General features: G+C 48.4%; 77 protein-coding genes and 2 pseudogenes (1 of these 79 running past the window's edge). 50 read left to right on the top strand and 29 right to left on the bottom strand.

Going from position 1 to position 115,343, the window contains the following annotated elements; genetic code table 11:
- The 6 genes from JI741_RS25975 to JI741_RS25950 all read left to right on the top strand — a co-directional run.
- Window positions 1–3,487: the 3' portion of a SusC/RagA family TonB-linked outer membrane protein gene (locus tag JI741_RS25975; protein WP_236676279.1), read on the top strand. 68 nt of this gene lie to the left of the window's left edge; only the last 3,487 of its 3,555 coding nucleotides appear in the window; the start codon falls outside the window, past its left edge; its stop codon occupies window positions 3,485–3,487.
- Window positions 3,488–3,519: 32 nt separating this feature from the next.
- Window positions 3,520–4,968 carry a RagB/SusD family nutrient uptake outer membrane protein gene (locus JI741_RS25970; RefSeq protein ID WP_202014530.1) on the top strand — a complete coding sequence of 483 codons (1,449 nt, stop codon included), beginning with the start codon at window positions 3,520–3,522 and terminating at the stop codon, window positions 4,966–4,968.
- A 146-nt stretch (window positions 4,969–5,114) separates the two neighbouring features.
- Complete coding sequence (locus JI741_RS25965) at window positions 5,115–8,000, top strand: MGH1-like glycoside hydrolase domain-containing protein (protein WP_202014528.1); 2,886 nt, start codon at window positions 5,115–5,117, stop codon at window positions 7,998–8,000.
- On the top strand, window positions 8,000–10,087 hold the full coding sequence (locus JI741_RS25960; protein ID WP_236676278.1) for an alpha-galactosidase: 2,088 nt from the start codon (window positions 8,000–8,002) through the stop codon (window positions 10,085–10,087). Before JI741_RS25965 ends, JI741_RS25960 begins: the two co-directional genes overlap by 1 nt.
- 147 nt (window positions 10,088–10,234) lie before the next feature.
- Window positions 10,235–11,320, top strand: coding sequence for a hypothetical protein (locus JI741_RS25955; protein ID WP_202014526.1), 1,086 nt, complete (start codon window positions 10,235–10,237; stop codon window positions 11,318–11,320).
- Window positions 11,321–11,613: 293 nt separating this feature from the next.
- Window positions 11,614–13,851 (top strand): monovalent cation:proton antiporter family protein, encoded by a 2,238-nt coding sequence (locus tag JI741_RS25950; RefSeq protein ID WP_202014524.1) that lies wholly within the window; start codon window positions 11,614–11,616, stop codon window positions 13,849–13,851.
- Window positions 13,852–13,863: 12 nt separating this feature from the next.
- Here the strand turns inward: JI741_RS25950 and JI741_RS25945 are convergent, their stop codons facing one another.
- Window positions 13,864–15,786 (bottom strand): tetratricopeptide repeat-containing sensor histidine kinase, encoded by a 1,923-nt coding sequence (locus JI741_RS25945; protein WP_202014522.1) that lies wholly within the window; start codon window positions 15,784–15,786, stop codon window positions 13,864–13,866.
- 198 nt (window positions 15,787–15,984) lie between these two features.
- On the opposite strand from JI741_RS25945, the gene katG reads away from it, so the two are divergent.
- The 7 genes from katG (at window position 15,985) to JI741_RS25910 (ending at window position 22,090) form a co-directional block, all read left to right on the top strand.
- Window positions 15,985–18,225 carry a catalase/peroxidase HPI gene (gene katG / locus JI741_RS25940; protein WP_202014520.1) on the top strand — a complete coding sequence of 747 codons (2,241 nt, stop codon included), beginning with the start codon at window positions 15,985–15,987 and terminating at the stop codon, window positions 18,223–18,225.
- A gap of 242 nt (window positions 18,226–18,467) precedes the next feature.
- Entirely contained in the window at window positions 18,468–19,298 is an 831-nt protein-coding gene (locus JI741_RS25935) for a 5'-3' exonuclease (protein WP_202014518.1), read from the top strand.
- A gap of 289 nt (window positions 19,299–19,587) precedes the next feature.
- Entirely contained in the window at window positions 19,588–19,917 is a 330-nt protein-coding gene (locus JI741_RS25930; protein ID WP_202014516.1) for an ArsR/SmtB family transcription factor, read from the top strand.
- Window position 19,918: 1 nt separating this feature from the next.
- Complete coding sequence (locus tag JI741_RS25925; RefSeq protein WP_202014514.1) at window positions 19,919–20,386, top strand: SRPBCC family protein; 468 nt, start codon at window positions 19,919–19,921, stop codon at window positions 20,384–20,386.
- Between the two features lie 7 nt (window positions 20,387–20,393).
- On the top strand, window positions 20,394–20,789 hold the full coding sequence (locus JI741_RS25920; RefSeq protein ID WP_202014512.1) for a DoxX family protein: 396 nt from the start codon (window positions 20,394–20,396) through the stop codon (window positions 20,787–20,789).
- Window positions 20,790–20,867: 78 nt separating this feature from the next.
- Window positions 20,868–21,434 (top strand): DUF4256 domain-containing protein, encoded by a 567-nt coding sequence (locus JI741_RS25915; protein ID WP_202014510.1) that lies wholly within the window; start codon window positions 20,868–20,870, stop codon window positions 21,432–21,434.
- A gap of 77 nt (window positions 21,435–21,511) precedes the next feature.
- Window positions 21,512–22,090, top strand: a complete 579-nt coding sequence (locus JI741_RS25910) for a YdeI/OmpD-associated family protein (RefSeq protein ID WP_202014755.1) — start codon at window positions 21,512–21,514, stop codon at window positions 22,088–22,090.
- A gap of 5 nt (window positions 22,091–22,095) precedes the next feature.
- Here JI741_RS25910 and JI741_RS25905 read toward each other — a convergent pair whose 3' ends face one another.
- Together JI741_RS25905 and JI741_RS25900 are read right to left on the bottom strand one after the other, a co-directional pair.
- Window positions 22,096–27,183 carry a M4 family metallopeptidase gene (locus JI741_RS25905; RefSeq protein ID WP_202014508.1) on the bottom strand — a complete coding sequence of 1,696 codons (5,088 nt, stop codon included), beginning with the start codon at window positions 27,181–27,183 and terminating at the stop codon, window positions 22,096–22,098.
- Window positions 27,184–27,189: 6 nt separating this feature from the next.
- Window positions 27,190–30,993 (bottom strand): DUF7948 domain-containing protein, encoded by a 3,804-nt coding sequence (locus tag JI741_RS25900; RefSeq protein WP_202014506.1) that lies wholly within the window; start codon window positions 30,991–30,993, stop codon window positions 27,190–27,192.
- Between the two features lie 450 nt (window positions 30,994–31,443).
- Between JI741_RS25900 and JI741_RS25895 the strand changes: the two genes are divergently transcribed.
- The 4 genes from JI741_RS25895 to JI741_RS25880 all read left to right on the top strand — a co-directional run bounded on the left by JI741_RS25895 (window position 31,444) and on the right by JI741_RS25880 (window position 34,074).
- Window positions 31,444–31,878: a DUF1801 domain-containing protein gene (locus JI741_RS25895; protein ID WP_202014504.1), complete on the top strand. Its 435-nt coding sequence runs from the start codon at window positions 31,444–31,446 to the stop codon at window positions 31,876–31,878.
- Between the two features lie 92 nt (window positions 31,879–31,970).
- Window positions 31,971–32,573 (top strand): Crp/Fnr family transcriptional regulator, encoded by a 603-nt coding sequence (locus tag JI741_RS25890; RefSeq protein ID WP_202014502.1) that lies wholly within the window; start codon window positions 31,971–31,973, stop codon window positions 32,571–32,573.
- A gap of 105 nt (window positions 32,574–32,678) precedes the next feature.
- The gene (locus tag JI741_RS25885) at window positions 32,679–33,329 is read left to right on the top strand and encodes an NADPH-dependent F420 reductase (RefSeq protein ID WP_202014500.1); all 651 of its coding nucleotides are present in this window, start codon (window positions 32,679–32,681) and stop codon (window positions 33,327–33,329) included.
- A 43-nt stretch (window positions 33,330–33,372) separates the two neighbouring features.
- Window positions 33,373–34,074 (top strand): LamG domain-containing protein, encoded by a 702-nt coding sequence (locus JI741_RS25880; protein WP_202014498.1) that lies wholly within the window; start codon window positions 33,373–33,375, stop codon window positions 34,072–34,074.
- Between the two features lie 61 nt (window positions 34,075–34,135).
- Here JI741_RS25880 and JI741_RS25875 read toward each other — a convergent pair whose 3' ends face one another.
- Window positions 34,136–36,520, bottom strand: a complete 2,385-nt coding sequence (locus JI741_RS25875; RefSeq protein ID WP_202014496.1) for an ABC transporter permease — start codon at window positions 36,518–36,520, stop codon at window positions 34,136–34,138.
- A gap of 162 nt (window positions 36,521–36,682) precedes the next feature.
- Here JI741_RS25875 and JI741_RS25870 point away from each other — a divergent pair, with 162 nt between their 5' ends.
- A complete protein-coding gene (locus JI741_RS25870; protein WP_202014494.1) occupies window positions 36,683–37,162 on the top strand; it encodes a GNAT family N-acetyltransferase in 480 nt (159 codons plus the stop codon).
- A complete protein-coding gene (locus JI741_RS25865) occupies window positions 37,152–37,520 on the top strand; it encodes a hypothetical protein (protein ID WP_202014492.1) in 369 nt (122 codons plus the stop codon). Before JI741_RS25870 ends, JI741_RS25865 begins: the two co-directional genes overlap by 11 nt.
- Window positions 37,521–37,544: 24 nt before the next feature.
- On the opposite strand, the gene JI741_RS25860 is transcribed toward JI741_RS25865, so the two are convergent.
- Window positions 37,545–38,222 (bottom strand): helix-turn-helix domain-containing protein, encoded by a 678-nt coding sequence (locus JI741_RS25860; protein ID WP_202014490.1) that lies wholly within the window; start codon window positions 38,220–38,222, stop codon window positions 37,545–37,547.
- Between the two features lie 101 nt (window positions 38,223–38,323).
- Between JI741_RS25860 and JI741_RS25855 the strand changes: the two genes are divergently transcribed.
- From JI741_RS25855 to JI741_RS25825, 7 genes are all read left to right on the top strand, one after another.
- Window positions 38,324–38,716: a YbjN domain-containing protein gene (locus JI741_RS25855; protein ID WP_202014488.1), complete on the top strand. Its 393-nt coding sequence runs from the start codon at window positions 38,324–38,326 to the stop codon at window positions 38,714–38,716.
- Window positions 38,717–38,758: 42 nt separating this feature from the next.
- Complete coding sequence (locus JI741_RS25850) at window positions 38,759–39,460, top strand: PspA/IM30 family protein (protein ID WP_202014486.1); 702 nt, start codon at window positions 38,759–38,761, stop codon at window positions 39,458–39,460.
- A gap of 28 nt (window positions 39,461–39,488) precedes the next feature.
- Window positions 39,489–40,169, top strand: coding sequence for an OB-fold-containig protein (locus JI741_RS25845; RefSeq protein WP_202014484.1), 681 nt, complete (start codon window positions 39,489–39,491; stop codon window positions 40,167–40,169).
- A gap of 63 nt (window positions 40,170–40,232) precedes the next feature.
- Window positions 40,233–42,260 (top strand): flotillin family protein, encoded by a 2,028-nt coding sequence (locus tag JI741_RS25840; protein ID WP_202014482.1) that lies wholly within the window; start codon window positions 40,233–40,235, stop codon window positions 42,258–42,260.
- Between the two features lie 159 nt (window positions 42,261–42,419).
- A complete protein-coding gene (locus JI741_RS25835; protein WP_202014480.1) occupies window positions 42,420–47,228 on the top strand; it encodes a DNA repair ATPase in 4,809 nt (1,602 codons plus the stop codon).
- A gap of 84 nt (window positions 47,229–47,312) precedes the next feature.
- Window positions 47,313–48,479: an acetyltransferase domain-containing protein gene (locus JI741_RS25830; protein ID WP_202014478.1), complete on the top strand. Its 1,167-nt coding sequence runs from the start codon at window positions 47,313–47,315 to the stop codon at window positions 48,477–48,479.
- A gap of 122 nt (window positions 48,480–48,601) precedes the next feature.
- The gene (locus JI741_RS25825) at window positions 48,602–49,363 is read left to right on the top strand and encodes a hypothetical protein (protein WP_202014477.1); all 762 of its coding nucleotides are present in this window, start codon (window positions 48,602–48,604) and stop codon (window positions 49,361–49,363) included.
- A 227-nt stretch (window positions 49,364–49,590) separates the two neighbouring features.
- Here JI741_RS25825 and JI741_RS25820 read toward each other — a convergent pair whose 3' ends face one another.
- The 7 genes from JI741_RS25820 to JI741_RS25790 all read right to left on the bottom strand — a co-directional run bounded on the left by JI741_RS25820 (window position 49,591) and on the right by JI741_RS25790 (window position 54,997).
- A complete protein-coding gene (locus tag JI741_RS25820; protein ID WP_202014475.1) occupies window positions 49,591–50,034 on the bottom strand; it encodes a KTSC domain-containing protein in 444 nt (147 codons plus the stop codon).
- 208 nt (window positions 50,035–50,242) lie between these two features.
- Window positions 50,243–50,956 (bottom strand): DoxX family protein, encoded by a 714-nt coding sequence (locus tag JI741_RS25815; protein ID WP_202014473.1) that lies wholly within the window; start codon window positions 50,954–50,956, stop codon window positions 50,243–50,245.
- 158 nt (window positions 50,957–51,114) lie between these two features.
- Window positions 51,115–51,906, bottom strand: coding sequence for an HAD family hydrolase (locus tag JI741_RS25810; RefSeq protein ID WP_202014471.1), 792 nt, complete (start codon window positions 51,904–51,906; stop codon window positions 51,115–51,117).
- Window positions 51,907–52,071: 165 nt separating this feature from the next.
- On the bottom strand, window positions 52,072–52,509 hold the full coding sequence (locus JI741_RS25805) for an SRPBCC family protein (RefSeq protein ID WP_369411860.1): 438 nt from the start codon (window positions 52,507–52,509) through the stop codon (window positions 52,072–52,074).
- A 59-nt stretch (window positions 52,510–52,568) separates the two neighbouring features.
- Window positions 52,569–52,889 (bottom strand): ArsR/SmtB family transcription factor, encoded by a 321-nt coding sequence (locus JI741_RS25800; RefSeq protein ID WP_202014467.1) that lies wholly within the window; start codon window positions 52,887–52,889, stop codon window positions 52,569–52,571.
- 258 nt (window positions 52,890–53,147) lie between these two features.
- Window positions 53,148–54,611, bottom strand: a complete 1,464-nt coding sequence (locus JI741_RS25795) for a M56 family metallopeptidase (RefSeq protein WP_202014465.1) — start codon at window positions 54,609–54,611, stop codon at window positions 53,148–53,150.
- Window positions 54,608–54,997: a BlaI/MecI/CopY family transcriptional regulator gene (locus JI741_RS25790; protein ID WP_202014463.1), complete on the bottom strand. Its 390-nt coding sequence runs from the start codon at window positions 54,995–54,997 to the stop codon at window positions 54,608–54,610. The genes JI741_RS25795 and JI741_RS25790 overlap by 4 nt, the downstream gene beginning before the upstream one ends.
- A 207-nt stretch (window positions 54,998–55,204) precedes the next feature.
- Here JI741_RS25790 and greB point away from each other — a divergent pair, with 207 nt between their 5' ends.
- A complete protein-coding gene (greB, locus tag JI741_RS25785; protein WP_202014462.1) occupies window positions 55,205–55,678 on the top strand; it encodes a transcription elongation factor GreB in 474 nt (157 codons plus the stop codon).
- 81 nt (window positions 55,679–55,759) lie between these two features.
- Here greB and JI741_RS25780 read toward each other — a convergent pair whose 3' ends face one another.
- Both JI741_RS25780 and JI741_RS25775 read right to left on the bottom strand, forming a co-directional pair.
- Window positions 55,760–56,674: a TolB-like translocation protein gene (locus JI741_RS25780; RefSeq protein ID WP_202014460.1), complete on the bottom strand. Its 915-nt coding sequence runs from the start codon at window positions 56,672–56,674 to the stop codon at window positions 55,760–55,762.
- Between the two features lie 2 nt (window positions 56,675–56,676).
- Window positions 56,677–57,873, bottom strand: a complete 1,197-nt coding sequence (locus JI741_RS25775) for a hypothetical protein (RefSeq protein ID WP_202014458.1) — start codon at window positions 57,871–57,873, stop codon at window positions 56,677–56,679.
- A gap of 119 nt (window positions 57,874–57,992) precedes the next feature.
- Here JI741_RS25775 and pdxR point away from each other — a divergent pair, with 119 nt between their 5' ends.
- Window positions 57,993–59,471, top strand: a complete 1,479-nt coding sequence (pdxR, locus tag JI741_RS25770; protein WP_202014455.1) for a MocR-like pyridoxine biosynthesis transcription factor PdxR — start codon at window positions 57,993–57,995, stop codon at window positions 59,469–59,471.
- Between the two features lie 58 nt (window positions 59,472–59,529).
- A complete protein-coding gene (locus JI741_RS25765; RefSeq protein ID WP_202014453.1) occupies window positions 59,530–60,744 on the top strand; it encodes an FG-GAP repeat domain-containing protein in 1,215 nt (404 codons plus the stop codon).
- A gap of 7 nt (window positions 60,745–60,751) precedes the next feature.
- Here the strand turns inward: JI741_RS25765 and JI741_RS25755 are convergent.
- Window positions 60,752–63,208, bottom strand: a pseudogene (locus tag JI741_RS25755) (TonB-dependent receptor domain-containing protein).
- Window positions 63,209–63,521: 313 nt separating this feature from the next.
- On the opposite strand from JI741_RS25755, the gene JI741_RS25750 reads away from it, so the two are divergent.
- From JI741_RS25750 to JI741_RS33155, 3 genes and pseudogenes are all read left to right on the top strand, one after another.
- A complete protein-coding gene (locus JI741_RS25750) occupies window positions 63,522–65,450 on the top strand; it encodes a helix-turn-helix domain-containing protein (RefSeq protein WP_202014445.1) in 1,929 nt (642 codons plus the stop codon).
- A 189-nt stretch (window positions 65,451–65,639) separates the two neighbouring features.
- Window positions 65,640–68,018 (top strand): ABC transporter permease, encoded by a 2,379-nt coding sequence (locus JI741_RS25745; protein ID WP_202014443.1) that lies wholly within the window; start codon window positions 65,640–65,642, stop codon window positions 68,016–68,018.
- Window positions 68,019–68,338: 320 nt separating this feature from the next.
- A pseudogene (locus JI741_RS33155) lies at window positions 68,339–68,626 on the top strand (helix-turn-helix domain-containing protein); the annotation flags it as partial.
- Here JI741_RS33155 and JI741_RS25735 read toward each other — a convergent pair.
- Together JI741_RS25735 and JI741_RS25730 are read right to left on the bottom strand one after the other, a co-directional pair.
- On the bottom strand, window positions 68,605–69,177 hold the full coding sequence (locus JI741_RS25735; RefSeq protein ID WP_202014441.1) for a dihydrofolate reductase family protein: 573 nt from the start codon (window positions 69,175–69,177) through the stop codon (window positions 68,605–68,607). The pseudogene JI741_RS33155 and the gene JI741_RS25735 overlap by 22 nt on opposite strands.
- A gap of 126 nt (window positions 69,178–69,303) precedes the next feature.
- Window positions 69,304–69,915 carry a hypothetical protein gene (locus JI741_RS25730; RefSeq protein ID WP_202014439.1) on the bottom strand — a complete coding sequence of 204 codons (612 nt, stop codon included), beginning with the start codon at window positions 69,913–69,915 and terminating at the stop codon, window positions 69,304–69,306.
- Window positions 69,916–70,060: 145 nt separating this feature from the next.
- Here JI741_RS25730 and JI741_RS25725 point away from each other — a divergent pair, with 145 nt between their 5' ends.
- Window positions 70,061–71,083 (top strand): LLM class flavin-dependent oxidoreductase, encoded by a 1,023-nt coding sequence (locus JI741_RS25725; protein ID WP_202014437.1) that lies wholly within the window; start codon window positions 70,061–70,063, stop codon window positions 71,081–71,083.
- A gap of 104 nt (window positions 71,084–71,187) precedes the next feature.
- On the opposite strand, the gene JI741_RS25720 is transcribed toward JI741_RS25725, so the two are convergent.
- The 7 genes from JI741_RS25720 to JI741_RS25690 form a co-directional block, all read right to left on the bottom strand.
- On the bottom strand, window positions 71,188–72,075 hold the full coding sequence (locus JI741_RS25720) for a phosphatase PAP2 family protein (RefSeq protein WP_202014435.1): 888 nt from the start codon (window positions 72,073–72,075) through the stop codon (window positions 71,188–71,190).
- A gap of 243 nt (window positions 72,076–72,318) precedes the next feature.
- Window positions 72,319–72,858 carry a sigma-70 family RNA polymerase sigma factor gene (locus JI741_RS25715; RefSeq protein ID WP_202014433.1) on the bottom strand — a complete coding sequence of 180 codons (540 nt, stop codon included), beginning with the start codon at window positions 72,856–72,858 and terminating at the stop codon, window positions 72,319–72,321.
- A gap of 20 nt (window positions 72,859–72,878) precedes the next feature.
- Window positions 72,879–73,946: an ArsO family NAD(P)H-dependent flavin-containing monooxygenase gene (locus JI741_RS25710; protein ID WP_202014431.1), complete on the bottom strand. Its 1,068-nt coding sequence runs from the start codon at window positions 73,944–73,946 to the stop codon at window positions 72,879–72,881.
- 5 nt (window positions 73,947–73,951) lie between these two features.
- Window positions 73,952–75,004, bottom strand: a complete 1,053-nt coding sequence (gene arsB, locus JI741_RS25705; RefSeq protein WP_202014429.1) for an ACR3 family arsenite efflux transporter — start codon at window positions 75,002–75,004, stop codon at window positions 73,952–73,954.
- A gap of 3 nt (window positions 75,005–75,007) precedes the next feature.
- Window positions 75,008–75,631, bottom strand: a complete 624-nt coding sequence (locus tag JI741_RS25700; RefSeq protein WP_236676276.1) for an arsenate reductase/protein-tyrosine-phosphatase family protein — start codon at window positions 75,629–75,631, stop codon at window positions 75,008–75,010.
- Window positions 75,632–75,714: 83 nt separating this feature from the next.
- On the bottom strand, window positions 75,715–76,041 hold the full coding sequence (locus JI741_RS25695; RefSeq protein ID WP_202014427.1) for an ArsR/SmtB family transcription factor: 327 nt from the start codon (window positions 76,039–76,041) through the stop codon (window positions 75,715–75,717).
- Window positions 76,042–76,269: 228 nt separating this feature from the next.
- Window positions 76,270–76,485, bottom strand: coding sequence for an RNA-binding S4 domain-containing protein (locus JI741_RS25690; RefSeq protein WP_202014425.1), 216 nt, complete (start codon window positions 76,483–76,485; stop codon window positions 76,270–76,272).
- Between the two features lie 261 nt (window positions 76,486–76,746).
- On the opposite strand from JI741_RS25690, the gene JI741_RS25685 reads away from it, so the two are divergent.
- Window positions 76,747–76,890 (top strand): hypothetical protein, encoded by a 144-nt coding sequence (locus JI741_RS25685; RefSeq protein ID WP_202014423.1) that lies wholly within the window; start codon window positions 76,747–76,749, stop codon window positions 76,888–76,890.
- 228 nt (window positions 76,891–77,118) lie between these two features.
- On the opposite strand, the gene JI741_RS25680 is transcribed toward JI741_RS25685, so the two are convergent.
- Window positions 77,119–78,645 (bottom strand): Ig-like domain-containing protein, encoded by a 1,527-nt coding sequence (locus JI741_RS25680; protein WP_202014421.1) that lies wholly within the window; start codon window positions 78,643–78,645, stop codon window positions 77,119–77,121.
- Window positions 78,646–78,954: 309 nt separating this feature from the next.
- Here JI741_RS25680 and JI741_RS25675 point away from each other — a divergent pair, with 309 nt between their 5' ends.
- On the top strand, window positions 78,955–79,401 hold the full coding sequence (locus tag JI741_RS25675) for a protein-disulfide reductase DsbD domain-containing protein (protein ID WP_202014419.1): 447 nt from the start codon (window positions 78,955–78,957) through the stop codon (window positions 79,399–79,401).
- A gap of 10 nt (window positions 79,402–79,411) precedes the next feature.
- Window positions 79,412–81,073: a protein-disulfide reductase DsbD family protein gene (locus tag JI741_RS25670; RefSeq protein WP_202014417.1), complete on the top strand. Its 1,662-nt coding sequence runs from the start codon at window positions 79,412–79,414 to the stop codon at window positions 81,071–81,073.
- 11 nt (window positions 81,074–81,084) lie between these two features.
- Here the strand turns inward: JI741_RS25670 and JI741_RS25665 are convergent, their stop codons facing one another.
- Window positions 81,085–83,397, bottom strand: coding sequence for a DUF5703 domain-containing protein (locus tag JI741_RS25665; protein ID WP_202014415.1), 2,313 nt, complete (start codon window positions 83,395–83,397; stop codon window positions 81,085–81,087).
- Window positions 83,398–83,777: 380 nt separating this feature from the next.
- Here JI741_RS25665 and JI741_RS25660 point away from each other — a divergent pair, with 380 nt between their 5' ends.
- The gene (locus JI741_RS25660; protein ID WP_202014413.1) at window positions 83,778–84,800 is read left to right on the top strand and encodes a WD40/YVTN/BNR-like repeat-containing protein; all 1,023 of its coding nucleotides are present in this window, start codon (window positions 83,778–83,780) and stop codon (window positions 84,798–84,800) included.
- Between the two features lie 84 nt (window positions 84,801–84,884).
- On the opposite strand, the gene JI741_RS25655 is transcribed toward JI741_RS25660, so the two are convergent.
- Window positions 84,885–85,118: a dihydrofolate reductase family protein gene (locus tag JI741_RS25655; protein WP_202014411.1), complete on the bottom strand. Its 234-nt coding sequence runs from the start codon at window positions 85,116–85,118 to the stop codon at window positions 84,885–84,887.
- A gap of 130 nt (window positions 85,119–85,248) precedes the next feature.
- On the opposite strand from JI741_RS25655, the gene JI741_RS25650 reads away from it, so the two are divergent.
- The 9 genes from JI741_RS25650 (at window position 85,249) to JI741_RS25610 (ending at window position 105,409) form a co-directional block, all read left to right on the top strand.
- Entirely contained in the window at window positions 85,249–89,415 is a 4,167-nt protein-coding gene (locus JI741_RS25650) for a hybrid sensor histidine kinase/response regulator transcription factor (RefSeq protein ID WP_202014409.1), read from the top strand.
- 543 nt (window positions 89,416–89,958) lie between these two features.
- A complete protein-coding gene (locus JI741_RS25645; protein WP_202014407.1) occupies window positions 89,959–93,171 on the top strand; it encodes a SusC/RagA family TonB-linked outer membrane protein in 3,213 nt (1,070 codons plus the stop codon).
- A gap of 13 nt (window positions 93,172–93,184) precedes the next feature.
- Window positions 93,185–94,759 carry a RagB/SusD family nutrient uptake outer membrane protein gene (locus tag JI741_RS25640; protein WP_202014405.1) on the top strand — a complete coding sequence of 525 codons (1,575 nt, stop codon included), beginning with the start codon at window positions 93,185–93,187 and terminating at the stop codon, window positions 94,757–94,759.
- Between the two features lie 82 nt (window positions 94,760–94,841).
- Window positions 94,842–98,168 carry a VCBS repeat-containing protein gene (locus JI741_RS25635; protein ID WP_202014403.1) on the top strand — a complete coding sequence of 1,109 codons (3,327 nt, stop codon included), beginning with the start codon at window positions 94,842–94,844 and terminating at the stop codon, window positions 98,166–98,168.
- 121 nt (window positions 98,169–98,289) lie between these two features.
- Window positions 98,290–100,212 (top strand): alpha/beta hydrolase-fold protein, encoded by a 1,923-nt coding sequence (locus tag JI741_RS25630; protein WP_202014751.1) that lies wholly within the window; start codon window positions 98,290–98,292, stop codon window positions 100,210–100,212.
- Between the two features lie 101 nt (window positions 100,213–100,313).
- On the top strand, window positions 100,314–101,267 hold the full coding sequence (locus JI741_RS25625) for an alpha/beta hydrolase (protein WP_202014401.1): 954 nt from the start codon (window positions 100,314–100,316) through the stop codon (window positions 101,265–101,267).
- A gap of 198 nt (window positions 101,268–101,465) precedes the next feature.
- A complete protein-coding gene (locus JI741_RS25620; RefSeq protein WP_202014399.1) occupies window positions 101,466–102,155 on the top strand; it encodes an NUDIX hydrolase in 690 nt (229 codons plus the stop codon).
- 87 nt (window positions 102,156–102,242) lie between these two features.
- A complete protein-coding gene (locus JI741_RS25615; protein ID WP_202014397.1) occupies window positions 102,243–104,792 on the top strand; it encodes a cellulase N-terminal Ig-like domain-containing protein in 2,550 nt (849 codons plus the stop codon).
- Between the two features lie 80 nt (window positions 104,793–104,872).
- Window positions 104,873–105,409: a hypothetical protein gene (locus tag JI741_RS25610; RefSeq protein WP_202014395.1), complete on the top strand. Its 537-nt coding sequence runs from the start codon at window positions 104,873–104,875 to the stop codon at window positions 105,407–105,409.
- Between the two features lie 60 nt (window positions 105,410–105,469).
- On the opposite strand, the gene JI741_RS25605 is transcribed toward JI741_RS25610, so the two are convergent.
- Window positions 105,470–106,399 carry a hypothetical protein gene (locus JI741_RS25605; protein ID WP_202014393.1) on the bottom strand — a complete coding sequence of 310 codons (930 nt, stop codon included), beginning with the start codon at window positions 106,397–106,399 and terminating at the stop codon, window positions 105,470–105,472.
- 109 nt (window positions 106,400–106,508) lie between these two features.
- On the opposite strand from JI741_RS25605, the gene JI741_RS25600 reads away from it, so the two are divergent.
- Both JI741_RS25600 and JI741_RS25595 read left to right on the top strand, forming a co-directional pair.
- A complete protein-coding gene (locus JI741_RS25600) occupies window positions 106,509–106,871 on the top strand; it encodes a VOC family protein (RefSeq protein WP_202014391.1) in 363 nt (120 codons plus the stop codon).
- A 371-nt stretch (window positions 106,872–107,242) separates the two neighbouring features.
- On the top strand, window positions 107,243–110,941 hold the full coding sequence (locus tag JI741_RS25595) for a T9SS type B sorting domain-containing protein (RefSeq protein WP_202014389.1): 3,699 nt from the start codon (window positions 107,243–107,245) through the stop codon (window positions 110,939–110,941).
- Between the two features lie 35 nt (window positions 110,942–110,976).
- Here the strand turns inward: JI741_RS25595 and JI741_RS25590 are convergent, their stop codons facing one another.
- Window positions 110,977–111,981, bottom strand: a complete 1,005-nt coding sequence (locus JI741_RS25590; protein ID WP_202014387.1) for a sialidase family protein — start codon at window positions 111,979–111,981, stop codon at window positions 110,977–110,979.
- A gap of 302 nt (window positions 111,982–112,283) precedes the next feature.
- Between JI741_RS25590 and JI741_RS25585 the strand changes: the two genes are divergently transcribed.
- Together JI741_RS25585 and JI741_RS25580 are read left to right on the top strand one after the other, a co-directional pair.
- Entirely contained in the window at window positions 112,284–113,939 is a 1,656-nt protein-coding gene (locus JI741_RS25585) for a glutamine--tRNA ligase/YqeY domain fusion protein (RefSeq protein WP_202014385.1), read from the top strand.
- A gap of 133 nt (window positions 113,940–114,072) precedes the next feature.
- Window positions 114,073–114,801 carry an alpha/beta hydrolase gene (locus JI741_RS25580; protein WP_236676275.1) on the top strand — a complete coding sequence of 243 codons (729 nt, stop codon included), beginning with the start codon at window positions 114,073–114,075 and terminating at the stop codon, window positions 114,799–114,801.
- The last annotated feature ends 542 nt before the right edge of the window (window positions 114,802–115,343 follow it).

Genomic DNA, 115,343 nt, shown 5'->3' with positions numbered 1-115,343 from the left:
GGCGGCCACGCAGCAATACGCGATGAACACGGCTGCCAAGCAGAAGACACGCGGCGAACAGGTGTTTACCGGAAACGGAAACTACTCGTTGCAGGAAGCGCTGTTTGCCATCGAATCGACCTACCAGGTCACCTTCAACTACGACAACAGCCTTGTGAAAGACCTCGCGCTTCACGAGAAATTCACCCCCGAAAAGAAAGAAAAACTGGAGCACGCATTGGAGCGGGTGTTGAAATCCCTGAATTTGGCGTATAAGAAAGTTGACGACAAAACATACCTCATTCTCCCCAAAGACGAACGCCAGTCGCAAACGCGTGGCGTCGCCAGCCCGCTAGACAATTCTGCCGACATTCACGACACGGTGGCCTCGCTCACGGGCAACTACTATTCGTCTACCCAGGCAGTGGTGGAGAAAATTGTTAGCGGCACCGTTACAGATGAAACCTCGCAGCCGCTCCCCGGTGTGAACGTGTTGGTGAAAGGCTCGTCGCAAGGCACCACCACCGACAGCAACGGCAAGTTCACGCTCAGCGTTCTGGACGACAATGCTACCCTCGTTTTCACATTCATCGGTTATGTGCCGCAGGAAGTGGCCGTGGGTTCGCAGAGCACGTTCGCCATCCAGCTTCAGCCCGATGTTACGTCGTTGAGCGAAGTAGTAGTGGTGGGGTATGGCACGCAGAACCGGAACGATGTGACGTCGTCTATAGCGTCGGTGTCGCCCAGCAAAGATTTGAAAGACATGCCCGTGTCGAACGCGGCCGTGGCTTTGCAGGGAAAAGTTCCGGGTGTGGTAGTGCAGCAAACTTCCGGCTCGCCCGGCAGCACGCCCGCCATTAAGGTGAGAGGCTTTGGCTCGATCAGCGCCGGCACCAGCCCGTTGATTGTGCTTGACGGAAACATTGTGAGCTCCACTATATTCTCGTTGCTGAACGCCAGCGACATCGAAAGCATCGATGTGTTGAAAGATGCATCGGCCACGGCCATCTATGGATCGCGTGGTGCGAACGGCGTGTTGCTGGTTTCGACCAAGCGTGGCAAATCGGGCGCAGTGAATGTGACCTTCGACGCCTATGCAGGTGTGCAGCAGATCACGAAAAAATTGCAGGTGCTGAACGCACAACAGTTTGCCGAGTTCTCGAAAGACGGCTCGAACAACGCTTATCTCGACAACGTGCCGGGCGCAAACATCAACGACCCGAACAGCGTGCGTCCCGCATCTTACCTGCGCTATCGCTATCCGCGTGGCGATTTGTATGACTGGTTCAACTTTGACGATCCGGCAAAGGTAGCGGCTCTTCCCAGCCATAATTTTCAGGACGACATTTTCAGAAGCGCGGCCATGAGCAATTACCAGCTCGGCGTTTCCGGCGGCACAGACAAAGCGCAGTTCTCGGTGAGCGGCGGCTATTTGAAACAGGACGGCATCATCGAAAAATCATCACTCGATCGCTACACCCTGCGCGCCAACCTCGACATCAACGTGACGTCGAAACTGAAGGTGGGCGTGAACATCAACCCGTCTTACAAAGTGCAACAGGAGGTGAACTCCGATGGTCACTGGGCGAACAACGGCATCATTAACGCGGCGTTGTCGGCTGTGCCTATGGCACCGATCTATGCAGCAGACGGCGTAACCTACTCGTCGCAAACAGAGTTGGCGGCGGCCTATAACTGGCCCGGCATCACCAACCCCATTGCCAACATCAAAGAATACAACAGCAAGTATGCCACCACCACGGTGCTGGCCAATGCGTATGCAGAATACAAGTTCCTGAACAATTTCAAGTATCGTGTTTCGGGCAACGTGAATTTTATTGGCAACCGGCGCAATGCTTTCCGCACGTCGAAGATGCCGTTGAATCAGCAGCTTCCGCCCACCGCGGCACAAGGCACGGCCACGTCCGATCAGAGCATCAACTGGCTTGTGAACCAAGTGGTAAGCTACACCAAAACGTTTAACGATGCCCACCTGGTGGACGCGTTGGTCGGTATGGAAGCCTATCGCTATCAATATGACTACAGCAGCTCGACCTCCATCAACTTTGCCAATGACATTGTGCAGACGTTGAATGCAGGAACACCCAGCACGGCCACCTCGAACCAATCGGCCAATGCCGTGGCGTCCTACTTTGCGCGCGTCAACTACAGCTACCGCGGAAAGTATCTGGCCAACGTGTCGGTGCGTCGCGACGGTTCCTCTATTTTCGGACAGAACAATCGGTGGGGAACATTCCCCGCGGGTTCGTTGGGATGGCGTTTGTCGGAAGAGTCGTTTATGAAAAGCATCACCGCGTTGTCGGAAGCAAAACTTCGCGTGAGCTATGGCTTGTCGGGCAACAACGCGTTCACCAGCTCGTATCCGTATGTGGCGTCGCTCGCGTCAGACAACTACAGCTACAACAACACGCTGGCCTCGGGTCTTGCGCCGTCGTCGCTGGGCAATTCCAACCTGGGTTGGGAGAAGAGCCGGCAACTTGACGCCGGTGTTGACATCGGGTTGTTTCAGGATCGCATCTTCTTAACCGTAGACTACTACCATCGTAACACCAACGGTTTATTGTTGTCGGTGAACGTTCCGTCGGTGACCGGCTTCACCACAGCGGTGAAGAACATCGGTGAAATGGAAAACAAGGGTTGGGAGTTTGGCCTCACCACACACAACCTCACGGGTGCATTAACCTGGACCACGAACGGAAACATTTCGTTTAACCGGAACAAAGTGCTGGCACTCGGGCCCACAGGCGATCCGATCTATAGCGACAGCGGCATTGGCGGCACAAACATCACGATGATTGGCCAGCCCATCGGAAACTTCTTTGGCTACAAACAGCTGGGCATCTTTCAGACAAAGGAAGAAATCACAGCTTACCTGCCCAACGATCCCAACACCACGTCGCATCCTGGCGACGTGAAGTATGAAGACATCAACCGCGACGGCAAGATCACTGCCGACGACCGCACCCTGATTGGCAACAACCAGCCGAAGTTCATTTTCGGATTCACCAACACGTTTACATTTAAGGGCTTTGATCTCAACATCGCGCTGCAAGGTGTGTATGGCAACAAGATCCTGAACCTGAGCCGCCGTTTCTTTGACAACGAAGAAGGCAGTGCCAACAACCTGGCCATCGTAGCGAACCGCTGGCGTTCGGTAGATCAGCCCGGCGACGGGGTGACGCCCCGCGCCAACGAGCGCACCACGGGCAACAACAGCGCTGTGTCGTCGCGTTGGGTAGAAGACGGATCGTATCTGCGCATTCAAAACATCAGCCTGGGCTATCAGCTGCCTTCGTCGCTGGTGGAGAAGCTACATGTGCAACGTGCTCGCATCTACGTGTCCACCCAAAACCTGCACACGTGGTCGAAATACCTGGGCTACAATCCAGAGGTGAGCGGCTATGAAAATCCGTTGACCAGCGGTGTTGACTATGGTTCCTACCCGTTGGCGAAGACGTTCACGGTGGGTGTAAACCTTGGATTTTAATCGTGAGACCGTAAACTAAAACTGAAATTCGTATGACAAAAATAAAACTTGCCAGCCTCATTGTCGCCGGAACCTTGTTGGGTTCTTGTGGCGACGGTTTTCTTGACCTGAAGCCCATCTCCAACGCCACTACGTCGCTGTACTACAACACGGCCGACGACTTCCGCACAGCGTTGAACGGGGCGTATGCGTCGTTGCAAAAGAACGGCGTGTTCCTGAACAGCTATGTGTTTGGCGACGTTCCTTCCGACAACACACTACCGGTGTCGTCGGGCTCGGTGACCGACCAGGATGAGTTTGATCGTTTCTACATCAAAACCACCAACCCCTACATTTCGGAACGGTGGAACGACAGCTATGCGGCCATTGCCCGCTGCAACACCATTCTGAATCGCATCGGCGCAATCTCCATGGACGAAGCGCTGAGAAGTCGCTACATTCTGGAGACAAAGTTCTTGCGTGCACTCGTCTACTTCAACCTCGTGCGCACCTATGGTGATGTGCCGCTGGTGCTGAAAGAGATCACAAACTCCGACGAGGGTTATGCCTATGGAAGAAACCCATTGACAGAAGTGTATGCCCAAATCGAAGCCGACCTCACCGATGCTGAGGGCCTGCCGGTTTCCTATACCGGTGCCGACATTGGTCGCGCCACCAAGGGAGCAGCCAAAGCCATCCTGGGCAAAGTGTATATGACGGAAGGAAAAACGCCCGCAGCCGTAGCGAAGTTGAAAGAGGTGATCGATCTGAATGTCTATGCAATTCTTCCTTCGTATGCCGATGTGTTCAAGGTCAGCAACAAAAACAACAAGGAGTCGATCTTTGATGTGCAGTTTAAGTCGGGCTTGCTGGGCGAAGGAAATCCCTGGCCCAATTCGTTTGCACCACAGAACTCGGGCAACGCCGTGATCGCTTTTGGTGGCGATGGCAACAACACGCCCACAACCGACCTGGAGAGCGCCTACGAAGCCAACGACCTTCGCAAGAACATTTCAATGGCCTCATCCTATGTTAACGCTGCCGGTGCCACCATTCCCTACTACTACGTGAAAAAATTCATGGACGTGCCCGCGGCGAAGAACGACAACGGCAACAACATTCCGGTGATTCGTTATGCCGACGTGCTGTTGCTCTATGCAGAAGCACTCAACGAAGTGGGGTATGTGGCCGATGGCGATGCCTTCACACACCTGAACACCATTCGCACACGCGCCGGTCTTGATGCGTTGAGCTCAACCGAGCTGCCCGACCAGGAGTCGTTTCGCCTGGCGGTGGAGCAGGAGCGGAGAGTGGAGCTTGCCTTTGAAGGTCACCGCTGGTTTGATCTGGTGCGCACCAACCGTGCCATCGACGTCATGAACAGCAAGAAGGCATTGTTCAACATCATCCCTACACTCACCACAGACAACCTGGTTTTCCCTATACCGCAAAGCCAGATCCTCATCAATAAAGAAAAGATCCTTCAGAATAAGGGTTATTAAGTTGGTAGAAAAAGAAAGTCGTCCGCCATCCGGCGGACGCTTTCCCTTTTCTGCGATGGCCCTTTTGTAAAATATCAGATCAAGATCTTCTTTCATTCCCGCGTCTTGATTGTTCGTAAACCTTCTTCGCGTTTTATTTCCCACTTATGAAAAAGCAGACTATACGCCAATCGTTCGCCGGTTGCCGGAGCTACGGCATTCGTCATGCGTGTTTCCTTGTGTTTGTGTTTTGTGCGCTCGTGTCAACGGGAGCGTGGGCGCAACCCTCGCGCCAGATCTATGACGCGTGGACGCCCGGATTCACAAAGACACTGGAGGACACACACGATCTTGCACTGCCGGCGTGGGGACTGTATTCGACCAAGTACAATGGCATTTCGCATGTGCCTTCGGTGAAGGAGGGATTTCGGTTCGACCTCAGCGTGCATGCCACCTACAACCTGCGCAGCAAAATGGCGCCGGCCAACGTGAGTTTCGAGTCGGGCTATCATTTGTGGGAAGCATCGCCCGATCTTTCCTTCTATTCCTGCCGCTATGAGCTGGAATGGAAAGACAAGTTGTTTGTGGACGTTTCGTTTCTCGCCATCGATGAGCAGACGCGTTTGGTGAAAGCACAATTTGTGAACAACACCGCCACGTCGCAGTATCCCGCATTGCAGCTCTTTGCGAATTTTAACTTTCCACCGCCAGTGAGAACCACGGTAGGTTCTCCTCTGAAGACGGTGGAGGCACAACTCCCGCCGGGAAGTCAATGGATGGACGCTATTCGTTATTCGGATTTTCAGTATGGTGTGCCGTCACCTCAGGAGAACCTGGTCTACGATGGTCAGTTACGTGGCCAGGTTCGTGAAAATAATACCGTTAACGGTAGCGCCATCCTGGTGGGAAAAAATGAAGGCGACAAGGCCAGCTATACATGGGTTGTTGATAATGTTTTTTCGGATGCAGCGATTATTATCCGCTATCGCAAGCCAACACCGGGAGCGTTGCCTGTCACCCTTTCGGTAGATGGTAAATCGCTGTCGCCGGTAAGTCTCTCGGAAAGTAAAGACTATGTCACGCTTGCCGTGCCTGTGGGCAAGGTGGAGAAAGGAAGCCACGTTCTTCAGGTGATAACCGGCGCGAAATCGCCAGCCTTAATCAACGGCTTTGCCCTGGTTGACGCGAAGCGTGGAGGTGAGGTGACGTTTCATGCTGTGGAGCAGAACCCAAGTCCCACCGTGCTGGCCGCCGATGTTCCCAACGCACTGCTGCTGAAGTATGATGCTCTCGAAGGTTACTACGGCATGGTGTGGGAGCCGGCATTGAGCCCTTCGGTGCGAACCTTCAACATGGAAAGCCTGGACGAAGTGCACTACCGGAATTTTAATAAAACAAAAGAACTGTTCACCAATCAAACCGTGACGGGCAAAGGCGAGGGAACATACACCAACTTGTTCTGCGAACCTGTGGGCGTGAAGAGCGGAACAACAGAAGATCGCTACTTCTATATTTTTTATGGCACCAAAGAAGACGTGCAACAAAAAATAAAGAAGTATGCCGACGCCTGGGCCACGAGCCCGACAATATTCGACGCAGGTCGAAACAAAGCGCTTGCTAAACACTACAACAAAGCCGGCGACACCTACCGGTTCAGTCAGCAGCTGATGGAAGCCGTGACGCTCACCAACGTGGTCTACCCGGTCTACACCATGGATTCCTACATCAAGCACAACGCACCCGGCCGCGAGTGGGATTGTCTCTACACCTGGGATTCAGGATTCATTGGCATTGGCATGGTTCCGCTCAACACGGGGCGTGCCCTGGAGTGTCTTAATGCCTACACCATGAAGGTGACGGATCAGTCAGCGTTTTTGCATCACGGTTCGCCCGTGCCCACACAAGCCTACCTGTTTCTGGAATTGTGGAATGAAACACAGAACAAAGAATATCTGCGCTACGCCTATCCGCGCATGAAGCGCTACTACCAGTTCATGGCTGGCAATGTGGAGCACTCGTCAACACGCACCATGAAGTCGAACGTGTTGAAGACGTGGGATTATTTTTACAATTCCGGTGGATGGGACGATTACCCGCCGCAGGTCTATATTCACAAACAGAAATGGGAAGACCGCGTGTCGCCTATTGTCACCACATCGCATGTGATTCGCTTTGCCAAGATTCTGAAGATGGCGGCCACGGAGCTGGGATTAAAAAACGATCTGAAAGCATACGACAACGACATCAACCTGTTTGCTTCGAGCCTGCAAAAATATTCGTGGGATGAAGCGTCGGGATATTTTGGATACGTGATGCACGACGCGAATGGTAATCCTGAAAAAATTGTGCGCGATGCCAACGGTGTGAACTACAACATGGGTCTTGACGGGTGCAGTCCGCTGGTGGCGGGCGTTTGCACACCGGCGCAGCAACAGCGCATCACCGAAAATCTTTTCACACCGGGCAAGTTGTGGTCAGACGTGGGCATCTCGTCCGTCGATCAGACAGCACCCTACTTCAGCTATAGTGGCTATTGGAATGGTTGTGTGTGGATGCCGCATCAGTGGTTTATCTGGAAAACCATGCTCGACAACAACAAGCCCGACCTTGCTTTGCGCATCGCCAAAACGGCGCTGGATGTGTGGAAGCGCGAAACAGAAGACTCGTATCAATGCTTCGAATTGTTTGGAATAAAATCCGGTCGTGGCCAGGGATGGCATCAGTTCAGCGGACTGTCGGCACCGGTGCTGGCGTGGTATGCCGCGCTCTATAAACCCGGAACCATCACCACCGGATTCGACAGCTGGGTAGTATCGAAAACAATGGCCCCCGATTTTTCAACGGCCGACATCACGCTGCGTCTCCAGGATGGACAGAAAGGAAAGTCTGTCGCCGCGTTGATCTGTCTCAATGAAAACTACAACTATGTTGCCACGGGCAAGAACGGAAAACCCGTGCCGCTGGTGAAGGTGCACGATGGGCTCTGGCAACTTACGGTGCCGAGTGAACAAACATTATCCGAAACGGCAATCACTATTCGAAAAACAACGTAATGCTTTCATATCTCTTAAAAATGCGCACCCGAAGCCTGTTGTTTGTGGGAGCGCTTGTTCTTTCCATGCCGACGCATGCTCAGCTCACAGGAGTGAAAGCGGAGTTGAAGAACGACACGCTCACCCTCGAGAACAACCGGATCAAACGACAATTTCGATGGAATGACGGCAACCTCATTTCGACGGCACTCATCAACAAAGTGACCGGCGACCGCTATGTGATGAATGACCAGCCCGACTTTGCTATCGCCACCGAGACAGCAAAAGCGGAAGGGGGAAGTCTGCAGGTGAACAAGGTGCTGAATAGTGTCATCACCGAAAACCATATCGAAGCCGTGGTCACCACGCGCCTGGGTTCGCTGGAGGTGAAACGTGTGTTCAGGCTCTATGAGGATTGTGCCGTGATTGCCTGCGACTATTATCTGAAGGGCAGCACGGCCATCAAACAAAGTCAGGCGGCCTCGGGTCAGGATCTGAAAAACATTGAAGGCGATGCGGCAGCGAAAGAAGGCGAGTCGCAGGCCGTGCGCATCGAAAAGATCAACGTGCCCGACAATCATTGGCGCGCCACAGCCGTGGAATTTTTTGACGTGACAGATCGTAACAACACGCTCACACAAAAGCAGGAACGTTTGCTCTACCGGCAGGAGAGTAGCCTGCGGGGGAATCTGCTGCTCATGCAGAGCACTACATCGGCCAAGAGTTTTTTTGTATTGAAGGAAGCACCCGTGTCGGGAAGCCAGCTGTATTATCCCGGCTATGACTTCACGGTGAAATTTGGCGAAGTGAAAGTGTTTGGCCTGGGCGTTGGCGGACAAGACCTGCAGGCTTCGGAATGGGTGCGGGGCTATAGCTATGTGACGGGTTTTGGTGATGGCCCCGGCGAGCAGGGCTTGTTGTCGGGATTGCGCACCTACCAGCAAAAAGCGCGCATCCAAAAGCCGGAGCGTGACGAAATGATTCTGGTGAACACCTGGGGCGACCGTGGTCAGGATACCAAAGTGACAGAAGCTTTTGTGCTCAAAGAAATCACCACCGCCGCTGCACTCGGCGCCACCCACCTGCAAGTGGACGATGGCTGGCAAAGTGGCCGCAGCAGCAACTCGGCCTTCGCGGGCGGAAGCCTGAAAAACATCTGGAAGGTGAAAGACTACTGGGAACCACATCCTCAAAAATTTCCAAACGGTCTGGCCCCTGTGTTGAAGCTGGCCAAAGAAAAAAACATCACGCTATCGTTGTGGTTCAACCCCAGCACCGACAGCAGCTTCAAACATTGGGAGAACGACGCCGACGTGCTCATCAATCAATATAAAAAATACGGCATCACGATGTGGAAGATCGACGGCGTGCAAATACCCGACAAGGCCGCCGACATCAACTTCAGAAAGATGCTCGATAAAGTGATGGCAGCAACCAACAACCAGGCCGTGTTCAACCTTGACGTGACGGCCGGTCGCCGCTTTGGTTATCACTACATGTATGAGTATGGAAACCTCTTTCTCGAAAATCGTTACACCGACTGGGGCAACTACTATCCGCACTTCACACTGCGAAACCTCTGGCATCTTTCACACTACATCCCAGCCCAACGACTGCAAATTGAATTTCTGAACAAGTGGCGCAACGCAAACAAATATGCACCCACCGATCCGCTGGCACCCGCAAAGTATTCGTTTGACTATCTCTTCGCGATTACCCTTGTGGCCCAACCGCTGGGATGGTTCGAGTCGCAGAATCTGCCGCTGGATTCGCTGCGCGATTTTGATTTGATCAAGGTCTATAAAAAACACTGGCATGCGCTTCACGCCGGAAAGATCTTTCCTCTCGGCGATGAACCAAGTGGTTATAGCTGGACGGGTTTTCAATCGCTTGCCGCGAAGGAAGGATTTATCATCGTGTTTCGCGAACATAATACCCAAAGCACACATGTGGTGAACACATTGCTACCGCCCGGCACCACGGTGAGGTTTACGAAAATTGCCGGAGATGGAAAAGACTTTACCACGAAGACCGGAACATCGGGTGAGGTTAAATTTACATTGAGCAAGCCGTTGTCGTATGTGATATACAAATACACAATTCAATAGCCTGACTTCATTCGCAAATGTTGCTGTAGAGAATAAACCACATCGCGCGTCCCTGAAAAAAGGATGACGTCAACACGCTCATTACCCGAATAGGTGATAGACACGCGATGGGGTGACCGATACCTTTGGATCAAAAAAAAGATCCCTATGAAATCCGAAGGTATTGTGCTAAATGTTTTCAGCCATCGCCCTGTGGCGAGTGTGCTGTGCTCTGTGGTGATGGCCCTGGCCTTGCTCACGCTCGATGCATGCAAGAGCGACAGTGGCGATCCTGGTCCTGCACAAGCAGGATGTTCCATTGTTTTTCAAACCAACACCGGCAGCGGAAGTGAGACGTCCACGCTGAAGTATACCTACATCGCCAAGTTTGGGTATACCTATGACGAGAAGGGCAATCAAACGGCCAACACAGTGAAGTATGACTACACCTACAACGACGGCACCACGGCAACCTATTCGGGAAGTACCAGCAATCAATATGACGCCGAAGGATTTTTGCTGCGAAGGGTGAGCCAGACCAACCGGACGGAACGCAACATGTCTCCGAGCTTCAGCACCTACACCGCTGAGTTTACCTATGAAAATCAAAGGCTGACCAAGCAGACTTCAGAGAATACATCGGACGGTGGACCCAAACAGGTCTATACATATTTGTATGAATACAACAGCGACGGCAACCTTTCGAAGTTCACCGACGTGAACAGCAACCTGGTGACCACCGTCACCTACAATGGCAGCGCCATTCAGAAGGTAACCAAGATAGATTCCAAAGGAACGTCGAGCTTTCCCTTCTTTGAATACAACAGCAAAGGCCTGCTCACAAAATGGATCGAGACCAACAGTGGCTACACCGAAGAATATCGCTATGAGTATGACGCCAATGGCCAGGTGACGCGCCAGGAGCGATACATTAATGGCAAAGCCAATTCAGCCTACACCACCGAATACGACACGAAGTCGTCGCCGTATGCGAAACAGTATCCCAATCCCAAAGGACATCCAACCATTCCCAGTCACTATGCAGATGTGTTGAACAAAAACAATATGACCCGCGTCATGTATTATGGGCCCGATGCTGGCGGCACAGGGTGGGATCTCAACAGCTCGTCGGTATATACCTACGACTATAACGCCAGCGGATTTCCTGTGGCTGTCACGATCAATGCATTTGACAAAAACGGCACGGCCAAATCTACCAGCACATCGGCCTATCAGTATCAGGATTGTCAGTAGTTGCTTTGAAGGTTCTGCGGGTCGGTTGCTGGTGCAGGAGTATTGAATACTCTGTAACTTGTTATGACGCTAAATATTGCTTAGCCGTACCGTTATTATTGTAAATCACTCCAGAGATAAAAGCCATGAATAGAAAACGCGTCTGAGAGACTGTATTACCAGATTTAGTGTCTCATGTTGAAGATTGCGCGTAGCTGAACAAGCCATGAATGCAAATGTTGTCATGAATGATCTAGGGGAAAAAACGTACAAAATCCCCCCTGAAAAATGGCTATCTTTGCATTTTTGTCACTATGGCGCACATACCACACTTCATAACAGACCTGGCGTTGATCCTGGCCGTGGCCGGTGTAACCACCTTGTTCTTCAAGAAAATTCATCAGCCGGTCGTGCTGGGCTACATCATTGCGGGGCTGTTGGTGGGGCCGCATGTTTCCTTGTTTCCCACGGTGATGGATTCGGAAGGTGTTCGCACATGGTCGGAGATCGGCGTGATCTTCCTGCTCTTTTCGCTGGGACTTGAGTTTAGTTTTAAGAAGTTGGTCAAAGTGGGCGGCACGGCTTCGGTGACGGCGCTGGTTGAAGTGGCCATCATGTTCGGGCTGGGGCTCCTAACCGGCAAATTGCTGGGGTGGACTTCTATCGACAGTTTATTTCTCGGCGCTATTTTGTCTATCTCGTCAACCACCATCATTGTGCGCGCCTTTGATGAGACGGGCGTGCGAACAAAAAAATTCGCGACGCTCGTGTTCGGCATCCTCATCATACAGGATTTGGTAGCCGTGTTGCTGATGGTGTTGCTGTCGACGTTTGCCGCCAGCCAGCAATTCTCGGGCTATGATTTATTAATACAGATTCTGAAACTTGTTTTCTTCCTGACGCTGTGGTTCCTGGCAGGGATTTTCTTTATCCCCACGTTTTTGAAACGTGCCCGCAATCTGCTGAACGACGAAACGATGCTGGTGGTGTCTATTGCCCTGTGTCTGCTCATGGTGTTGCTGGCGGTTGAAGTAGGGTTCTCGGCCGCGCTGGGTGCATTCATTATGGGCTCCATTCTTGCCGAGACTTCACAGGGCGAACGCATCGAGTTGCTGGTGAAGCCTGTCAAGAATTTGTTTGCGGCCGTGTTCTTTGTTTCGGTTGGCATGATGATCGACCCCGGCGTGTTGCAGCTCTATGCACAGCCGATTCTCATCATCACGTTCATCGTCATCATCGGCATGCCGCTGGCCACGATACTCGGCTCGTTGCTGAGCGGGCAGTCGCTCAAACACTCCATTCAGGCGGGTATGAGTCTTTCGCAAATCGGCGAATTCTCGTTCATCATTGCATCGCTGGGTGTGACGTTGAAAGTGACGAGCGAGTTTTTATATCCCATTGCGGTGGCCGTGTCGGCCGTCACCACGTTCACCACGCCGTTTCTTATCAAACGGTCCATGAGTGTGTATACGTTTGCCGAAAAACGGCTGCCCAAAAAATGGATCAACAGTTTGAACCGCTACAGCACCAGCTCGCAACAATTGTCGGCCTACAGCGAGTGGAAGGAATTGCTTCACAGCTATTTTATTAATGCCGTCATTCATGCCGTGCTCATTGGTGCGTTAATCATTCTGTCGCGGAAATATATTCATCCGGTGGTCTCGGAGTTATTTGACAAGCCGCTGGGTGGCAACATCACAGCCATTGTCATCACCCTGGTGTTGATGATACCTTCTATCTGGGCCATTTCCATTCGAAGAATCAACAAGGAAGCCTATTCAAACTTGTGGCTCAACCGGAAGCTGAACCGCGGCCCGCTCATCGCCATCGAAATTGGCCGCATTGCCATGGCCGTGTTGTTGGTGGGGTTGATGATTAATCAGTATTTTTCCCCATCGGTTTCGTTTCTCATTGCCGTGGTGGCCATGGCCATCGCCACCGTGCTTTTCAACCAGAAGTTACAGGCCTTCTATGATCGCATCGAAAAACGATTCCTCAGCAACCTCAACGACAAGGAACACGAGCGCGGCCTGAAACAGGAGATCACCCCATGGGACGCTCACCTTGCCACGTTCGATGTGCAACCGGAATTTCCCCTGGCCGGCAAACAACTGCTGGAGTTAAAACTGCGCGAACAATACGGCGTGAACATCGCCCTCATCGAACGCGGCAAGCTCTCGCTCATTTCTCCCGACAGGCATGAGCGTCTCTATCCCGGCGACAAGTTGTCTATTATCGGAACGGATGATCAGCTTGCGCGCATGAAGGACGTGTTTGAAAATTCACCACACGAAACCAGCGAACAACACGTGAACGAAGATGAAATCGCCTTACAGAATTTCACGGTCACACGCGAGTCGCCACTCTATCAACGCACCATCCGCAATTCGGGCATCCGCGATCATGCGCAGGGGCTGGTAGTGGGCCTGGAACGAAATGGAAACCGGATGCTGAATCCGGAGTCGACCATACCGTTAGAGGAGGGCGACATTGTTTGGATTGTGGGAGTGAGAAACCGTATTGAGGAGTTTTTTAAGGGACAGTCCAAATAGGCTTGTTAACGTCTACACATCCCGAAACACCGGAAACGAAACAAAAAACTCGCTGCCTTCTCCCGGGCGACTCTTCACGGAGATGTCGCCGTTGTTTTCCTTCATGAGTTCTTTGCAAAGCAGCAAGCCGATGCCCGTGCCCTTTTCGTTTTTGGTTCCGGCTTGTGTCACCGAGCTGTTCATGGTGAACAGTTTGTCCTGGAGGTCGGACGGTATGCCAATGCCCTGATCCTGCACCGAGATGAGCACCGTGTTTTCATTGGCCACCGCTTTCACGGTCACGTCGCTGTTGGGATGACTAAACTTTATGCTGTTCGAAAGCAGGTTGCGCACCACGGTGTCGATGGCCTGATAGTCGGCATAGCCAACAACGTTTTCGCCGGGTGCGTGCACCAGCCGCACACCTTTGCTTTCGGCGATGGTGTGATAGAGGGCGATGTTCTTTTGGATAAGCGTCGAAGTGTCGAGCTTGTCGAACGTCCAGGTTTTTTTCTTCGACGTGGTCATAGACCATTCCAGGATGTTGTTGATAAGCTCTGTCAGGTTGTCGAGCGACGTGTCGATTTTCTTTTTCACGTCTTTTGTTTCATCGCCCGAAAGCGCGTCGCTGTGATGCACCAGCAGGTAGGAGAGCCCTTTCAGTGAATTGAGCGGCGAGCGCAGGTCGTGCGACAGGATGGAGAAGAAGCGATCTTTTTCCTTGTTTATTTTGTCAAGGTCATTCTTCTGCTGTTCAATCTCTTTGTTCTTATAGGCCAGACTGTCGCGCGCTGTTTTGGTGGTGCGATAAGCGTAATAGATCAATCCTAAAATCATCAGCAGAAACACGATGCTTCCCGCCAGGGCATAGGCGATCAGTGTGCTGTTTTTGGCCACGGCCTCATGCAGCTCTTTGTCTTTTTTAAGGAGTGTGATTTCGCGCTCCTTTTCTTCGAGGTTAAATTTTCCTTTGAGTTCTTCCAGGGTCGCCTTGTGATTGCGGGTATTCAGACTGTCGGCCAACTGGTTGTATATTTTCTGATAGGCAAGCGACGATTTATAGTCCTTTGCGTTTTCGTCGAGCTCGGCGATGAATTTACTACAGCTTAACATAACCGACAGGCCATCGATCTCCTTCGAAATTTCAAAACCGCGCACCGCGAGTTTTCGCGCTTCGGCCATCCTGCCCTCGTTTTGTTTTACCCGGGCCATGGCCAGGTAATTCGGACCTTGCACCTGCTTGTCGTTGGTGAGCATATAGATGCTGTCGGCTTTTTCATAATAGGCCATCGCCTCTTTCCAGTTCTTATCATTTTCGGCGAGGGAGCCCAGGTTGGTATAACCCCTGGAGATGCCATACAGATCTTTTCTTTTGATCTTGATGTTCAATGATTGAATAAAGTAGTCTTTCGCCGAGGCAAGGTCCTTCATTTCCTGGTAGATGATTCCAATGTTGTTGAGGGCATACGATTCGCCTTTTTCGTCGCCGGTTTGTTGGAAGATTTCCAGTGCCTGTTTAAAATAATTGAGCGAGTTCTTATAGTCTGCCGAGTTTGCGTAGATGATGCTGATGTCGTTGAGCGAATTGGCGATCTGCACTTTGTCGTCGATTTCGCGATAGAGTTTGAGGGCGTCGAACATGTGGTTGAGCGCTTCCACGTCTTTGCTCTGGTCGCGTTTGAGGCGGCCCAGGTGAAGCTTGGCATCGGCACGGCCTTTTGTGTCGTGAATCTTCTCCGACGTTTCGAGCGTGCGCAGGGTGTAGGCCATGGCCGAATCCATCTGGTATCCTTCATAGGTCATGGCCAGCGAAAGCATAACGCGGATGCGGGCGGTGTCGGAGGTGGTGCGGGCCAGTTCAGACTTTAGCCGTTCAATTTTTTCCGCCTTCTGCGCGCGAACGGCAAAGGGCATTGCAAAGAGCCAGGCAAAAATGAAAATCAGATATCGCATCATGGGTAGTGCGGCGGATAAAGTCAACAAACAGAACGTGGCTGTAAATATAGATCAATACCCGGGAAATGTTTGTGGCCAGAATATAGACAGATCCTATATGGCCATAAAGATTATCGATTTGATCGATAGCCGTGGGTTTCGAAACTTTAGGAAAGAATGGATTCATCCTGTCTCTGAAAATAACTAACTCTATAAATCATGGAAAACAACACCGCCACGAATCAAAAATCATTGAATGTCAACGACAGTGAAGCGAAGTGTCCGTTTCACGGTGGGGCCCTGAGGCAAACCGCCGGCGGCGGCACACGAAACCGCGACTGGTGGCCCAACCAGTTGAAGCTGGGCGTGCTTCGCCAGCAATCGTCGCTCTCGAATCCCATGGACAAAGACTTTAACTATGCGAAGGAATTTAAGTCGCTCGACCTGAAGGCCGTGAAGAAAGACATCTTCGACCTGATGACCACCTCGCAAGACTGGTGGCCGGCCGACTATGGGCATTACGGTCCGTTCTTCATCCGCATGGCATGGCACAGCGCCGGTACCTACCGCGTTGGCGACGGCCGGGGTGGCGCAGGGGCAGGACAGCAACGTTTTGCACCGCTCAACAGCTGGCCCGACAATGCCAACCTCGACAAAGCCCGGTTGCTGCTGTGGCCCATCAAACAGAAATATGGCCGTAAACTTTCGTGGGCCGATTTGCTGGTGCTGGCCGGCAACTGCGCCCTTGAGTCGATGGGCTTTCAGACCATTGGCTTCAGCGGTGGCCGCGAAGACGTGTGGGAGCCCCAGGAAGATGTGTATTGGGGATCGGAGACCAAATGGCTGGGCGACGAACGCTACACCAAGTCGCGCGAGCTTGAAGCACCCCTCGGCGCCGTGCAGATGGGACTCATCTATGTGAACCCCGAGGGCCCCAACGGCAAACCGGACCCTGCTGCTGCCGCACGCGACATCCGCGAAACATTTGGTCGCATGGCCATGAACGACGAAGAAACGGTAGCCCTCATTGCCGGCGGACACTCGTTTGGCAAAACACATGGCGCGGCCGACCCCGGCAAGTATGTGGCCGCCGAGCCCGCCGCTGCAAGCATCGAAGAGCAAAGCCTCGGCTGGAAAAATACATTTGGAAGTGGTCACGGTGTGCACACCATCACCAGCGGTCTGGAAGGTGCATGGACCACCACACCCACCAAGTGGAGCAACAACTTCTTCGAAAACCTGTTCGGCTTTGAATGGGAGTTGGTGAAGAGCCCCGCCGGTGCACAACAATGGAAACCGAAAAACGGCGCCGGTGCCAACACCGTGCCCGATGCGCATGACCCGTCGCTCCGCCACGCACCCACCATGCTCACCACCGACCTGGCGCTGCGTGTTGATCCGATCTATGAAAAAATTTCGCGACGTTTCTTCGAAGACCCAAAAGCGTTTGCCGATGCATTTGCCCGCGCATGGTATAAGTTGACACACCGCGACATGGGACCTCGCGTGCTGCACCTCGGAAGCGAAGTGCCGGCCGAAGAATTTATCTGGCAGGACCCCATTCCCGCAGTCACCTACAAGACCATCGACGACAAAGACATCGCGGATTTGAAAAGCAAAATTCTGGCGTCGGGGCTTTCTATAGCCGAGCTGGTTTCGGCTGCGTGGGCTTCGGCCTCAACGTTCCGTGGTTCCGATAAACGCGGTGGCGCAAACGGCGCACGCGTTCGCCTGGCTCCGCAGAAAGACTGGGAGGCAAACAATCCCGCACAACTGGGCAAAGTGCTGAGCACGCTGGAAGGCATACAAAAAGCATTCAACGGCGCGCAGTCGGGAGGCAAGGCAGTTTCCATTGCCGACCTCATTGTGCTTGGCGGCAGTGCCGCGGTGGAAAAAGCAGCCAAGAATGGCGGACGCGATGTGAAAGTGCCGTTCACACCGGGCCGTGCCGATGCGTCGCAGGATCAAACCGACGTAGAGTCGTTCGAGTTGATCGAGCCTGCTGCTGACGGTTTCCGCAACTACCTGAAATCGCACCACTCCGCATCTGCAGAGGCGTTGCTGATAGACAAAGCGCAATTGCTAACGCTCACGGCGCCCGAATTGACCGTGCTCGTAGGCGGCCTGCGTGTGCTGAATACAAACTTTGATAAATCGAAACACGGTGTGTTTACGAAGAACCCCGAAGCCCTCACCAACGACTTCTTCACAAACCTGCTTGATTTTGGAGTGACCTGGAATGCCACATCCGATTCACAAAACGTGTTTGAAGGCCGCGATCGCAAGACTGGCGCTGTGAAGTGGACCGGCACCCGTGTGGATCTCATTTTTGGTTCCAACTCCGAGCTGAGGGCTTTGGCCGAAGTGTATGGCTGTGCCGATTCGCAAGACAAATTCGTGCACGACTTTGTTGCCGCCTGGACCAAGGTGATGAACCTCGATCGCTTCGATCTGGCATGAGTTAAAAGCACGTTTAGAGATTGAAAACGGGTGGCCTGGCAACGGGTCACCTTTTTTTGCGATCCTGCTTTATGAATTTTATGCAGGGTGAGACTTCTGCGGGATGTCGTTGTCTTATGACGTGAAGGAGGGCGTTTATTGAATGAGGCATGATTTGAATATTGTTTACGTGTCGCTTGCTGCATTCGATAAACATTTCTTCCTTGTCAAATTGATTTTAACCACACACACATGTCAATGCTATGATTGTTCACCTCATCGACGGCACCTATGAACTGTTCAGGCATTTCTATGGTCAGCGCAGTTTCAACAAAGGAAAGGACAAGCCGTTTGGTGCGGCGGTGGGCGTGCTCAACACCGTGTTGCAGATGATTGACGAAGGGGCCACGCATGTGGGGGTGGCCACCGATCATGTTATCGAATCGTTTCGAAACGAGCTTTGGGCGGACTATAAAACAGGTGAGGGGATGGAGCGGGTGCTGGCAAAACAATTTCATCCGCTGGAGCATGCCCTGGTTGCCATGGGCGTTGTGGTGTGGCCCATGGTTGAACTGGAAGCCGACGACGCACTGGCCTCCGCAGCACACCTCGCCGCCGCCGATGCCCGCGTGCAGAAAGTCTGCATCTGGACACCCGACAAAGACCTCGCCCAATGCGTGACCGACGATCGCGTGGTGCAGATAGACCGCCGCGCCAAAACCATTCGCGACGCCAACGCAGTGCGCAAAAAGTTTGGCGTGATGCCTGCACTCATTCCCGATTTTCTCGCCCTTGTTGGCGACAGCGCCGATGGTTATCCGGGCATCGCCGGCATTGGCAAGACGGGTGCGGCACAGCTGTTGAATCAGTACGGACCCATCGAAGATTTTCCTGAGAAAATTCTGGCGGGAAAACGCGACCAGGCATTGCTCTTCAAACAACTCGCCACCCTGCGAACCGATGCGCCACTCTTTGATGACGTAGATCAGCTGCGATGGCTGGGACCCACGCCCGGTTTCGCCGCGCTAACGGCTAAGATGGCGGAGCCAAAGCTGCTCGAAAGAGCAAATGCGCTTGCGGCAAAAGTTGCCTGACGGCGTTCTGTCAATAGCCGATAATTTTATTTTCAATTCCTTCCACACGTCAAGCGCTCGTCTTCTTTGAGTTTGCTGTACTACCCGATCCAATCTTTTTTCCGAATACGTAGAAAGTTATCCACATCCAATATGGGTGAACGCCAGGCCTATGGCTTGGCCAATAAGATAAGGTGAACAAACACCAGCCAACGACAAGCCGTTGAACAATTTGATCTTCGAAGAAAAAGCAAAAATATATTGCGCAGTCAAATAACAGCACATATATTTGCAGTCAAATAGCAGCATAATGAAAACGAGACGTGATATTTTCCAGGCCATTGCAGACCCCACCAGAAGGGCCATTTTAACCTTGGTGGCATTGCAGGCCATGACGCCGGGGGCCATTGCCGACAGTTTTGACTCATCGCGCCAAACCATTTCGAAGCATATCCAGATTCTTACCGAGTGCGAGTTGCTGGAGCAAGAACAATCGGGGCGCGAAATCTACTATCACTTTAATCCTAACAAAATGAAAGAGATCGCGGAGTGGCTACTGCCCTTTACAAAACTGTGGGATGACAGGTTTAATAAACTGGAAGCCATCATGAAAAAACATAAACCCAAAAAAACGGAATAGCATGAAACTGAAAACAAATGTTGATGCCGACACAGGCAAGCAGGACCTGGTGATTACACGGGAATTTGAGTTGCCGTTGGAATTGCTTTTTAAAGCCTATGAAGACCCCGAAATTGTTGAGCAATGGATGGGAACAAAAGTGCTGAAACTTGAAAACAAAAATCACGGCAGCTATCAGTTTGAAACTACCGCTCCCAAGGGCGACATGGTGTTGAAGATGAATGGCGTGATCCACGAGTTCAGCCCGAACAAAAGAATTACACGGACATTTGAAATGGAGAATGCGCAGTTTGGCGTGCAGCTTGAGTTTCTGGAATTTGAAAAACTGACAGACGACACCAGCAAACTCACCATGCATGTCATCTATAAATCAGGAGCACAACGCGACCAGGTGCTTCAGCTGCCTTTCACACAAGGCATAAACATGGCGCATAACCGATTGCAGGACATTGTTAGCAAACTAAAGTAATATACTTATGACAAAGCGAAATAAAATCATCTATTGGGTTTCTACGCTCTGGCTCGCCCTGGGTATGATTTCAACCGGAGGCGTGCAACTAGTAAAAGCAAAAGAAGGCGCGGGCGCGCTCGACAGCATGGTTCACCTCGGCTATCCGGACTACATCCTCACCATCCTTGGCGTTTGGAAAATTCTGGGTGTGGTGGCCTTGCTCATCCCCAGGTTTCCGTTGGTGAAGGAGTGGGCTTATGCAGGCTTTTTCTTTGCCATGTCGGGTGCCATCTTTTCGCACCTCGCCGTAGGCGATGCTGTGGTTGAATCATTGCCTCCGTTGTTGCTGCTGGTGCTGACAGTGTTGTCGTGGCATTTCAGACCGGCCGATAGAAAAATCGCCGCCGTTGCCTGGCGGTGATAGCCGAATTCAACAAGTGATGTATCTTTAAAAAGAACAGACTTATTCAAGAGTGGTAACGATAAAACGAATGAAACCATGAAGAGTACTAAAAAGAAATTGTCATCCGAACAAAGCGCCGAACTTCTCGGCGTGTTGCAAGCCCGTTTCGAAAAAAACATGAAGCGCCACAAAGGCATAGCGTGGGCAAGTGTGCAGGCAAAGCTCAAGGCCAATCCCGAAAAGCTATGGTCGCTCGACGATATGGAAAACACGGGAGGTGAACCGGATGTGGTGGGCCATGATAAAAAAACAGGCGAATACATATTCTTCGACTGTTCTCCCGAAACCCCCAAAGGTCGCAGAAGCATTTGCTACGACCACGAAGCGCTCGAGTCGAGAAAAGAACATAAACCTGAAAACAGCGCCATCGGCATGGCCGCCGACATGGGCATCGAGATCTTGACCGAAGAACAATATCGCGAGCTGCAGAAACACGGAAACTTCGATACAAAAACATCGAGCTGGATAAAAACACCGGCCGACATCCGTAAGCTCGGCGGTGCCATCTTTGCCGACTATCGCTATGGCAACATCTTCGTCTATCACAACGGCGCAGAATCCTACTATGCCGCCCGGGCCTTTCGTGGTTCGCTAAGAGTTTGATTATTTCTGTACACGCAATTAAATTTGAATAGGTAAGGCAAACAAACTAAAACAAGATCCCCATGGCAAAGAGCGAAATGAATCCCAAGGTTGATTTCTATTTTATGAAGGCCAAAAAGTGGCAGACCGAAGTGGAGAAACTGAGAACCATTATGCTGGACTGTGGGCTGACCGAAACGTTGAAGTGGGGTGTGCCGTGCTATACCTGGGAGAAACACAACATCGTGCTCATCCACGATTTTAAAGAATACTGCGCCGTGTTGTTTTTTAAAGGAGCGTTGCTGAAAGACAAGAATGGTATACTGGTTCAGCAAACAAAGAATGTGCAGGCAGCGCGGCAGGTCCGGTTCACCAACGCCCGCGAAGTCAGCAAACTGAAAACCACATTAACTGCCTACATCAAGGAAGCCATTGCTGTGGAAAAGGCCGGGTTGAAAGTGAGCCTGAAAAAAACAACAGAGTTCGAGATGCCCGAAGAATTTAAAGCCGTATTGAAGGAAACCCCTACGTTGAAAAAAGCTTTTCACGCATTGACACCCGGGCGTCAGCGGGGATACCTTCTTTATTTCTCTTCCGCCAAACAATCCAAAACCCGCGAGGCGAGGATTGAAAAAAGCGTGCAGCAGATTTTTGACGGAAAGGGACTGGATGATTAGTGCCCCTAACGTTTAACAATCTTCAAAGGCTTTTCATCTTCAATTTTCAACGTATAAACCCCCGGCGTCCAATTGGACATGTCGATGGTATAGTCGAGAAGTTCACCACTGGCTACGATCCTGCCCACGTTGTCATAGATGCTGTAGCGATGGCCGATTAAGTCTTGTGACGGGTGTATCGTTATTTCGCGATCTGTCGGGTTCGGGAAAAACGTTGTTTCGTCATACAATTCGGTTTTGAAACGGAGCAACGCATCGGGTGCCGTTTGACTGGTGCAGGTGATGTGCACCCTCACTTCATACTGGGTTCCGGGTCTCAATTTCGTGAGCGATAGCGTTGTGGATGGAGTCTGCGCGGTCACCCAAACATTGGTGCCGGCAATGGAATAGTCGATAGAATACGGAACGCTGCCGAAAGTATCGATCCATGTCAGTTGCGCGCTGGTGTGGGTTATGTCCTCGGCCGATAACGCAACGGGCACATAGCATATGGTATTAAACGTGGTGGACGTAAAGTCAGCGGCGCCAATACACTTCGGCGCCACGGCTACGGTGTATTGCGTGCCCGGTTGCAAGTCTTCCAGTATGAAGGACGTTGACTGGGTCTCCACAGTGGTCACTTTACCTCCAGATTTATACGTTACGATATAGGACCCTGTGCCGGAGCCATCAGCCCAACGAACGGTCGCGCCGAATGGTGTAATCGCATCGACAGACAGTGCCGAAACGTTGGGGCATGGTGTGCTAAACGACTTGTAGATAAATTCCGAATTGGTGTTAGAGCAAGTCAGCCGGCCCCTCACGTTGTATTGCTTGCCGGGGATGAGCGGATAGAGAGTTTGGGTTACATCAATCAACGTCCACGTGACATTGTCGGGCGTGTATTCCAAAATCACATTGCCGGAATAGTTACTGGTCCAGCGCACCACCGCCCGGTTGTAAACGATGTCGGTGACGGTGAGCGAGGCAAGGGTAGAGCAAAGGGTTGTGAATTGTTTATACTTAAACTCGGTGGGTTTGGCGCATTGCCCTCGGTAGCGCAGGTCGTAGGTGGTGCCAGGCAGCAGGTTAACGATCGTATTCGAAAATTGTGATAACCATTGGTTTTTGGCCGCCACTGAATATTGGACTTCAAACGAGCTCAGGTTGGATGATACAATCGAAACGTTGTCAACACCAATGGTGCCGATTGCAAACGTGCTGGTGTCCACACATTCGGGTGTGAACTTAATATAATAATAGTCCGTAAAACCAAGATAACATTTAGTCCGGACCCGGACCTGATAATCATAGCCGCGATTCACATTGAACATCAGATTTTCCGGAACAGAATACCAGTTGGAATTACCGTCATACGAATATTCAATCGTAAACTGATCGCGCGTGGTGTTGGGAGGAAGCACTACCGTTGCCATGGTGGTTGATACGTTGACCTTAACGAGGGCAGGATCAAGACAATTGTTGGTGGCGGAGTTTTGCCAGATTTCCATCTGATAGCCTTGGTGCGGAAACCGATTATAGGAATAGGTGTTAATAACGTCGGGCCGACCGTCTCCATTCAGGTCGTTGATGGTCATGTCTGATTGTGTATAGATGTCTTCGTTGACCGAGCCATACTCTTCAAATTTCTCAAACGACGATTGCGAGATCGCCTGGTTGCCCCCTTTGTTTTTTAGAAGAACAAATTTTCCGTTGCCCGTGCCTGTCAGCAGGTCTACTGTTCCATCGCCGTTCACATCCGCCGGACAAATGATTGATGCCCTGTTTCCCGTGAACGCGAAGTCTGTCTTTCTTAATGTGACGACGGGTGAAGTCCGTTTGTTTTCAAGGATGGTCATGGTTCCCACCTGGTCCCGATTGTTTGAAACCACATCCTTCCATCCGTCCTGGTTCAGGTCTTGAGAAATGTATCGGGGATAGTTTACGGTGATGGCGTCGGGAACCCTATTCTCGTCAAAGGCCAAAACGCCGGGACGGCTATTGTTTTTTAGTATTGGAACAAAAGTCCGGTTGTAGGCGCCGAACAATAAATCGGGTTTGCCATCATTGTCAAAGTCATCGCCAATCAAATCATAAACGTAGTAGGGCAGTCGTATTGAAAATTGATTTACAAAGTTTTCCGGGAGAATGAATCCTTGTGGATTTTGATTCCGGAATATTTTAATGCGAACGCTATCGCCCAGGGGCAGATTCTCGGTAAGCGCAATGTCCGGATGGCCATCCTCATCGAAGTCGTTGAATGTTAAATCCACAAAATTGCCAACCGGCAAAATCACCGGAGTTCCAAAGAAAATGAAACCGGGCACGGAAAGATTTGGATACACCCGCAGCTGCCCCTGATAACGTGCCACAACATCTTTAAGACCGTTGCCATCTAAGTCGACCAGGGATATAGGTTCAGGGGTATATTCTGAATTATACGTATTTCTAACAAACGACTCGTTGGTTAAATCGCCGCCCTGGTTCACATTCTGAAAAACCGAGAAACCAAGATAGTGCAGAACAACGATGTCGGGTTTACTGTCGCCATCCATGTCGTGCACCAGTGTCTGATACATGTAGTCCGTACTTCCGACTCTGAGTTGAAAGTTGTTTTTGTTGAAATCGCCCGTAAACGTGGGAACAAATTCCTGTACGGATTCATCGGATAACCCCGAGTCGGTATCCATAACAGAGATCGGTCCCAGCGAGGCGCCTGCGGGCACCTTCACCTTTAGTTGTGTTGCGCTTGCCGACAGCACTGTGCCACGGGTGGCACCAAAGTTCACGATGTTTTTTTGTGCTACTGCATTAAAGTTCAGTCCGGCGATTATTACTTCCGTTCCGATTTGCGCGACCGTCGGAGCATACGAAGTGATGACGGGTTTCACGGCGGTGAAAAAATTTAACGATGCACTCATCGTCGTGGCAGATCCGTTTGTGGCCACCAACCGGAAGTAATACATTTTATGCGGCTGAAGACTGCTTATCGATGCCGACACCTTCTGATACTCGGTGGCAGCAGGCAATGGCGACGAGGGTGTCACCGAACCCAAAGCGGGCGTTAACCCATACTCAAAATAAAATGAAGTAGGCAGGCTGTTGGGATTTACCTCGCCATAGAGCGACGCTGTGGTTTCGGTGACATCGGCTGTCTGTTTTATCTTGACCAAGGGTGCCAGCGAGATCGTTGTGAATTCGGTAGTGGCATTGGAGCTTCCGTTTTCGTTTGTGGCGACAAGCTTCACGTAGTACTTTGTTTTGCTTTGAAGCCCTGTTAGAATGCCTTCAACCTTATCTGAATACGTATAGGAGGCCGTTGTGCTTCCGTATGCGAGTGTGGTTCCATATTCAAAACGATAGGTCACCGTATTGCCCCGTGGCAACAATGTTCCTTTAAGTTTTACGGTGGTGGCGGTGATGTCATAAACATTCAGGCTTGTAATGATCGGCTCGTCAATCACGCCAACAGCGTCCCAGGCTTTGTCCACTTCCTGATATGTAGTGGAGTTCTTGCCATATAAATCTGCGGTGGCCAATAAAGAACCGATGCGGCTATCGAGATAGTCGGCTTGGGGGCCGAGGTATTCGGTTAGGTTCCGGTATGCGATCTTGGCTGCGGCTTCGATGCCAATGGAGTTCACTGAATAGCTCACCTGGTGGTCGTTCACGCCGCTGCCGCCTTCGCTCAAAAGATAGAACCAGAAATTTTGTACACCCGAATTGGTGTGCACACCACCATAGTCGGCAGCACCGGTATACCACAGGTCGCCGGAATAGGTGTCGGGCTGATTCTTGAGATTGGGATTGCTGAGATCGCGCAGGCCGTTTGCCCGGAAATACTTGCCCATTTGCCATGTGGCTGTGTCGCCAAAGGTGTCGAACTCGATGGCCTTTGCCATGATGTCGGAAAACGATTCATTCAGCGCTCCGGATTCATAGCTGTATTGAAGCTTAGCTTCATACTGTGTTACGCCGTGCGTCAGCTCATGGCCGATCACATCCAGTTCTACCAGCGGGTTGTTGTTGCTGCCATCACCCAGCGCCAATACCTTCCCTGTCCAGAACGCATTGTCCATCCCTACATCCACGTGCACATAGGTTGTGATGGTGCCTCCATTGTTGTCGAAGCTGTTTCGGTTGTGTTTGTTGAGATAGTATTCATATGTCTGCTCGGCCGACCAGTGTGCCGACACGCCAGGGCGTTGATAATAATCGTTAAAGGTTTTGGTTGAAGAATAGATATCAGAGGGGGTAAATGGAATACCCAATTGCAAAACGATGACGGAGGCATTCCTGAAATCATATGTCCCGATTTTTCCCCCGTGTTCGGTTTGCCCGACCAACCGCCAGTTGTAGCCGGTGCTTTCGATGCGAATGGGCCTGACGCCATAATAGCTCGACGTTCCCGTGCCCGTACTGTAGTAGGGTGGGGGTGGCCCTTCATCTTTTTCTTCTTCGATGTGGCAACTGTTCACGAGGCTCACTTTGTTGATCAACGTTCCATCGCGTGCGTCAACAGAAACTCGCCACCGTTCAACGAGCGACACATCGATGTCGAACTGATAGGCGATCGAAAAACTTTCCGGTGCGAGGGTAAAGTCTTTGGAAACAATCAGCTTCTTGCCAGCGCGCACGGTGGTGTCTTTTGTTTGGAGATATTGTGCAGCGAGACGGAACGCTTGTTCTTCGCCCAGCAAAACGTGTGTGTCCACATTGACCTGTCGCACGGCCCGGCCGTTGGCCGAAGTAACAAAGCCATCTTTTTCGTGCACCCTGTAGCCCATGCCTTCCACGGGCAGGCCATTATAATATTGTGCCAACAGACGATGCCGCATGCCGAGGTTGTCGGTATTTGATTCCGTTTCGCGGAAGGTGAACGCGGCGGGGATGTTGAAGTAGGTGTTGATGTTGGTCAGGAAAGTTGCAACAGACACGGTGCCCTTCTTGAATTCCATGGCACGCGGCGGCTCGTTTCGATTGCCATAATACACAGTGCCCGTGCCGGGGTTCGCCACGCCGACAGACGCCGGGGTCACGCTTTTAGTTTTTTGAGCAAGGCCCTGGCCAATCGACAAAAAGCCAACGAATGTGAAGAGTAAAATTCTATTCATAAACTATCACTTAACGATGTGCAACCAATTCTTACAAGTAGCCCGGTCTCCGACCTTGAGATGAACATAATATACACCGGCGGCCAGGCTATGGCCATTCCAATCATTTTTATAGTCCGATGATTCGAATACGTTTTTGCCCCACCGGTCCACCACGGTCAACTGCACGGGCAGCCCGACATCGGCCGGCGCCAGTCCTTCAGGTCCAAAGCGTATCTCGAAATTGTCGTTGAGCCCGGCTGAGCCTTCGGGTGTGAACACGTTTGGCACCATCAGTGTATATACCGACAGTTGTACGGTTTCTTCGGAAAAACAAAACTCTCGTTGCGCCCTGAAGTTCACGGAATACACACCGTCTTTTTCATAGAAGTGTTCTGCTTCGGCATCGGTCGAAACGGTTCCATCGCCAAAGTCGAAACGAAAGGTTACATCGTCCGCAGCGGGGCTCAGGTTTTGAACCGCGACGGAAGGGCGGTCTACGCAGTTGCCAATGAGGCGATGTTGCCATTGCAATTCAACACGCGACACCACCGATACCTGCACGGTGTCTTTCCCCACACAACCATGCGCATCGGTTGCCGTCAGAAAATAGCGTGTGGTCTGCACAGGCTGCACCGACGCTGTGGCATTAGACGATGTGAAGCTGCGGTCTTCACTCGACCAGGCATACACACTTCCGCCCGTGGCCCTCAATTGAAATGCTGTGCCTTCACATATTTCACCATCGTCAACAGCTTCAATTTGTTCTTTGTAATAGTGAATGGTTTTTATGGCAATATCATCCAGGTTACAGCTGTTGGGATTGGATGCTTTCAGTTTCACATTGTAGACGCCGGGTTGTTTGAATTCGTGCACCACGTCTATGGGATCTTTTATTTGCAGGGGTGTTGTGCCGTCGTTAAAGTCCCAAACAAAATACTCGCCATTCACACTGAGGTTTTTAAACTGCACAATGTCGGGATAACACACATCGTCTTTGCCGGGTATAAAGTTTTGAAGCACGGCGCGGACATTCGGAATGAAGCCAACGTTCAGCGTGTCTTTTTTGGAGCAGCCATTGCCATCCACCACGGTAACAAAATAAGTTGTTGCGCGGGTCGGTTGAACAAAAGGAGAGGGCTGCCCCGAGGTGAATGTTCCGTCTTCGCTGATCCAGGTGTAGCGCACACCGCCGCTCGCCGACAACTGAAAACTACTTCCTTCACACATCATACCGTCGTCTTTCACGCGGATGTTGTCTTTGAAATAATGAATGACCCTGGTTGTTGAATCGGTCTGGCTACACGTGCTGAGGTCACGTATTTTTAACTTCACCTTATAATCACCTTGCTGCTGATATTTATGGGTAACATCGCGGGGGTCGGTGTCCACCTGGTTGAGGATGGTGCCGTCGTCAAAATCCCACGTAATGGTTTTTCCGCCGGTGCTGAAATTTTGAAACACAATGGGATCGGGATAACAAACGTTGTTGAACCCGGGCATCGTCAACGCGACATTGTTTGTGTCGAACACAGCCCTGAGCGAAGACAAATCAAATTTGAAGGCCGCGTTGTTACAGTTCCCGCTGAGGTTGACACGCGACTTGGCATTTGGCGTGGTGGGAAAATCGGACGCAGGCAAATCGTTGGGCGTGCCAAACGAACAACCCGAGCACACCGCATGATACACGATGCCATACTTGTCGAAACGCGACGTTCCACCGTCCACATGCGTCTTCGAAGTGTTGCCGCCCAGGTAGGTTGAATACACCAGCGTGCTGGCGTCGCCATTCAACACCATGAAATAAAAATCAGAACCCGACGTCGTTTTTTGATAGGCATCGGTGGTGATCGGCATGCCCACCGTAGAGCTTTGCCAGAAACCGGTTTGAGAGCTTGAGTTCACAAAGCCTCCCCAGCCTGCCATGTAGATGTTGTTGCAGTCGTTCACCAGGAAGGCCGTGGGCGAAATGTTGGGTATGATCAACCCGTTGGTTGAGCCCGAGCCAAACACGGTTGAGAATTGCAACGTGCTTAGGTCGGGTGAGAATTTTTGAAGAAACTGTCCGCTGTTCAGGTTGTGATACACGCCTGCCGTCACGGGCATGTGGCCGGCCGTTTGTCCATAACAAAATATATTTCCTGCGGCATTGAGGTCCACAAAATAAACCTGGTCAAACGATGTGGTGCCCGTGAAGGTGGCGTTCACCATGGCGCTGCCGTCGGGTTTCAGTCGCGCAATCCAACCATCCACAATGCCGTTGAAAACAGTTTGATAGGCGCCCACCGTTACCGGGAAATCTACGCTGGTGGTTCCACCGGCCAGCACAAGGTTTTTGTCGTTGTCAAACTTTATGGAATAGGCGGCATCAAAACCCGATCCGCCCACATAGCTCGACCAAACAATAGACGACAGATCCGGCGCCAGCTTAACCACCACACCATCGGTGGTGCCACCACCAAAAGAATTGTCGAAGCCATTCACGATGGGAAAGTCGCTTGACGAAGTCACGGAAGTGATGAAGACATGACCCGACTCATCCGTAATCACATCGCCGCGCATCTCGTCGCCATAGTTCACCACCAGGGGGCCGTCCGATTGTTTGGGAAGGTTCAGTCCGTCATTGCCCGCGCCACCCAGATACGTTGAGCCAATCAACTTGTCGCCCGTGGGCGAGAGTCGTGTTACCACGATGTCCCACTGATCGTTGGTGTTGAGCACGCGATTAAAAACGGTTGTGCCGAAATTGAAGGTGTTGTCAAAAGAGCCAGCGCCTGTGGGGTAGTCGGGCGAACTCGAAATGCCCAGCACAATCAGATCGCCCGAAACTTTGTCTACCACAAGGCTTTCGGGAGAATCGTTGTTGGAGCCGCCCAGGTGTGTGGCATACAAAAATTTTGTTCCGGCCGAATCATATTTTATCACGGCCATGTCAAAGCTGCCGTGGTTGGTGGTCTGAAACGCGCCCACCGTGGCGGGGAAAAAACCACCCTGATTCTGACGCGTCACGCCTGCTGAATACAACGTGCCATGCTCGCCGGGCGTTGCCGTGCTGCCCCAGTTGTCGGCAGTAGAGCCGGAGTAGGTCGAAAAAATCAACAGGGGATCAATGACCAACGTTTGGCTTGCATCATAATCCGACGGAAAAGAAAAGGAAACAATGTTGTCGCGCAGTCGGTATTGGCTGGCCACGGTTTGTTTGGTGTTGCCCGCGCCCTGATAAGAATAGGGTTCCAGTTCGGTAAGCGACCCAAGTGCGGTTTTGATTTTTAATTCAGTATCTAATTGCTCAACGCCGTCTACACCGCTGTATTCAATTTTGATTTGCGATGGATCGGCGCCGGGTTTCACAATGAAATCGTATTTCAAATTGTTGCCAACGGACGACACGCGGAAATCTATCCCGGCATAAACTTCCGGATATAGAATGGACGCATAAGCCAACACACGACTGGCCCAACGGCTGGGGTCAGTGCCGAGAAAATAATTGTAGTAGCCACTCAGTGGCGTTTCCACGATAGCTTTTGAATGTGGGTTCGAGCCGAGAAGATTGATCTGGAAGTAGTGCCCGTCGATGGGCTCGTCGGCCGATTGGCCGTCAGATTCATTAATGTCACCATGATTGGCCAAATGTTGGTGTTCAATTTTCTCCATGTCGAGGAGCAAAACCGAAAACCCTTTTGCAGAAACGCCTAACCGGCCGCCGGGAATCTGGGCTTGGAAATCAGTGCCTTCTTTCCATTGACCATTGTTTTTGATAAACCGCAGGCCGGAAGTATTCTGGCCCATCACGTGAAATGACAGGAATAAGAGTAGGGGGGCTAACCGCATATAGATTTAGCAACGTATAGACGTTGCAAAGAACGCTAAAATTTAAGTAACGACATTCTTTCGGATAACATGTTTCAATAAAATTTTGCAAGCTGGATTTTTGGGATTCTCCTACATATTCCTATTTGATTGTCAATAGGTTAACATTTTTTTGTGCTCAAAAGGCCAAACGGTTTCACAAACGACGGTCGCAGCCAACGGCAAGACTAGAGTCTCGTGGTTAGATGTTGTTTGAAGGGACTCTCAGCAGATCGTAAAAAGGAGTAAAAAAAGTATGACGGCTGTTCGTCATGTTTGTCTACTAAAATCGCACCCGCATCATACATTCAAATGGTTAAGGCGATGAATGATTTCGGTGTCAACTTTTTTGCGTTGTGGGCTGTCGCGCACAACAAAATAACAACAGAAATCGAATGATCAAATCGAAATGCTCACTAGATTTGATAGACCATGCCCGCACCTGCAAAGACAGTTGACATCGATCAGATGATCGCCACCCTTCCGCGCCATGAGCAAGTGTTGGTGAAAAGGCTACGCGCCCTCGTCGCCGAATGTATCCCCAACGCCACAGAGAAGGCATACGATAATCAGGTCATGCCCTTCTACACGCGCAACCGGCTGATCTGTTTCATCTGGCCGCCTTCCATGGTTTGGGAACGAAACGCAAATCTGGAAAAGCAGAAAGCAAAAGGAGTGGCGCTCGGTTTCAGCCAGGGCAACCTGATGGCCAACGACGACGGCGTGCTGCTGGCCGAAGGACGCAAGCAGGTGTACATGATGTACTTTAAAAAGCTTGCCGACATCGACGACAACCAGATCCGCGCCCTGCTATTCGAAGCGGCCATGATCGACGAGCAGTTTGCCAAAAAGAAGAAGAGCAGGTGAACTTCGCGGAGAAGCCTTTTGCAGGATGACGGTTTGCCGAGGCAATCGCCCCTTGGTAAAATGTGTTACCTTTACTTTCGAGAGGTATACGAATGCCAGACACAACGACCACAGTTCAACCCCTGCTTGATTATTTTGACCGCCTCATCCCGTTGAGCAAAGACGAAAAGGATTTTGTGAGGGCAAAGTTTCATCCGCATCTTTTCATAAAGAAACAATTTGCGTTGCAGCACGGACAGGTCTGCGAATATTTTGATTTTGTGGTGCGCGGCTGTCTTCGTCTCTACATGGTCGACAACGATGGGGTCTACCACATCCTTCAGTTTGCCACCGAAAACTATTGGATTCTGGACCTCACGTCGTTTCACAAGAAGACCCCGGCCAAGCTGAACATCGATGCCCTGGAAGACACCATGGTGCTGCGCATCAACCACACCGATCTCATTGACCTCTACCTCAAGGCTCCCAAGTTCGACCGTATTTTCCGTGTGCTTCTGGAAAATCATTTCATGATGCAGCAACAGCGCATGGGCCAGCTGTTCAGCTCCACGGCCGAAGAACGTTATCAGCTCTTTTTGGAAACTTACCCACACTTGCTCAACCGTCTTTCGCAAGTTCAGATCGCCGCCTACCTGGGCATAACACCCGAATTTTTGAGCCGGATACGCAGCCGCATGGCAAAGGGCGACAAGTAGTCTTAAACTAGATCAATACTTTTTCTTAAACCAGGTCATTGGTGCGATCGGGTGGTGTGATGTTCCTTTGCATCACAATCATTCATCAACAAAACGAAAAAGTATATGTCAACAAACAAATCAAAAGTAGCCGTCATCGGTTTGGGAAATATCGGAAAAGTGGTGGCTTCCAACCTGGCAAAAGGCAAGCGCGAAGTGATCGTGGCCAGTCACCGCAGAGAGGACGCAGAGGCGATCGCGAAAGAACTGGGAAGCCTGGTCAGGGCAACCGACGTAGCATCGGCCATTCAGGAAGCCGACATCGTTGTGATGGCCGTGTGGTTCAGCACCATTCAGGAACTGTTCGCACAATACGCCACCGAACTGCAAGGCAAGATCGTTGTCGATCCATCCAACCCCATTGCGCCCGATGGCAACGGAGGTTTCAAAAAGATCATCGGCGCGCAGGAGTCTGCCGGTCAAATTCTGGCCGGGCTTCTTCCCAAGGGAACAAAGCTTGTGAAGGCCCTGGGCTCGCTGGGTGCGGCGTCGTTGTCGGCAGCTGCCCACAAGCGTCCAGCCAACGTTTTGTTTTATGCCACCGACCACAGCGACGTGAGCGCGACGATAGAAGAACTCGTGGTAGACAGCGGCTTCGAACCCGTTCGCCTGGGAGGCATTGACCAGTCCATCCGAATGGAAGTGTTTGGCGAGTTGCATGAGTTCGGTGCCCTGGGCAAACCGGTCACAAAAGCCGAACTGAAGCAGGCCGTTTAGGTTACATTTCGCTACATCAATTTTAAACAACACGCCATCGTCTATGAAAACAACAGGTTTCTTTTTTTTAGCGGCATTCATTTTAGGCATCATGAATTCCTTTGCACAGGAGATCGTTTTTCAGAACCTGAAATTTGAAGCGAAAAACGTGACGGCTTCGGTTGTTACGCTCAAGGGCGAACACGTGATGAAAGTTGAACGCGACCTGAAAGCATTGCCCTTCGATGTGAACCGGTTGGAATCTACCGTAGACGAACCCACTTATGTCAGGCTGAAAGACATCGATTTTCAAAACGGCGTCATCGAAGTGAAGATGCTGAGCCAGATTCAAAATCCATCGCCATTTCAATTTGCCCAGGGATTTATCGGCGTGGCATTCCGGATCGATGGAAACGACTCGGCCTATGAATCCATCTATCTCCGGCCCAAGGTGGGAAGGTCAGACAACCAGTCCTTCAGAAACCGCGCGGTTCAATATTATGCCTATCCCGACTTCAAGTTTGATCGCCTGCGCAAGGAAGCCCCCGGCATGTACGAAACCACAGCGCCGGTTGACTTAAACGAATGGATCACGATGCGCATCGAAGTGACGGGAGAAAAAGCTTACCTCTACATCAACGACGAAAAATATTCAACCTTTGTGGTAGAGAAAATGAAAGGGAAAACGACCCACGGCACCGTTGCCTTGTGGGTTGACATTGGGACCATCGGATATTTCAAGGATTTGAAAATCACAAAGCAGTAGAGTGGGAGAGACAGTCAAAAAAAGCACGACACAGTTGCCGTGCTTTTTTGCTTGTCATTTGTTACTCACTTTTTATTGAATCAACCGGATTTGCCCTCGCGGCCCTTATGGATCTGAAACTCACGGCAAGCCCGGCGAGCACTGCCGACAACAACACGGACAGCATGAGAATGTCGATCGGCACAGCAATCCTGTAGGCGAAATCGTTAAGCCACTGATCCAAAAAATAGTAGGAGACAGGCAAGGCGATCGTCGCAGCGATGCACACAAGCAGCATAAATTCTCCCGACAACAGCGCGGTGATGGCCGATACCGAAGCCCCCAAAACTTTTCGGATGCCGATTTCTTTGGTCCGCGCTTCCGCCATCAATGAGATGATTCCGTAGAGTCCCAGACAAGCGAGGAAAACCGACAAGCCGCAGAAGATAAAGATCAATTGGGAAAGCCGTTTGTCCTGCCGATACATCTGGTCAACGTGTTCATCAAGCATCATATAGTCGAATGGAAGATGAGGCGCAATGGCCTTCCAGTCCGATTCAAGCGCAGTGAGCGTTTTGGTCAGATCGCCCGCGGCTACGCTCACATACAGATATTCGATTTTTGATTTCGGCACCAGCATAATCAACGGGGCAATCTCGGCGTGGAGACTGGTGAAGTGAAAATCTTTCACCACCCCAATAACTTCGCCGGTTTGGCTGTAGGAAGAAAGTCTTTTCCCGATCACATCTTTTTTGTCCCAGCCAAACATTCTCACGGCAGCTTCATTCAGAATAAATCCGCTGCTGTCGGTAAGGGGTTCGGTGAATGATCGGCCCATCACCAGCTCCATTCCAGTAGTTTCCACAAAATTCGGATACATTCGAAACAGGTTTATGGGGTGTGGTGCTTCCGAACTTCCCACTTCCGAAACATCGGTGGCGGCCTGCTGACCGTCAAACAAATCTCTGCTCGCCGATACACTCCGGACACCCGGATGTTCGGTGAACTTGTTTCGCAGCACTGGGTAGAGTTTGCGCATCTGTTCGTTGGGAATGTGAAACACAACAATACCCGCTTTGGTGTAGCCAAGATCTTTTGATTGCACAAAGTCGATCTGCCGTTTGATGCAGAGGCTGGCGGCAATGAGCACAGCCGTGGCAAAGAATTGAAAAACAACAACGGCCTTCTTAAACGACAACTTGCCGCTTCCCTGCGGAAGACTGCTTTTTGCCTTCAACGCCAGCTGTGGTTTTAGTCGCGATAGAAAAACTGCGGGATAGAGGCCACCCACAAAGCCCACCGCTACTACAAGGGCGGCATAAAGGGGCAGGCTCTGAAGATGCGTCGCCAGGGTCAACGACCAATCGGCGCCGAGCATACTTGTCAGCCAGGCGATGCCCACTTGCAGAACGATGAGCCCAAGCAAAAGACTGATCGCGGCATTGAGCATAGACTCGAAGATGAATTGAAAAAAGACCTGCCACCGGCTTGATCCCAATGCGCGCTTAACGCCGGTTTCTTTCACACGATAGAGCGAGAGCGCCGTGGAGATGTTGGCGAAATTGAAGCAGGCAATGCACATGATGACGCCCGCGATGGCCGCAAGCCCCACGGTGTAGGTATAGTCTCCCTTCGTGGAAATGCCATCGCGCTCCAGGATGTTGCGTGAATGCAGATACACGTCTTTGATGGGCTGCAGTTGATAGTTGATTTTTTCCGCGTCTTCGGGCGAGCGATACTTTTTGATGAACGTGGGAAATTTTTTCTCAACGCTCGCCACGTCGGCGCCCTCGCGCAGCCTGACATAGGTTGGAAAGGATGTCCACTCCCAACTGTTCAGTGTGATGGGAATGCCTTTGGGCGGGACAAATGTTTCAAATGCGATCAGGACATCAAAATCGAAATGAGACTTTTTTGCGGGAAGCGTCACGCCTCGTATTTCCACAAGGATGTTGTCTACGGTGATTGTTTTTGCAATGGGGTCCTCATCTCCAAAATACTTCCGGGCAAAGGCCGTGGTGATCACGGCCGTGTTGACATCTTTTAATGCTGTGTTTGGATTTCCTTTTGCAAGTGGAAAGGTCAGGACTTTAAAGAAATTTGAATCGGCATAAAACACCTTGGTTTCGTGAAACCGCTTGTCGCCAATTTCAACCAGCACATCGTCGGCATGCCGCATCCGCACGGCCGCTTCAACTTCGGGAACATCAGTCATAAGCGTTGGGGCCAGCAGCGGTGTTCCGGCGGCATGCACTTGCGTGCCGGTGGGCGTCTGCGTTAGGGTGTTGAGGCGATAAACGTTGTCGGGCAAACGGTGGAACGTGTCGTAGGAAAATTCGCCGGCAACAAAATGAAGAATGGCGATGGATGAAGCAAAACCTAACGCCAGCCCGCCTAGGTTGATAAAAGAATAGGTCTTGAACCTGCGGGCACGTCGTAAAACAAGTTGCAGTCTCGTTGAAATCATGTTTTAAGGTAATCAATTCTGCAGATGTTTAAAGCCATTTTGTCGCGGCGTTGTAACCAATGCCGTTAATTTTAAATTGCCGTCATTCATTGCCTCCCGTACAACGGAGTATATCTGAAAAAGCGCGCATCCATTTTTCAGAAGGCTACGTTTCTTTGCAGTATGAAAAATCCAGGCCTCCTGACGATCAAACAGGTCGCTCCAACCGATGCGGGTGTAGTGGCGCTCATCGACAAACTGAATCGCTATCAAATCGCGTTATACGGCATAGAGGCGTGCAACCTGGAACCACCGGAGTCGTTGATAAAAAACAACGCCTTCATGGTGGGAGCATTCTCGCATGAAGAGCTCGCGGGCATTGGTGCCATCAAAGTGCTGGATGGCTACGGAGAAATCAAACGAATGTATGTGGAAGAATCCCACCGCGGCCTGTCCGTGGCCGAAGAAATTTTGAGTGCGTTAGAAACGTATGCCGCCGGTCGCGCAATCCATTCAGTCTATCTTGAGACGGGAAGATTACATCACGCAGCAATAAAATTCTACCGGAAAATGGGCTACGAGGTTGTCGAACAATTTGGCGACTATCGTCCGAACGCCGTGAGTTTGTATTTTGGAAAAACGTTGACAGGAAATGCCCGATAAGAATTCCAAACACGTTGTTGATCCGAGACTTTTCAAGGCATACCCCTTGCTGGCTTTTTTGACGGAGCAACAAACAGACTCCGTTGATCTGAATGTGTTGTGGATGCCCACCCTAGCCGACCAAACACTTATCGACGATTTGAGCGCCGAGCTTAACCAGTACGTTGTGATTTACAACCGCGACTACGAACCCCAAAAGGCACACCTTTGTCGCATGATCAAAGCGGCGATGCTTGACTCGGATCAAGTTAAGGCAGTGCAGGCAATTGAGCAAAGACTTATTGCTAAGAACAAGATTGTGGTTGTATATGAAAGGCCAGTTGTGTTCAATTCGCCGGAAGGAATGCCCCACGCTTGAAGATGGCCTTGTAGAGAGAATCCGTCATTTCTCATGCTGATACACCGCAAACAATTTCCAAAACTGCTGTGTATACTTGAACTCAAATCGCTCGCGCTTGAAATCGCTTAAGACAAGATCAATCTTCTCGTCCTTTATTTCATACTGGCCAATCATGATTTCACGCTCAGCCGTGAAGAGGCCGGTCTTGTGCTGGCAGAGGTGAATGTTCTGTTGGGTCACCTCGTCAAAAATCAACACGTCGTTCATTTGGTACTGCGGAAGCGATTCGTGGTGCGAAATGTTGGGGTTGAAACGCAACGCAAGCATTTTCTGATTGTTTGGTTCGGGCAAGACCAGTTTCGGAAAACTATCCCAGTCCGTAAACGACAATTCATGGCGACTACATTTTGTATAGATCGTGTCGTTGATGAAGGGAACTTGCCGGAGCTGAAGATTGATGATGTGATTTTCATCCTCGATCAGCTTGTCGCCGTTATACTTCAGGATCTCGTGTATGGACAGGCTTTGCGTAATAAACTGGTTCAGGGGTATGCAAAAATGATTGGCAATCTGCATAACAGTTTCAATGCGCGGCTCCGCCCGGTTTTCCTCATACGAAGAAATATTCCCCCGGGTTAGCTCAAACAACTCCGCAAATGCCTGCTGACTAAGCCCTTTGGTCGTTCTGATCTTTTTGATGTTGGCGCCAATCTTTGTCATGTAGCCAAAGTTAATTGTAATTTTGATTATCACAATGCTAAATATTTTTGCAATTGTAAAAAGTAGTCGGTAGATTTGTTTGGTCAGCAGAAACTACGCTCATGAAGCATTTTGAGATTATCGAAGATTTCGCACTCCGCCTGAACTGCAAAATTCTGTATAGAAATGAGCAGAATGGCATTCTCAAGATCGATAACCCATCCGATGGCATTCATAATTTAATTCTCGGCGTTGCACCGCCCATCCTTATTATGGAGCAGTTTCTCTTCTCTTTCCGGGAAGACAACCTGGACATGTTCAAAAAATTGCTGCAAAAAAACAGGGACACCATTCACGGCGGCTTTGTTATTAATGAAGAAGGCGACCGGGTGCTGTTTCGCTACACCATGCAACTTCAGAACATCGACTTCAATGAATTTGAGAGTGCCCTAAACTCCCTCGGACTATTGCTGAGTGAGTTCTCGCAACAGATCATCGATTTTTCGAAGCTATAATTCAGAATACAACGATTGGTTTTAACCTAAAAATTATCAGTCATGAATATTTTCAAGAGACTTTTCAGGATAGGACAAGCCGAAATCCACGCCGCGGTCGATAAAATGGAAGATCCCATTAAAATGACAGAACAGGGTCTTCGCGAACTGCGCAACGATCTGTCGCAAGCCACAGAGGCCTATGCCAAAGTGAAAGCCCTGGCAATCCGCACGGAAAATGATCAACTTCAGCGCCAGCAGGAATCCAGAAGTTATGCGGAAAAGGCTATATTGATCATGCAAAAAGCTCAGTCTGGTCAGGTCGACCTGGTTAAGGCTGAAGACCTGGCGCGTGAAGCGCTGACGCTCCATAAAAAATATTATCTGGAATCGGAAGAGATCGGGCAGCAGGCCGTTGCGTTGCAGCAATCGTCGAGGGAAATGCTGCGCAATACCGAAATTCTGAAAGAGAACATGGAGAAGTGGGAAAAGGAATTGCGGACGTTAACGGCCCGGGCAAAAGTGAGCAAGGCAACCGAGCAGGTAAACAAACAACTAGCCCAGGTCGATAGCAACGGAATAATCGCCATGCTCGAGCGCATGAAAGCAAAAGTAGACGACCAGGAAGCCCTTGCAAAAGCCTACGGCGAAATTTCGCGCGACAGCAATAGCAAGAAAGAAGAATTGAACAGCCTGCTGAAAAACGATTCTTTGTCTATTGAAAAAGATCTTCAGGCCATCAAAGAAAAATTAGGCATATTGTAAACCGGTTAACCATTCACTTTAAATACCGATGTCGAGTATAACACACCTGCTTTTTCATCCGCTGAGCAATGCCATCATGACCATTCTCACTGGCGTGACCACGATCTACTGGATAATCACCTTCGTGGCCGGAGACCTGTTTGGAGATTCGGGAGTGGATAGCGATTTGCCGGGGCACGGAGCGGACATCGACACCGATGTTGATGCCGATGGCGATGATGTTAGTGCAGACAAGTCTGTCTTTCAAAAAGCATTGGAGTTTGTGAACATCGGCAAGGTGCCGTTCATGGTGGTCTATTCCGTTTTTAAGTTTCTCGCCTGGATAATCACCTTAACGTCGTCCGTATTTCTGGGGCTGGCAGACTGGGGTTGGAAATCGGTTGTCATTCTGATACCCGTTTTTTTTGTCACCTACATCATCACCCGGTATGCCACCAAACCGTTGATCAAAGTGTATGACGCCATGGGCTATAATGGAGAAGAACCCCAGGAGCTGTTGGGAAGAACGGCTAAGATGAGAAGCACAATTTCGGGCGACAAGATTGGTGCAGCCGAATTGAAAATACAAAATGATATCATTCGCATCAACGTGAGAAGCAAAACAGGTGTCGTTATTCATTATGATGCAGACGTGATGATTGCCGGCGAATCGGCCGACAAAAAATTCTACCTCGTGGTTCCGGATATCAACCTCTCCAACATTGTTTGATTAAGCGCATTCTATTATAAAACACTTTCATTCAAAAGTTAAACCTTAAATCTTCCTATTGCTATGGGCGTACTTGGCGGCATCAGTTTATTATTCATCGGCGGAATTGCCTTCTTTATTTTTATTATCCTCTTTGCCTTTGCGACTTTCTACAAAAAGATACCGCAGGGAAAAACCATTGTGCGCACGGGGGTTGGCGGTGGCAAAGTCGCCTTCAACAAGGGTATGTATGTGATTCCGATTCTCCACCAAATGGAGGTGATGGACATCTCTGTAAAAAAATTGCAGATCGAGCGTCTTGATCAGGATGGTCTTATCTGCAAAGACAACATCCGCGCCGACATCAAAGTGGCATTCTTTGTTCGCGTAAACAAGAATGTTGACGATGTGTTGAACGTGGCCCAGATCATCGGCACAGAGCGCGCCAGCGATACGGAAACACTTCTCGACCTCTTCGAAGCAAAATTCTCCGAGGCATTAAAAACGGTAGGTAAAAAGTTTGATTTTATCGAACTCTATGAAGCACGCCGCGAGTTCAGAACCGAAATCCTGAACATCATTGGAACCGACCTGAACGGCTACATCCTCGACGACTGCGCCATCGACTTTCTGGAACAGACAAAAATGAAATTCCTCAGCCCGCAAAACATCCTCGACTCGCAGGGCATCAAGAAGATTACCGAACTCACCGCCGCGCAAAACATAAAAGCCAACCTCATCAAGCGTGAGGAAGAAAAGGTGATTAAGAAACAAGACGTTGAAGCCCGCGAAGCCATCCTGGAGTTGGACCGCCAGATGTCTGAAAAAGAAGAAAAGCAACGCCGCGAAATAGACAACATACGCTCGCGCGAACAAGCCGAGATACTCAAGGTAAGAGAAGAAGAAAGACTTAAATCTGAAACCGTTCGCATCAAAACGGAAGAGTCGCTTGCCGTGCAGGAAGAAAACAAGTTGCGTCAGATCATCATCGCCGAAAAGAATAAACAGCGCACCAATGCAGTAGAAACAGAGCGTGTTGAAAAAGACCGCGCCCTGGAAGCTACCGAACGTGAGAAGATTGTGACACTGGCCCAGATTGATAAGGAAAAAACACTCGAAGTGGAACGTAAGAACATCCAGGATGTGATCCGCGACCGGGTGCGTCTCGAAAAGGGTGTTGTGGAAGAGCAACAGGGCATAAAGGACCTGGAGGCTTTCCGCGAAGTGGAGCGCAACAAATCGGTAGGGCTCACCATCGCCAGCCAGCAGGCAGAAGAAAAACTGATCCATACCGTGAAGGCCGCAGAGGCTGAAAAGAAAGCATCAGAAGAAAAAGCAAAACAGTTGATCATCGATGCAGACGCTAAAAAAGAAGCGGCGGTGAAACAGGCCGAAGCGCGCAAAATACTGGCCGAAGCACAAACACGTGAAGGCGCAACACAGGGCCTGTCCGAAGCAGAAGTGATGATGGCGAAAGCCGAAGCCTCAGAAAGACAAGGCATCGTTGATGCGAATGTGATTGAGAAGGTTGCCGAAGCGAAACGGAAAGAAGGATTGACACAAGCCGAAGTAACAAAAGAAAAAGCATTGGCCGAAGCCGCCGGCATCCAGGAAAAAGCCGAAGCCATGAAGAAGCTTGATTCCGTTGGAAAAGACCACGAAGAGTTCAAGTTGTTGCTTGCAAAAGACAGAGACATTGCGCTCGCGCAGATCAACATCCAGAAACACATTGCCGACGCACAAGCCACGATATTGGGAGAAGCGTTGAAATCGGCAAACATCGACATCGTGGGCGGCGAAACGATGTTCTTCCAGAACATTGTTAACCAGGTTTCGAATGCAAAAGGGTTTGACCGATTGATCAACGAAAGCGAAAACGCAACACAGATCAAAACCGCGTTGCTGGGAGAGGGCGGAAATGGTGGCGACCTGTTGAATCGTATCCGCGACTTTGCCGACAAATACAACATAACGTCCAACGATATTAAAAACCTGACCATTTCAAGTCTGATTCTGAAAATGCAACAGAACAGTTCAGACGAGGATCGTTCATCGCTACTCAACCTCGCCAACCTGGCAAGCAGTTTGGGATTGTCTAACAAGAAGCTGTAGGGTTTCAATCACTGATGATTCCATGGTGCCGGTATCAACAGGCATACATTGGAAGTTGATGAGAGTGGCCCGTTCAGTTCGAGCGAACGACAGTAATTTACAAGGATGTAGCGTTTATCTTTTTTTGCAATGGCAGGTACTGAAAACACAAATACTGTATTGGATTCCGGAACCTATGAGATCATCCGGAAGCGCCTGGAAGAGCAGCGGTTGAATTTATCGGAAAGACTGGCCAGGCTGAATAGCGCCCGCAAGGAAATATTCAACTCCACAGGATTTCAGCTGGTTGCCAATCAGCGCATCACCACCATCAACAGCGGTGTGGCGCGTGGCATCAGGGCCTTTGGCAACCTCACCATCTTTGGCTATAACGTTCATTTTGGGTTGCGCGAAAACATCAAGCTCAGCGATGTCTTCAGCATCTATAAGTTCACGGGCGAGCGCTTCGATCCGGAACCGCTCACGTTGATTGAAGACGAGGATTTTATTACCGACTTCAGCAACCTTTATAAATACTACAGGGATTCGATCTTTGCCAAGTTTGTGAAGACGGAGAACCACCTGTTCATGATCTTTCAAACCAGCAAAAGCCCCGACGACCGGAAGGCCTTTAAATGGTTGATCAAAGATGAAACGCTGGTATATGTCGACGACAGAAGTATTCATGAAGTAAAACCACCACTCCAGGGTTTCGATTGGATAAAAACCGATCTCAGCAATCGGCGGCTCGGCCTGCATTCGCACATTTCGATTTTAGACAAAGTGTTCATCGAAGCCATTCACGGCGACATCACGTTTAAAATTGAAAACAACACAGAATCCGGACAGGGAATTTATTCGGACCCCGTCGCAAACAAAGATCAGCAACTGGATGATGCCGAATATCATTATGCAGATCTCGGAAATCTCATACCTGTCAAGATAAAACCCTATGGAGAGAACTTTCGCGCCTACATTTTTAATGTGCGAACAAAACAGGTTCTTCCCATCAACAGCCTGCTCGATGCCGGCGTTTTGCTGCCCGACAACCAGGGTGTAATCTTCCCGAATGGCTATTACCTCCAAAACGGCGAGCACAAAATATTCGAACTGCAACTATCGGAACTGGAATTCAACAACAGCATGGCGTCGCCCAATGGCGAAGACTTTTTGTATGTATTCTACCAGAAGCAGAGCAACACCTATGTGTTGATGTCATACAACATGATTGCCCAACAGGTGGAGACGCCCATCATCTGCAACGGCTTCACGGTGTTTAATGATGGCATGCTGGTGTATTTCAGATCGGAAACCGAAGCCGTGCGTCATCACCAGGTGCAAATCTGGCAAACACCCTACACGTCTACGCTCCAGGAAAACACCGCCATGAGCAACAATGTGTTGTATAAGATCGGCAACAAAGACATTGTGAGTGCCATGAGCGAAAGCCAGGAGGTTATACAGCTCCTGCAAAAAGAAGATAGCTACGAAGATCTTTACGAAGACATCCATAAACGCGCCAACGACATTGTCGATTCTTATTTCTGGTTAAAAGATGAAGGCACATTCGACCTGGCCACACCGCTGATTCAGATCAGAACCATTGCCAACACGGCCATAGACGAATTTGCCAAGGTGCAGGCCCAGCGCAAGCACGCAAAGGACAATCTGGGGGCCATGCAAAAGCGCGTGGACCAACTGGTGATCGATGTGAAAGGGGCGACCATCACGTCCCTGGATCAACTGGTGGACCTGCTCACGGCCACGCGGAGCATGCAGGGTGCAGTTATCGATCTGCTGAACGTTCGGTATATCGATGCGACTGCGGTCAACGCACTGAAAGAAACACTCGCCCAATACAACAGCTCCCTTTCGCAGGAAACGGTTACGTTTTTGTTAAAGGAAGAAGCCCTGGCGCCTTATGAAGCCAAGGTGACCGATCTTAAGAAGGCAGCATCCCGGGTAGCGAAGGTGATCGACGCCCAGCCCGTAGAACAATCGATAAAAGAAATTTCCGGTGGACTGGAAATGCTTATCGATATTCTGAACAGCCTGAAGATTGAAGACACCACGCAAACCACGCGCATCGTCGAAAAGATCTCGCTCATTTTTGCATCGTTGAACGAGGTGAAGGCGGAGCTGGTGCGCATTGCCACGGCACTGAGAGCGCAAGAATCGACAGGTCAGTTCCACGCACAACTCACGTTGCTGGATCAGAGCATTGTGAACTTTCTCGATCTTTCCACCTCGCCCGAAAAGTGTGAGGAATATTTTACGAAGGTGAGCATCCAGGTCGAAGACCTTGAAAGCAAGTTTGCCGACTTTGACGAGTTCGTTCTTAAAATTGCCGACAAACGCGACGAGGTAATTAAGGCCTTCAACGGCAAAAAGGAAATGCTGATTGCGCAACTGAACAAGCGGACAACCGCCCTGGAACAGGTGGGCTTGCGCGTTCTGAAAAATATTGAAAACAAAGCCCAGTCCTTCAACGACAAGGAAAGTATCTACGCTTTCTTTTCTACAGACCTGATGGTAGACAAGGTGCGTAACCTGATGGCGGAGTTAAAAGAGTTCGGCGACGTGGCAAAAGCGGAAAACCTGGAGAACCTGGTGAAGGTTGCACAGGAAACCGCCCTGCGGAATCTCAAAGACAAGACCGATCTTTTTGTTGATGGCCAGAACATAATCGCACTGGGCACTAACAAGTTTGTGGTCAACAAACAAGTGCTGGACCTGACTATCGTTCGCAAAAACGAGAAGTTATACTTTCATCTTTTGGGAACAAGCTTCTACAAGCAGGTTGCCGCCGAATCGCTCTATCAGCATCGAGCCATCTGGGAGCAGGAATTGATATCGGAGAATGCGGAGGTCTATCGTTCCGAATACCTCGCCTATCAAACCTATCTCGAAAGTCTTCAGCAAAACGAGCAATGGAACCACGAAACGTTTCTGAACGATCGCACGGAGCGCGACTATGGCGCAGCCTATCTCAAAGGGGTTCACAACATCGATGCTGCAGCCATCTATCAGGCGCTTAAAAAACTGCAGGCCGAATTGGGCATCCTTCAGTTTTCGCCTGCCGTGCGGGTAGCGGCGCAGCTGTTCTGGTTTGGATTGGACGAGGCTTCACGCACCAAGCTCCAGCAACTGATCACGGCGGCCTACTCCATACAGGAAAGTTTTCCGCAAAGCAAACGTGCAGGTTTTGTGGGCGAAGAATTGTCGTCGCGGTTTGTGCAGGCCAAAATTGCCTACGAACCGGTAGATGTAAATGATGTGGCGCAGTATCTATATTCAGAACTTTCGACCGGTAAGTTTTTTACGTGTAGCCAACAGGCCCTGCATCTCAAAAAAGCCTTCGATGAATATTTGCACGCACAACGAAGAACAGCGTTGTTTTTGCAGGAGATAAGCAATAGCGGTTTCGACACGGCCGAGCGGTTTTACATTATTCAAAGCTGGCTACACGCGTTTCTTCAAACGCAATCTGTCACGGTCGATAAACAATATGTGGATGAAGCCGGGTGCCTGTTGCTTTTCAAAGACCATGCATACCGGGAAAGAGCTGCCGCAGATTCGGTTGATCTTACGGGCATAAGAGGTACCCATGCGGTGATACAGGGTGACGGGAAGTACACGGTGAACTTCCATCACTTCATGAAAAAGATGCGCCGCTATTTTGACGCGATTGTTCCTGCGTTCACATCGTTTAACCAGCTCAAAGAACAATTGGTGCAGGCATACCGCCAGCAGTTAAAGATCAACGAGCTGGAGCCAAAAGTATTGAGCTCGTTTGTTCGCAATCGCCTGATCAGCGAAGTATACTTCCCGTTGATCGGTGCCAACCTGGCAAAGCAGATCGGCGCAGCGGGCGACGACAAACGCACGGCGCGCATGGGCATGTTGTTGCTGGTGTCGCCACCGGGCTATGGCAAAACAACCCTGATGGAATACCTGGCAAAAACCATGGGCCTTCACTTTGTGAAAATCAATGGACCTACCATCGGCCACAGCATCACATCCATCGACCCGCAGGAAGCCACAACGTCGGGGGCGAGGGCGGAGCTTCAAAAAATAAATCTCTCGTTTGAAATGGCCGACAACGTGATGTTGTATGTCGACGACATCCAGCATTGCAGCCCGGAGTTTCTGCAAAAGTTTATATCGCTCGCCGATGGCCAGCGGAAAATGGACGGCATTTTTGAGGGCGAAAGCAAAACCTATGACCTGCGCGGAAAACGTTTCTGCGTGGTGATGGCGGGCAACCCCTATACGGAGAGCGGAGAGCAATTCAAGATTCCCGACATGCTGGCAAACCGTGCAGACGTCTATAACCTCGGTGATGTGATCGGCAGTTCCGATCAGCTTTTCAAACTCAGTCTGATCGAAAACTGTGTGGCTGAGAATCGCTACCTGCAACGCATCAGCACACGCAGCTTTGATGATCTCTACAAACTTATCGGCTACGTGGAAACAAACAGCGAGCTGCTGCCGGACCTCGAAGGAAACTACAACCAACAGGAAATAGACGACGCCATCGCCGTGCTCAAAAACATTATGCGCATTCGCGACGTGGTGATGCTGGTGAACCAACAATACATTGCGAGTGCCGCCATGAAAGACGCCTATCGCACCGAACCGGCCTTCAAGCTGCAAGGCTCATACCGTAACATGAACAAGATGGCAGGCAAAGTTGTGCCCCTCATGAATCCCGAAGAAGTGAACACCCTCATTCTTTCCCACTACGAAGGCGAATCGCAAACCCTGACATCGGATGCCGAAGCCAACCTGCTTCGTCTGAAAGAGATCGCAGGCTTTTTCAACGAACAACAAGACAAACGCTGGAAGCAAATCAAAGAGATCTTTGTGAAGAACAACAAATTCGGAATGTTGAACGAAGGCGACACCTCAGGAAAGATGCTCATTCAACTGAGTTCGTTCAACGAACATCTTGAGGCTATTGCAAAGGCGATCAAGGGTGATCGATGACGTGATCGGGAAATTGTACATTTTTTTAAAATGTCACGCAAGCGAGGGTAACCACTTTTTGGTCAACAACGGTTATCTTCACATATGACAGAATCAATAGAAGGTTCCTGGAATAACAAGTCGCGTCTCGAATCCATTGACATCGTGCGAGGTTTGATTATGATTATTATGGCCCTCGATCATGTTCGCGACTTTTTTAGCTACACCGCCTTTCGCCCGGACGATGTGACACAAACCTCCGTGCTTTTGTTCTTCACCCGTTGGATCACCCATCTTTGTGCCCCGACGTTCATATTCCTTTCCGGAGTCAGTATCTATCTCTACTCCAAAAAGGGTGTTGATCTAAAAAAGACAAGTGTGTTTCTTTTCACCCGTGGACTATGGCTGATCGCAGTGGAGATTTTAGTAGTCAGTTTCATTCTCACACAAGGATATGAACTAACGCTGCTTGCGGTAATCTGGGCGATCGGGTGTTCCATGATCCTGCTGGCTGCCTTGGTTTGGCTCCCACGTTGGCTTCAGATAATTCTCTCACTGACCATGATTGTTGGTCATGATGCCCTTCCAACAATTGAAAAGGTTTCGCCAGAAAACATGCTGTTTGCCTTTTTGCATAACGGCCCATTCTTCATAGGTGAGCCGCCGATTTTAGTCGCCTATGCCATTGTGCCCTGGGTGGGTGTGATGCTTTTGGGGTACGTTGTGGGGCAGTGGTTTTTCTACCCTTCACAAACACGTGACTCACTATTGCTAAGAACAGGCATCTTCGCTCTTGTTCTTTTTTTTGCATTGAGATTCGTAAACCTCTACGCCGATCCATTGCCCTGGAGTGTGCAGGAAAGGGGAGGGGTTTTCACGGTGCTTTCTTTTTTGAAAGTGTCAAAGTCGCCGCCGTCACTTTTGTTTCTTAGCGTAACACTGGGAATAGCCTGCATTCTATTGGCGTATGCCGAACGAATCTCGGCGAGCGCTAAAAAAGTTCTGATCGTGTATGGTCGGGTGCCGTTGTTCTATTTTGTCGCGCATCTTGCCATCATAAGTGCTACATCATTTTTATGGACGTCCTTGTCGTTTGGTAAGGGCGTTAATCTGTCCTTTATATCGGCTAAAGATTGGCCTGCGGAATATGACCCGAATTTGTGGCGCGCATATTTTGTGTGGGTGCTTCTGGTTGCCGCACTCTATTTTCCGTGCCGTTGGTATGGGAACTACAAAGCGAAAAGCAAAGCGTGGTGGATGACTTATTTATGAGGACGATAAATGTCACGTTCGTCGACCTTCTTCGCGAAGTCAAAGCTTTTTTCTGGGGGAGGGAGGCAAACGCCCCAAATCAAGGTGTCTAATAGTATTATGATAAGAAGCCACTATACTCCATGGAAATAGTTATGAAAAAAACACCTTGGGCTTATTGCCTTTGTCTAGTGTTATTTTTAAGTGGATGCACTTTTATATCTACCCCAATAGAGAGGAATGATGTATATGCGCAATGTGCCAAAGGCGACACTATTAGTTTTGAATTATTCAAAAAAACTCAAAGTATAAAAAAGACTGATAAATGGTATTTGATTTGGCTTGATTTATATAAAGATGGAGGCGATCAGTATGCACCTCATTTACTTGTTTGTGACCATAATTTAGTGCTTAAAGGAGCCACGGGTGTGTACCCAGAGATAATTAAAGTGAAAGGAGATACGCTATTTTGTATAACATCAGAAGAATATATTGCCGAAAAAAATAAAAGTGTCAAGCCTTACAGGGATGATTTGCCAAAAGAAATTGTACTTAGTTTAAAAGAAAGAGAAAAAACTTGGAATGGCTATCAGAGAAATCCTTCTGCAGTAGTTGATAGTATTCAATTATTGCAAAATTCGGTTAGTGCAAAATTTTATTTAAAGACTTCTGATAGTATCTACTTTCCTGGTAGAAAGCAATATTTTGAGGATATTGTATATTATTCAAAAGCGTTTAAGAAGGTCAAAATTTTAGAATTTCCTGTTTCTTCGTTGCATTTTGATCGTAGTGAAAAATATATTTATGTCATTGACGATAATGATGTTCAGTTTGAAATGCACACTTTAGATAATAAAGTTTTTGAAAAGGTTATTTTAAATATTTGGCAGGCTATAAAAAAGTAAAACGTCACTTTACCGTCCAGTAAATCCTTCGTTCTTTTTTAGTATTCAATCAAACAACATATCAAAGCAGCTCCCGGAACAAGCGGTATGTTTGTGAGCTTTACCATTAAATTCCTGACATCGAGATGCTGGGCAAGCACGTTCTTCGGGGGAAAGATGAAACCTGTTAGGATAGCGGGCATCGCCATGCGGTGATGGAATCTGAAAAGAATGAGCGACAACCTCACTTACGCCTCAACCGCCTTCGTCACCTTTCTATAAATGAAATCGCTATAAATGTGTCTTCTGGCGAAACGATCGGGCGACTCTGCGTTCACCAGTTTCAGGTAGATACTGCGGGGCACACCGAAATATTCGAATGCGCTGCCATCTGTAAAATAGACCTGAAGGGTTTGACCCTTGTATTGAAAGTCGGTCATTTTGGAAGCCGTGATCACCGCGGTGTACTCTTCCAGCTTCTGCTCGCGTGTTTCGGGTGCTATGCTCACCAAAAAGTGATAGGCCTCAATAAACGCTCTGCTTTTCTCTTCGGCGGCGGTTTTCTCCTCGTCTGACTGAAACTTGTCCGGATGCCAGTCTTTCATGAAATTCCGGTAAATGGTCTTCAATTCTTTCAAATCGGCCGATTCGCCAACGCCCAAAAGGCGCCTGTATTCAATTATTCTCTTCATTGCGGCGCGAAAATAAGACATTTATTCAATATCTGCACGCCGGAGTAAACCCATACGGAGAATGCCGAGTAGGCATTTGGTCATGTCCTTTCCACTTCTTTCGCCACCCTAAGCGTTGATTGTTTAATGGTAACGAGGCCTAAGGTTTCCAAATGTCAGGTAACGAAAGTTAAGAGGGGAGTGGTCGTGTTTCTCACCTCTTATTGATTCACTCTTTCGCTTTGTCATACTCATTCAGGCACTCGTGAAGCTGTTTGCCCTGGTCATGAATGCAACCACAAAATTCCAGGCAGGCCTTGGGGTCGCTGTTGCCGGCACATCCATTTGTGCATTCAATGCGGGAATTGCCTGGCCGGATGTCGTACATAAAATGGTTTATGATTATTACGGCAGCGATCATCACAAAAACACCCCCGAAAAACAAAGACGGAAATTTGTGGCTCACCGGTTTTTCTCTTGCCAGATAATCATCCTCTTTTGTTTGCTTGAAGGGTAGGATATGTTTTATCCGGTTGTAGTCCCAGCACAATAAAAATATATTGGCCAGCAGCATCAGCGTGGTGATGCGTGTGCCTTCGAACCGGACGGCATAGGCCAGGATACAAATGTTCAGGATAATGGGAAAATACATTAGTGCCCCAAGAAGCGCCGTTCTTGGAATGAGCAACAAAACAGCAATGAGCAACTGCGAAATGCCGATGAAGGTGTAGTAGTATTCCGTGCGGTGTAATGCTTCCAGGTAATGCCCCAACGGATGGTTAACCGATAGCCCGCTGGCAAACCGTTCGCCCATAACTTTCACAATCCCGGAGGGAATAAAACCCAGCGCCAACACGACGCGACAGAATACGGCAAAATAGCGAAGCCATTTGTTTCCTTTTGCTTCGTCATATGCATGGTTAAGCCTGCCTGAGATACTCATAAAAAATTGAGTTGATGGTCACCCGTCGATTTTATCCATATGGCGTTGAAGCCAGACTAAACTTATCCAACAAAGGACTTTGATCCAATACATAAATGTAAAGAATTGCCGTTGAAACAGACAGGAGTATTTCTATGTGGATGCCGACCCGCGTATGCCTACAGTTGTTGCAGTATGCTCAGCACGCCGCGATCGTCGTTGCTGCGGGCTATAAATTTCGCGGCCTGTTTCACTTCCGGGTGAGCATTTTCCATGGCAAAACTAAAGTGCGCTTCACCCATCATTTCAACATCGTTAAGGTAGTCGCCAAACACCATGGTGTGCTCGCGGGCAATTCCGAATTTTCGCTGCACCACATCGAGTGCCTTTCCTTTGTGTGCCAGCTTGTGCGAAAGGTCCAGCCATACGTTGCCCGACACTTTTATCTGCAGGTCATTCTGGTATTGCAAAAAATGAGGATAGCTGTTTTGTTCGGCGCCGGATAAGTCGCAGATGGCGATTTTCAGAAATTCGTCATCGTCCACGTCTGCGAGGTTGTCTACGATAGCGTATTGATCGTAGTACATCGACAGTCGTGCAACAAACGCAGGATCTTCGTTGTCGATGTAGGCACTTTTTTTACCGCAAAGAATGGTGAGCACATTCGGCATCTTTTTTAAGTGCTTCAGAATGTCGTGGGTAAGATCGCGATCCATTTGCTGCAGGTGAAGCTCTTCGCCCTGATACATCACATAGCTGCCATTCTCGGCAATGAAAATGATGTCGTCCTGTATGCCGGGGAAACAGTTGTAGAGGTTCTGATATTGTCTTCCACTGGCCGCAGAGAACAGGATGCCCTTCGCTCGCATTCGATTGAATACGGTAAAAAAATCGGGGCTTAGTTCGTGTTTGGTATTGAGGAGGGTGCCATCCATATCGGAGGCTACAAGTCTTACTGATGAAAAATCCATAGTGCTGGTTCCTGGTGAAAGGAATCGGCCGTAAAGAGACTAAGATTTATTGATAGAAACAAACAACACACTTTTGGGGTCAGGTTCAAAACATCACTCCCCATCTGCACATTGCCATTGCCGATTGGCAAGGCAATGTGCGGGAGTGAAGGCCTCTTCAGCATTTCACTTCTTCGATAACGTGGCCAATAGGGCTCTCAGGTTTTCAAGTGTCGCCGTCATTCCTTCTTTGAAGCCGCCGGCAAGTACTCTTTCGAAACGCTCTGCAGATTCATTATAAATGTTGATGTTGACGGTTGTGGCTCCGTCTTGTTCACTAAAATTCAAATCCCAATCAGAACCGGGCAACTGCGGGTTCTCGTCTTTGTCAGCAAATGCGTTGAGCATTTTGAAGTTGGTTTTTGGGGTAATGGAAGTATATTTTTGAAGGCCCCAACTTTCTTGTCCATCGGGACTTACCATCGCATAAAACCTCCGGCCTCCAACTTTGAAGTCCATGTGTTTTGTTTTCGAAAGAAAGGGTTTGGGGGCATACCATTGATCGAGGATTTCTGGTTTTGTGAAAGCATCCCACACCAGTGAAAGGTCGGCATCAAACTCCATGTTTATGGATACCGTTTTTGTTGGTTTGTCAACAATAAAATCGAAGAGCGAAGTGTTTTTCATTTTTTTTGTTTTCTCATGGTTGATAATACTTGACCGAGTTGAACAAAACGGCTTTCCCAAATTTTCCGCAGTTGGTCCATCCAGATGTCAACCTCTTTCATTTTTTCAATTTCCAGGGAGTAATAAATTTCTCTCCCGTGTTGTTCCTGTTTCACCAGTTCGCATTCGGTGAGTATGCGCAGGTGTTTGGAAACCGCTTGCCGTGTCGTGTTAAAGTTTTCGGCAATGGCATTTGGTGTCATGGCTTGCAAAGCAATCAAGGTGATGATGGCCCGTCGCGTGGGGTCTGCAATGGCCTGAAAAATATCTCTTCTCATTGGAGCTGTTTGGTTTAAATGAGCAACGAATCGGTTGCAAATATATGCGCAACTGATAGGTTTCGCAAAATAAATATGAAATTATTTTGCTTATGGGAAGGAGATCAGGGTATCACGTTAACGGGATAACAATAAATCCCCACAAACTGGGGGATAAGTTGGAGGCTGTCGATTCAACGGCTAGAAAGACGATGGTGAGAGTGAAGGCGGCCAGAGACGGAGGTCCGCCTGCACATCTGAAACAAGTTTGATGAGTCGTTAACGGTTTTCAATCATAATCGAATCGGCCTTAATCGCTTCGTTGTCTTTGGCCTCGGTCAAATTCAACTTCGCAGTCCTCGAAGATTGATTCAGGGATCTGGAGATCCGGGTTGGACTATTAAGTACCTGGATGGCGTTCCGTGTTGGGAATTTTAAGCTTTGGTCACCCGGTCCATATATCCCGACCATTTTTAACAGAAGCCTGCTTTTTCGGAGGCAGTCTTCAAGACTCTGTTGCCTCGCGGTGGTGTCGGGATGTTGTATACCTACCGAACGGATCTTCTCAACGGCGACAGGGCGGGGTGTAATCCTTTTTCTTTGGGCAACATAAAGTTGATTGCCAACGGATAATGAATCCGGGAAAGTTTGACTGTGGGTGTTCGTATCGTTGATGTTTGTTTTTGTAGAATTTTTTTCCGGTTCGGCAGGGTGGGCTGTAGAGATATTGGCGCTGACAAGCACGATGCCCAGGTAAACCATAAGAAAGCCGATGGCAAAGATTCCTTTAGACCGGGCCTGTGCCGGGTTGGGATAAATATTAAAAAGTCGTTTGATGCGGTGAGAGAAATTTTCCGCGTTGGGTCCGGTTGCCGACATAGCCAAAGTGGGTTTAGTGAATGTATTCATTTCCTGTAGTTCCGTAAGCGCGCGGGCATAGACCATGGCATCGCCACAGAACCCAACGGTTTGGTCGTCGCAGCAGTGCTCGCGCGCTTCGCGAATGATGGTGTTGATGTGCCATAGGGCAGGGTGGTAGAACAACAGCACTTCCACCAATGCCTGGCAAATGTTTAGGAGATAGTCGCGCCGTTTGATGTGGTAGAGTTCATGAACCAGTATCGCTTCGAGTTGCGCGGTAGACATTCCCGAAAGAAGTGCAGCGGGAAGAAGAATAATAGGAGAGACGTCGCCCAGCGTGATCGGTGATGAGATGCGCCCCGATGTGGCAAGGACAACCTCACAGCGCAAACCGAGCGCTACCGAAAGCCGTTTCACTTCCTGCTGCCACACAGGCGCTGTCGCTTCGATGTTCGCTGGTGCGCGCAATTTTTTCAAGTAAAAGAAACTTCCGCCAAAACGGGTGCCCATCACAACAAGACCGGCACACCAACCCCATGCGAGTATGGGAACAGCGGCGTTGAGTGCATCGGCAATTTTGGAGAGAAGTGTTTGACTAACGACGAGGGATAAGGTCTGCACAGACTGCGTAGTGCGATCTGGCAGCGTAGACAGTTGTTCGGAGGTTGCGTGCCACTGCCATTCATAAACTGCCGTGGCGGCAGTGGTGAGAACACACAGCATCAGGGTTGAGATGGCCAGCGTGTAGCGTACGGTTGAAGATGCCTTCGGAAAAAGTTTGAGCAACGTCACAAGAACGAACCAGAGCAACGTGATCTGCCACAGCGAATGCAAAATGGTGAGCCCGATCATTTCGGAAATACGGATGGCGAGCGTGCTCATAACGTTTTGCCCTCCATTTTATCCAGCCATGCTTTCAATGCCTGGATCTCCTCCGGCGACGTTGTGCTTCGCCCGATGGCGTGGAGCACCATGTCCATAGCAGAACCCCGGAAAGCCGTATCCACGAGGCGATCAAACAACGAGTTGCGCGTGGCATCGCGCTGAAGAATCGCTTCATACGCGTGGGTTTTTTCGTCGCTGTCTATGCGGCGGATCATTTCCTTTTCCTGCATGCGCTGCATTTGTTTCAGCGTGGTGGTGTAGCCAACCTGCTTTTTTTTGCAGAGCTCTTCATGAACAAAACGCACGCTGGCCGGTTCATGATCCCATAGAATGCAAAGGATCTCCACTTCTGCGTCCGAAGGTTTCGGGACATCGGCTTCCATAAACTTTTTGTTTTTGGTGATAGACCAAATGTACGACGACACTTGTCGTAGATGCAAGAATATTTACGACAATTGTCGTAATATTTTGAAAAAACTGCCCTGAACGCGGTAAAAAAGAAGATCCTACGCATTTTCTGGCCCGGAAATCCGTTCCTTTGTGGCCGCTTTGAAAAAAGTATGTTTGTATTGCTCCACGATTAAGTCACCATGAAAACGCTCTTAATTACTCCAGAAGGTTTAGAAAAGTTAAAGGCAGAGCTGGATCATTTGTGGCGTGTTGAGCGGCCAGACACCACGCAAAAGGTATCGTGGGCCGCTAGCCTTGGAGATCGTTCCGAGAACGCAGACTATCACTACAATAAAAAGCGCCTGCGCGAAATAGACCGGCGTGTGCTCTATCTGCGAAAGTGTATCGATGATTTGAAGGTCGTGACCTATTCGTCCTTTCAGGAAGGCAAAGTGCTGTTTGGTGCGTGGGTGGAAATTGAAAATACCAAGGGCCACAAAATACGTTTCCGCATTGTTGGATACGAAGAGATTTTTGATCGGAAAGACTACATCTCCATGGACTCACCGATGGCAATCGCCCTGATGAAAAAAGAAGTGGGCGATGAGGTGGTTGTGAAAACAGGAGCGGGTGAGTTTGTGTGGCGTGTCACCAAAATTGAGTACCAGAAATAGGTTCCTATGGAGTGACAATGCCCATGGCGTATTCTCCTTCGCTGAAGATAGCGCCGTTTCTATAAGCATAGTTTATCGTTGCTACTTCAGTTTTTCTTTTAAGACCGTTGAACGTACCCACTTAATATTTCCCGCACTACTAAAAAAGAAATAGTCTCCATCGGGTGTGAGGTAAGGGCAATACTCGCGTGTGGGCGTGTTAATTTCTTTTCCAAGGTTATGCGCCTCGCCCCACTTTAGATTGGAATCTATCGTGGCACAATAAAGATCTCCACTGCCAAAGCTATCGTCCCTGTGTGATGACGTGAAAATAATGAAATCTCCCTTTGGTGAAATGAACGGGTCATATTCCGAAAACCCGGTATTCACAGCGCTTCCCAGGTTGTCAGGTGCACCATAGTTTCCATCGACCCATTTGCTGACATATAAGTCTTCTTCGCCATAACCACCTGCTCGGGAAGAAGCGAAATAAAGGTTGTCGTTTTCGGTGAACGAAATGTAATACTCGGCACTATCCGAATTTATGTTCTCCGCATTTGTAGGGTCAGACCAACGGCCATCGTGCAAGGGAGTCACAAACCAAATATCGTAGTCCATCACAGTGTCGGATTCGTTTTTTGGTCTGGTCGAAATGAAATAAAGTTTTCCGTCCGGCGAAAAAGCAGGGTCAGCTTCTGCATACCGATCATCCGCGAAGGACACAGGTGCGGGGTCAGTCCATGTATTCCCGTTATGTTGAGATACGTATAGCTGTGAGCGATTATTTTTTTTACGCGAAAAGTAAAAGGACTTCGCGTCGGGCGAAAAGGCCGAACCAAAATCGATGGAATCGGAAGACACAATGCCTGGCAAAAACACCAGGGCAATTGAATCGGGGAGAGGCTCCGGGTAAGAAATATTTTTAACGTCACGTTTGTCCTTTGCCACATTGCAGGACAGCAAAAACAAAGGGCTTATCAGACAGAGTATCTTCAACAATTCACCAACGGTTTTCATCTCTAGTCAATTCTATAGGAAACGTTAATCCAATTCCATTCCCATGTTTTTCCGTTGTCAGGAGAAAAGGCCTGGCTCCAAACGGGATGTTCCCGGTCGCGCATGTCCCAACGAAACAATACAATAACATCCTTGCCCTTGTAGATATCCTTACAGAAGAAATGCCCGATGTCATTGTCAAACGAACCGACCACGGGCGGATCTAACACACCCGAATTGCTGGCTACCCAATACAGGCTCCATAATTTTGTTTCCGGATTGAATAAACGAATGGTAAAACCTTCAAAGGGTTTGCCGTCGAACGTAGCTTTGTATAGATCTGTGTTGCCAATTCCATTTAGTATTGCGCCATAGTTCACATCAATAGATTCCAGGTCGATCCATTCATTGCTATTGGTCAATCGTGATTTAAGTCTTTTGTGATACATCTTCCACTTGCCCGCCAGGCCATCAAAATCATCATGCGATGAGTTTGTGGAAGCTTCTATTTTCAACGCACCGGCATTGTCAAAATGCAGATCAGGAATGGGTATTGACGTATCGAAGGTTAGTAGCTTTTTCAGTTGTTCCTTTTCGTCCTCGATTATCTTGCTTCCATAGTTGTAGCTATTCCATTCCCAGGTTTTTCCGTTGTCGTCCGAGAAGGCCTGGCTCCAGACGGCATGATTGGGATCGGTCTTGTCCCACCGTGCCATCACAACAATGGGTTTGCCGTTCATGGTTTCCAGGCAATAGAAAGATCCAATGTTGCCTTCAAAAGAACCGACCACGGGATTCTCATGATCCAACTTGCCATTTCTGCTGCTGGCCCAATAGATACTCCAAAGTCTTGTTTCTGGATTAAAGAGCGTTAGCCCTACACCTTCGAGCGGTTTTCCATCAATTACCGCGAGGTTGTTGTTTGTGTGGCCTAGTCCGTTCAACATTTTTTTATCCGTATTTGTCCCGTCGTACTCAAACCATTCGGTGCATTTGTCGAGCCTGGTTTTTAGTCTCCTGTTGCGAAGTTTCCAGTTGCCCTCAAAAAAATCGAAGTCATTTTGAGAAGACGTTTTGGAAGGACTAACAACCAGTTTGCCTGCGGGAGTGATGCTGGCATTGATTAGATTTTCTTTTGTAACAACGGATTGCGCCTGAAGGGTTGATGTCAGGCCAACGTAAAAGGAAATTATTAAGATGAAGTTCGATTTAGTCATCATGCGTCATAGATTTTTGTGGAATGGGACTGGATCAAAAATATGCGGACAGTGGCTTACTTGAGGGGGCCAGTTTTTATATTTGTACTGGGCCAGTTTAAATGGCTAAAAATCTTGTCACCATGTTTCCTTGGCGCGCCGCTATACAAGTAGAAAAAGGATCGGGAAAACCCGTTTATCTTCAGGTGGCCAATGCGATCATCCGCGAGATCAATGAAGGCCACTTGTTGCCGGGGCAAAAAATTCCAGGGGAAAGAGTGTTGGGGAGCCTGCTCACCCTTAACCGTAAAACCATCACGGCGGCAATCACCGAATTGCAAAGCCAGGGATGGATCGAAAGTTTTGAACATAAGGGGACATTCATATCAAAAAAGTTTCCCAAGGTGGAATACAAGCCCCTGCGCTATCAGAAGCCATTGCATAAAAAAGCACGTGCAACGGCCGGGGTGAACGACCTTCCGCGCCTGGCGTCTCTGCATTTAGACACATCCGGCAAAATATTGATAGACGACGGTGTGCCCGACGTCAGGCTGGCGCCTATCAAACTACTTTTTGCACACCAAAGATCCATTCTTTCAAAGAAGGCTTTTGCCAGCTTGTTAAAATATAATCATGTTGAGGGCGATCGCGATTTGCAGGTAACGTTGGCATCGTATCTCCAGCAAACAAGAGGCATCACATCGGAAGCGAATAACATATTTATAACGCGCGGCAGTCAGATGGGAATTCACCTTGTCATTGCTGCGTTGTTAAAGCCGGGCGAAACCTGCGTCACCAGTTTTCCGGGCTATCCCATTGTGGACGACATGATCAATCACCTCGGCGGGAGAGTAGAGCACATTCCGGTTGACGACGAAGGCATAGATACAGGAGAACTGGAACGGCTTTGCCGGCGCAAGAAGATCAAATTGATTTACACAACGCCACACCACCACTATCCAACTACCGTCACACTAACACCCTCGCGGCGGATTCAATTGTTGCAACTCGCCATCAAGTATAACTTCTACATTCTCGAAGACGACTATGCCTACGATTTTCAATACGACAATAGTCCCGTGCTTCCGCTGGCCAGTTTGAATACGAGCGGTCATGTGATCTATATCGGCTCCTTCAGCAAATGTCTTTCGCCATCCGTCAGGATTGGATATTTTGTTGCACCACGCAACGTGATGGAGTCGGCAAACAAGTTGAGACGGATCATGGATAGGCAAGGGGACCCGTTGCTCGAAAGGGCCATGAGCGAGTTCATTAAATGTGGCGACCTGCAACGGCACCTGAAAAAATCTGTAAATGTGTACCAGCAACGGAGAGATCGTTTTTGTGAGTTGGTCGAAGAGCATCTTTCTGGGTATGTAAACTTCATTAAACCCGAGGGCGGTATGTCGGTGTGGATGGTTTTTAAAAGAGCCAATGTCGCCAAAACCTTGCTGGAGAAACTTTCCGCGAAAGGTTATCTGCTGGATGTGGACCCTGATTTCCTAAAGAAGTTCAAGGCAGTGCGGATAGGGTTTGCATCGCTAAACGAGAATGAAATGGCGAGATTTGTTGCCACATTGAAAGGCATTTTTTCCACCGGTCACAAAGTGACTCTCCAATAGCATGGATCAGAATTTTTTCCACGACTTTTATGCGTGTCACTTAAATCGTCACTTGAAAATGTTTAGAAATCTTTTATTCTCGGGGTTGAAGGGTTGCCTGCTGTGTGCAGCACCGTTGGTCTTGCAGGCACAACAAAATGAAACGGCCTGGTTCAAGGATGTTACGACCACACACATACCCGTTGACGGTAGAGAACATGCGTTGGATGTTGTTTTCCTGGATGTGGACGGCGATCGCGACCTGGACGCCATACTGGCACTGGAGTCGGAACCCAACCGCTTATACCTGAATGATGGCAAAGGAAAGTTCACCTGGAAAAAAGGAGCATTTGCAGAACGCAATCACGATTCAGAACATGTGCGCATAGCCGACTTTAACAAGGATGGCAAAGCCGACATCATTTTTGTGGCCGAAGACGACCAGACACACGAGTATTACCTGGGCAAAGGCGACGGCACTTTTGTGGACGTAAGCGACCGTCTTCCCGCAAAAAGTGAGGCCAACGGCCTGGACGTGGGCGATGTGAACGGCGATGGACTGCCCGATATCATCGTCGGCAATTCCGGTTCCAAGGCACAGGATTTTTTATGGATCAACATCCCCGCGAAACCGGGTTACTTTATTGACCACACAACGGATTGGCTGCCCGCTATTGAAGATCAAACCCAGGCCGTGAAACTGGCAGATCTAAATGGCGACGGCACCCTGGATGTGGTTGTTGGCAACGAAGCACCACCAAATCGTTTGCTTTTTAACGACGGAAAAGGAAAGTTCACAGAACATCCCGAAAAGCTTGAACTGTTGGTGCCCTTACACACCCGCGACGTGTTGGTGTTTGATGCCAACCGAGACGGACATCCAGATATTTTATTCGTCAACCTTACCAGCAACGGCGGTCCATGGGACAAAGACCCGACAGCCCGTTTGCTCATAAACGACGGCAAGGGAAGTTTTAAAGATGAAACAGCAAAAAGAATTCCTGCACAGAAACTGTCCAGCTATTCGGGCACTATAGTAGATTTTAACCACGATGGCTTCGCGGACGTTATCTTAAGTGCTATTAACACACCCCCCTTTGAAGCCGCGCAGATGCAAGTCTTGCAGAATGATGGCAAAGGTGTGTTCACCAACGTAACCAGCAAAGTAATTCCGGCCACTACGGTATGTCGCGGCTGGGGCATTGCCGTAGGAGATGTGAACGGTGATGGTGTATTGGATTTGATGATTGGTGGATGGGGATCGCAGGTACGTTTATTACTAGGAAAAAAATAGCGTAAGATCAATCCGTCACCCGGCCGCGTTCTTCTTCGGCGCCACGCTTCACGGTTACGGTCTTCAACATCTTGTTGCCGATGGTGAAGGAATAGGTTAGCCGGATGTACTGGTTGTGCCAGTCGTAGCGAAACGATGACGAAAATTTATCCTCAGGCAAATCTGCATCGAGCACCCACACATTGGTGGCCAGGATGTCGTCCATGGCAAGCCGGAGTGTTCCATTTTTGCGGAAGGTTTTTTGCACGCCCGCGTTGAGCGATCCCAGCGCACGATACCGCACCACGCCACTCAGCGATGCTGACTGATACATTCCTGAAACCTCGAACGAAAACCCTTTCGGAAGTTTGATCTGACTCACCACGTTGGCATTAAGCCCGGGTTGATCCACCACCACGTTGTGCTCCAGGTGCGACGTTTGCACGCGCTGATATTGGAGCGTCAACGCACAGGTCACTTCCTACCAGGGTGCGATAGCAAGGGCAGTAGAGCTCACCAATGCCAGTGTGTTGGAGTAGTCGGTGTTTTGCGACCGGTAGATCAAGTCTGCAGATTGTCCCACACGCTCGGGCTGGAGATAGGCAATAGCACGGAGGGCACGTGTGCCCTGCAGGGAAATGTTCCACTGCTTAACCCTGTAGGAAATCGTGAACTGGTCAGACAGCGAAGGATACAATGCCGTGTTCCCCGACGAAAATGTGTTCGACGCCCAGAAGAACACGTAGGGAGCGATGTCGTTGTAGGTGGGACGCGTAATGCGCCGCGCATAAGACACCTGGAGGTCCTGTTCGGTTCCGATGTTCTTGCGAATAGAAACATTCGGAAAGAAGTTTCCATAACGGCGATCTACCAGGGCGGCGTTTATTGGTGTAGCGATATGGGTTTGCGTATACTCATAGCGTACACCCGCATTGATCTGCCACGCAACCTCAGGATTCCATTGGCCGCTGACATAGGCCGCTGCGATTTTCTCATCCAGGTCCGCATACGATGTGAATGCAGGGTCTGCAAGCCAGGCCCCGTCGGCATACCGCATCGTCGACACATTGTTGTTGAGATGGGTAACGCTGGCCTTCACACCGGCGTCCCATCGCCAGGCCGGAGAGGGTGTGAAAGTATAGTCGGCATGTGCCACCAACACACGAATCGGCGTGGTCTTTGTCAGGGCAATACGATTCTCGTCTGACAGATCGTTTCCAGGGACCGCGGTTTGATAGTGCGATGGGTTTTCGTTTCGGTAGAACAAAGCGTCAACGCCAAAGGTCAGGCTATGGGTTGTGTTGAAGCGATGCGTAACACCGGCAGAACCCGTAGCACTTCGCCACACATTCGACTCATAGATTAATGTGCTGCCCGTCATGGTGGAGTCGGCCGAAAGGATGTAACGTTCCTGCGAGTTTGCGTCCAGCTTCCAGTCGCGCTCGTAGGCAGTGAATAGAAAATTGAACGAGGTGTTTTTCGAAGGCGACCATTCGGCACCCAGGCTGAGGTTTTGTTGTGTCGTGATGTTCTCGCGCCGGCTATGCACTTCCTGAAATTGATTGAAATCGTTCACGAATGTTTCGCGCTGCATGTCGAGGGTGTGAAGGTTGTGATTTCGAAGAAAAGAATAGTCTAACGCCACGTTGAGCTGTTTTGAGCGATGACTGGCGTTCAGGGTCGCACCGACGTTTTCGGCCCAGCGTGAACCAACCGTTAGTCCTGCCAGAATATTGGTGCCCGCCTGATCACGCGTTTTGGTACGGATATGAACGATCCCTGCACCACCTTCTGCGTCATACTGCGACGAGGGTGATGTGATGAGCTCGATCGTTTCAATTCCCCCGGCGTTCATACCGTCCAGCATCTGCATGGCGGCGTCGGCCGGGATTTGCAACATCTTCCCGTCTATCATGAGGCGCACACCCGTACGTCCATTGATGGTTATGTTGCTGTTCTGTCGATTCACCACCACACCGGGAGATTTTTGAAGCACATCCAGCACCGTGCTTCCGGTTGACGTAACGCTCGATGCAACATTCAGCACAAGCTTGTCGGGTTGCTGATCGAAGACAATCTTCTGGCCGGTCACGTCAATAGCGTTAAGGGTGGTGGTGGATTCCTGCAGAATAATTTCAGGCAACGCAACATGCTTGTCTTCGACCACTACCGGTCTCGACACAAAAGTTTCGTAGCCCACCATCGAAATCCGGACCAGGTAGAGCCCGGATTTTATGCGGGTGAACGTGTATGCCCCATCCTTGCCGGTGGCCACGCCAGCCACAAGCGTTGAGTCCGTTCGGAGCAGCGAGGTTGTCGCGCCAGGCACGGCCTCAACACCGTTGGTTACGGTGCCGCGCAGGGTGCCTTGGGCCAGGCTGTAACCTGTAGTTACGAGGAGCGCCAGGAGCAAAGACAACAGCTTGCCCCAGGCCAGGTGATCAACAGGGTTGTGTTTCAACAAGAGGATGAATAGGGTTTTCATGAGGCGTCTTTTTTAGGGTTGGGATTGGTACGGCAAAAATTGCCCGGGAGCGCCTCATCACGATTGAAAAATTGTGTCAACTCCTTTAAACTTTTTTTTAAAGCATCGGATTGGTTAAAATGATTATCTTAATGATACCGAATTCCAGGTAGCGCACAAATCACGGGGCCAGTGCATGCGATTCTTTGTGCAAACCGATCGTGGTATTCGGGGATCCACGTAACCCATTTTGTGACACACCAAAAGGATGATCCTTCGTTTATGATTTACGGTATTTTGGCAGCCGGCAAAGCAGTCGGAAATTTCTCGTCGTATGGAAACCACGAATCACGTTGACACCATGTTCCTCGAACAGCTCCGGAAAGAAGTTGACCTTAACCTGACCAACGATCAGTTCAGTGTGGAAGAGCTGGCGCGTAACATCGGCATGAGCCGGTCACAGCTTCACCGCAAGCTCAACAGTGCCACGGGTCAGTCCGTAAGCCAGTTCATTCGCGAATACAGGTTGCAGCTTGGCATGGCGTTGCTTCGCGAAGGAAAGTTAACGGCCGCCGAAGTATCCGACCGGGTCGGCTTTGGGAGCGCTACATACTTCAGCAAATGTTTCAATGAATATTATAACTTCCCGCCGGGCGAAGTAAAAGCCAAGCTCGTGAGCGGCACCCTGGAGCAAGCCGTGGCTGCCGCAAAAAAAAGTGTGACAGACGAACCTGATGCATCGCCCGCTGCGGCACAGAAGTCGCAAACGCCCATTCGAAAAAAGGTGTGGGCGGCAGTCCTGGTGGCAGTCCTTATTAGTATGGCAGCCGTCTGGTTTTTGTTCGTGCGCGAGCCGCGTGGCGCAGCACGACATGACAAGTCTATCGCCATTCTCCCTTTCAAAAACCTGAGTGCCGACAAGGGCAATGAATATTTTAGCGAAGGTGTGATCGAAGCCATCCGCACCAGCCTGTCGGAGGTGGGCGAGCTTCGGGTCATCTCACGCACGTCTGTGGAACAGTATCGCGACACCGACAAACCGGCGAGAACCATTGCAAACGAATTGGGGGTTTCGACCTTGCTGGAAGGCAGCGTGCAGCGAAGCAACAACAAAGTGAGGATCGATGTGCGACTGGTGGATGGCGCAAGCGAAACGCAGGTTTGGGCTGAGAGCTTCGACCGCGAGTTGCAGGATGTGTTTGCCATACAACATGAAATTGCCTATCGCGTGGCAAACGAACTCCACGCCAAGCTCACGGCTGAAGAACGCAGCAACCTCTCGAAAAGCGACACCAAAAATCCGGAAGCGTACGACCTGTACCTGAAAGCTGTTTATCAATACAGAACCTACACCAACAAGGGAGCACACAACGCTACCGACCTGCTCACCAAAGCCATTGCGTTGGACCCGAACTACGCCAAAGCCTATGCCTGGCTTGCCAACAGCTACATCTCGCTGGCCTCCATCTGGGGCGCCGAACTCAGCGCCACCGACGCGTTGCAAAAAGGAAAGCCTTACATCGACAAGGCCCTGGCCCTCGACCTGGACCAGGCGCGCATGCTCATGGGATTCTATAGACTGTATTACGACTGGGACCTGCAAGGCGCCGCTGGCGAATATGAGCGCTCCGTAAAATACGGACACCCCGATGCTCTGGCGTTGTATGTCGACTATCTCAATTTTATAGGCCGACACAAGGAAGCCCTGACGCTGGCCGAACGCCTTAATGCAATTGATCCCTACTATCCCAACAGCCGCATGATCCTGTCTTACTTCTACAACAAGAAGCTGACGGAAGCAAACGAATTCTCGGCACGGCGCATCCAGATATTCAACAACTACTATACGCTCGATTCGCATGGCTTCCTGTTGCTCAACACCGGCCACTACAAAGAGTCGATCGAATATTTCAAAAAGGCCATGGCCCTGGAAGGAATTCGTTACCCGCGAATGCTCGGGTGGATGGGAGCAGCCTATGCAAAAATGGGTGAGCGCGAACAAGCCATGGAAATCATTCGCGAATTCGAACGCCGACTGCCGGTAGACAAAGGAGGCTCCATCTCATTCTTTACCGCCGTGATCTATTCGGCCCTGGGCGAAAAACAAGAAGCGCTGGCGTGGCTCAACAAAGCCTACACCAACCACGACATGGAAATGCCATGGCTGCTAACCGAGCCCCAGTTCTACAACCTTCACAACGAGCCTGCCTTTAAGCAGATGGCGTCGGAGATGGGTTTCGATAAAATGAAACCGCTTCCCTGAGCGAATCGTTCTGTAAATTAAGGGGTCAGATATTCGCAGGCATCACTTTACGTGAGAGAGTCATTGGTGAATTCAGAAACAACTGAACCGTCTCCTGCGTTAGAAAAATTAAAAGATTGATCCTTGTGTAACCAATGCCGCAGACGGGAGTTTCTACGTTCGTTTCACATCACACAAAACCCCTCCGCTATGTTTCGTCACACTATTCTTATCACGTACCGGAATTTTTTGCGCTATAAAAGTTCGTTCTTCATCAACCTGGTGGGACTTTCCAGCGGCCTTGCCTGCACGTTGTTGATTTACCTGTGGGTAGCCGATGAATTGTCGGCAGACAGATTTCATCAGAAAGCTGATCGACTTTATCAAGTGTTGAGAAATGTTCAACGTCCCGACGGCATTCGAACCGGCGAATCTACACCAGCAAGACTGGGCGAGTCGTTATTGGCGGAAATGCCCGAAGTTGAATACGCGGTGTCTGTCAATTCATCGGGAGAATATAGTGGCGAAGGGATCATCGTCTACGAGGATAAACACCTGAAGGCAAAGGGAATATTTGCAAGCGAAGATTATTTCAACGTGTTTTCGTATGATCTTATTCAAGGAAACAAGGATCGGGTGCTGGCCGATAAGAATGGTGTTTTGATATCCGAAACGTTGGCGAAAAAAGTGTTTAATACTACTGACAATATTGTTGGCAAAACGTTCGTCTGGAACCACCGCGTGCGTTTTGAAGGACCGCTTTATGTATCGGGTATTTTTAAAGACGTCCCCGCCAATTCCACCTGCCAGTTTGATATTGTTTTCAACTTCAAAAAACTACTCGAAGGCGACCGGAATGCGGAGCAATGGAATGCGGGACCGGCAGAAACGTATTTGGTGCTGAAAGATGGAACTTCCATTGTTGAATTCAACAAGAAGATCTCGCGGCACCTGTTTTCAAAAGTTCCGGACAATAAAGCAACGCTGTTTGTTAGCCGCTATTCAGACAAGTATCTGCACGGCCGTTTTGAAAGCGGCGTGCAATCCGGAGGAAGAATAGAATATGTGTGGTTGTTTTCGATGATCGCCGTGTTCATCCTGGCCATTGCGTGTATCAATTTCATGAACCTGTCTACGGCCCAGGCCTCCCGGAAAATGAAAGAGGTGGGCATCAAAAAGACGATGGGCGTGAACCGGAAGGTATTGATTTTCCAGTTTCTTGGCGAATCAATCCTGATGGCTTTTTTGTCGCTGGCCATTGCTACGTTGCTGGTTTTTGTGTTGCTCCCCCAGTTTAATGAGCTTACCAATAAGCAGCTGCATTTCACTCCGGGCATCAAACCTTTCCTCGTCATCGGGGGCATGGTGTTGTTTACGGGAATTGTTTCCGGCGGATATCCTGCGTTTTATCTATCGGGGTTTGAGCCGGCAAGGGTCTTGAAAGGAAAGTTGGCAACCACGTTTGGTGATGTGTGGATACGAAAAGGATTGGTCGTCACACAATTTGTACTTTCCATTGTTTTTATGGTTGCCTTTTTGATTGTCAACAGACAAATTGAATTTACGCAGACAAAAAGCCTGGGTTACGAAAAGGAAAATGTTCTGATGTTCTCAAGGCAGGGAAGGATCAGTTGGGATGCTCATGAAACGTTTATGTCTGCGCTTAGGGATATACCCGGCGTGGTGAATGCATCATGTATGTTTGGAAGTATCCTGGAGAAAGACCTTTCGCTGCACGGTGGCTTTTCGTGGGAAGGGCAGCCACCGGGGGCAAAGGAAATACTTTTTCCAAGTCCCACGGTCAGTCATGATTTTATAGAGACATTAAATATAAGAATTAAGGAGGGACGTACATTTTCAGATGCCTACGGCGAGGAATCGAAGATCGTTGTGAACGAAGCCGCGGTTAAGATGATGGGATTCCCCGATCCCATAGGCAGAATGATTCGCGATGGACAGCATGAAAAACAGATCGTTGGTGTGGTCAAGGATTTTCAGTATGGTTCACTTCATCATCAGATAAGCCCTGTGTTTTTCAGATACTCTTCAAGGGGAAGCGATGTGATGGTGAAGGTGCAGCCGGGGTCGGAGGCAAACACCATCGAAAGGCTTGGAGAAGTCTATGAAAAATTTCATCCGGGATATCCTTTTGAATTCACGTTTCTGGATGCGGACTATCAACGACTCTATGATTCAGAAAAGAGAGTTGCTGTCCTCTCAAAATACTTTGCTGTTATCGCGATCATCATTTCATGCCTGGGTCTGTTCGGCCTTGCTGCGTTTACGGCCCAAAAAAGACAGAAGGAGATTGGTATCCGAAAAATCCTCGGTGCGACGCAAGCCGGTATTGTGAGTCTTCTATCGGCAGACTTCACAAAAATGATATTGATCGCGATTGCCATTGCCCTTCCCGTCAGCTATTTCACAGCGTTGAAGTGGCTGGAACGTTTTGCCTACCGCATCGCCCTGGAGTGGTGGTTTTTTGCGGGAGCCGGTGTGGCAGCGTTGGTGATCGCATGGATAACCATAGGCATGCAGACTATAAGAGCCGCTCACACTAACCCCGCAGATTACATTCGCACGGAGTGAGGGAAACGCATCCGTACTCAACAAACTTTTGCCCGACGCAAAGGGACGTTCCGGGACCGCGAGCCAGGTTATGGGATTCCTATCTTTTAGGTGCATTCAAGTGTCATCAACAGATTTTATGGACAACCCAATGGCGGGGGCATGTGTGATCATGGCAATCAGCATTCCATCTTGTTTGTGATCCATACCAAACAAGGGCTTACCCGTTACAAGATTTTTACCTTCGACATTTTTTTTGCGACGTTCCGATAATGTTCAATGCGCTGAGCTTCTTCAGCGGCACATCCTTCGGAACAGGAACCTGAAAGTCGGCTAGCGAATACATTCACCTGAAACTTATTGATGTAACAAAATCGAAGATCAGTGAAGCGAACAAGTCAGTGAGTGAAATTGCCTATGAGCTGGGATTTAGATATCCCCAACATTTCACACGGCTTTTTAAACAGCATGTGGGCGTTACCCCAAAGAAGTATAGAAGTTCCATGTTTACATGTGTTAAGGATCCAACACGTTTCATTTCCGGGACAAAAACAAGAAAGAAGATCCGTATTCATTCTACGGATCCGATTTGGCAAGGCAGTAGATGCTATGACCGGTCGCGCCCGTAGTGCATACACACCACACCGGATTTGAACGCATGTGTCTTGATCAGTTTCAACTTAACACGTCCGTTAATCTCACTAAAAAAAGAAGTTCCCGCCCCCACTAAAATGGGATTCACAAACAACCAGTACTCGTCGATGGCATCAAGTTTCATCAGCGAATGACTGGCCGAAGGACTTCCAAAAATCAAAACATCTTTTTCGCCGGAGCGTTTAAACTCAGCAATCTCCCTTTCAAGATCATTGCCAATAAATTTTGTGTTGGGCTTCTGTTGGCCTTGCATGCTTTTCGAGATCACAACTTTTTGGACGCTGTTGTACCACCGAGCATGTTCGATATCATGTTTTGAAGCATTCGGTTGATCGGCCGCGGTGGGCCAGTAGCCTTCCATCATTTCCCAGGTAACGCGGCCATAGAGCGCGGCATCGGATAGGCTGGTGCGATCACCCACATAGTCAAAGATCTCATCGTCCACGTGAATCCAATCCATTTCTCCCTGAGGCCCGGCAGCAAAGCCGTCCAACGACACGTGCATGAACGCGAGTATTTTTCTCATTTTTTTTGGAAACGAAGGTAGGAATTTAGCACGCTGAACAAAATCAGATGTGAAATTTTTTCTAGACGTTTTTATGGACCTATATCGGCGTTAGACAGTTCGGATTTTACAGAGCAATGGGAGAACTCATAGAAGATCTATTAAGCTGCTATGGTCATTATTCATGGGAGCGGAACCAACGTGCTTTCCAGCGGCATCAAATTCCAGTTGGGTGAATCTGTAGATTGTGCCGCCTTCCGGCAATTTCCCTTCGGCGTCAATGGCATCGAATAGGACACCCATGTGAACGCGCGTTGCAGTTCGGCTGAGGGTGCCATCTTCTTTCATCGCGTTTATGTCAGGCATGGTGGTTTTTAATTTCGTGACAACGGCCTGAGCAGGAGGGATGACAATCGGACCAATCTTCTCATGGCTTAGCAGTCCACCACCTTTGTTCAAATTGTCCGAAAAAATAAATCGGCCGGAGTAAAGTGTTTCATAGGATTTCCCTGGGTTAATCAGAAGAATAGTGCAGATGAGTGAGTCACCCTTTGTGTCGATGCTAACCATGGTCGCCTTTAACTCATGCCTCGCGAGAACATAGGTGTCTAAAAATGTGTATGCAGAAAAACCAAATGCTGCTATGGAGATAAACAAGGATAAAAAGTCACTCATCTTGAGTGTGTTATCCTTGCCCTGAAAGGTCTTTAGGGGGTGGAGAAAATAACGGCGTGAGGTTTTTATTCGCTCGATCCGCATGGCGTTTGTGGGTTCAGATGTCAGGGAAATGAAGATAGCACTATTCCGGGGCAACCGTAAACAACGCAGCAAAATGTTTGAGAGTCCTTCCTTTATGCCCTTAATTTTTATCTTTGCAGGGCTATTTTAAGCCGGGAAAGAAGTTATGAAGAAAATAGGATTTTTATCATTCGGCCATTGGGCCAATCGACAGGGCTACAAAGCCCGTACAGCAAGCGACACGTTGCTTCAGTCTATTGATCTGGCGGTTGCCGCAGAAGAAATTGGGTTAGACGGTGCCTATTTCCGTGTGCATCATTTCGCGGCCCAGCTGGGATCGCCATTTCCATTGTTGTCGGCAATAGGTGCCAAGACAAAAAAGATAGAGATAGGAACCGGCGTGATCGACATGCGCTATGAAAACCCGATGTATATGGTGGAAGATGCCGGCGCAGCCGACCTGATATCGGCAGGCAGGCTACAGTTGGGCATCAGCAGAGGTTCGCCAGAACAGGTTGTTGATGGGTGGCGCTATTTTGGCTATGAACCCGCAGCAGGCGAAACCGATGCAGACATGGGCCGGCGAAAAGCAATGGAATTTTTGGAAAAACTAAAAGGTGTTGGGTTTGCCCAACCTAACCCATACCCGATGTTCCCCAACCCGCCGGGTTTGTTGAGGCTAGAACCCCATGCCGAAGGATTGCGTGACCGCATCTGGTGGGGCGCGGCTTCCAACGCCACGGCTGTGTGGGCCGCCGAAAACGGAATGCACCTGCAAAGCTCTACCCTGAAATTTGACGAAAGCGGCAAACCGTTTCACATACAGCAGGCAGAGCAAATCAGATTATACAAAGAAGCATGGAAGAAGGCAGGCCATAAGCGCGAACCCAGGGTTTCGGTAAGCCGGTCAATTTTTGCCTTGGTAAACGATCAGGACAAGTATTTCTTTGGCCAGGAAACCAACCGCACCGATCAAATCGGGTACATAGAAAGCGACAAACGCGCCATTTTTGGAAGAAGCTATGCGGCAGAACCGGATCAGCTAATAAAGGAATTGAGCGAAGACGAAGCGATCAAGGAAGCAGACACAGTTCTTTTAACGGTGCCCAATACATTGGGTGTTGAATACAATGTGCATGTGCTGTCTTCTATTTTAAAATATGTCGCGCCTGGATTGGGGTGGCGGTGATTTTGAGAAGCGCCGGTCTCTTTTGGCTTGCTTAAGATAGTTGGATGCACATTCGTGTAGAATGATAGCCCGGCGTGGGAGGGCCCTTAACGCCGGGCTAAACCTTATCGCTGGAATTTCTCTTTTGCTTTCAACGCCCATTCTTCTTTCACTTTCAGGAAGTCTTTCTTGAATTGCTCATTCTCAAAAAGCTTGTTGACAAACTGCCTCGCGAAAATTCTGGATGCTTCAGAATCGGAAGGGTAGTGGACACCGATGATCTCGCGCGAGTGCGCCATATCGTATGCGTCCTTGATAAAGATGTCGGTAAATTCGGGTGCCAGCTCCTGGTAGAGGTAAGCATTAATGTAAGAGTTTGCGGCATGGCCGCTTGGATAGGCAGCCCAGTCGGTGTCCTCCAGGTTCTTTACGTTCTTGTCAATAACATAAGGGCGAATGCGGGCATATTTGAATTTCAACGACCAAATAAAAAAACTTGCGTCACGCCATACCTTCGCCATCAGATCGGCGGTGAGCGGTAAATCATCTGGATTGAACCATGTTCCTATTGAACGACCAATGTGAAACAAGTTTTTTCGAAACCCTCTATACGTGGAGTCTGCGGGTGTCACGCGTAAGCTATACCAAATGTTGGCCATGTACAGACTTGATCTGATGTCTTCGGGAGTTCGTTGTTTTTGAAGTTCGAGAAGATAGTTAATCTCAGCCCGGGTTAGCTCTGAACTGTTGGCCGGAACTTCCGGAATTTGAAAATCCTTCAACGTAACGCCGGTTAAGTACTGAGGTTTGAGACTCATCCGTCTTTCTATTGTTGCTGCGTCAGTTTCAAACTTTTGTTTGTCAAGCTCAGCATCTTGAGACTTTGTGCTATACGTTTGAAGTTGCCTGTAGTGGCCTCGTGCAGGGGTTAATGGCTTCGTGGAATTCTTTTGCCCAAAAGCCGAAAAGGCTATCAAACTCGCAATAAGTGAAACGGAGAAAGTGTTTTTCATAAATGCTTTTATCTAAAGACGAAGTATCTGCAAAAAAGACGCAAGAAAATAGTTTGAGTCTTTCCTCAAGCCTGTGCGTCATAGAAACTGAATGGCCAAAGCGGCCAGGTCAGTTCAAACTAAAATTTACGACTATGAAGAACGAAGATCCAGGCAGTTGTTGTGGCGACGACTGCTGCGGTGGCATCACAACCGGATGCTGCTAGCAAATTGAAGGCGGAGCTGGTCTCTGCCTTCCTTTTTTTACTCACAACCGCATGCGAGCCTGCTCTGACAAGCAATGGCATTGCCGTAGGCATCATGTTGAATGTGGTAGGCGATGTCCATTTTTTCGCGCAGTATTTGCCGGGCGCGTTGCACCCTTGACTTTGCACCGGAATATGAGATTTGAAGTCGTTCGGCCAGCTGTAGTTGTGATAAATTATGAAACTCGGTAAGTTCAATGGCCTCGCGATATTTTGAAGGCAATTGGTGGAGCATGTCTTTTAAGCAGGACGAAACACATTCGTTATAGTTGACGTCTTGGTTCTCCCAATCCAACTCAAAACTATGAAGCGTTTTTGATTGCTTCCGGAAATGATCTGAAATCACATTGCGGGTGATCCGATAGATCCAGGCGGTTATGCTATCCGATTCTTTCAGGGACGAAATGTGCGTATACACCTTTAGATAAACGTCTTGAACAATGTCTTCGGCAAGGGCTTTGTCTCGCACTTTTTTGTAAACGAAAGCCCGTAGTTCGTTTTGAGTTTTTAGCCAGTCAGAAATAGCGATAGAGTTCATAGCCCGTCTTTTGATGTGTCTTATGCGTTGACTGATTTTGTTTTTATGGCCAAGTAGTCCACAATCTCTTCAACGGTTTTCTTTGCACTCCGGCCCACACCAATAAGCGTAGCCGAAGCAAAGCCGGTCCAGTTGCCATACCCAACAAGCCAAAGCCCTTCCACCTTCGTCGATTTTGTTCCGCTTGTGTCGGCTTTCCCATCTTCGTTAACCATGTTGAGGGACTTTAGATGTGATAGTCCGGGCTTGAACCCGGTGCAGAAGATAACGATGTCGATCTTTTCCTCATGACCATCGGCCCACACTATGGAATCTTCTGTAAAGTGGTCAAACGGCCTGATGCTTTTGAAAACTTTTCGTGCACGGGCATCTTTCACCGAATCCACCATAACAATGTCACCCAACGATGGCGGCTTGAATGGTTTACCTTCCTTTTGTGCTGCATATAGTTGTGAGGCCGCATCAAACAGAAAACGTCCGTCGATATGATCGGGTAGGAACCGTGGTTCTTTTTGGGTTACCCAGAGCGTGCCTGTCACCTTCGACACCTCGGCAAGAATCTGCGCACCAGAGTTTCCTTCACCAACAATGGCAACTCTTTTGTTTTCGAATTGTCCATCGGAGTCGTATTGACTTGAATGGAGAATTTGACCCTTAAAAATTTCTATGCCTTTAAAATCAGGAACAAATGGATTGTTGAAAGAGCCAGTCGCACTGACCACCACCTTTGAAATAAACAATCCTTGGGAAGTTTGAAGGTGGAATTCATCATCGACCTTAAGCACATTAAACACCTCGACTTGCCTCTTAACCGGGAGATTGTATTTGGTTTCATAGGATTTAAGATATTCAATGGCAACGTCTCGGGTGGGATAGTAGTCGCTGCCGCCGGTCATGATCATGCCGGGCAATGAACTCCATTGGGCAGGAGAGAAGAGACGCAACGACTTCCAGGCATGAAGCCACGCACCCCCGGCTTCCGTTTGATTGTCGAGGATGACATAGGACAGCGCAGATCGCCTGAGATAATATCCCATCGCTAAACCACTTTGTCCGCCACCAATCACTATGACATCATATTTTTCCAAAGGCTCTACGGTTTTGCTGTTGAAGGATATAGTTTGTTCTTAAACCAGAACGCTAAGTTGACCAACAGAATCAGGGCGGGAACTTCGATCAGCGGCCCAACGACGCCTGCAAATGCCTGCCCGGAGTTGATCCCATACACACCCACTGCAACGGCAATCGCGAGTTCAAAGTTATTGCCCGTGGCGGTGAAAGATACCGAAGTATTCTCTTCGTAATTTGCCCCAAGCTTTTTTGAAAGGAGAAAGCTGAGTGTAAAGATGACCAGAAAATAAATCACCAGCGGAATGGCAATCCGGATAACATCCAGGGGGATATCCAGAATCATTTTCCCTTTCAAACTGAACATTACCACAATGGTGAACAGGAGGGCAATCAACGTGAGCGGGCTAATTTTCGGTATCACTTGTTGCACATACCAATCTTCGCCTTTTGCCTTTTTGAAAAAGTATCGTGTTAGGAAGCCCGCCATGAAGGGTACGCCTAAGTATAGGAACACACTTTTAGCAACATCGCTCATACGGATGTTCACTACGGACCCTTCGATTCCGAAGTATGGAGGAAGCACGGTTATGAACAGCCAGGCAAACAGGCTATAGAATACTACCTGGAAGATGCTGTTTAAAGCCACAAGACCAGCAGCATATTCTTTGTCGCCCTTAGCAAGGTCGTTCCAAACCAACACCATAGCAATGCACCGCGCAATGCCGATCAGGATCAATCCAATCATATATTCGGGCTTGTCGTGCAGGAACACCAACGCAAGCGCAAACATGAGAATGGGCCCAACAATCCAATTGAGAAGAAGCGACAATGAAATGACTTTAACATTTTTGAAGACCTTTCCCAGATGTTCATACCGTACTTTTGCAAGCGGTGGAAACATCATCACGATAAGGCCTACTGCTATGGGGACATTCGTTGTGCCTGCGCTGAAGTTGTCTAAAAAGCCTTCAACACCGGGAACCAACCTTCCCAGTCCCACACCAACGATCATGGCCATGAATATCCAAAGCGTGAGATAGCGGTCGAGGAAGCTCAATTTCTTTTCTGGAGACATCGGTTAAGGTTTTACTTGTGAAAACGCATACAACATCTCGGTCCCGATTTCCCTCACTCTTTCTGCATATTTCGCTGCCTCCTGAGGTGTGTCATCAAAGTCTTTTGGATCGTTGTAGGGGAGGGAGATCCTTTTTTCCATCCCAAAGACAACCGGACAATTTTCATCTGCATGTGAACAGGTCATGACGGCTGCAAATCCTTTCTGAGGATTTGTTTTTGAATCATATTTCTTTGAGAACGCGACAATTTTAGTTGCTTCGTCCGAGAACGAAACTTCGTATACTGGATTCGTTCCTTCCGACGTGGCAATGATCTTGAAGCCCGTGTCCTTCATGGCCTTCACGGCGCGAGGGTTGAATGCCGTTGCTTCTGTGCCCCCCGAATAACTAACAACATTCCCAATGCCATAGTAGGCCGCCGCAGTTTGTGCCCAGATCTGTGAGATGTGACTTCTGCGCGAGTTGTGCGTGCAAATGAAGATTAGCGCTATGGGCTCGTTTTTTTTCAATTTATCCCCAACGAAGTCGGTTAACTGTTTGAGTATTGCTTTTCGGCTATCGGGAATTGTGTTGAAATTTTTTACAAGCGCTTCGATGGTTTCCCGAAGCGGTTGATAAAACGCCACGCGTGATTCTGTAGTAGTAGACATTGGTTGATTGGTTGTAGTGTTATCGTAATATTGCGATCAAATGGTCCAAAAAAATAGCGCTAGCAGCAGTCGCCTCCTTTGTAGGTTTCGAACAGGTCGCCAATGGCCTTCTTCGCTTTGTTCCAGGCTTTCTCGTCTATACAATAGCAAACGCTTGGACCATCAATGTCACCCTTGATGAGGCCCGCATTTTTTAACTCCTTCAGATGCTGGGAAACCGTTGATTGTGAAAGCGGAAGTTCGTCCACGATATCCCCACAAACGCAAGATTTGGTCTTGATCAGAAATTGAAGAATGGCAATCCGCGCAGGATGACCAAGCGCCTTGGCCAGAAGCGCCAATTCATTCTGCGTTTTGGTGAATTCTTCTGTTTTTGTAAGTCCCATATCGTAATGATCGTAAAATTACGATAAAGGTTTTAATTCACATAATAGTTTATGCAAATAATTTAAGAGAATGATATAAGCTTGGCTTTAAGTTGTTCTAAACGAAATCAAACACAACGCCTAATAGAGATGGTGAAAGTAGATGACTTTTAACTTATGGGTGGAAAGCAAAAAACAATGTCTTTATTTCTTTAGCCTTCATTGCCGTTGCGCGTTTTTTGAGTATGGCTACTCTACGCGCGCCTGATTGCTGCCGGCCGTCACTACATCTCCTCTTCTTACTTTTTTCCTTCTTTGCGTTTCGACTTCGCCATTCAATTTGATCTCTTTGTTGTCGATGCGGGCCATGGCTTCGCCGCCGGTGTTTACCCAACCTAATAATTTAATCAGGTTTTTGAGTTCGATAAACTCTTCGCCTTCCTTCAGTTTAAAATTCTCCATCATTCCCAATGTAAAGTGTGCTTAAGACAGACGGACCATCAAAAAAATACCATAGGTCAAACCTAACTACGCAGAAAGATATTTAGGTATCTGTATGTGGCAAAGGTAAGTAGAGATAAGCAGATCGTCAAAGATTAGTTCGAGGGTGTCTGGAGTGGCAGGCACGTTATCAATGACGCGATGTTTACGGTCAGAAATATCTTCGTCTCGAATTCATTAATCTTATTTTGCAGGTAATTCACTAAACCTTGACTCGTAAATCTTATGCGATATAGCATTCTCTTCACATTCCTTTCGTTGGGCACACTTCAGGCACAGGCAAAAGCAGACCTCACGAACTTCAGCACGAAGAATAGCGCCACGGCATCGGTGAAAGGAAATATCGTGTCATTGTTTTCGTGTTGTTGAGCACAGGAAATACATCTGCCACACTGGAAGACGTAAAAAAAGAAATCACGAACAACGATCGCTTCAGTTCGCTTCCTGGATACAAGACATTGACGAGTCATTTTTACAATGAGTTTATCATGCCCGTTGTACAACGATAATAGTATTTAACTAACAAACTACAAGTGTAGTTTATCGTTGCAAAAAAAATCCCGCCGGGAACGTTCCTTGTCGGCGGGATATTAATTGCTAGTTGTCGATGTCTTTGTACAGTTGTTTGAACCCCTCGTAGTTAGCGCCAAGATCATTATAACCTTGGGTAGACGCGCGAACAAAGTCGAGATAACTTTTATAGTCCTGGATTTGTGGAAAGTCTTCACCTGTGATCGTCAGCCCGGCATCGGTAATATCAACGTTGAGGTTGACGACATCGTTGAGGATGGCCGGAATCTCGGGAACAACAATAGTAGTCGCGCTCTTTTCGGCGAAAATTGTCCAGTTGAGATGGTTGTGGCTCAAATTGAGATTAATCAGATCCATGGCACCCGTAGCAGACACCGTTGCTTTGCGACCGGCGAGCGACGCATTGAGCGTGCCCTCCAACGGCACGAGATCATAGGGCTTCTTGGAGTTGGAAGCGTTGTAGGAGCTGTACTCTGGTCCCGTTAGCCTCATCATTGCGAAGAAACCGGTAAACCCTTCGGCAGGATATTGAAAGGTTAGTTTCCCTTTGGTATCATCGGAATACCGGGCGCCGATGTCATAGATTTGGCTCGTGTTGTTGGCGGTGTGCAGGCCATAAATATTGAGTGAACCTTTGGTTCGACCTTCAGGCAAACTAATGGTTTCTTGCGTTAGGTCCTTGTTGACCAGGGCGAGGTCAAGGGCGTTAGGATTGGCGCCCGCAACAATCGAACTGAATATATGGTACTTGGTCATACCGCTGCCATCTTTCGGTTTGCTGGTAACATAAAGTAGGCTGGGACTTGTCAGCAAATTAAGGGCACTGGCCGTAGTGCCGTTGAGGAAATAGGAAGTGAGATAATTTGTATGGAGGAGATAGTCGAGGTTGGCGTCGCGATTGATAAAAGATACATTGGCGGATCCGGAGGAGCTGCCGGGAGTCGACTTTTTCAGTATCCATTTGCCTCGGCCTACGTGCGTGGTGCTGGTGATGGTGGTAAGAGTATAAGCGGCGTTCCACGGCGTGGCGATGACTTCGTTGATTGTGAATTCGGCGCCTTCGAAAGAGGGTACCTTGACGGAAATAACGTCGCCGTTTTTGAACTCCTGCGCTATAATCACTTTACCCTGCTCATCAGACAGGAAGATGAAACCACGCTCATCGTATCCCCAATCTGGCTTTTTACGCAGCATGCCTGCATCTATCTTGGTCTCTAGTAACGTATTTTGCACCGTCAGCTTAAATTCAGTTATCTTTTCGTCACCGGATTTATCGGTGACAGTGACGGTGGCGGTGTGTAGCCCGTCCGTCGCATTGCGTGTATCCCAGCTAAACTCATAGGGTGAGGTGGTAGACACACCGACTGCTACACCATCAATTTTGAGCTCTACTTTGTCGATTCCTTTGTCACTTGTGGACGTTACAGTAAGCTTCACTGTGTTCCATAGGGTCGTGGAATGGGTTGACGTAGATAAAATTACCTCAGGCGGAATAACGTTTGGTGACGGCTCGTTTTGATCACTGCACGAAGAAAGGACAAAAATTGTTGAAATGGCTAACACGAACTGTGCTTTCAGGAAGATGCTCTTCATTTTTTTAATTGGGATAGTTAAAATAAACGCGGCAAGGTAGGCATTCCATCGAGATTATTAAAAGATTGACATCTCCGACATTTCACACGATTTTAAGCAGAAAGTTGGACAGACACCAAATGGTTATCGTACTTTCATTTGAGACATAAATACGGAATGTCCAGACGCTTAATGCCGGTTTGTTCTCAAGCAGGTATTATTTAACTTCCTTTTAAATTTGGTAATTATTTAAAGATCTCAGTAAAAAACTTGGTGACTTGTGAAGCAATTTCCGGATGAACAATTAACAACAAAACGAATTTAGCCAACATGAAAAAGATAATCTTGATTGCAGCCATGTTCCTAATATGCGCTACTTCATTCGCACAAATTTTGAAACCCGTAAAATGGTCTTATGCCTCCAAACGGATCAATAACACTGAAGCGATCGTGTTCATAAAGGCAACGATGGAAAAGGGATGGCACATCTATTCTCAAACGGTTCCGGATGGCGGTCCCGAGCCAACGAGTTTCTCATTCAATACCTCCAACGACTATAAACTAAGCGGAAAGACAAGCGAGCCCGAACCCATCACCAGGTTTGTGACTGCCTTTAAGATGAAGCTAAGCTTTTTCGAAAATTCCGTTGTGTTCCAGCAGCGGATCAACCAATTAGGCGGTTCTCCAACAGTGAAAGGCAAAGTTGCCTACATGGTTTGTAACGACATACAATGTTTGGCGCCCGATGAGGTGGAGTTCAGCCTTCCGGTAAAGTAGCAGGTTTACGATGAGATTCATTTCAAGAGTAGTAACAATACTATTTATCTTCGGGTTGATGTCTGCCACTGCGGATGCGCAGGACAGCCTCCAATATGAGGACCTGGAATTCACGGAAATAGTTGAAGAACCGATTCAGGAGCAGGCCACTGTCCACTCCAATTCTCAGGACACAACACACGCCGGGGCGCCGATCAGTGCGTCAAATGACGCTGGCAACACAAACGATAAAAGTTCGTTATGGGCAATCTTTATGGCCGGCTTCGTCGGCGGTTTTGCGGCGCTTTTGATGCCCTGCATCTTTCCGATGTTGCCCTTCACCGTCAGCTATTTCACAAAGAGTAGCCACAACAAAAGCAAGGCTGTCATACATGCATCCATCTACGGACTTTCCATTGTAGTAATATATGTATTGCTGGGTATCCTGATCACGGTTGTTTTCGGTGCCGATGCCCTCAATAGTTTATCGACCAACGGGATTTTTAATTTTGCATTTTTTGCTCTTTTGGTACTATTCGCATTTTCCTTTTTTGGTGCCTTTGAGCTTTCGTTGCCGTCTTCGCTTGCCAACATGCTGGACCGTAAAGCAGACCGGGGCGGCCTGCTGGGATTGTTCTTTATGGCGGCTACACTTGCCGTGGTATCATTTTCGTGTACGGGGCCAATAATAGGAACCTTGCTGGTGCAGGCGGCGTCAATGGGACAACTTTTAGGACCTGCCATTGGCATGTTGGGTTTTGCATTGGCGTTGGCAATACCGTTCTCACTTTTTGCTACGTTTCCAAGCCTTCTAAAAAGTCTGCCCTCGTCCGGAGGCTGGCTTCACAGCGTGAAAGTTACACTCGGTTTTTTGGAACTGGCTCTTGCACTGAAATTTCTTAGCAACGTAGACCTTGCCTATCACTGGAACCTGTTCGACAGGGAAGTCTTTCTGTCACTTTGGATTGTCATATTCGGATTCCTGGGATTTTACCTGCTTGGAAAAATACGTTTCCCAGGCGACAGTCCGCTGCAAACGCTAAGCCTGCCGAGGGTGGTGCTTTCCATGATCGTGCTGTCGTTCACCTTGTATATGATTCCTGGTTTATGGGGCGCGCCTTTGAAATCCATTTCGGCATTTCTACCGCCACAGGCAACGCAGGATTTTGATTTGTATACGTCTTCATTCGGCGCAAATCGCGCACACGATGGCAAGGCAGACAAAGCCCGCAGGTATTCGGATATATTTCATGCGCCACTAAACCTTGATGTTTCTTATGACTATGAAGAAGGTATCGCATTCGCGAAGATGGCAGGCAAGCCGGTTATGCTGGATTTTACCGGCCACGCCTGTGTGAATTGCCGGAAGATGGAAGCGTCGGTATGGCCAGACAAAGACGTATACAGGCTATTAAAGGACGAGCTCGTCATCATACAACTGTATGTTGATGACAAGACGGCGCTGCCGGAAGAAGAACAGTTTGTGTCATCCTTCAGCGGAAAAAAAATCAAAACCATTGGCAACAAGTGGAGCGATTTTCAGGCGAACAAATTCAATTCAAATTCGCAACCGTTTTATGTTCTTCTGAACCCTGGTGATGAAGCACTACTGGCGAAACCAATCGGGGCAGAGTACGAACCGAAAAGTTATTATAACTTTCTTCAATCTGCGATCCACCAATACAGAAAGTGATTGGAAGGTGTTTATTGATTCATCAATACAACATCTTTCATGCGTTCTGCCGGCAGCACACTAAGCTTTTCAACTTTTCCATTCTTGTAGGTGGCCTCTACGATTGTGTTATTTGGAGCCATAAGTTTAAAGGAAACATCCCACGCTTTTGGCCAGGATGGAAATAGAAAAATTCGATCATCCGTAGTTTGAATCAGCATTTCCTGCAGGCCGATTGAACCACTTCCTCCCCAGTTGTGATCCGGAACCCAATCGTGACCAGGTCCCCAGAACGTAGGAAATCTTCGGCCGGCATTTTTTAGTTTCTTCACGGTGATTGTCGCGGCTTCGTCTGTGAGTCCCATGCGCGCGCAAAATATGGCATCCTGGTGCCAGCTGATATAGTCTTTTTGGTTTGCATTGTCAACGCCATAGTTCCAGGTGTCGATAGCGAGCTGCAAGTTCGGTTTGCCGAGTCCGTAAACCGACCACGGAAACACAGGATAGAGTTGGGGTATCTCCATATTAATAATTTTATCCCATTGCTCTGCCGGTGCAATTGTTTTATGTCCGTTTCGTTCACGAAGTGGAATTTCTGGTAACCGCGAAGCCATGGCCGAATAGTATTCTTTCTCTTTGGATGAAATATATTTCAGAGGAAGTTGTTGTAACCTTTTGGTCAATACATTTAAAGCTGTGATCACATCAGAAGGATTTTTTACGTGACCCGTATACGTTTCAAGCGCCATGCACGGATAGAAGATGTACTTGCCGTCGCTTGAAAACTCAGTACCAAAATTCTGTTTAGCGCGAAACCTGTAGTGTTCGTCAAAGAACTTTATGGCCGACTTGATGAATGGAATATAGGGGCCAATGTCGTTTCCTGAATACCGATAATACTCTAAAATCATGAAGGAGAATTCCAACTGGGAGGTAAAATAATATTCATGATAAGGCGTGTATTGCAGGCCGCGTTCGTAATCTTTCGGTCTGTTCCATCCAAACTCCCTGCCGGAAACAATGCCGGCCTGGTTCATCTGATCTGTAAAGCAGGCACCGCCATGACCCCAATAGTCTTTCGTGCGCAGCTCTGCATTTTTCAACGATCGTCGATAGAAATCAAATTGTTGGGGCATGGTTTTGAAATCCCCCGTTTTGAGCAATGGCCAGTACAGCAGGCGTTGATTTTGCGCTGTCATCACGCCGCCACCCCATGCTCTGAAATCCGGGTTGTCGGACGCAAACGCATTGTTGATTAAAGCCGGATCGTATGTGAACAGACCTCCGTTAAATTTTGTGGGATACTCGCCTTGCGCATTGCACGCCATCTGGTATCGGAAAATAGTGTAGTTGCGCCCGACCTGCCATATTGAATCGGAGGGATTTGCTTTGTCGTTGTTGATAAAGATGTAGCTCTGTTCCCAGAAATGCTTCCAGAAATTCTGATGTGTTTTGAAAAGAGATTTTGTGTCGGTCTTGGCACTTGCTATTTTGGTAGCTGACTTTTCCCATTCTTTACTGGATTTGTAATATCCCGAGTGCATGAGAATGTCCAGGTTAAAAATTGTAGAAGGATTTTTAGTGACAAGAGCGCTGCTTTTATAGTGGGTTCCGATGTAGCTCCCGTCTCCCTTCTTGCCGGTGATCAAATTTTTACCAGACATCATTCCTCCAAAAACAAAGTCTTTCAGAGGATTCCAAAGAGAATCTTTTAGATGTAGAATGTCCTGTTGAATGATTTCTTTGTCGATAACAAGATCATCGTTATTGTTCTGATGATAGAATATGATCTTGTTTTGCGAATTTTTTACTGAATCGGCGTACCAGTAGATGTCGTTGCCCGGATAATCAATGAAGCTCGGCACAACCCACCGTGTTATAACAGGCTTCTTTTCAAATCGCCAATACTGATATTCTGCTTGGCCTGAAATGGGTTTGTTAGACGTAAGCTCTATGTGAATGGCAGGCCGGTCAACCTCAACCCAGATCCTCAGACTTGCGCTGAGTTCATGATTGGATCCGGTGATATCAATTAAACCATTTTCCAGTTTTAATTCCTGCCGCACATCATGGAAAGGGTTAGGGGAGAAGTCGAGCTTGATGCGCCCGGATTTCAGTAGCGCATTGTTTTCATCGAAGTTGTTGCTGCGACCGAAATACAGGTAGACAGAACCATTTTCAACCCACACGTTGCACCCAACATCATGCCCCCCAACGGGCATCGACTCTCCAGAGTTTTTGCTCTGACTATCCCAGATTATGTTATACTTGGAAATTGATTGAGAATGAAGTAGCTGGTGATGGCAAAGAAGAATGAGCGCTAATAAAATTTTAAACCCACGCATGGATAACTGATTTAAGTGGAGCTATTGATTATTTTAGAGTGTGACTTGCATATGGAACTTCGCAGCGATTTCTCGCCCATGAAAATTGTCCCTCAATGTGGTCGCCATAGGTTTTGCTGGTCCGGATAACAAAATAGTAACAGATATCGCCTAAATCCAACTAAGCATCTCCAAATTATCAAGGTTCAGGTTGGTGCCAAACAAACTTTTACATTTCGTTAACATCTTTTTGCAAGCCCTTAACTAAAACCCAACACAAAGGCTATAGGTTTGCTGAACACCGGATAACTGAATAGAAAAGACAAGACATGGCAGCCCTGACAAACGACACGGGTGACGGTCATTATGTCTAAAACATTGTTTCAACCAACCAAACAGCCATGAAAATCTACAGCCTTGCCTTTTTTTGTCTTTTTCAATTTTCGTTTGTCTGCCAGGAGGCATTGAAAGTTACTACGTCATCTCCCATCACAGAGAGTCTGCAAAAACTAGACATAAATAGGCCTGGGGCAATGAACATCGTTTTTAAATCTACCGATGGCGGACAAACATGGCAGGACATCAGCGAAGGGTTGCCCGAGGCAGGGCAGGAAGAAGATGGTATTTACAGAGATGTTTTTTTTGCAGACGAGCGGGGGCTTTTCTTAAGTGCTGGAGATTGGATCTATCACAATAAACCAAATTCCAAAGCCCCTTTTTGGAGCAAAGAGATTTCCCTTGACGAGCATAGAAGCATTGCACCCGCCGGCAAGACTGGGATATTCGCATACAATTACAATGAAGGTCAATTTGTGCGAAGTATAAACGGAACGAGTGTATGGACATCGGCGTACACAAATTTGCAAGCAAAAGAAGTGCGCACTGTTTTTGAAACTGCCGGAGGCACAGTTTTCGTCGGCACCAACAACGGCATTCTTAAATCCACGAACGGTGGCAAAAGTTGGAAACCTGTTCATGGCGGTGGCTGGGTGATGAAATTTGTAGAGTCAAACGGCGTACTCATGGCGACTAGCGCGAAGGGAATAATACGGTCTACCGATGATGGCGAAAACTGGGAGTTGGTGATTAGTGAGGGAGGTGTAGGCATTGCGATAGAAAACGTCAAAGGTGGATTCGCAGCCATCACGTTCAACACCGTGTCGGAGACAAGAAGGGTGCGAACATCCTACGACGGAGGAAAGAGCTGGAACCCCATTGATGCCGGCCTTCCGCCGAGCCTCTCCATTGCCTCCATTGTTCAGGTTGATGAATATCTTTTTTGTGGTCACCCTACGGGCATTTTTAGATCATCGGACAAGGGAAAAACATGGAAACTGTTGCTCCCGTCCATAGAAAACAAGGTCTTCAATTTACGTGTTTCAGGCAACGTAATTTATGCCATACCCCGGGCTGGCGGATGTTGAGAAATTCAGCTAACGTTCATGCGCTGCGCAAAAGTTTTATTGTGGAAATTCCATTGGGATTGTTTTTTGGAAGCGTATTTGGGTTTACTTGATCGTCGGCTTATAATTTAGCAGCACAACATTTTTTTCAAAGGGCAGTAACTCCAACAGCTCCAGTTCATAATTTATATCTTCTTTGAAAGGTCGTTCTCCCTTTCCGGCAAATGCTGGATTGATTAGTAGTTTAAGTTCGTCGACCAGGCCTGCTTCCAGTAATAGCTGTGGCTGGTTCGGGATGTCCAAAACCGTCTTCACCGCCGCGAGGACCGCTTTCCCCATTTTTGCGTGAAAACGGCCAAAATTTGAAAATGGCTTGTTTCATTCGATTGAAATCAGTAGAATTGTATATTGTACACGTATTATTTTGTGCCTGGCGTGGTTCATTGATGTAGCCAAAAAGAGTTTTCTAATGGTAAAAAAGAGCAGCAGGGAATTTCAGAAATGCATCTCTTTCATGAAGGTGGTGAGAATCACCATGTCGTTGTTTCTATTGGTGATAACCCTTCTAATCTTTACGCTTTCAGCGTCTGGTCAGGAGCTATCGCCTTCGTTCATCCCCGTTGCTCCAGAGGCATTGTCCAATTCTTCTATCCGGTGTGTCTATAAAGATAGCGAAGGCTACATGTGGTTTGGAACGGAGGATGCGTTGATCCGCTACGATGGCAGCAATGCCTATCGATATGTTCACGACCCGAACGACCGGACTTCTATTGCGAATAGTACGATCAACACCATTTTGGAAGGAGACGACAAACGTCTATGGGTAGGGACGGCGCAGGGGTTGTGCATTTACAATCGCGAATTGAATAATTTCATAACGGTCGATTCCATAAAAGCGAATCACAATTATTTGAACAACAGATATATTACGGATCTCGAATTCGATTCGCAGGGCCGGCTTTGGATCGGCACGCATGAGGGAGGTATCAACATATATGATCCTGCAAGAATGGAGTTCTCCTACCTCGCCGATCCTCCCCGGGAAGGTGTATTGCCGTCGACCAATTTCATAACGGTACTGGTGAACCGCGGCGATACAATATGGTGCGGTAGCAGGGGAGGACTATTGCTATATGATGTGCGAACGGGAAAGCGTCTTCCTCTGGGGGCACTTCAGCGGTTTTCGAATGCTCAGATCAGTACGATCGTGCCGGAAAAGTCGGGCAACATGTTGATCGCAACCACAACGGGACAGATCACCCGTTTGATCTCGGCGGGCGGGCGTTACTCTTTCGAGGAACTCTTGTCACGCGACGCACTGGGTAATAGTCTCAATGCCATCCTTGCCTTAAGTATCGATCACAACGGAAATATCCTGGTGGGTGGTGAGAGTTCGGGTTTTAATCGGATTGACCAGAAGACCAACAAAGTTCATCATTTGCTTGGCGAAGAAGGTGATCCCAAACGCTTGCCCACCAATTCGATTCACTCTATCTATGCTGATGATCTCGGCTTGATCTGGATCGGCACCTTCAGTGATGGCGTATTTGTGCTTGACAATAATCAGAAGAAGTTTTATACAAGAGAAAAGTCATCTGGAAGAAACCCTTTCGAAAATAACGAGGTAAGGAGTTTTGCCGAAGACAGCCATGGAAACATCTGGATAGCCTTCTATGGTCTTGGTCTTGGAAAAATTGATGTTAAGAGTAACAAGTTTGAAGCTGCCGTTCAGATCAATCGCCAATTGACAAATAAGGATGTGACATCGGTGATTTCGGGCAGAGACAATGAATTGTGGCTCGGCACGGCCGGTAAGGGAGTTATCCGGATAAATCCGCAGACCAATCAATTGGTTTATTATTCTCTTCGGTCAAAAGGATTCGGTAATGATCAGGTTCTTTGCCTGTACGAGGACAAGACGGGAACGGTTTGGGCCGGAACGTGGGGAAGCGGGCTTTTCTTCTACGATAGAAAAAATAACAAGTTTGTCAGTGCTACAGAATACAATCAGCCTACGCATATTCCGAACACGGCTTATGTTTCGGATATTGTTGAAGACTCGGAAGGAACATTCTGGGTCGGGACGTTATACGGGTTATATGAGCTGAAGCGGAAATCCGGAAACTCATTTACATACCGGCTACACATTCCGGAAAACCGGGAAGGAAGCATAAAGGGATCGCAGATTCAGGCCATCGTGGAAGATAAGAATAGCCACGATTTATGGATTGGAACAACAGAAGGGTTAAACCTTAAGAAAAAGAACAGCACACAATTTTTGTCCTATGAGATGGCGACGGGAGCGACCGTCAATGCCATCCGGTCTATTCTGACCGACAAACATGGAAATGTCTGGTCAGGCGGCAACATGGGGCTTTCTAAATTTGATACAAAAACAAACACGTTCATAAACTACACACGTGACGATGGATTGAAGTCGAATAATTTCCTGCGCAAGGCGGCACTGCAAACATCATCCGGAAAATTTCTATTTGGAAGCAGCAATGGCTTCGACAGTTTCTTTCCCGACAGCATTCGCACAACATCCGTCTCCGGAAAAGTTGTTTTAGCTGACCTGAAAATCAATAATCAATCGATCAAACCTGGCGCTGCCGATTCGCCGCTGAAAAAACACATCAGCCTGACTTCAAAACTGGAACTGTCCTACGATCAGAGGTCGTTCGTGATCGACTTTGTTGCGCTCGGTTACAGCCCGTCGGCAAACTATACGTACTACTATAAGCTGGAGGGATTTGATAAAGACTGGAATTGCACGAGACTTAGCCATAGTGCCACATACACCAACCTCGATCCGGACACCTATGTGTTTGTCGTCAAGGCCGCAAATCGGGAAGGTGTCTGGCTTGATAAGCCATTGGAACTGGAGATAACCATTCGTCCCGTTTTCTGGAAAACGTGGTGGGCGTTTTGCATCTACATTTCGATTGGATTGTTATTTATTTATGCGCTGATCAAAATCAGGGTGGAGAGATTGAAGATGAGAAACGAGATCACCATTGAGAAACTCAAACGCGAGCAGGAACATGAATTGAGCGAGTCGAAGACACAATTTTTTACAAACATTGCGCACGAGTTCAGAACGCCGTTAAGTTTGGTTTTAATTCCGATCGAAAGTTTAATGGAATCCAACGAAGTTCCGTCTGTGTTTCGGGAAAGGATTTTCACGGCCTATAAGAACGCCGACCGGATGAAGAGACTGGTCAACGAATTTCTGGATTTTAACAAGCTGGAGGTTGGAAATCTTAAATTGAAAGTTCAGCACAGTGAGTTGGTTCAGTTCATCACAGAATCCTGTTCGGCCTTCAATGAAATGGCGACCAAGCGGAGAATACTCTTTTCTGTAAGCTGCGATGAACCCGTCATTATGGGTTGGTTTGACCGTGATAAATTGGAGAGCGTTATCTTTAACATTCTTTCAAATGCGTTCAAATTTACCGCGGATGGCGGTGAGATCAAGTTGCAGATAAAGACTAACCATTCGGTTATTTCCGATGGCACACTTTGTCGATGCATCGAGTTGATGATAGAAGACAACGGCATTGGAATATTGCCGGAGGAACTTCCCCGCATTTTTGAAAAATTCTATCAGGCAAAGTCGTCCGCTAAAATTTCAAGTCCGGGAACGGGAATCGGGCTATCATTGACCAAAGCACTCGTTGAACTTCACCGCGGAACCATCACGGTAGAGAGCACGCCCGATCAGGCAACGATCTTTACCATTTTACTCCCCATCAGCTCGAATGCTTACGAGTTGGATGAGAACGTGGTAGCGCTCCCGGATGTGATCTACAGTAAAGACCACGAAGAAGTGACGAGCTCACCAACTTCGGAGGGAGATCAAGACGGTAGCAACGGTGTTGACAAGCCGGAAATACTGGTTGTGGAAGATAATTTCGAGTTAAGAGCCTACCTCGTTGCCGAGTTGCAAAGGGAATTTTCAGTGCTTGAGGCAAGAGATGGAGAGGAGGGCCTGGAAGTCGCGTTGAGTAAAAACCCGGATCTGATTATCAGCGACATTATGATGCCGAAAAAAGATGGAATCGAGTTTTGCAATACCATTAAGTCCGATTTGAACACCAGTCATATTCCGTTTGTGCTTCTGACCGCCAAAGCAACCATAGAAGACCAGATCAACGGCATAAAGAACGGGGCTGATTTATACTTGACAAAGCCATTCAACATGCGATGCCTGATCGAACACGTTCGCCAGATGATCAACTCCCGGCGAAAGTTGTATGCACGATTCAGTCACGACGTTTATTTGACCCCGGGAAAAGCGACGACGAATTCTTTAGACCAGGCATTTCTTCAAAAAGCGATTGACTACGTCGCCGGTAACTTGCAGGATTCGCAACTCAGCGTCGATTCTATGGCCGCCGTTTTAAACCTGAGCAGGATGCAGGTTTACCGGAAAATCAAAGCGCTGACCGGAAAGTCAATCGTTGAATTCATCAAAATGGTACGAATGAAACAGGCCATCAAACTGATGGATGGACATAAACTCACGTTATCGGAAATTGCTTTCGAAGTGGGATTCAATTCAGCGTCGTATTTCACGCGTTGTTTCAAGGAGGAATACGGCAAGACGCCGTCAGAATATCTCGATCACGCGTAGAGTACAAATCTCTACCGCCAGTTTGTATCGCTGTTTGCGCACACATTGTCGCGTCAGACTTTTTATCGCTTGTTGATTGCGGCCCGGTGATATATCCGGTGAAGCGTAACGCATCACGACGTCTCCTCTCGGCACAACCGAATTCATATTTTTTAAGGTAGGTCCACGCACTCGCTTTCGTGGATAATGCGCTTGCGCAGAAAATCCTCCTTAATCGGCCATTATCGCCTCAAAAACCAGCTCCGTTTCAAAATTTCAAGCGAATGTTCATTTTTTGATACGTATTAGTGGGGCTCAAATCGGACTTTAGCAAACGTGTGCGGTGAATCTTGAAGCCTGCTCCGTAGCGTTCAGCCTGCAACAGGATTCAAATTCCCAATCACACAACAAGAATGTGAAAATTAACCCCAAACCTAAAAGCCAGACGGAAGATCCATGTAGTACGGAATCGAGGACATACTTCCCGGTTCAAAACTCATGCGGTAACAGTTATTGTATGAGCGTTCAGCGAAAATCTATTCTCAATCAACCCCAAAGAAGTTTATGAGTGAAATCTACTCGAAGTTTTTAAGCCTCAGGCGACTGCAATGGCTAAAGTTTAAGCTCTTGCCGTTTTTATCCGCGGCACTAATACTGTGTTATGGTAACATAAACACAGTTGAAGCAAAGTCTTCCTCAGTATTTCAGGAAACGACTGTATCAGGACAGGTAGTTGACGAAGCAAGTGCTCCTATACCGGGCGTAAATATCGTGGTGAAGGGCACCACGAATGGAACGACCACCGACGCCAGCGGTAACTACCGCATTTCCTTGTCAGGCAGCAATGCCACACTGATCTTCAGCTTTATTGGGTATGTTACGCAGGAGGTCACTGTTGGAAACCAGACCTCCATAAACGTTTCCCTGGCAGCAGACGTGGCGACGCTGGCAGAAGTTGTTGTTGTGGGCTACGGTACGCAGACGAAGTCTTCGGTGACGGGTGCGGTTTCTTCAGTCACTTCGAAAGAGATTTCAGCATTGCCTGTTCCCAGCGTTTCGGCGGCCTTGCAAGGACGTGTTCCAGGAGTTTTGGTTACCAATAACGGAGGTCCAGGTTCAAGCGCAATCGTGCGGATACGCGGCATTGGTTCGATCACGCAAAATGCGGATCCTCTCTACGTTGTGGATGGTTTTCCTGCGCCAAACTTCAACCTGAATAGTGTAGACACAAAAGATATTGAGTCGGTCGAAATCTTAAAGGATGCGGCTGCGACGGCAGTCTATGGATCGCGTGCTGCCAATGGTGTCGTTATTATTACCACCAAAAGCGGATCGAAGGATCAGAAAGTTCACGTAGATATCGAAGCCTACACCGGAACGCAAAGTGCCTGGAAGAAACTGGATTTGCTAAAACGCGATCAATACCTGGCCTATGGCACGGCGCTGGCAACCAATGCAGGTGGCACCCCGCCTTCGCGATTCGCAAACATGAATCAGCCCATTTATGCAGGCACATCCCAAACGTTTGCTCAAACCGAAACCGACTGGCAAGATGAGATGTTTCGTGCTGCACCCATTTCACAAGTTCAGGGTTCTGTTTCGGGTTCAACCGAAAAAACGAAAATGTACATGTCGTTCGGCCGGTTCAAACAAGACGGCATCATGTTAGGGACTTCCTTTGACCGATACAACGGAAGACTTAGTGTGGAGACAAAGATCGGCAAACGGTTTACGATTGGCGAGAACTTGCAGGTGACGCAAAGCAACAACCAAAACCAGTTGGAGAGCGGTGGAAGAACGATGGTCATGCACATGCTCCGCTCTGTTCCCTATATCGCGGTCTACAATCCGAATACTCCGGGTGGTTTCAATGGTACTCAATCAGTTGACGGTTCCGACCCTGAAAACCCGGTTCGGTTGGCATTGATGGATATAAGAAAGAATCATAATCTTTACATTCTCAGCAATACATTCCTGCAGGTTAAGATTACGGATGCGCTTAAATACAAGTTCACGTTTGGTGTGAACTCTTCGCAAGACCATGCTTTGCAAAATGATCCGATTTTCAGCGACGGCGGTTATCAGGGCAGAACTACACACAACTTAACAGACAATAGAAACAGCTATTATTCGCTCTATTACTCTAACCAGTTGACGTATGATAAAACGTTTGGTGGCCACGATATAAATGCGGTTGTTGTTGCGGAGAGACAGGATGAGAAGAACAACTTCTTAAATACCAGTGGACGACTAACCACAAATGAGATCAATAATTTGACAGGTGGAACGAACCTGACGGTCGACAATCAAACCTCGGAAATGTTTTTACTTTCCTTCCTGGGTCGTGTGAATTATGCGTTCAAAGAAAAATATCTGTTGAGTGTTTCATTGCGCAGGGATGGTTTTTCAGGATTTGCGCCCGATCACAAATGGGGCAACTTCCCCGGAGCATCGTTGGGCTGGAAGGTGAACGAAGAAAATTTCATGCGTGGTGTGAGCCAGATCAGCGATCTGAAGGTGAGAGCAAGCTACGGCAAGGTTGGCGCAAGACCCACCGATGCATACAGCTACCTTTCATCGACATTAACAAATTCGTTTTATCCGTTTAACAATGTGCTCGCCCAGGGATCATACTATCAAAAACTTCCCAACTTTAAATTTGGATGGGAAGTTTCAACGATGAAAAACATCGGGCTTGATCTGGGATTATTTAGCAACAAGATCACATTTTCGGCCGACTATTTCATAAAGGATACGGATCAGCTGATTTTGGGCACCCTGCCGGCGACTTCATTAGGCCTTGACGAACCTACTGCGTTGAACATCGCAAAAATGAAAAACTCGGGAATTGAATTCACAGCCGGTTACTCCGTGGTAGGAAAGGATTTCACCTTTAACGCTTCCGGAAATGTGTCTATCATTAAAAATGAGATAAAAGCACTGGATGGCGAAAATGCTGCGTACTTCGCGGGAGGCAGCCAGGACTATGGAGCCGGTAATATCACGAGAACTGTGGCAGGATCCAGCATCCAGCAATTCTACCTTTCTGAAACAAATGGCATATTCCAAAATGAGGGCGAGATCGTCAACGGCGAAGGCAAACCAACGCAAGCGGGCTTGGTCCTGCCGCTAAATCCCGATGGCACGGTTGATCTCGCGAAGTGGCAAGATCCGGCCAACTCGGGTAAATATACGCGCCCTGGAGATGTCCGTTTCACCGGTAATATGAAGGAGATGGGAAGCTTCTTACCGAAGTTTACCTACGGATTAAATCTGTCCGCAACATTCAAAGGCTTTGATTTGACGATGTTTATCCAAGGTGTTCAGGGTAACAAAATCTACAATGGCACAAGAGTAATAACGGAGGGCATGCAAAGGTTATTCAATTCGGGCATTGAAGTAACAAATGCCTGGACACCCAGCAATACCAACACCGATGTTCCACGGGCCGTAAGCGGTGATCCAAATTCAAATGCCAGACCTAGCGATCGATTCCTGGAAGACGGTTCATACCTCCGCATAAAGAACCTGAACATTGGTTATACGATACCTTCTTCGCTTTTAAGTTTCACGAACGGAACCATCAAGAAGTTCAGGATTTACTTCACAGCGCAGAATTTGCTGACGGTAACGAAGTATAAAGGCTACGATCCTGAAGTGGGTAATCGAAACATCAACAATTCGGCTGACAACAACCGCTTCCTGGTTAATGGCATAGACTATGGGCAGTTTCCTCAGCCTAGAACGTTCATAGGTGGTGTACAATTAGGATTTTAATCCCTATTAAAATATGAAAAAGGTTTTATTATTGACCATTGTTTTAGTGTCGACAATTATTGTTTCATGTAATGAGACATTGTTAGACACTAAAAATCCGAATGTGATAACGAGTGATGCTTTCTATACTACATTAGATCAGATAGGGACGTCCGTGAATGCGATATATGCGGTGTTTCAAGGCAACCGCCTGGTGGGAAGAGAATACTTCTTTATTCACGATCTCAGATCAGATGAAATGAAAGCTGGCGGCGGGCAATTGGAGGTCCCAAGAGCTCAGTTGTTGAATGGCTCTCACACCTATACAAATTCCGTAAGTTCTGATGTCTATAAAGGTCTGTTCACCATGGTTCATCGGGCGAATGCTGTTATCGTAGGTGGCGGGGCGCTGAAAGTGTCGGCAGCTGATCAACCGTTGTTAGACAGGTACATTGCCGAGGCTAAATTTCTAAGAGGCTTTGCGTACTATACGTTGGGTGCTTTGTGGGGTGGCGTTCCTCTTTACGACCGTTCTGGAGCAGATTTCAGTGATGCCAAGCCAAGGTCAACTCAGGCTGAAACATTCGCGTTTGCCCTTGCAGACGCAAATGCCGCAAGCGCTGTTTTGCCGACCACTTACGGAGCTGCTGACTTGGGACGCGCATCGAAAGGTGCCGCACTCACATTGGCCGGGAAAATCAATCTTTGCATAGGAGACTATGCAGCAGCAAAAACTGCTCTTGAGGCAGTGAAGAACCTGGGTGTTTATAGCCTTGTTGGCAATTACTTTAACAACTTCACCGAGGAAGCAGAATATAACAGCGAGTCGGTCTTTGAAGTTGGATTTTTGGATACAGGCTATGGCTGGGATGCATCAGGTAACGGAACGTCGGCCGACAGTTGGGTTCGTTCCCAGGAATATTCTGCGGTTGGCTGGGCAAACCTGATTCCATCAGACAAGCTGATCGCCGAATATGAAGATGATGATCCGCGACTCACCGACTCTTTCTGGTTCCCGGGAGATAAGTTTGCCAATGGAACCAGGACGTTGGTAACCAGTGGCGGTGATGGCAAGACCATCATCAACATCGCGGGTGACAATAGCACATCGTTCAAAGGAAGCAATGAGAAGATCAGGTGGAAAAAGTATTCCATAATGTACAAGACTGATCCCGGTGGGTTCAACGTAAACGTTGGCATTAACTACAGACTCTGGAGATATGCCGATGTGTTGATGTTGCTTGCGGAGTGCGAGAACGAAGTTGGTACAGCCGCAAATGCTATCGGCTACCTGAACCAGATTAGAAACCGTGCCAGCGTGAGCATGCCAAATTATGGAACAGCTGCTATGGACAATGCCGGATTTCCGGTGTCGAGCAAAGCTGAAATCCTGAAGGCCATTCAGCACGAAAGATTCATAGAGTTGGCAGGAGAAGAGATCAGAAATATTGATATTCTGCGTTGGAGAGCAAATGGAAAGCTTACGGGACCAGACCCGATCAGCTATTTCCAGCCAAACAAATATGAGCTGCTCCCAATTCCTCAAGACGAGTTCAACACGAATGCCAAGTTTACTCCAGCATCTCAAAACCCTGGATATACTAATTAACTTAGGATAGTCCCCATCAAATTTGATAATCCCGGAATGTTCAATTCCGGGATTACTTATTTTGATAAACATGTTCTCATAAATGAAAATCTTCGTACTTACCACGGTTGTCGCGCTTTTATTTTTATTGAATGGATGCAGGCAGGATCGTAAACTTTTTCAATTGGTCGAACAGGATGATTCAGGTATACACTTTTCAAATGTATTGCTGGAGAATGATACATTGAACGCGCTGAAATTTGAATACCTGTATAATGGTGCAGGTTTAGGTGTGGCAGACTTTAACAACGATGGCCTGTCAGATATCTTCTTTGCCGGGAACATCAATAGTTCGGCACTCTATCTCAATAAGGGCAGTTTAACTTTCGAGGATATATCCGATGCTGCCGGAGTAAAGACAAACCGTTGGTGCGCAGGCGTCTCCATCGTTGATATTAACAAGGACGGGCTACTGGACATTTATGTTTCCACAGCGCATCCCAACAAAGACAAAAAAGTGCCCAATATCTTTTTTGTCAACCAAGGCCTGGATGAAAACGGTATTCCTCGGTTTAAAGATTTAGCCGTACCGCTTGGACTTGCTGATTCAAGCTATTCAACGCAGGCGGTTTTTTTTGACTACGACCTGGACAGCGATCTGGATATGTTTCTGCTGACGAATTCCCTTGAGTCTTACCATCGTAACACACCCTTTGGACAGCACACCGATGGAAGTGGCAAAAGTGTTGATAAGCTCTACCGGCAAGATACACATGAAGATGGAACTGTTCACTTTACCGATGTATCGGCAAGCGCGGGAATTCTGGAAGAGGGGTGGGGTCTGGGGGTTGTCGTAAACGATTTTAATCAGGACGGTTGGCCCGACGTCTATTGTGCAAATGATTTTCTGTCGTCAGATCAATTGTACATGAATCAGCACGATGGAACATTCAAAAATGAAATTTCGGCCTGGATGAATCATCAGGAGTTTAATGGGATGGGTACGGATATGGCCGACCTTAACAACGACGCGCTGAATGACTTGGTGGTGGTAGACATGATGCCTGACGATAACCTCAGGCAAAAGACGATGTTCTCCTGGATGGGGTATGAGCGCTTTATGAAGAGTCTGAAATTGAATTATCGCCCTCAGTATATTCGAAATGTGCTGCAGCGCAATAATGGAAATAACACGTTTAGCGACATCGGATATCAAAGCGGAATTTATGCTACCGATTGGAGTTGGTCTCCGCTCATAGCCGATTTTGACAACGATGGCCTTCGCGATATTTTTATCTCCAATGGCTATCTGAAAGATATTACGGACCTCGATTTTGTAACGTACAATCAGGATGTAACCATGTTTGGGACAGATTCTTTAAAGGCGAAAAATGCTGCTAAAGTACTGAAGGAACTTGGCGGGGTGTTTAAACCTGATTTTCTATTTCAGAACAAAGGTGACTTTCAATTTGAAAGCGTGGGAAACTCGTGGGGTCTTTCCGAACCCACCTATTCCAACGGGGCAGCCTACGCAGACTTTGACAATGATGGAGACCTTGACCTGATTCTGAACAACCTTAACGGCGTGGCCCGCTTATACCAGAACACGATTACCGACAATAATCAAGCGGACACAAAATTCCTGCAACTGCAACTGAGAGGAGACAAGGGGAATCCTCAGGGAATCGGCACCAGGATATGGGTGTATGGGGATGGACAACTCAGCTACGGTGAACAACAGCTGCAACGGGGCTATCTCTCCAGCGTTGATCCTGTCATGCATTTTGGTTTAGGATCGAAGGAAGTTGACTCGCTTGTCATCGTGTGGCCTGGTGGCAAAATGCAGGTGATGCGAGATGTAAGTGTCAATACACGCATCACGGCCTTCCACGATCACGCTGTGTTGACCTACCAACCTCCAAAGCCTCTTTCAGCGTGGTTGGAAAAAGAAGAATCGACGATCGCCACGGTAATGCCTGAAGAGGCCTACGCAGACTACAAATTTGGTCAGGCTACGTTACCTCACAAATTCTCTCAACAAGGTCCGCGACTTGCCGTGGGAGATATTAACGGCGACGGTCTTGATGATTTTGTCGTAGGTGGCACCGCTTACCATAGCGCCATGATATATCAACAGCAGGCCGATGGGAAGTTTCATGTCGATTCGCTTGCCGTTAAAACGTCGGAAGATGTTGGCATCTTACTATTTGATGCCGATAAGGATGGCGATCTGGATTTATATTGTGTGAGCGGGAGCAGCGAGTTCGGTAAAGATACATCCAAGTACCAGGACAGGCTATACAAGAACAACGGTAAAGGCAAGTTCCAGTTGGATAAAGAAGCTTTGCCAAAAATAGAAAGCAGTGGAAGTTGTGTGACGACGGCAGACGTAGATCATGATGGCGACCTCGACTTGTTTGTTGGAGGACGTGTTGTGCCAGCTGCATATCCGTCCACGCCCAGGAGTTACCTCCTGCGAAACACCGGCCAAGGGAAATTTGAGGATGTGACGAGTAGCCTGGCGAGTGGGCTGGATTCAGTGGGTATGGTGACCGACGCCTTGTTCACTGATTTTAACAACGATGGATGGCAGGATCTGATCGTCGTTGGTGAGTGGATGCCGGTTACCGTATTTGGCAATGACAAGGGTGTCTTTAAAAAAACTACAGAGCTTAAGACAGGGTGGTGGAGTAGCATAGCAGCAGGTGACTTTGATAACGATGGAGACACCGATTACATCTTGGGGAATCTTGGAAAAAATTCAGTGCTCCGCGCAAGCGAGCAGGAACCGGTGTCGATATACGCAAAAGACTTTGACGCAAATGGCTCGTTGGACCCCTTCATTTCGCGCTATATACAGGGAAAGGAACATCCGGTACACTATCGGGAAACGATGACCGAACAAATTCCGGCATTGCGCCGCATCCTCCGGACGTATTCGAAATACGGAAAGATGGAGATGGGTGAGATACTTAAATACCTGGGCGAACAGGACATGATCGTGAAGCGTGCAACATGTTTTGAGTCATCATACCTGGAGAACCAGGGGAAGGGCAATTTTTCACTGCATGCGCTGCCGCTGAGTATTCAGGTTAGTCCCATGAATAGCATCGCCGTGGGCCACCTCAATGACGATCCTTATCTCGATTTTCTCGCCGTCGGAAATTCGTTTGCCGAGGAAACGTTGTCGGGCTATCTCGACGCCGGAATCGGCGTGTATGCTTTGGGTAATGGTGATGGAACGTTTCAAATTATTCCTCCCAGTCAAAGCGGTTTTTGTGTGATGACGGATGCCAAGGCGATAGAGGAGATAAAAGTTGGCAACAAGCGCAAATGGATCGTCACCTCTAACCAGGCGCCGTTGATTTGGTTCGGCGATGCCAAGCAGGACAGCGTGAAACAATTAGCGTTGTCTCCTCAAAAACATTGAATTAGGCTGGGAGCGATTGAGTTTATAAAGTGTGGACTCAATCGAATTTATGACTTGAATAGAATATGACGAAGGCAATGAATCGCAATTAAACTGAGTATTGAAAACTGATCGTATGAACATGACAAGAAGCATCATTCTAATTTTACTAATCTTCATCCAGATAACTTGTGCATCCGCACAAAGCAGTGAAAAATCTGCACCGGAGGGTTTTGATACTATTCGTAAGGGAATCGCACAAGGGAAGTTGGATACAATTTCTTATCCGTCCAAAACTGTAGGGGTTGCTCGCAGAGCATTGATATACACGCCGCCAGGTTTTACAAAAAGTAAAAAATATCCCGTGCTATATCTGCTTCACGGAATCGGTGGTGATGAGAAAGAGTGGTTGAAAGGCGGTAGCCCGCAGGTGATACTGGATAACCTTTATGCCGACAAAAAACTCGAACCAATGATCGTGGTGATGCCCAACGGCAGGGCTATGAAAGATGATCGCGCCATTGGAAATGTGTTTGACAGCCTTAAAATAAAAGCGTTCTCCGATTTTGAACGTGATCTGATCACCGATCTCATTCCGTTTATCGAAAGAAAATATCCTGTCATTAAGGATCGTGAACACCGTGCCCTTGCGGGCCTGTCGATGGGAGGTGGGCAGTCGCTAAATTTTGGTTTGGGCAACCTCGATAAATTCGCGTGGGTCGGCGGCTTCTCATCTGCACCCAACACAAAGAGACCGGAACTGCTGGTGCCGGATTCCCAGGACGCGAAAGCAAAATTGAAACTGCTTTGGATCTCCTGCGGCGACGCTGATGGCCTGATCGGGTTCAGTAAACGAACGCACGACTATTTATTTACCAAAGATGTGCCACATGTTTTCTACGTTGAGCCGGGTGGACATGATTTTAAAGTGTGGAAGAATGATCTCTACATGTTCTCCCAGCTTCTTTTTAAACCGGTCGATCCCAAAGTCTTCTCGCTAACCGTGCTCGGCTCCCCGGCGTCAACAAATGTCAGGTCAGCAAAATATCCACAGATTCTTCCCGACAATCGCGTGCTGTTCAAAGTCAAAGCGCCCGATGCACAGAAGATGCAGGTTGACCTTGTGCGGAAATATGATATGACAAAGGATACCGAAGGGTTTTGGTCTGTCACGACAGACACGATCAGCGAAGGCATTCATTATTACTCGCTCTTGATCGATGGTGTGGCTGTCGCGGATCCATCCAGTGAAACGTTTTACGGGATGGGTCGAATGGCGGCGGGCATTGAAATTCCGTCGAAGAACGGAGACTACTATGCCTTGAAGGACGTGCCACACGGCGACGTGAGAATGAAGCGATACTATTCCGGCGTCTTTAACGACTGGAGACGTTTCTACATTTATACGCCGGCAGAATACGATGCGAACCCCAATAAAAAATATCCGGTGCTGTACCTTCTGCACGGAGGTGGCGAGGACGAAAGGGGATGGTCTACACAAGGTAAAACGGATCTTATCCTCGACAACCTTATTGCCGATGGCAAAGCAAAGCCAATGCTCGTGGTCATGATGGACGGCAACACAGGAGGCGGCGGCATTGCTTCTTTTGGAGAGCGCTCCTTGCAAACTTTTGAGAATGAGTTAAAGCAGGCCGTGATTCCGTTCGTGGAAAAGAATTATCGGGCACAAAACACACCAGACGGCAGAGCGTTGGCCGGTTTGTCAATGGGGGGATTACAAACCTTATATGCGGGACTAAAGAACCACAGCATGTTTTCCTACCTCGGTGTTTTCAGCTCCGGATGGTTTGCCAACAATCCGACACTTTCAGAACCACAATATACATTCATGAAAAATAATGTGGCAGCGATCAACAACGACATAAAACATTTTTGGGTGGCGATGGGAGCTAAAGAAGATATCGCCTACGAGAATTGTAAAATCATGCTCAAGAAATTTGATGAGATGGGAATCAAGTATCAATACAGCGAATACCCTGGAGGGCATACCTGGCCCGTATGGAGAAATAACCTTTACAAGTTCGCGCCATTGCTTTTCCAATAGACCTGCTTGTGAATATGAACGAAGGTTCTTTCAATGAAAGAATCTAAAATCAAAGAATACGATGATCAATAAATTATAACCACTTATAAAACAAGACTACGATGCTGAAATCTTTAACCAAACTGGTAAAAATCTTCGTGCTCGCCATGTTACTTTTTGACGTGACCCTGGCAACAGCGCAAGACGGAACAATCTATCCACTCGCAAACCCTGCGGAACCGAATGCCATCCCGCTTGGCACTGGCGGTGTGGAAGCGCAACCTGCTCCTGAAACCTGGTTCAGGCAGTGGGGCGATCCGATGGCACGCAATATTTCAAAGGCGACGCTTACACCATTCTTGCCCAAGCCAGGTAAGGCAAATGGCGCAGCGGTAATTGTGGCGCCCGGCGGAGGTTTCCGATGGTTGTCTTTGGGGAATGAAGGATGGGAAGTTGCGCAAGCGCTTGCCGATCAGGGCATCGCTGCCTTTGTACTTAAATATCGTCTCTTTCCTACGCCAGAGTCACTCGATGGTTTCAAGGAGTCAATGAACAGAACTTTCGCAGCGGCAACACCTCCCGCTGATGGTAAGAAAGATACACCTCCGCCAAGTCCACCTCGCATGGACCTGTCCAACCAACTTGCAGATGCGGAAGCTGCTTATACAATGATTGTGACGCGAGCAAAGGAATGGGGCGTTGATACAAGTCGGATGGGCATGATTGGCTTCTCCGCCGGTGCCGGTCTCACGATGCACTCCACACTTCACTCAAAAGTCATGCAACTCGACTTCATTGGTCCAATATATGGCGGCATGGGTCCGGTCGAGGTACCGAAGAACGCTCCGCCAATGTTTAACGTGATCGCCACGGACGATTTTCTGTTTCGCGGCCAGTTCGGTGTGATCGAGTCGTGGTTTAAAGCAGGCAAGCCTGTAGAGTTTCATCTTTATCAAAATGGTGGCCACGGCTTCGGTCTGGGCAATCCCAATCGAACCAGCAACAAATGGTTCGACGCCTTCATGCACTGGCTTGACGTTAACGGGTTCCTGGTTGCAAAGACCGCAAAGAAATGAGAGGGATTCGTTTCGATTTGATGAACGAAAAAAGAAATTATGTATGACAGCGGTCTCACAGCCGAGATCGTTGATCAGAACAAAAGAAGAACCCTTAGTTTGGGATTTGGTTAAAAGGATCGTGAGTACATTTTTACCCGATGGCTCACGTCCTTTTTTGTGTTGCTATTGTTCAATGTGAATTTAAAAAAGAAGGGAATGGATTTAAGTAGCTACAACAATCATTACCGAATTCTCGTAGCGGTCGACTGTATAATCTTCGGTTTCTATGGAACACAGTTGAAGGCCCTATTGATCAAAAGAGGCTTTGAGCCTGAAAAAGGAAAATGGTCGCTGATGGGAGGTTTTGTCCGTGAAGGCGAAGGGATTGATGAAGCAGCGAACAGAGTACTGCATCAACTTACCGGAATGAAAAGTATCTACATGGAACAGCTCTGCGCATTTGGCGATGTGAATCGCGATTCGGCAGGCAGGGTTATCTCTATTGCCTATTTTGCCCTGATCAACAGTACGGACTATAACAAACAACTTCAGCTTGAACACGAAGCGAAGTGGTTTCCGCTCTCGGAAATTCCGGAGCTTATATTCGACCATCAGAAATTGTTACTGAAGGCGAAGGAACGACTACGCGAAAAGGTAGCCTGTAATCCCATTGGTTTTGAGCTCCTTCCTCCAAAGTTCACGTTGCCGCGATTGCAACTTCTGTATGAAGCCATCTATGAAACACCATTTGATCCACGCAATTTCAATAAGAAAATGCGGTCACTTGGAATACTGAATAAACTGAATGAAAAGGAGCGAGGTTCATCAAAGAAAGGCGCATACTATTATGAATTCAATAGTCAGAATTATAAAAACGTTGATAAGGGCATTAAGAAAATTGTTTGAGGGATCGCACACAACACACTTTTTGCAGCCTATGTCGGAAATTCTGTTTCAATAGATTAATAAAACAACACCCATAAACTTATTCCAATGATCGTAAGAGATTTTTTTTTCAAGCCCCTGAAATCGATAACAACGTTAACGGCCTTGCTTTTTTTGTTAAGTCACGCATACGCACAGGAACTAAAGATTAATGATCTTGAGTATTTTGAGACGCAGGGTGTTAATGTCCTCGTTTACAACAACCTTTTTACCGGGGGATTTAACGACGAGAAGAACGCCGGCATTGAACTGATTCATCATGGCGTGAGGACTGCCCAAGGTGGAGCCGTAAGACTTTCCAACACACCAGAACAGTGGGATCTGGTTCCGGAAATACCAACCCGAAAGGTGGACCGGGCGTCGAAAAGTATAGAGAGCACCTTGCGGTATAAAGACTACGATTTCGATTCGCGCGTGATTGTTACAGCGAAGGGCAATGGTCTTGAAATAGCAGTCTACCTGGACAAGCCAATTCCCAAAGAATTGGAGGGAAGCGCAGGCTTTAACCTCGAATTTCTGCCTTCACAGTATTGGAACAAAGCGTATCTGGTAGACGGACGTTACAATCGATTTCCGCGTTACGTGGTGGGTAACAGCGTGGCAAGACCGAACAATGAAAAACCAAAACAATTTAAGGGCTACAAAACATACGACGACAGGGGCACCGGAAAATTCGTTGATCCGCTTCCGCTTGAAAGAGGTCGCACTTTTCTTCTGGCACCCGATGAACCTTCGCGCCTTGTGAAAATCACGTCGCCGGATGTCGACATCATGCTCTTCGATGGACGTGTGCTGGCGCAAAATGGTTGGTTTGTTGTTCGCAGCATTCTTCCTACGGGAAAAACCGGAAAAGTGTTAACCTGGACGGTTGAGCCAAACGCAATTAAAGGATGGGTGAGAGAGCCCAACATAGGTTTCTCTCAAGTCGGCTACATCCCCAAACAACAGAAAGTGGCAGTTATTGAACTTGACAAGAAGGACAAGCCATTGGCCACGGCCTCGCTATTCAAAATGGGCAACGATGGCAGTGTCAGTAAAGTGTTCAGCGGAAATGTAGTTTCATGGGGCGACTACTATAAATATCACTATGTGAAATTTGATTTCACCTCGGTCACTACCCCGGGCATATACTACATCCAATACGGCAATTTCAAAACGAACGACTTCCTGATTGAAAGTAGCGTATATGATAAAATCACGGACGCCACGAGCGACATATGGATTCCCATCCACATGGATCACATGTCTGTAAATGAAGCGTACAGAGTGTGGCATGGAGAACCGTTCAAGGAAGGTTATCTGCAAGCTCCGCCAAACACAGATCATTTCGATATGCATGCTCAGGGACCGACAACGGACACAAAGTATAAAGCCCTCGAACCGATCCCGGGACTAAACGTCGGTGGCTTTTTCGACGCCGGAGATTTTGATATCGAAACAGGTGCGAACATAAATGTGGTACAAAACTTCGTTCAGACGTGGGAACATTTTAAACCCTTACGTGATCAGACGTTTGTTGACCAGAAGCAACGCTACGTCGACCTCCATCGGCCCGATGGGACACCGGATGTATTGCAATTTATCGAACATGGAACATTGAACCTTGTGGCACAGGCAGAGATTGTTGGCCACATGACGCAAACCCTTTCCAACGCCGTGCTCGACAACTATCATCACCTGGGAGACGCAGCTTCATTAACCGATGGGCTTCCTTACAATCCGAATCTTGGTCCTTATGAAATAGCAAAGGATGGCAGGTCAAGCGGAGTCAAAGATGACATGTGGGCTTTTACAAGTCGCAATCCTCGAATCGATCTCTATGCCGCTACAATGTTTGCTGCAGCGAGCAGGGCTTTGAAGGGTTACAACGATGATCTTTCGGCCAGAGCATTGGTACAGTCTAAGAGACTTTTGAAAGAAGCAACCGACCTTCTTGCGACAAAGCCGGAAGACAATTCGCCCTGGGGAGCGTCCGCTAATGTGAGCACCAATCTTCAACTCTATGTTGCGACCGGCGAAAAACAATATCGCGATAAATTTCAGGAGCTCATCTGGCCGGCACTTGATCGCAACGTTAATTTCACACTGCTCACGGCGCTGAATGCTGTCCCGCATATGGATGCATCCTTCAAGGAAAAGCTTCGCCCATATGTTGTGAAGTATGCTGACTATATGAAGGGATTGGAAAAGGAAAATCCCTATGGCGTACCGATTGTGCTGACCAACTGGGCTGGCAGTGGCGCGATATTAAGTTTCGGCACCACGATCTGTTTTGCAAGCCAGTATTTTCCTGACGTTGTTGCCCCCGGTGAAGCGTTCAAGGCTACGAATTGGTTGTTTGGTTGTCATCCCTATCACAACTATTCACTGGTAGCAACGGTGGGCGCTACACGTCCTAAGGCAGTTTTCTATGGTAACAATCGGGCCGACTTCTCGTTTATTCCCGGCAACGTGGCCCCCGGTATTTTATTCAGAAAGCCCGACCACTTCGAAAACTACGACGACTGGCCATTCCTTTGGGGACAAAACGAGGGCACCATCGCCGGCAATACGAATTATTTGATTTTTGGATCAGCGTTTAAAAATCTGGTGAAGTAATACCTGGCTCGGGATGTATGGATGAGCATGCAGAGACACCGGTCATGGATTTTGACTAGCGCAACAAACAGAGTTTCCCTATGGCATCTTCATTGGAATTTCTTTCTGGTCGCGGGCTATCCATTGTGGATACCTTTCTCGAAGTTCAAAAGAAACTATTTGCCAGACACGAAGCCATGTCGTCGTGGCAGGTCTATGATCGGTTTGTGCAGCCACTCTTCTGTTATGGTATGGAATTTTCGAACGATCGGGAATCTGTTATGGAGGTTTTGCTGCGGTTGTTTATTCAGATTGATCGGGGTAGATTTTATGCAGCAAGACCTGTTCAGGTGTTTCTTTTCAGGGAGTTCCGGAAAAAACTTCGTCAACCTTCAGGATCAGGTTGGCCGCACAAGGAGCAAACGTTTAAACCGTGCACTCACCAGGGCGTGGGGTGCCCAACACCTCTTCACCAGGAGGCACTTTTCCTGAAGCTTAAATGTGGCTTTAAGAATGGTGAGGTTGCAGCCATAATGGGTGTCAGGTCTAAAGTAGTTTCACGGTGGTTAGATGAATCGCTGGAATATTTCAACCGGCACACGTTCAGTGTAAAGAAAAAAGTAAAAAGGCCTCTATAGGCCCTTTTACTTTTTAGGTTCGGTGTGGCTTCGGCCGATCGTTACCGGCCGCTCAATCCGTTAATAATACGAAAACTGATACGTCCCCAGGTTCAGTTGGCTGTTGCCATGCACCTCGTCAAGTGTAGCCTGAACGATACCAACCTTGGTGGGATAGCTCAGCAGATCATACGTGTAAGTAAACGTGGACGTGATCGTCACAAAGCTGTTGGACGTATCCGTTCCCTTATACACCATGGACGTGGGATTGTTCTGATCTCTGCAGATCGTCTCGTAAAATTCTTCGTCCGGATACGAGGTAAGCGACAGGTAATACAGGACACCACCCTGGATATTGAACGAGTTGTTACGCGCGTCAAAAACGTTGCTAAGGTTGTAGCCGGCCTGTTCCTTCCACGTCACCACTTTGGTGATATTGCTGCCGGTATACGTATACGAGTTTTCGTTCCCGTACGGATTCGGATATATGGCAATGCCATAGTCGTTGCCTTTGCGGGTAAGCACGCGCCCTGAAGCATTGTTCGTATAGTCGATGTCAGCAGTCTTGTCTATCACGGGGGAATTCTCATCGGCATAGAACGCGAGGTGCTTGTTGACGATGCCCGATGCACCGTAGGTGAAGAAGGCTTTCTCCACCGACACAGGAACGCCGGTGGCATAGGTCTTCGCCACATAGGACGACGGCACGCAGTCGCCACCGTAGTAAACCTTGAGGCGGGTAACCGTGCTATCGCCGCGCGCCATCGTGCCGGGATAGCTCACTTTGACAATGCTGTCGATCAGATTGCTCTGGTAATAGAATCTGAACCGTTCCTTTACAACAAGCGATGCGTCGGTGTGGACGATCTGCCTGACCTTTCGCTGGAGCGCGAACGCGGCATCGCATCTTTTGCAGGGCGTGTTGTCTTGGCACCCGGAGAAGATAATGGAACATAACGCAAGGCAGATCATCAGACTGCCCGAGAGGAGAGGGTTTTTGAAGGTTTTCATCTTGCTACATATTAAATGGAATTGTTTTTAAATGTATCTTGAAGTTAAATAGTTTTTTGGTGGAGCGGTGAAATAAAAATCGCTTAAATTAGTCTAACTGAAATCAGCTATGAACTTTGCCAAGTTAGTTCCCAACGTCTATTATGCAGACATTAAAGATGGGTTAACGCTATTTGTGGAGTGTCTTGAATTTAATATCGGACATGAAGAATTGAAATCAAAAGAGCCGTTTTGCGTACTCGAAAAGAACGACTTGCAACTGTACCTTTTCGAAAATAAAGCACTGGCAAAGGAACATAACCCTGAATTCAGGCTCGTGACGAATAACATCGATGAAGCATACAAAAAAATAAGCTCATCGCATCCCGATTTTCTGCATCCCAATCTCAGTAAAGTCACGCTTCGTCCCTGGGGTGCAAAAGAGTTTGCATTGAGGGATAACCAGGTATGCATCATCATTCAGCAATGGTGATTCTGTAAAGAAATTTGGGCCGATGCAACGAACCGCCAATCAAGGATTCTGGGGCCGGATCAACTAAGCGTGATTTTTGAACTCTTTCTAATTTGAAAATTTTGCGATTTTGAAATCTTGAAATTTCATATCTTTGAACGTAACCCGACCTGTTATCAAAGTTGTCTGACCAAATGCCCCCGCATCCTCAAACCTCCGTTAACCTTTTCTCTATCCTAAGGTTATTTATCCCTTGCATCCTGCTGATTTTAGTAACGTCCTGCTTCAACGTCCGTGGGCAATGCAACACCACGCTAAATAAACTCCTTCCTGACCCTTCGGTCAATAACGACGACAGACTCGGAAGTGCACTCGCCGCTAACGGACAATATATGGTTGTCGCTGCCGAGAGCAGCGACACCCTTGGCATACTTTACGCCGGGGCAGTTTTCGTCTATGAAAAGACCGTTGCGGGTTGGTCATACCGTGCCATGCTGACGGCGTCGGACCCCGATGAATATGACTTCTTTGGAAACCGGGTAGCCATTGATGCAACGGGAAATACCATCGTGGTCATCAACCGGAACTACAACAAAGGTGGCGCATACATCTTTGAAAAGCCGGCTTCGGGATGGCAAACGATGCATGAAACGGCGAACATCAAGTTTCCGGAATATCTTGAATTTAATTCGGCGCTTGACATCAGCGACGATGGCTCAACCATCGCGGTGTCTAATCCCATGACAAACCATGCTATGCTGTTTGTGCTTGAGAAACCCGTCACCGGCTGGTCAAGTTCACAACAGCCTCGCGCTTTGGAACAACGCCAGGCACAACAGGGTATCTGGATCGGGACAGACGTGACGATTCAGGATGACTACATTTATGCGACCACCAACAACGACGGGAATCCTTCCGTTTTTGTATATAAAAAAGTGGCTGGCGACTATTCAAAGATCGCACAATTGGCAACATCGCTACAGGCCTCCGAGCTCGGTTATTTCGGAGAGCATATTACGCTGCTGGGCAACACCGTTGTCGCCACCGGACTTGCCTACGTCTCCGGCTTGATCAGTCAGCGATTCTTCGTTTTTCAGAAGTCGGGAGAATGGACAGACATGAATGAGACGGCGCAGTTCCAGCTCCCCGGGCCGGCGTCGGACAAGTTTCCCTATTCGATTGCACTTACCTCTCCGAAGACGATCGCGGCAGCGGTGCTGATCAAAGAAGGCGAATATTATACCGGCAAGGTGGTGGAAGCAACAACGACCGACGGATCGTGGCAGGATCTTTCAGTGGCCACACTGTTCGAAGAAAAAGGCCTCTGGACGCCTTCAGAGTTTAGCAATGATCTTGTGTGGAATGGTTCAGAGCTTGTGATGGCGGCCGTAGAGAAGAGTGCCGTGTTCGGAAATCGTAATTCCATACTCAGCCTGACGAAGAGCGCGGGAATTTGGGGAAGCCTTCAACGTGTTTCGCTGCCGCGTAACTCGAGCAGCAACATGTATTTCGGAACGAGTATTGTAAAAACACCGGAGGTGATGTTCGCAGGAGCGCCGTACGACGGAACTGCCGGGCGTGGCGCCGGCGCAGTGTATATTTATGAGCGGAGTGGCGGAGACTATGTGAAGATGCATACCCTTTATCCGTCGCCGCGGACACGAAGATCAACCGGTGGGTCGGATGCGGCCTTCGGGTATAGCATCGCGGCACACGGCAACGAGATCGCGGTCGGTGCCCCGTCTTTTCTCTACGCACCCGGGCACTATGGAAAGATCTTTTTATATAGACGAACATCGTCGAGCTGGAAAACGGCAACGCTCTACGACTCCTTGGTTGTACCCGTCGAGCTTGATCTGAACCATGTCGGCGCGACGGTCGCTATGAACGATCATCAACTGTTCGCATCGGCCTACAATAATCTTGGCGGTGCACATACCAACGCCGTGGTGGTGTTTGAGAAGGTGGGTGGCAAATGGACGTATCAACAGGTGATAACCTTAGGAAAGCCGATTGATAAATCATGGCCTTCCGTGAATCTCAGTCTGGAGAACGAACTGCTTGCCGTGGGAGAATTTTTCACAATCGACGGCGGCGTTTCGATTTTCAGCCGGAACGTTGGAACAGCACAGTGGGAGGCCAGTACATCGTTTTCCGGCGACGTTTTCTCGGGCATGGGTGGCGGCGTAAAACTTCTCGGTGATCATCTTTTCGTTGGTGCGCCTGGAAATAGTCACAACAACGTTTACCGGTCTGGCGAAGTGCTGGTATTTACAAAGCTCCCGGGAGAATCATGGAGGTCTGGTATGCAGCCGTCGGCAGTGATTGCTCCTGACATACCGATTGAAGGAGCATTCTTCGGATCATCACTCGACGCCGTCGGAAATACACTTGTTGTGGGAGCACCGGGAATGTTTCTCACCTTCGACAGCAAGGTGCGTACAATTCCGGGTAATACGTATGTCATCCAGACCAGCGACTACTTCTGGGTGAATACTGTCCAATACCTCAATCTTCAGGGCGATCGTTATGCCAGCAATGAGCGGGATCATTTCGGTTCGTGTGTTGCCCTCGATCAGGAATATTTTTATATCGGCGCAAGAAACGAGAACACTGATACAGGAAATTTCTCCGGCGCTGTATATTATGTCCCTACACCACCCGTCATTTTTCTTCAGCCGCCGGTGTGTGTGCAATCAGGCCCAATCGCGTTGCAGGCATATCCATTTGGTGGGAAATGGTCAGGTCAGGGCGTCGACCAGTCGGGAAAGTTTGATCCTGCGACAGTGGGTATCGGTGTCTTCACGTTGACCTACACAACACCCAACTGCAATAATCACGGCACTGTCCAAATTGAAGTAAAGCCACCTGTTATCGTTCAACAACTTTCGCCTGCAGACGTAAAGATGTGTTCGGAAGGAAGTGTTGAACTTGAGCTTGAAAAGGTAGCGGGAGCAATTTTCACCTGGTATTACAAGCCGGAGGGAGCGACTACGTTTGTGTTGTTAACCTCTGGAACGGAAAAACTGTCGGTAACCAACCCCGGCGAATACAAAGCCGTCGTGTCGTCCGAATGCTCGATGGAGTCTCCCGTGTTCAGGATCAGCATTGAAAACTTCCCCGTCACCGTCGGACCACAGCCAATCATCTGTTCCTCCGCAAATGCAGTTTCACTTGTGGCCTCGAACAACACCGGCGTGTGGGAGGGAACCGGTGTCAGCAACAATCAATTCAACCCGTCGGGACTCGCCAATGGATTTCACTCGCTGACATACCGCATCACCACGTCGTTGGGATGCCGCGTGGCATTAAAAGACAGCGTAAAGATAAGCGTCGTAGCCCCGGTCACCGTCACGCAGCAGGAGAATGATTTTTGTGAATCGGGTTCGGTGTTCCTCCACTCGTCACCCTTCGACACGGCGTTGGGCTATACCTGGTATTATAAAGAAAAGCCTAGCGGGACATTCGCGTTAGTTAACAGTATGCTGGCAGGCGATGTCTCGGTGTACGTGCAGGGATACTATCAAACCGTGGCTACCAACGGCGAATGTTCAACGACAAGCAATAGTGTTGAAGTCGGGTTTGGCACCAATCTGGCGTACGAGCTTCCAGAGGTGTTGAAACCAATCTGTGATGCCAAAGAATTCACCATCGTTGCGTCGGCGAGAGAAGGAACAACATACACCTGGCAACACAAGGCGATTGATGGAGATGGCTACCAGGTGCTCGACGGACAAACATCAAACCAACTAACCGTTAACGAAGACGGCTATTATAAAGTGAAGGGTGAATACGGCTTTTGCTCGTTCGATTCACCACCGGTTCTCCTGCAGTTCTCGCGCGACACCCTATTCGTCCCCAATATTTTTACACCGAATGGAGACGATAAAAATCCTGTGTTCAAGGTTGAGACAACAGCAACCATTAACTCACTCGCCATCTACAATCGCTACGGCGACCAAATGTTCCTGACTTCCACCGGGCAATGGGATGGAGGCGACGCCCCTTCAGGAGTGTACTACTGGCGCCTGCTCTATGAAGGATGCAATAGCGAAAAAGAAATGAAAGGCTGGGTGCATCTGATTCGATGACGCTGCATTGTCCGTCCGCAATTCGACAGTAACCTTTAGCACCCACCTAGATTACGCGTCGCATAAATCACATTGCCGGAAACCGATAAGGTAAAAATGGAGCGGTCAATCAGCGGAAGCAAGAGCTTCCATGTCTTTCCGTTGTCTGATGAACCAGAGATGCCCTTCGAGTGGCTGCAAAATAAATTTCCACCAACCTCAACAATATTAAAAACGTGAATAGGAAGTCCGGCATCAATAGTTTGCCAGGTGATTCCGTCGTCATGCGATGTTCGTACCCGAAATCTTCTTTCTGTAGACTCTGTTATAGCGGCAAACCCGCCATTGATTCGTTGTATATCGATGCCGTGGTCACCTTCAGTTGTCACCAGGTTCCAGTGGTCCCCATTATCCGTAGACCGTATTATGCCTTTCTGAGTTAACCCCATAAGTACACCACCTGATTCTGCCAATTTCCTGACCCCCTTGGATGCAGAAAAGACCTGCTTCCAGGCTTTGCCAGCGTCAACGAGTTTAAACAAGCCTGTGTTTGTCCCGATGAAAACTGTGCCTTTGTCAGCTTCAAAAAACGTAAGTACGTCTTTAGGCTGAAAATTCCGATATACCGGCAACCAATCTTTTTTTTCGTTTGTCGCCTGCAAAATTTGCCCATCATCATAATTGAAAGCCAATAGCCCCGTCTTGCCAGGGAATATACCGACGTGATTGCCCGAAAGAATCTTTTTGGTCCAGTCAGGAACTGTGGAGTTTTGTTTGTCGAAGAACAACCCATCTCCAGTGCGTAAATAGAAGCCATTGTTAGTAGCAAAGCCACCGCCGATCACGAAGCCTTTTTCACCCGAATAATTGGGTAGTCCTTCGGTAATGTCCTGCCATGTCCGGCCGCCATCAACCGATTTGAAAACGATTTTTGTGGTCACCGGCTTAATGCCGGTTGAACGCGGTTTGACACGAATGACTGAATCGGATGACATAAGATCTGATGCCTGATTTAGGACCAGGAGAAAGAATGCGAAAAAAACAAGGCTGTATGTTTTCATGACTTTAACTGGATTGGTGAAACAATAGCGTAAGAATATTGGCCTTCACTACGGCGCACGCTCGTCGCGCGATATCGTGCGTTGTTTTTTATTGGTGAAGTACCCAAAGCTAAAGCCTCCTAAGCGTCAATGAGTTAAAGGCTTGTAAAAGAATGTTAATGAAATGTAAAATTACAATGCCGAATGCACGTGGGTCAATTGTCTCTTCAAAATGCCGTCGAAAAGGCACTGGCTCTTTAGTTGCGCCCTGTGTATTTAAATAAAGGCAGAATATTTATCTTTACGCCCTTTAAGAATTCAATATGGCCGAAGAAAAGAGTCTGAACTTCCTGGAAGAGATCGTAGAGTCTGACCTGAAGGGTGGAAAGTACAAGAATATTTCGACGCGATTTCCGCCCGAACCCAACGGCTACCTGCATTTGGGGCACGCCAAGAGCATTTGCCTGAACTTTGGGCTGGCCTCGAAATATGGCGGAAAAACAAACCTGCGTTTTGACGACACTAACCCTGTAACCGAAGAAACCGAGTATGTGGAGAGCATCAAAGGGGACGTTAAATGGTTGGGATTTCATTGGTCTGAAGAACTATATGCTTCCGATTACTTCGGCCAGCTGTATACCTATGCGCACATTTTGATCGATAAGGGGCTGGCGTATGTAGACGACAGCACAAGCGAAGAGATGGCATCGCAGAAAGGAACGCCTACCCAGGCCGGCACAGACAGCCCTCATCGCCGCCGATCTATCGAAGAAAACAAGCGACTTTTCACAGAGATGAAGGACGGTAAGTACCCGGATGGGTCAAAAGTCCTGCGCGCCAAAATAGACATGTCGCACACCAACATGCTCATGCGCGACCCGGTGATCTACCGCGTCAAACATGCCCATCATCACCGGACAGGCGACACGTGGTGCATTTATCCCATGTACGATTTTGCGCACGGCCAAAGTGACTCCATCGAGCAGATTACGCACAGCATTTGCACGCTTGAGTTTGTTCCGCATCGCGAATTGTATGACTGGTTTATAGCCCAACTCGACATATATCCCTCACGTCAATATGAGTTCGCCAGACTCAACATGACCTATACCATGATGAGTAAGCGCAAGCTTTTGCAATTGGTAAATGAGAAGCATGTAAACGGTTGGGACGATCCTCGCATGCCCACGTTAAGTGGTGCGCGAAGGAGAGGCTACACGCCCGAGGCTATCCGCGAATTTTGCGATCGAATTGGTGTGGCGAAGCGCGACAATCTGATCGATATCGGTTTGCTTGAGTTCTGCTTGCGAGAACACCTGAACAAGATCGCCGAGCGACGAATGGTGGTGTTCGATCCATTGAAAGTGGTAATCACCAATTATCCCGAAGGGAAATCTGAAGTGCTCCGGGGCGAGAATTTGCCCGAAGGAGATTCTACCCGCGAGGTCCCCTTTGGGAGAGAACTCTGGATTGAACGTGACGACTTTATGGAAGTGCCAGCCAAGAAATATTTCCGTCTTGCGCCAGGTCAAATGGTGCGTTTGAAGAGCGCATTCATCATCAAGTGCGAAGAGTTCATCAAAGACGCGAACGGAACGGTAACAGAGCTACGGTGTACTTACGTGCCCGAAAGCCGTAGCGGTTCCGATACATCGGGAATTAATGTGAAGGGCGTCATTCATTGGGTGAGCGCACAGCACGCAGTGCCCGCAGAAATTCGCTTGTATGATCGCCTTTTTGTAACAGAGGACATGAATGCCATCGAAGACGATTTCACCAATCACCTTAATCCTAACTCACTGCAGGTTCTGAAAACTGTTTATGCCGAACCGGCGCTTGCCAATTCAAAAACAGGTGAGCAATTCCAGTTCCTGCGCATGGGATATTTCTGCCTCGACCCTGATGCTACGCCGAATAAGTTGATCTTTAACCGTACTGTGACATTGAGGGATACATGGACGAAGGAGGCGGGGAAGTAATTGTAACGTTATAGAATAGATCATCGGGTGACTTATAGGTCTGGCCATCAATTGTTGCTTAGCGCAAAAGATTATCCCCTTATATCCGGGCAAGGCACCAGGATCCGAATCATGGCTGTGGAAGGAGCAGAACTTGGGCGGTTATCTTAAAGATGTCACTGAACCTACTTTAACCGCATTCATCCCAGACAATCCCAATGGCATCGGTGTAATCATTGCACCTGGGGGTGGTTTTCACTTCCTGGTATATGAGTTGGAAGGGACGGCCGTTGCCAAAAAATTGAACGAAAGGGGAATAACAGCTTTTGTTTTGAAATATCGCCTGGTTCATGAGGATCCCGCTCATCCTTACTACAGCCAAATCATGAAGGAGAAAAATCTTAAGTTTCTAGATTCAGTTAATGCTCCAGTTGTCAGGCTTGCCCTACAGGACGCGTTAACTGCAATGAAATATGTACGGCAAAATGCAAGAGACTACAATATCGATCCAAATAAATTGGGCTTTATGGGATCTTCCGCAGGAGGTACGGTGGCAATGTCATTGGCCTACAATGCCACTGAAGAGAACCGACCCAATTTTGTAGCGTCACTTTACGCTTATGGATCAGCTGTCATTGGTTCTAAGGTTCCAACTGTTGACACGCCCATCTTTATTGCCACTGCCAGTGACGATGAATTTGGGTTTGCATCCTATAGTGTACAAACCTACTCCAAATGGATTGAAGCTAAACAACCTGCTGAATTGCATATGTACCAGAAGGGCGGGCACGGCTTTGTCATGAAGAAACAGAATCTTCCAGCGGATAATTACCTGGACAGGTTTACTGATTGGCTCTTACTGGAAATATATCCAAAGCGTTAGTGTCTGTCCGCTATTTTTAGATCATCAAAATGTGTGTCTAAATTACATTGTCTATCCATACTGTAAGTCTCCAAAGATAGTGGCGCTTTTTCAATTATAATTTATCTAATCATCGCTAGAAAAAACCAAACATCCCGAAAAGATTTTTAGGCGTAGGAAAAAAGGTAGATAAAGTCAAGCAAATCATCAATCACGAGTTGCGCATAGCGGAAGGACTTCCACCAATATTCTTTTTGAAGAATGAGTTGAAGTGACAGGGATATTCAAATCCAAGTGAAAGCAACTTCGGAAATGCTCCGGTTAGTACTAAATCGCCCTGATCTTTAGGGTCAGGTGCTTTTGATGAATCCCGATCACCCCCCCCCCAGAGTGGAAATTCCGAGCAAGCTGACCACCAATTTCCGAGGCAAAGTGACCACCCAAAGTTAATTGGAAAATTGAGGTTTGATCGGTATCGATTTTTCGGTTAGTAATAGCCGCGTTTTAGTTTTGGTTTTCAGTTAAATCTTCCGTTAAGATAGTTCTTTTCTTTCTCATGGATT

The sequence above is a fragment of the Chryseolinea lacunae genome (genome assembly GCF_016735595.1).
Taxonomy (GTDB): Bacteria; Bacteroidota; Bacteroidia; order Cytophagales; family Cyclobacteriaceae; genus Chryseolinea; species Chryseolinea lacunae.
This window is presented reverse-complemented; position numbering and strand designations above follow the sequence as displayed.

What these genes read in the sequence shown, in the direction of transcription:
- JI741_RS25900 (WP_202014506.1), bottom strand. Translation starts at nt 30,993, where the DNA reads ATGCGGTTAGCCCCCCTACTCTTATTCCTGTCATTTCACGTGATGGGC.
- arsB (WP_202014429.1), bottom strand. Translation starts at nt 75,004, where the DNA reads ATGTCTCCAGAAAAGAAATTGAGCTTCCTCGACCGCTATCTCACGCTT.
- JI741_RS25970 (WP_202014530.1), top strand. Translation starts at nt 3,520, where the DNA reads ATGACAAAAATAAAACTTGCCAGCCTCATTGTCGCCGGAACCTTGTTG.
- JI741_RS25690 (WP_202014425.1), bottom strand. Translation starts at nt 76,485, where the DNA reads ATGATGGAGAATTTTAAACTGAAGGAAGGCGAAGAGTTTATCGAACTC.
- JI741_RS25620 (WP_202014399.1), top strand. Translation starts at nt 101,466, where the DNA reads ATGGATTTAAGTAGCTACAACAATCATTACCGAATTCTCGTAGCGGTC.
- JI741_RS25870 (WP_202014494.1), top strand. Translation starts at nt 36,683, where the DNA reads ATGAAAAATCCAGGCCTCCTGACGATCAAACAGGTCGCTCCAACCGAT.
- JI741_RS25915 (WP_202014510.1), top strand. Translation starts at nt 20,868, where the DNA reads ATGAAGAGTACTAAAAAGAAATTGTCATCCGAACAAAGCGCCGAACTT.
- JI741_RS25965 (WP_202014528.1), top strand. Translation starts at nt 5,115, where the DNA reads ATGAAAAAGCAGACTATACGCCAATCGTTCGCCGGTTGCCGGAGCTAC.
- JI741_RS25860 (WP_202014490.1), bottom strand. Translation starts at nt 38,222, where the DNA reads ATGACAAAGATTGGCGCCAACATCAAAAAGATCAGAACGACCAAAGGG.
- JI741_RS25905 (WP_202014508.1), bottom strand. Translation starts at nt 27,183, where the DNA reads ATGAATAGAATTTTACTCTTCACATTCGTTGGCTTTTTGTCGATTGGC.
- JI741_RS25605 (WP_202014393.1), bottom strand. Translation starts at nt 106,399, where the DNA reads ATGAAAACCTTCAAAAACCCTCTCCTCTCGGGCAGTCTGATGATCTGC.
- JI741_RS25595 (WP_202014389.1), top strand. Translation starts at nt 107,243, where the DNA reads ATGGTTGTCGCTGCCGAGAGCAGCGACACCCTTGGCATACTTTACGCC.
- JI741_RS25645 (WP_202014407.1), top strand. Translation starts at nt 89,959, where the DNA reads ATGAGTGAAATCTACTCGAAGTTTTTAAGCCTCAGGCGACTGCAATGG.
- JI741_RS25840 (WP_202014482.1), top strand. Translation starts at nt 40,233, where the DNA reads ATGGGCGTACTTGGCGGCATCAGTTTATTATTCATCGGCGGAATTGCC.
- JI741_RS25855 (WP_202014488.1), top strand. Translation starts at nt 38,324, where the DNA reads ATGAAGCATTTTGAGATTATCGAAGATTTCGCACTCCGCCTGAACTGC.
- JI741_RS25820 (WP_202014475.1), bottom strand. Translation starts at nt 50,034, where the DNA reads ATGAAGAGAATAATTGAATACAGGCGCCTTTTGGGCGTTGGCGAATCG.
- JI741_RS25750 (WP_202014445.1), top strand. Translation starts at nt 63,522, where the DNA reads ATGGAAACCACGAATCACGTTGACACCATGTTCCTCGAACAGCTCCGG.
- JI741_RS25885 (WP_202014500.1), top strand. Translation starts at nt 32,679, where the DNA reads ATGTCAACAAACAAATCAAAAGTAGCCGTCATCGGTTTGGGAAATATC.
- JI741_RS25925 (WP_202014514.1), top strand. Translation starts at nt 19,919, where the DNA reads ATGAAACTGAAAACAAATGTTGATGCCGACACAGGCAAGCAGGACCTG.
- JI741_RS25805 (WP_369411860.1), bottom strand. Translation starts at nt 52,509, where the DNA reads ATGGAGTTTGATGCCGACCTTTCACTGGTGTGGGATGCTTTCACAAAA.
- JI741_RS25765 (WP_202014453.1), top strand. Translation starts at nt 59,530, where the DNA reads ATGTTTAGAAATCTTTTATTCTCGGGGTTGAAGGGTTGCCTGCTGTGT.
- JI741_RS25655 (WP_202014411.1), bottom strand. Translation starts at nt 85,118, where the DNA reads ATGGGGAAAGCGGTCCTCGCGGCGGTGAAGACGGTTTTGGACATCCCG.
- JI741_RS25800 (WP_202014467.1), bottom strand. Translation starts at nt 52,889, where the DNA reads ATGAGAAGAGATATTTTTCAGGCCATTGCAGACCCCACGCGACGGGCC.
- JI741_RS25825 (WP_202014477.1), top strand. Translation starts at nt 48,602, where the DNA reads ATGGAAATAGTTATGAAAAAAACACCTTGGGCTTATTGCCTTTGTCTA.
- JI741_RS25695 (WP_202014427.1), bottom strand. Translation starts at nt 76,041, where the DNA reads ATGGGACTTACAAAAACAGAAGAATTCACCAAAACGCAGAATGAATTG.
- JI741_RS25715 (WP_202014433.1), bottom strand. Translation starts at nt 72,858, where the DNA reads ATGAACTCTATCGCTATTTCTGACTGGCTAAAAACTCAAAACGAACTA.
- JI741_RS25795 (WP_202014465.1), bottom strand. Translation starts at nt 54,611, where the DNA reads ATGAGCACGCTCGCCATCCGTATTTCCGAAATGATCGGGCTCACCATT.
- JI741_RS25850 (WP_202014486.1), top strand. Translation starts at nt 38,759, where the DNA reads ATGAATATTTTCAAGAGACTTTTCAGGATAGGACAAGCCGAAATCCAC.
- JI741_RS25665 (WP_202014415.1), bottom strand. Translation starts at nt 83,397, where the DNA reads ATGCGTGGGTTTAAAATTTTATTAGCGCTCATTCTTCTTTGCCATCAC.
- JI741_RS25875 (WP_202014496.1), bottom strand. Translation starts at nt 36,520, where the DNA reads ATGATTTCAACGAGACTGCAACTTGTTTTACGACGTGCCCGCAGGTTC.
- JI741_RS25615 (WP_202014397.1), top strand. Translation starts at nt 102,243, where the DNA reads ATGATCGTAAGAGATTTTTTTTTCAAGCCCCTGAAATCGATAACAACG.
- JI741_RS25745 (WP_202014443.1), top strand. Translation starts at nt 65,640, where the DNA reads ATGTTTCGTCACACTATTCTTATCACGTACCGGAATTTTTTGCGCTAT.
- JI741_RS25945 (WP_202014522.1), bottom strand. Translation starts at nt 15,786, where the DNA reads ATGATGCGATATCTGATTTTCATTTTTGCCTGGCTCTTTGCAATGCCC.
- JI741_RS25895 (WP_202014504.1), top strand. Translation starts at nt 31,444, where the DNA reads ATGCCCGCACCTGCAAAGACAGTTGACATCGATCAGATGATCGCCACC.
- JI741_RS25950 (WP_202014524.1), top strand. Translation starts at nt 11,614, where the DNA reads ATGGCGCACATACCACACTTCATAACAGACCTGGCGTTGATCCTGGCC.
- JI741_RS25955 (WP_202014526.1), top strand. Translation starts at nt 10,235, where the DNA reads ATGAAATCCGAAGGTATTGTGCTAAATGTTTTCAGCCATCGCCCTGTG.
- JI741_RS25730 (WP_202014439.1), bottom strand. Translation starts at nt 69,915, where the DNA reads ATGCGGATCGAGCGAATAAAAACCTCACGCCGTTATTTTCTCCACCCC.
- JI741_RS25815 (WP_202014473.1), bottom strand. Translation starts at nt 50,956, where the DNA reads ATGAGTATCTCAGGCAGGCTTAACCATGCATATGACGAAGCAAAAGGA.
- JI741_RS25675 (WP_202014419.1), top strand. Translation starts at nt 78,955, where the DNA reads ATGAAAAAGATAATCTTGATTGCAGCCATGTTCCTAATATGCGCTACT.
- JI741_RS25725 (WP_202014437.1), top strand. Translation starts at nt 70,061, where the DNA reads ATGAAGAAAATAGGATTTTTATCATTCGGCCATTGGGCCAATCGACAG.
- JI741_RS25910 (WP_202014755.1), top strand. Translation starts at nt 21,512, where the DNA reads ATGAATCCCAAGGTTGATTTCTATTTTATGAAGGCCAAAAAGTGGCAG.
- JI741_RS25930 (WP_202014516.1), top strand. Translation starts at nt 19,588, where the DNA reads ATGAAAACGAGACGTGATATTTTCCAGGCCATTGCAGACCCCACCAGA.
- JI741_RS25670 (WP_202014417.1), top strand. Translation starts at nt 79,412, where the DNA reads ATGAGATTCATTTCAAGAGTAGTAACAATACTATTTATCTTCGGGTTG.
- katG (WP_202014520.1), top strand. Translation starts at nt 15,985, where the DNA reads ATGGAAAACAACACCGCCACGAATCAAAAATCATTGAATGTCAACGAC.
- pdxR (WP_202014455.1), top strand. Translation starts at nt 57,993, where the DNA reads ATGTTTCCTTGGCGCGCCGCTATACAAGTAGAAAAAGGATCGGGAAAA.
- JI741_RS25935 (WP_202014518.1), top strand. Translation starts at nt 18,468, where the DNA reads ATGATTGTTCACCTCATCGACGGCACCTATGAACTGTTCAGGCATTTC.
- JI741_RS25865 (WP_202014492.1), top strand. Translation starts at nt 37,152, where the DNA reads ATGCCCGATAAGAATTCCAAACACGTTGTTGATCCGAGACTTTTCAAG.
- JI741_RS25585 (WP_202014385.1), top strand. Translation starts at nt 112,284, where the DNA reads ATGGCCGAAGAAAAGAGTCTGAACTTCCTGGAAGAGATCGTAGAGTCT.
- JI741_RS25960 (WP_236676278.1), top strand. Translation starts at nt 8,000, where the DNA reads ATGCTTTCATATCTCTTAAAAATGCGCACCCGAAGCCTGTTGTTTGTG.
- JI741_RS25880 (WP_202014498.1), top strand. Translation starts at nt 33,373, where the DNA reads ATGAAAACAACAGGTTTCTTTTTTTTAGCGGCATTCATTTTAGGCATC.
- JI741_RS25810 (WP_202014471.1), bottom strand. Translation starts at nt 51,906, where the DNA reads ATGGATTTTTCATCAGTAAGACTTGTAGCCTCCGATATGGATGGCACC.
- JI741_RS25610 (WP_202014395.1), top strand. Translation starts at nt 104,873, where the DNA reads ATGGCATCTTCATTGGAATTTCTTTCTGGTCGCGGGCTATCCATTGTG.
- JI741_RS25650 (WP_202014409.1), top strand. Translation starts at nt 85,249, where the DNA reads ATGGTAAAAAAGAGCAGCAGGGAATTTCAGAAATGCATCTCTTTCATG.
- JI741_RS25890 (WP_202014502.1), top strand. Translation starts at nt 31,971, where the DNA reads ATGCCAGACACAACGACCACAGTTCAACCCCTGCTTGATTATTTTGAC.
- JI741_RS25775 (WP_202014458.1), bottom strand. Translation starts at nt 57,873, where the DNA reads ATGATGACTAAATCGAACTTCATCTTAATAATTTCCTTTTACGTTGGC.
- JI741_RS25630 (WP_202014751.1), top strand. Translation starts at nt 98,290, where the DNA reads ATGACAAGAAGCATCATTCTAATTTTACTAATCTTCATCCAGATAACT.
- greB (WP_202014462.1), top strand. Translation starts at nt 55,205, where the DNA reads ATGAAAACGCTCTTAATTACTCCAGAAGGTTTAGAAAAGTTAAAGGCA.
- JI741_RS25830 (WP_202014478.1), top strand. Translation starts at nt 47,313, where the DNA reads ATGACAGAATCAATAGAAGGTTCCTGGAATAACAAGTCGCGTCTCGAA.
- JI741_RS25625 (WP_202014401.1), top strand. Translation starts at nt 100,314, where the DNA reads ATGCTGAAATCTTTAACCAAACTGGTAAAAATCTTCGTGCTCGCCATG.
- JI741_RS25845 (WP_202014484.1), top strand. Translation starts at nt 39,489, where the DNA reads ATGTCGAGTATAACACACCTGCTTTTTCATCCGCTGAGCAATGCCATC.
- JI741_RS25635 (WP_202014403.1), top strand. Translation starts at nt 94,842, where the DNA reads ATGAAAATCTTCGTACTTACCACGGTTGTCGCGCTTTTATTTTTATTG.
- JI741_RS25780 (WP_202014460.1), bottom strand. Translation starts at nt 56,674, where the DNA reads ATGAAAACCGTTGGTGAATTGTTGAAGATACTCTGTCTGATAAGCCCT.
- JI741_RS25600 (WP_202014391.1), top strand. Translation starts at nt 106,509, where the DNA reads ATGAACTTTGCCAAGTTAGTTCCCAACGTCTATTATGCAGACATTAAA.
- JI741_RS25720 (WP_202014435.1), bottom strand. Translation starts at nt 72,075, where the DNA reads ATGAAAAACACTTTCTCCGTTTCACTTATTGCGAGTTTGATAGCCTTT.
- JI741_RS25685 (WP_202014423.1), top strand. Translation starts at nt 76,747, where the DNA reads ATGCGATATAGCATTCTCTTCACATTCCTTTCGTTGGGCACACTTCAG.
- JI741_RS25790 (WP_202014463.1), bottom strand. Translation starts at nt 54,997, where the DNA reads ATGGAAGCCGATGTCCCGAAACCTTCGGACGCAGAAGTGGAGATCCTT.
- JI741_RS25590 (WP_202014387.1), bottom strand. Translation starts at nt 111,981, where the DNA reads ATGAAAACATACAGCCTTGTTTTTTTCGCATTCTTTCTCCTGGTCCTA.
- JI741_RS25920 (WP_202014512.1), top strand. Translation starts at nt 20,394, where the DNA reads ATGACAAAGCGAAATAAAATCATCTATTGGGTTTCTACGCTCTGGCTC.
- JI741_RS25735 (WP_202014441.1), bottom strand. Translation starts at nt 69,177, where the DNA reads ATGAGAAAAATACTCGCGTTCATGCACGTGTCGTTGGACGGCTTTGCT.
- JI741_RS25640 (WP_202014405.1), top strand. Translation starts at nt 93,185, where the DNA reads ATGAAAAAGGTTTTATTATTGACCATTGTTTTAGTGTCGACAATTATT.
- JI741_RS25680 (WP_202014421.1), bottom strand. Translation starts at nt 78,645, where the DNA reads ATGAAGAGCATCTTCCTGAAAGCACAGTTCGTGTTAGCCATTTCAACA.
- JI741_RS25660 (WP_202014413.1), top strand. Translation starts at nt 83,778, where the DNA reads ATGAAAATCTACAGCCTTGCCTTTTTTTGTCTTTTTCAATTTTCGTTT.